Genomic DNA, 112,250 nt, shown 5'->3' with positions numbered 1-112,250 from the left:
ATTTCCAGAACGGGTCCGTGGGGTCGCTGCGAACCGCCGTTCGGGTGATGGCCGCATGTCAGTTGGGCAAGACGCTGACCGGGCTGCAGACGACGAACATCGTCGCGTTCCTAAACAGCCTGACCGGAAAGTTTCCGGTCGAGACCATGCCACGCCTGCCGGAAACACCCGACAGCACATCACTGATGCAGGTTGCCAAGCTCCAGCAAAATCGGCGCCAGCTCAACTGAAGTTGACCCGCAAACGGACAAGGGAGCTTCTTCCAGGAGGCTCCCTTTCTGCGAATATTTCGTGGTGGCCTGCACAGCGGTGGTCGGAGGTGTATCGCGCCGGTCGCACCGTGATCACGCGATGCGGAAGAAGTCGCCCGTCTCAGGCAAGGTTGTGGAAGGCGGCAATCGTCTCGATGATATCGGTGCCGGTCACGTCGAGATGGGTGCATAGCCGTAGCCTGGTCGCCCCCATCACAGAAACCATGATCCCTTGCGCGCGAAGCGCCGCCGCCCAGTCCCCGGGAGTGCGGCCTGAAGCCGCGACATCGACATAGACCAGATTCGTCTCCGGCGGTTCGACGTTGAGACCGCCGATCGCCGCGAGCCCTGCTGCAAGGTCGCGGGCATTCGCGTGGTCCTCGGCCAGCCGGTCCACGTTATGATCGAGCGCATACAGGCAGGCCGCGGCGCAGATTCCGGCCTGCCGGAGCGCACCGCCCAGACGCTGCTTCCACCGCCAGGCGCGATCGATCAGGTCGGCTGAACCGGCCAGAACGGCACCGAGGGGGGCGCCAAGCCCTTTCGTGAAGTCGATCCACACGGTGTCGAACGGCGCCGCGTAGGCGGCGGCGGAGATTCCGCTCGCGACCACCGCGTTCATCAGGCGCGCGCCATCCATGTGCGTTGCCATTCCGGCCGCGCGGGCAATGCCGACGAGATCACGAAGAGTGGCCAAGGGCCAGATCGTGCCGCCGCCGAGATTGGCCGTCTGCTCGATTTCCAGCAGCACCTGCGGCGCGGCATAGCGGGAAGGCATCGTCAGCGCGGCGCGAAGATCGTCGGCCGAGAACATGCCCCGTGCGCCCCGCAGGCCGAGTACGCGCGCCCCCGCCAGCGCCCAGGGGGCTCCGCCCTCAGCCTCGATGATATGCGCGGTCTCGTGCGCGATGATCTCGTCGCCGGGACGGCAATGGGTAAGGATGGCCACCGAATTGCACATCGCCCCGGAGGGCAGGAACATTGCCGCCTCCTTCCCCAGCATGGCGGCCACACGCTCGCAGAGCGCATTCACGGACGGATCAAGACCGAGTTGCTCGTCGCCGACTCCGGCGCCGAGCATCGCCTCGCGCATCGCCGGCGACGGTCTGGTCTGGGTATCAGAATAGAGATTGATGCGCACCGGCGGCAACGAAGGATCGGGCCGGAGCGGGCCGTACATCCTAGCCCTCGGCGGGTGCCGCGAGATCGGCGCCGGACTGCGGCGTGCCGTAAACATCGCGCGCGCGCTTCAGAAATGCCGCGACCATCCGGCGCACCGCCTCGGCGAACACCGCACCGATGGCCTTCTGCAGGATCAGGCTGCGAAATTCGAAATCGACATAGAAATCGATCATGGTGCCGCGCTCGTCCGGCAGGAACCGCCACTCGTTGCGCAGGTAGCGGAAGGGGCCGTTCTCGTAGCGGACATGGATATGCTCGGGCGCGTTCAGCATCACGCGGGAGGTGAAACTCTCGCGGAACGGACCGAACCCGATGGTTAGGTCCGCCAGCATTTCATCGCCGCGCTGCGAGCGGACGCGCGCGCCGATGCACCAGGGCAGGAATTGCGGATATTTCCCCACATCGGCCACGAGATCGAACATCTGGCCGGGCTGGTAGAGGACCAGTTTCCGCTCGGTGTAGCGCGGCATGTCAGGCCGCGTGCCGGGCGGCCCGGGCTTCGCGCAGGGCGGCGAAATCGGCATCCGCGTGATAGGAGGAGCGGGTCAGCGGCGTCGCCGACACCATCAGGAACCCCTTGGCGCGGGCCATGGCGGCAAGATCGGCGAACTCGTCGGGGGTGACGAACCGGTCGACCGCGGCGTGTTTCACCGTCGGCTGGAGATACTGGCCGATGGTGAGGAAATCGACATCGGCGATGCGCAGGTCGTCCATCACCTGGCCGACCTCGCCGCGGTCCTCGCCGAGCCCGGCCATCAGGCCGGATTTGGTGAAGATGCTTGGGTCGAGCTGCTTCACCCGGTCGAGCAGGCGGAGCGACTGGTAATAGCGCGCGCCGGGGCGGATCGAGGGGTAGAGCCGCGGCACGGTTTCGAGATTGTGGTTGAACACGTCCGGCCTGGCAGCGACGACCACCTCCAGCGCACCGGGCTTGCGCAGGAAGTCCGGGGTGAGGATCTCGATCGTGGTGGAGGGTGCGGCGGCGCGGATCGCGCCGATCACCGCCGCGAAATGCGCCGCCCCGCCATCATCGAGATCGTCGCGGTCGACCGAGGTGATCACCACATGCTGCAAGCCGAGCCGGGCCACGGCTTCGGCCACGCGGGCCGGTTCGTCGGCGGCGAGCGGCGCCGGCTGGCCGGTGGTGACGTTGCAGAAGGCGCAGGCGCGGGTGCAGATTTCACCCATGATCATCATGGTCGCGTGGCGCTGCGACCAGCACTCGCCGATATTCGGGCAGGCCGCCTCCTCGCAGACCGTCACCAGCTTGGCCTCGCGCATCAGCGCGCGGGTTTCGTGATAGACGGGATGGTTCGGCGCCTTCACCCGGATCCAGGCGGGTTTCCGCTGGATCGGGTTATCCGGCCTGTGCTGCTTTTCCGGATGGCGGAGCTTGCCGCCCCCCGAATTCCGGTGATCGATCTCGACGCGCATGACGGATCAGAAGTGGATGACCTGTCCATACGCGTCAAGCACCGATTCGTGCATCGCTTCACTGATCGTGGGGTGGGGGAAGACGGTGTGCATCAGTTCGGCCTCGGTGGTTTCGAGCTGCCGGGCGACCACGTAGCCCTGGATCATCTCGGTCACCTCGGCGCCAGCCATGTGCGCGCCGAGGAGCTCGCCGGTCTCGGCGTCGAAGACGGTCTTGATCATGCCTTCGGGTTCGCCCATGGCGATCGCCTTGCCGTTCCCGATAAAGGGGAAGCGGCCGATTTTCACCTTGCGGCCGGCTTCCTTCGCCTTTGCTTCGGTCATGCCGACCGAGGCGACCTGCGGGCGGCAATAGGTGCAGCCGGGGATGTTCCAGGTCTCGAACGGATGCGGCTTCAGCCCCGCGATATGCTCGATGCAGACCACGCCCTCGTGGCTGGCCTTGTGGGCGAGCCAGGGCGGGCCGGTCAGATCGCCGATCGCGTAGACGCCCTCGACGCCGGTGCGCCCGAAACCATCGACCACCACATGCGTGCGCTCGACCTTCACGCCGGCCTGCTCAAGGCCGAGATTTTCGACATTGCCGACGATGCCGACCGCGGAGATCACCCGCTCGGCGGTGATCTTCTGCGCCTTTCCGCCGGCCTCGATCGTGACGGTCACGCTGTCCCTGCCCTTCTCGACGCCCTTCACGCTCGCCCCGACGAGCAGCTTCATGCCCTGCTTCTCGAACTGCTTGTGCATGAAGGCGGAGATTTCCTCGTCCTCCACCGGCAGGATGCGCGGCAGCGCCTCGACCACCGTCACCTCGGCGCCCATGTTGCGGTAGAAGCTCGCGAACTCGATGCCGATCGCGCCGGAGCCGATCACCACGAGGGATTTCGGCATGATGTCCGGCACCATCGCCTCGCGATACGACCATATGAACCGGCCATCCGGCTCGATGCCGGGCAGGACGCGGGCGCGCGCGCCGGTCGCGAGGATGATGTGCTTCGCCTTCAGCGTGGCGACCGGCTTGCCGTCCTTCTCGACCGCGAGCGTGCCCTTGCCGGCGAGCCGGCCGGTGCCGTCGAACACCGTCACCTTGTTCTTCTTCAGAAGATGGGCGACGCCCGAGGAAAGCTGCTTTGCCACGCCGCGCGAGCGCTTCACCACCTTGTCGAGATCGAACTTCACGTTCTCGGCGGAGAAACCGTATTCGGGCAAGGTGTGGAGCAGGTGGTTGATCTCGGAGGAACGAAGCAGCGCCTTGGTCGGAATGCAGCCCCAGTTGAGGCAGATGCCGCCGAGATTTTCGCGCTCGACCAGGGCGACCTTCAGCTTGAGCTGCGCGCCGCGGATCGCGGTCACGTAGCCGCCGGGGCCGCCGCCCACCACCACCACGTCGAAACTCTGATCGGTCATTGTTCTGCTCCTATGCGGCAAGGGCGGCGAGGGCCTCGCCCTTCAGACGGTAGCGCGTCCATTCATCGAGCGGGACGGCGCCGAGGGATTGATAGAAATCGATGGCGGGGCGGTTCCAGTCCAGCACCGACCATTCGAGCCGGGCGCAGCCGAGCCGGACCGCCTCGCGCGCGAGATGGCGCAGCAGGGCGCGGCCGATGCCCCGGCCCCGCGCCGCGGGCAGGACGAACAGGTCTTCGAGATAGAGCCCGGCCCGGCCGGTCCAGGTCGAGAAGCTGGTGAAGAACAGGGCGAAACCGGCGACCGCGCCATCGGCCTCGGCCAGCACGGCGCGGGCGAGAGGCTGCGGGCCGAACAGCGCCTCGTGCAGCATCGGCGCGGTCATCTCCACCTCGTGGGGCGCCTTTTCATAAAGGGCGAGCGCGTGAACGAGATCGAGCAGCGCGGCGATGTCGGCCGGTGCCGCAGGGCGAAGCGTTGCCGCCGCCCCTGAAGCGACACCGGCCGAATGGTCGCTCAAAGCATCAGCCCCAGCGGCCGTTCGACGATGGACTTGAACGCCGCGAGGAATTCGGCGCCGACCGCGCCATCCACCACGCGATGGTCGCAGGACAGGGTGACGGTCATCATCGTGGCGATGGCGATCTGCTCACCCTTCACCACGGGCCGCTTCTCGCCGGCGCCGATGGCGAGAATGCCGCCCTGCGGCGGGTTGATGATCGCCGAGAACGAGCTGATGCCATACATGCCGAGATTGGAGATCGAGAACGATCCGCCCTGGAATTCGTCCGGCTTCAGCTTGCCGGCCTTTGCCCGCGCGGCGAGGTCCTTCATCTCGTTGCTGATCGCGGCCAGGCCTTTCTGGTCCGCCTTGCGGATGATCGGCGTGATCAGCCCGTCCGGAATCGCGACGGCCACCGAGATGTCCACGTCGTGATAGCGGATCATCGCCTCCTCGGTGAACGAGGCGTTGGCCGCCGGAACGCGGCGCAGGGCGACGGCGACCGCCTTGATGATCAGGTCGTTGACCGAAAGCTTGAACGCGCCCGGCCCCTCCTTGGGGGATTGCGCGTTCAGCTCGGCGCGCAGCTTGAGCAGCGCGTCGAGCTCGACATCCATCGACAGATAGAAATGCGGAATGGTCTGTTTCGCGGCCTGCAACCGCTTCGCGATCACCTTGCGCATCGAGGAATGCGGGATCGCGTCATGCGGCGCGGTGATCGGCGCGGCCGGGGCCGCGGCGGCTTGCGCCGGTGGGGCGGCAGCTGGCGCTTTCGGCGCCGGTGCCGCGGCTTCCGGGCCACTGCCGCGGGCGGCGTCGATATCCGCCTTGACGATCCGCCCGTTCGGGCCGGAGCCCTTGAGCGTGGCGAGGTCGATCCCCGCCTGCTGCGCCATGCGGCGGGCGAGCGGCGAAGCGAAGACGCGCGGGCCATGCCCGGTCGTCTCCGCCGCCGGCGCTGCCGCAGCCGGGGCAGGTGCCGCCACCGGTTCCGGCGCGGCGGCGGGCTTTGGCGCCGGGGCAGCGGGCGCGCTGTCCGGCACGGCTTCGCCCGGTTCGACGAGAATGGCGATCGGCGCGTTCACCGCGACATTCTCCGATCCGGCAGCGACCAGGATCTTGCCGAGAACGCCCTCGTCGACCGCCTCGACCTCCATCGTCGCCTTGTCGGTCTCGATCTCGGCGATGACGTCGCCGGCCTTGATCGTCTCGCCTTCCTTCTTGAGCCAGCGCGCCAGCGTGCCTTCCGTCATGGTGGGCGAGAGTGCTGGCATCAGGATGTTCGTGGCCATGTTCGCGCCTCCCTCAGAACAGTTTCTTGACGGCGCCGACGACCCAGTCCGGCTGGGGCAGCGCAAGCTTTTCCAGATTGGCGGCATAGGGCATCGGCACGTCGAGCCCGGCGACGCGGGTCGGCGGCGCGTCCAGCCAGTCGAACGCATGTTCGGTGATCTGCATCGCGATCTCGGCGCCGATGCCGGCAAAGGGCCAGCCCTCCTCGACCGAGACGACGCGGTTGGTCTTCTTCACCGAATTCACGATGGTCTCGATGTCGAGCGGGCGGATCGTGCGCAGGTTGATCACCTCCGCCGAAATCCCCTGCTGGTCCAGCGCCTCGGCGGCCTTCAGCGCGACATCGACCATCAGCGAGAAGGCGACGATGGTGACATCCTCGCCCGCGCGCTCGACCTTGGCCTTGCCGATCGGCAGGATGAAGTCATCGTCGGTCGGGCATTGGTGCTTGTGGCCGTAGAGAATCTCGTTCTCGAGGAAGATGACCGGGTTCGGATCGCGGATCGCCGCGCGCAGCAAGCCCTTCGCATCCGCCGCCGACCACGGGGCGACCACCTTGAGACCCGGGCAATGCGCATACCACGAGGCGTAGCACTGGCTGTGCTGGGCCGCGACGCGGGCGGCAGCGCCGTTCGGCCCGCGGAAGACGATGGGGCAGCCCATCTGCCCGCCGGACATGTAGAGCGTCTTCGCCGCCGAATTGATGATCTGGTCGATCGCCTGCATGGCGAAGTTGAACGTCATGAACTCGACGATCGGCTTGAGGCCGGACATCGCCGCCCCCACCGCCATGCCGGTGAAACCGTGCTCGGTGATCGGCGTGTCGATCACCCGCTTCGCGCCGAACTCGTCCAGCAGGCCCTGGCTGATCTTGTACGCGCCCTGATACTGGGCAACCTCCTCGCCCATCAGGAACACGTCGGCATCGCGCCGCATCTCGGCGGCCATCGCATCGCGCAGCGCCTCGCGGACGGTGATTTCCTGCGTCGGGCCCCAATCCTTCTCGGCGGCCGGCGCCACCTCGGCAGGCGGCGCCTTCGGCGCGGCGGCGGGCTGGTGCGCGGGCGCGGGCGCAGCCTGCGGCGCCGGCGCGGCGGCGGAAGGGGACTCCGCCTTTTCGCCATGCGCGCCGAGCACCGCGATCGGCGTGTTCACCGCGACGTTTTCAGTCCCCTCATCGACCAGGATTCGCAGCAGCTCGCCCTCGTCGACCGCCTCGACCTCCATCGTCGCCTTGTCGGTCTCGATCTCGGCGAGAACATCGCCGGCCTTGACCCGGTCGCCGACCTTCTTGAGCCATTTGGCCAGCTTGCCCTCGGTCATCGTCGGCGAGAGCGCGGGCATCAGAACGTCCGTGGTCATGCTCAGCCCTCCACCAGCACATCGGTCCAGAGTTCGGATTCATCGGGTTCGGGGCTCTGCTGCGCGAAATCGGCCGCGTCCTGCACCCGCTTCTTGATGTCGTCGTCGATCGCCTTGAACATCTCGTCGCTCACCCCCATCGCCTCCAGCGCCTTGCGGGCGAGATCGATGCAATCGTGCTCGGTCCGCATCTTCTGCACCTCCTCGCGGGTGCGGTATTTCGCGGGGTCGGACATCGAGTGGCCGCGATAGCGATAGGTCTTCATCTCCAGCAGGAACGGCCCGTTCCCCGCCCGGCAATGCGCGACCGCCTGCTCGCCCGCTTCCTTGACGGCCTGAACGTCCATCCCGTCCACCTGCAGGCCCGGAATGCTCCAGGGCGCGCCGTTCAGGCTGAGATCGCGCGAGGCCGACGCGCGCTCGACGCTGGTGCCCATGCCATAGCGGTTGTTCTCGATGATGAAGATCACCGGCAGCTTCATCAGCGCCGCGAGGTTGAAGCTCTCGAACACCTGGCCCTGGTTCGAGGCGCCCTCGCCGAAATAAGTCAGGCAGACGCGGTCATTGCCGCGATAGTGATTGGCGAACGCAAGGCCGGTGCCGAGCGAGACCTGCGCGCCGACGATGCCGTGCCCGCCGAAGAAGCCCTTCTCCTTCGAGAACATGTGCATCGAGCCGCCCTTGCCCTTGGAATAGCCGCCGGCCCGGCCGGTCAGCTCGGCCATGACGCCTTTCGGGTCCATGTCGCAGGCGATCATGTGGCCGTGATCGCGATAGGAGGTGATGACCTGGTCGCCCGGCTCGATCGCCAGCTGCATGCCGGTCACCACCGCTTCCTGCCCGATATAGAGATGGCAGAACCCGCCGATCAGCCCCATGCCGTAGAGCTGGCCGGCCTTTTCCTCGAAACGGCGGATCAGCAGCATCTTTTCGTAGGCGGCCAGAAGCTCGTCCCTGTCCATGGATTGCTGTTTCTGGCTGCTGCGCTTGCGTGAGGCTGGCTGGGCTTTCCCGCCCGTCGATCTTGTACGGCTGGCCACGATGATCCCCCTCCGTCGGTTGATCTCTTTCCAATGCGTCGGAACGGGGGCACGACGCAAGCGGGAAAACAAAAAAACAATGATGGTGCAATGCAATATTCATGTTAACCAAAAATTGGTTAAGGCCCTGATCAGCACGACGAAAGCCCTATTTCGTGCCAGGATTCGCCGGAATCTCGGGAAACCCGCCTTGCTCCAGACGCGGCTTCAGGAGTGGGGACGGCCCGGCGCCGCAGGCGTTGGTGCCGCAGGCGCGGACGACGCCGGGGCCGGGGCCGGATGGAGCGGCACGGCGAGATCGTCGGGATCAGCAAGATTGAGCACGGCTCGCGCCTGTTCGTTGAGCATGTCCGGCGCGATAGCGTGATGATGCAGGGCATCGACCCGGGCCTGCCAGCGGTCGCGCCGGGCCGTCACATCGGTCAATGACTGCCGGTCCTTCACAAGAACGGCTTGGTCGTGGCGCTGGGCGATGATCCCGCGCGAACCATTGATGGCATTGAAAACGAAATACGCCGTCACCACGAGGAAGAGAACGGGCAGCACCAACGCTCTCAAGCGCCGTTTCACGGCTGGCTCCATGCTTCGGAAAACGTCTTCGGATGTGTCACGCCCCTGCATGCCCGGCCCATGGGGGGTTTCGCAAGTGCTTTTGGCATGCGGACGCCGGGTGAAACTTTTGTAAGCCACAATTCGCACCGAAAGCCGCCCTTTCGATGCCATCATGGGGTCGTCTGTATCGGACCAACGACGAATGCAGGAGATTTGAAGATGTCGGAACGCAGCAGAAAAGCGACAGGCCGAATCGGCCGGGTTGCCTCGGTCCTGCTCGCCGCCGGAATTGGCCTAGTGGCAACGGGGGCAACCGCCTTCGCCGACCCACCCTGGGGACACGATCACTGGGAGCACCATGGCTGGCATCACGGATGGCGCCATGACGATGACGATGGAGGCTGGCACCGCGGCTATGTCTACGGCTATGCGCCTCCGCCGGCGTATTATCCGCCGCCGCCCGTCTACTATGCCCCGCCGCCGCCGGTCTACGTCGGCCCGCCCAGCGTCTCCTTCGGGGTAAACATCCCTCTCGGTCACTGAACCATGATCGCCTCAAGCCCGGCCTTCAGCAACGCCAGAAGGTCGGGCAGGGCGAGAGCGATGCAACCATCGGTCGGCGCATAATCCGGGCGCGCCACATGCAGGAAGATCGCCGACCCAGAACCGCGGACCACCGGGTTGTCGTTCCAGCCGAGCACGCCGACCAGATCGTAGACGGCGTCGGCGCGCCAGAGACGTTCATGCCGGCCCTCATGCGGCAGGCGGACCATCCGGTTGTAGTCAGGATGCTGGGGGTCGTCGCACCAGCCATCGTCGGGAGACAGGGGCTCGCGCGGCACCGCGCACACCGGCGGTGAGATCCGATCGGCGCGGTACAGCACGCGCCGGAGCACGAGGAGGCCGGCTGGCGTCGTGCCGTCTCCTTCGCGCTTCCTGTCAGAGACGCCCCCTTTGCCGATGGCGACGCGGAATGTCAGCCCGGCGGCCGCCAGCGTAATCGGCCCCCCTTCGCGTAATAGCGCCGTCCGCGCGTTGCCTGTCGACGTCACTGGCGCATCTAGTCCAGCAGGTGGCCGAACCGGCGGGCCTTGGTCGCAAGATAAAGGTCGTTGACGCCGTTCGGCGCGATCACATGCGGCACCCGCTCGACGACATCCACGCCACACGCGGCGAGGCCGGCCGTCTTTTCGGGATTGTTCGTCAGCAAGCGGATGTGGTCGAGCCCCAATGCCGCCAGCATCGCGGCAGCGATGTGGAAGTTGCGTTCGTCCGCCCCCCAGCCAAGCGCCCGGTTGGCATCGACGGTATCGAGACCGCGATCCTGCAACGTATAAGCGCGCAACTTGTTGATCAGCCCGATTCCGCGCCCCTCTTGCGCGAGATAGAGGACGACACCGCCGCCTTCCTGCGCCATGCGACGAATGGCCCCCTTGAGCTGGGGGCCGCAGTCGCAGCGCAGCGAGCCCAGCAGATCGCCGGTGAAACATTCGGAATGGATCCTCACCAGCGGCGCGGCCTGCGCCGACGGGTCGCCGACCAGGATCGCCATGTGCTCGATACCCTGATCGAGTGCGCGAAACGCCACGAGTCGAGCGTCCGGCGCGTCGTCCAGCGGCACCGCGACTTCCGCCACGCGGTGAAGGGTTGCCGCGACATTCCGATTGTAAGCCAGCAGGTCGGCGGCAGGCACCGCCAGCAGGCCGCCACCAAGAGGCAGCGACGCCCAGCCCGGACGGACCGGCGCCGTGATCATCGCCGGCAACAGCCGCGCCTGCTTGCCCAGCGCCAGCGCCGCCTCGGCCAGAGGTGGCGGCGCAACACGGCGGAAGCCTGGCATGATCTGCTCAAGGGTTGGATCCGCAAGGCGGCGGAGTGTGGCGACATCGATCAGCGGGCGGGTCAGGCCGAGCGCAATCGCCGGGAGAGTCTCATCAAGCGGTTCCTGTAACACGGCGGCCGCCCGCGACGGGGCCAGCAACAGCATGGCGCCGGAACTTCCCAGGCGGTCGATGAGGTGGAGCCCTTCGGCACCCACTGTCTCGGCCGGGACGACGATCAGCGGATGCTGCCCGGCCAGCACGACCGGCACGCCCCGCCGCGCGTCGCCGACGGCTCTATGCACCGCGCGGGTGCGCACCGGATCAAGCGGTGGCAAGGTTCCGGACGCGTCGGCGTTCGTGCTCTTCTGACCCTGGACTGGCAATGAGTTCATGGTCGTACAGATATAAGATGGAACCCGTCTGTTGCGCCATATCGCCGGCCATTTTCCGACATTGCACGAAGATTGCCGCGTTTTCACGCGCATGTGAGCGAGATCATGGAAGATTTATAATGAAAGGTCTGCGAATCGGACCTTTTGAACTATAGGAAAGAGCGGCAAACTCCCTGGTGCGGCAGCAGTGCCGGGCTTGGAACGGAGAATTCGAGGAAATGGGATACATGGCGAACGTTCACCCGATCCTGGTCGTCGATGATGATCTGGCATTGCGTTCGACGCTCTGCGAGCAATTGCGGGCTGAGGACGAGTTCGCGCCGAGCGAGGCCGGCTCGATTGTTGAAGCCGAACGAATGATTGCTTCGGCCGAGCAACGGTTTGATGCCATCATCCTTGACGTAAGCCTGCCCGACGGCGACGGACGCAGCTTCTGCGCACGGTTGCGTGAGGAGGGAATCAAGGTTCCGATCATCATGCTGACCGGGTCCGCGGCTGAGCAGGATGTGGTGCGAGGGCTCGATTCAGGGGCGAACGACTATGTCGCCAAGCCTTTCCGCCTCGCTGAGCTGATGGCCCGGCTGCGCGCTCATCTCCGCAACTTTGAAAGCAGCGAGGACGCAGTCCTCCAGATCGGGCCGTACACATTCCGCCCCGCGATGAAGTTGCTGCACGAACCCTCACAGAACAGACGGATTCGCCTGACCGACAAGGAGGCTGCAATCCTGAAATTCCTCTACCGCGCGGGCGGGAAATCGGTTGGCAGACAGGTCCTGCTGAACGAGGTGTGGGGCTACAACGCCGCTGTCACCACTCATACCCTGGAGACGCATGTCTACCGGCTGCGCCAGAAGATCGAGCCCGAGCCAGCCCATGCCCGACTGCTGATCACCGAGGGCGGTGGATACCGCCTCAACCAACCGGTGAGCGACGCGGCGTGACGTTGTAGCCGGTTTGAACTATATAAGAACAGGTTGTCTCCGTAGCTCAGCCGGATAGAGCACAGGATTCCTAATCCTGGGGCCGTGGGTTCGAATCCCGCCGGGGACGCCACGCTTCACAACTCATTGAATGTGCTGATGTCACTTAATATCGCCCCACACATGTGACACACGTTTGTGCCACCTGTGGAAAGCCATCACGGCGTTGTGTTCCTACATCGAGAAACGACGTCTGACCTATTATTTCGGCTGCGTTTGCTGGTCGGAATCGGTGATCTGCGCGAGTCATATCGAGGTTCGCCTGGCTGCCGGCAGGCGCGCGGTAATCGAAGGGAAAGGGGCGTCCTCATCCGTGGCCGGAGGATCCCAGCATGGGAAGCCAGAGCGCAAGCGCGGCGAGCGTGACCAGCAGTACCGGCGGGGTAATCAGCAGGCCGACACGCATGTATTGCCCCCAGCCGATCCGCACGCCCTTGCCGGCGAGTACGTGCAGCCAGAGCAGCGTCGCCAGGCTGCCGATCGGGGTGAGCTTGGGGCCGAGATCGCAGCCGATGACATTTGCATAGACCATCGCATCGCGGATGGCGGTGGGGGGATGGACATGGGAGATCGCCAGCGCGCCGACCAGCACGCTCGGCATGTTGTTCATCACTGAGGAAAGTAGGGCGGCGAGAATGCCGGTGCCGAGCGACGCAACCCAGATGCCATGCGCGGCGAAGATCCGCAGCAGTGAGGCGAGCTGGTCAGTCAGCCCGGCGTTGCGCAGCCCGTAGACGACCAGATACATGCCGAGGCTGAAGATCACCACTTGCCACGGCGCGCCGCGCAGCACACGCCCGATATCGATCACGCGGCCGCCGCCACCAGGCCAGCGCGCGGCGAGGGCCAGCATCGCGATCGCGCCGGCGATTGTCACATAGGAAACCGGTACGCCGAGCGGCGCGGTGACGAAATAGGCCACGAACAGGAGGGCGAGCACCGGCCAGGCAGCGCGGAAGACGACATGGTCGCGGATTGCGTGCGCTGGAGCTTCGAGGTCGTCCACATCATAATGCCGGCTGGCGACGGTGCCGTAGCGCAGCATCAGCACGCCGAGGGTCGCCGCGAGGGCGACGAGATCGACCGGTACCATCACCAGGGCGTAGCGAGTGAAGCCGATGCCGAAGAAATTGGCGCTGACGATGTTGACGAGGTTGGAGATGACCAGCGGCAGGCTCGTCGTGTCGGCGACGAAGCCTGTCGCGATGATGAAGGCGAGCGCCGCGGCGGGGGGAAATTCGAGGCTGGCGAGAATGGCCATGACGATCGGCGTCAGCAGCAGTGCGGCGCCGTCATTGGCGAAGACCGCGGCGATCGCGAAGCCGAACAGCACAACCAGCGGCAGCAGCAGGCGTCCGCGCCCACGGCCCCAGCGCGCGACATGCAGCGCCGCCCAACGGAAGAAACCGGCCTCGTCCAGCAGCAGCGAAACGACGATCAGCGCGACGAAGGTGAAGGTCGCGTTCCAGACGATGTGCCAGACGGTGGGGATATTCCGCCAGTGGACGATGCCGAGGGCGAGATCGACCGCCGCCCCGGCCATCGCGCTCCAGCCAATGCCGAGGCCGCGAGGCTGCCAGATGACGAGCGCGAGTGTGGCGATGAAGATCGCGAAGGCGAGCATGGAGGGTCTTCCGGGTGACGGGCGGGTGGGTCAGGGCAGGCGGCGGCCGGCGTCGTCGACCACCTGCTGCCCGTCTTCCTTGGTGAAGGCGCCCTGCTGGGGAGTGGGCAGGATGTCGAGCACGGTTTCGGAGGGGCGGCAGAGGCGGACGGCGCGCTCGGTGACGACGATCGGCCGGTTGATGAGGATCGGGTGGGCCATCATCGCGTCGAGCAGTGCATTGTCGGTCAGCGTTTCATCATCGAGACCGAGCTCGGCATAGGGCGTGCCCTTCTCGCGTAGCACGGCGCGAACGGGCACGCCCATCCGCGCGATCAGGCCGCGCAACTCCTCGCGCGAGGGCGGGGTTTTCAGATATTCGATCACCACCGGCTCGAGCCCCGCATTGCGGATCAGGCCGAGGACGTTGCGCGACGTGCCGCAGGCAGGGTTGTGGTAGATCGTGACGGTCATGTGTCTGATCCTTGTTTTGTTGCGGACCGCCCCGGTTCACAGGCCGGCGCGGGGGCGGCCGCGTGGCCGCAGCAATTGCGCACGAGATAGGCGACCAAGCCGTTCATGGCGGTGAAATCGGCAGCGTATATCACATGGCGGCTGGCGCGCCGCTGGGTGATCAGCCCGGCGCGGGTCAGGGCCTGGATATGGAATGTGAGGGATGACGCCGCGAGGCCGAGCCGCTCGGCGATCTCGCCCGCCGGCAGGCCAGCCGGTCCTGCCTCGACCAGGAAGCGATAGGCGGCGAGACGGTGCTCGTGCGCCAGAGCGGCAAGCGCCGCGACGGTCCAGGATGCGTCGATTGCCGGCGGTCCGTTCATCGTCATTTCCGGAATTATCGAATTATCATATTGATAAGGTGATGGCGCCGTCGGCGTCAAGGGACGGCGAAACGCTGGCCCGAGACTGCTCATTGACGATGCGACGCATGCCTTGGCCGCACGATTGACTGAACCATCAGCGACGTCGAGAAACGGTGATATATATTTTAGGCGATCGTTAAATAATTGGTTGCATTCTTTTGGATGCTTAATTTGTATCTCGCGAAAGCATCTACTTGAGGATGTATCAATAATGGCGACGCGATAATGGGGCTGATAAAAGCGCGCCTCAGAGACACAAGCTCATGTGCAGGCTGTCGACAGGGGCAATTCGACAGGCCGCTCGCCATGGCATTTCAGCCAATCATCGATGTCGCGGCACGATCAGTGTTCGCCTATGAGGCTTTGGTGCGCGGCCCCGCCGGAGAGTCGGCTGGGAGTATATTGGAAACCATCGGCCAGTCGGAACTCTATGCTTTTGACCAAGCATGTCGAGTGACGGCGATTGAAACCGCCGCCGCTCTTGGGCTCGGCGATAGTTCTTGCGATCTCTCGATCAATTTTCTGCCCAATGCAGTCTATGAGCCCCGAGCGTGCATTCGCACGACTCTGCAAGCTGCCGCCCGGACCAGATTTCCAACCAGAAAGCTTATCTTCGAGATTAACGAGGGAGAATTGTTGAGCGCGCCCGATCATTTGGCCGATATCGTGGCGGAATACGCAGCTATGGGCTTCCGCACGGCGATTGATGATTTTGGGTCGGGATATTCCAATCTCAATCTACTCGCCAAATTCCGCCCGGATCTGGTGAAGCTCGATATGGAACTGATCCGCGGCATCGAGTCAGACAAGAGGCGCAGGAGCATCGTCAGCCATTGCGCTGCGATGTGCCGGGAAATGGGGATCACCGTCGTTGCCGAAGGCATCGAAACGCTTGGCGAATGCTCGGCGTTGAACGATCTCGGGATTACGCTCATGCAAGGCTATCTTTTCGCGAAGCCAGGCTTTCGCAGCTTGCCAACACCTACGTGGGCGAACTGATCGCAGCGATCACCCATCTCATTGTTGGATTTTTCAGCAATCATGCCAAGGTGGGATTTTTTGCTGACCTGTCATGAAGTAATGCATCAAAATCCGAGATTTTCGAATGCAATCACAACAATAACGCCCAGTACCCAGATTTATCGCATATTTCATCCGCATCTAAACGGTTCGACCAAATCACTGAAATCGATCAGTTTATACTGATTCATTTCCACAATTCCCATACAATGATCCCTACTGCGCCCATACAAGTTCAGCCGTTCCCCTTAACAAGGCGCTGAAGAGTCCCCGCCTCGAGGCCGGCTGCAGAACATGATGCACCAACGCCACTGCGAGGACGGAGGTGGCAATGCGCCGATCGGACGAGGTGACGTGATCGCTGTTGATCTACGTCGATCTTGAGGAGCGCATCCCGGCGCGGCATCCGCTGCGACCGATGACCCGCCCCACGCCGCAACCGCAATGCCGAAGCCGATTTCCGCGGCGAACGACACTCCAGCGCGACCCGTGCTTCGACGATCGATCCCGACGCCCGCCTGTTCAAGACGTCACCCGGCGCAGGGGCCATGCTGTGCTTCATTGGGGCATAGCCTGATGGAGAACCGCTCCAGCCTGATCGTGCAGGCCGACCTGACGCAGGGCGGTGGCCACGCCGCATGTCGGGCCGCACAGCAGATGCTTCACAGGCATTCGTCCGGATCGACCCGGCGCCTGACGCGGCCGGCTGACAGCGGCTACGACAGCGCCGACTTCACCGCTGATCTGCGCCAGATGGTGGTCACGCCGCATGCCGCCCGGAAGTCTCGGCGCTCCGCCATCGATGGCAGAACCACCCGGCACCCGGGCTAGCGAAATCGCAGTGACGCCGGACGAAGATCGAGGCCCCCTTCGGCTGGACCAAGACAGTCGGCGGCATGGCGCAGACCATGTATGCGGCATCAAGCACGTGCGGGCCCGCTTCACTTTGGCGATGGTGGCCTGCAATCTGCCAAGGCTGCCGAAACCGCTCGGTACCTGAGCCGGAAGAAAGCACTCGAACCGCACCCGAGTGGAAAATGCCTCACCAGGCCGAACCCACCTAGGACGGCGTTCCTCTCACAGACCTCTTGCAGCAGCCCGTTAGGTCGAGAGTGGCAAGACGAGCGACCGGCCACCGTTGACCGCCGCCTTCGGGGCTTATCGCCCGACTGGCGCTAAGCTCTGTTGAATTCTGTTGAGAGGTCCCGCTGATCTCGGACGAGAAACACGCCGAATGTGGTCTGCTAGCCTGCCGCTGATCAACAAAGAGCTTTTCCCAATCTCTGCCTCAACACTCCGCGCTCATGCTGCGGCTTCCCGGCTCATCCGGAATGTCCAACCCTGCCATGCAAGCCGATCGGGTTGCCCTCGCGTTCAAATCACTGAGACATCAGAGCCGTCTCGCCGCCATAGCAGCTTGTAGCCGCGATTAAGCAGGAAAAATCGGGGCGCAAAATCAGGAAAATTGATTGGACCGGGCCAGACCATCCTCTAAATCATAGATTTGTTTGGAAAATCTGGTGGGTGCGACAGGGATTGAACCTGTGACCCCCGCCGTGTGAAGGCGATGCTCTCCCGCTGAGCTACGCACCCGGTCGGCATGTCTCTAGCGGCGCGGCGCGGCGAAGGCAAGAGGCCAGGCGGTCGGCCCGGCTCAGCCCCGCGCCGCCGGCGCCGAGGGGCGGACGGCTGCGAAGGCGATTCCGAGGAAAAATGTCAGGCAGGCAACGCTGAAGCCATTCAGCGTCGCGAGCGAGGCGGCAACGGACGCCGGGTAGGTCGCGATCGGCGGCATCGGTGCGAGGCGCAGCGCGGCATAGGCAAGGAAGGGCAGCGCGGCGAGGGCGAACATCGTCCGCCGTTCGGCCTGGTGAAAGCCGAGAGTCGCCAGCATCACGCACGGAATGAGGAACAGCGCCACCCCGGAGGAGAAGCCGAGCACATGAGTGCACCATGCGGTGTTCAGTGTTCCCACCGTGCAGAGCAAAGCCCGCGCGGCATAGCCGCTGCGCCGGGCGAGCAGCGGCACCGCGAGCCAGAAGGGCAGCGAGGCTAGGGTCAGCAGGACAAAGGGGCCAGTATTCCGCCCGAGCACGGCCCATAGATAGAGCGGATAGAACGGCGTGTTGCTCGCCAGCACGAGGGCGATGGTATTGCAGGTCGCGGTCAGCCCGTCCTCATGCGCAACGAAGCCGGCAAGGGCGCGGGCGGCGGCACGCATCAGACCGGGCGCAGCCGGTAATGGCTGACCCCCCAGGACTCGCCACCAGCGTGCCCGAACAGCCCTTCGGTGGCGAGGAAGAACAGCCGCCAGCGCCGCTTCCACACACCCGCCTCCGTGCCATAGACGCTGCGCAGGATCGCGCCGATCGGCCCGGCATTGCGGTCGTAATTCTCAAGCCAGCACCGCGCGGTGCGGGCATAGTGCGTGCCGTTCCAGCGCCAGTCGGCCTCGACCGCGAACAGGTCGGAAAACTGGCCGATCAGCCCGTGGCTCGGCATGATGCCGCCGGTGAAGAAATGCTGCGCGATCCAGTCCGCCGGATCGTCATGATCGAAGCGGTAGGCGCCGGAGCGATGCGAGAAGACATGCAGGAACAGCGCCCCGCCCGGGGCGAGCCAGTGACGGATGCGCCCGAGCAGGCCCTGCCAGTTGGACATGTGCTCGAACATCTCGACCGAGACGACGCGGTCGAATCTCCGCTCCGGGGTGAATTCGTTCATGTCCGCGGTGATGACGCGCAGATTGGCAAGGCCAAGGCGGGCGGCCTCGGCCTCGATATGCGCGCGCTGCGAGGCGGAGTTCGACACAGCGGTGATGGACGCCGCAGGGTAGCGCTCCGCCATGAACAGGCTGAGCGAGCCCCAGCCGCAGCCAAGCTCGAGAATGGACTGGCCATCGGCAAGCGCGGCGTGGTCACAGGTGCGTTCCAGCGCGTCGATTTCGGCCTGCCCGAGCGACACCGTGGGCGAAGCGAAGAAGCAGCAGGAATATTTACGCCGCTCTCCCAGCACATGGCCGAAGAACGCCGCCGGCACCTCGTAGTGCTGTGCATTTGCCGCATCGGTGTGCAGGGCGATCGGCAGGCGGGCCATCTCGCGCGCGAAGGCGCGCTCGGCATCCGCCGTCAGCACCGCGAGCTTGCGGTCGGTCCGGCCGACCAGCCCGGCGATGCCGCGGCGGGTCAGCGCGTCGGGGATCGGCAGGCGCTCGGCCATTCCGGCCATGGTGGCGGCAAGGTTCATGCGTTCACTCCGAAGCTGGGTTCAGGCCGTTGTTGATACGGCGCCGGGCGGCATGCGGATGCACGGCACTCAGCCGCGCCGCCGCGGCGGCCACGGCACGATCGGGCTGACCCGGGCCTGGTAATCGCGATAGGCGTCGCCGCGCGAGGCCAGCATCTCGCGTTCGAGCGGCGGCACGCCCGAAACCTTCGCCAGCAGCCAATACATGAACAGCGGCGCGGCTAGGCCGGCAAGGCCCGGCCACCACGGCCCGGCGAGCCCAATCAGCGGATAGGCGAGCCAGACCAGGATCTCGAAGAAATAGTTCGGATGGCGCGACCACGCCCACAGGCCGCGGGCGCAGACCTTGCCGCGATTGGCGGGATCGGCGCGGAAGGCGTGCATCTGCCTATCCGCCAGCCCTTCGCCGGCGACCGATCCGGCAAACACGGCAAGCCCGGCCAGCGTCAGGCCGGGGGCGAGCGGGTAAGGGTTGCTCGCCGCGAGTGTCACCGCCAGCGCCAGCAGCCAGGCGACCGCGGCCTGGATCATCAGCAAGCCGAACATCCGCCGCTCGAACCGCGCGCCCCATTCGGCGCGGAACCGGGCATAGCGCGCATCCTCGTGGCGGATGGCGGCGGTGCGGCGCAGGATGTAGCCGCCGAGCCGCCCGGCCCAGACCAGCACCAGCGCCGCCACCAGCAGCCGCCGCGCCGGAGCCGCCGTGCCGAGCGGGACCAGAGCGCCGACCGCCCCGGCAATGCCGGTGCCGAAGGTCCAGAACACGTCGACCCAGCCGGAATTGCGGGTCGCGCGCTGCGCCGCCCAGGCGCCCGCCATCACCAGCATGAGAAAGAGCAGAAGCGTCAGCGCGAGTGCTGGATATGCCATGAGCAAGACATTCATCCGCCCCGCACTTCGTCAAGGGCCGGGCTGCGCGGCCGGCGCCGAATCGCTATATGACGCGACAGACAGAAGGAGCCACGCCATGTCGCGCATCGACGAAACCCGTCCATTCGTTCCCGTCGCCATCGCGGTGATGACCATCTCGGACACGCGGACGGCGGAGACCGACACGTCGGGCGACGCGCTGGCCGCGCGGGTGATCGCCGCCGGCCACAGCCTCGCCGCGCGCACCATCCTGCGCGACGACGCCGACCTCATTGCCGCCCAGCTGCGCGCCTGGATCGCCGATCCGGCGATCGACGTGGTGATCACCTCGGGCGGCACCGGCATCACCGGGCGGGATGTGACACCGGAGGCCTTCTCCCGCGTGCTGGAGAAGGAAATCGAAGGCTTCGGCGAGCTGTTCCGCATGCTGAGCTACCAGAAGATCGGCACCTCGACGATCCAGTCCCGCGCGATCGGCGGGGTGGCGGGCGGCACCTATCTCTTCGCCCTGCCCGGCTCGACCGGCGCGGTGAAGGATGGCTGGGACGACATTCTCGTCTTCCAGCTCGATTCCCGCCACCGCCCGTGCAACCTCGTCGAGCTGATGCCGCGGTTGCAGGAACACCTGACCGCCTGAGCGCCCGCCCCGCGCCCGCCGGTCAGATCGGCGGCGGGCCGGATTTCATCCGCTCCATCGCGAAGCGCGAGCTGACATTGCGCAGCGGCACGGCGGCGATCAGCCGGCGGTAGAACGCGTCGTAGGACGGGATGTCCGGCGCCATGACGTGCAGCAGGTAGTCGACATCCCCGCTCATCCGCCAGGCGCCGACGATCTCGGGCATGGTCGCGACGACCTCGGCGAAGCGGGCGATCCAGCCATCCGAGTGATCCGCCGTCTCGATCGAGACGAAGACCGAAACCGGATAGCCCAGCCGCTCGGGCGAGAGTGCGACCACCCGCCCCTGAATCACGCCCGCCTCCTCCATCCGCTTGATCCGCTTCCAGCAGGGCGTGGCCGAAAGCCCGACCTCCTTCGCCATGATGGCGAGCGGCACGGTGGCGTCGCGCGCGAGCAGGCGGAGGATCGCGCGGTCGATATTGTCGAGCGTGATGGCGGCGGCCGGCGCGACGGCAGCGGCCGCCTGGCTGGTCCGGGCTTTGTCAGCCATTCCAAATTATCCTTCAAATTTAGACTCGTTTTTCATATGACCCGAATAATTCAGAAAATCAAACTTATTTTAGGCCGAAAACGCTGTTTTAGGAGAAATTTGTTTTCCTGCTCCGGCCGCGTTCCTATACTCCGGGCGTGCAGGAGACACCATGATCCCGATCGCGCTCGACCCTCGTCTGACCTCGCTCGCCGTCGCCGGCAACGGCACGCTGGCGCTGCGCCGCTATCGCGCGCTGCGGGCGGCCGGGGCCGAGGGCGCGCTGCTGTTCTCCGACGATCCCAGCGCCGAGGCTGTCGAGGCGGCGGGTGCGAACCTGCGCCTCGCCCTGCCGGACGACGCGGCGCTGGCGGCGCTGCACGTGCTCTGGATCGTCGATCTCCCGGCCGAGGCGGCGGAAGCGCTGGCGACGCGGGCGCGGGCGGCGCGCGTGCTCGTCAATGTCGAGGACGTGCCGCCCTTCTGCGATTTCCACTCGGTCGCCGAAATCCGCCGCGGCGACCTGCTGCTCACGATTTCCACCGCCGGCGCCGCCCCCGGGCTTGCCGGCGTGCTGCGGCGCGATCTCGAAACCCGGTTCGGCCCGGAATGGGCCGAACGCGTCGCACATGTCCGCGCGCTGCGCCGCGCCTGGCAGCAGGAGGGCGTGAAAATGCCCGAGGCCGCACGGCGGATCGCCACTCTCGTCGAGGAAGAAGGCTGGCTCGCATGATCCGACATCCCGCATTCGCCCCCGGCAGCGTCTGGCTGGCGGGCGCCGGCCCCGGCGACCCCGCGCTGCTGACGCTGGCGGCGCTGCACGCGATCGAGACCGCCGACGTGATCCTGCACGACGCGCTGGTGCCGGCGGAAATCCTCGCCCTCGCCCCGGCGGCGACGCGGCTGGTGCCGGCGGGCAAGCGGGCCGGCGGCATCCACACGCCGCAGCTCTCGATCAACGAGGACCTGATCGCCCTCGCCCGGCAGGACCTGCGGGTGCTGCGCCTGAAGGGGGGCGATCCGTTCGTGTTCGGCCGCGGCGGCGAGGAGTGCCTCGCCCTCGCCGCGGCGAGCATCCCCTTCCGCGTCATCCCCGGCATTTCCGCCGGCATCGGCGCCGCGAGTGCGGCGCATATGCCGATCACCCATCGCGGTGTCGCCCGCAGCGTGGTCTTCGCCACCGGCGAGGCGGGGCCGGCCGGCGGCGAGGTGGATTTCGCGGCACTCGGCCGCGCCGCCGATACGCTGGTGCTCTACATGGCGCGGCAGAATATCGGCCGGATCGCCGCCGCCCTGATCGCCGGCGGCCGCAGCCCGACCGACCCGCTCGCCTTCCTGCTCGACGCGACGACGCCGCGCGAGCGCGTCGTCCACACCACGATCGGCGCCGCCGCCGCCATCGCCGCCACCCTGCCGCCGGCCGCCACACTGGTGATCGTCGGTCCCGTCGCCGGAATCGGTGCGATGATCGCGCCGCACCGCCCGGAAGCCGAACCCTCGATCCGCTCCGCACAAGGTTGACATCATGACCCGCATCGCCGCCCTGCCCCATTCCGCCCCCTTCGCCCCCGAGGACATCGCCGTTCTCGACAAGGTGATCGGCCGCGCCTCCAGCACGCAGCGCGCCTGGCTCGCCGGCTTCCTCGCCGGGATCGACGCCGCGAAGGGCGACGCCGCCGCCCCCGCCGCACCGCCGGCGGCGAAGACCAAACTCACCATCCTGTTCGCCACCGAATCCGGCAATGCCGAGGCGCTGGCCAATGCCGCGAAGAAGGACGCGCAGAAGCGCGGCTTCGCCCCCCGGGTGCTGGACATGGCGGACATCGCCCCCGCCGCGCTGGCCGAGGCCGAGAACCTGCTGGTCATCGCCTCGACCTGGGGCGAGGGCGAGGCGCCGCAGCGCGCCGCCCCGTTCATGCGCGCCCTGCTGGCCGAGGACGCGCCGGCGCTGAAGGGCGTCACCTTCGCCGTGCTCGCCCTCGGCGATTCCTCCTACGCGCAGTTCTGCGAGACCGGCCGGCAGATCGACGCGCGGCTTGAGGCGCTCGGCGCCCGCCGCATCGCCCCCCGGCTCGATTGCGATCTCGACTACGAGGCCCCGGCCGCGACGTTCATCGACAGCCTGTTCACCGCGCTCGCCCCGCAGGCCGATGCCGGCTCGGTCATCCATGTCGATTTCCACCGCGCCGAAGGGGTGGAGATCAGCAAGGCCAACCCGTTCGAGGCGGAGGTTGCGGCGCTGCACCCGATCACCTCGTCGCGCTCGGAGAGCGAGACGCTGCATCTCGAACTCGACCTCACCGGCTCCGGCCTGAGCTACGAGCCGGGCGACACGCTGGGCATCGCGCCGACCAACGCGCCTTCGCTCGCCGATGCGATCCTCGGCGCGACCGGCCTTGCCGGCGACGCCGCGGCGCGCGAGGCGCTGATCCGCGAGCGCGACATCACCACCCTGACCCCGAAGCTGATTGCCGATTATGCCGCGCTGACCGGCGAGGCGAAGCTCGCCGCCCTCGCCGCCGACGAGGCGGCGCGCACCGCCTTCATCGCCGGGCGCCAGCCGCTCGACCTGTTCGAGGCGTTTCCGCACCGTCTCGATGCCGGCCAGCTCGCCGGCCTGCTGCGCAAGCTGCCGCCGCGCTACTACTCCATCGCCTCCTCGCAGAAGCTCGTGGGCGATGCGGCGCATCTCGCCATCGCCAAGGTCGCCTATGAAAGTGCCGGCCGGACGCGGCTCGGCGTCGCCTCCGGCATGGTCGCCGAGCGGCTGCGCGAGGGCGACACGCTGCCCATCCACATCAAGGCGAACCCGCATTTCCGCCTGCCCGAAGATTCTTCCGCGCCGATCGTGATGATCGGCGCCGGCACCGGCATCGCCCCCTACCGCGCCTTCCTGCAGGAGCGCGAGGCGACCGGCGCGTCCGGCCGGACCTGGCTGATCTTCGGCCATCGCCGCTTCACCCACGACTTCCTCTACCAGCTCGAAATCCAGGACTGGCTGAAGAGCGGCGTGCTGAACGAGATCGACCTCGCCTTCTCGCGCGACCAGCCCGAGAAGCGCTACGTGCAGCACGTGCTGTGGGAGCGGCGCGCGGCGCTGCAAGCCCAGCTCGCCGAGGGCGCGACGCTCTATCTCTGCGGCGACGCCAAGGCGATGGCCCGCGATGTCGACGCCACACTCGCGCACATCCTCGGCGGCGATGACGCCGCGAAGGGCCAGGCAGCACTCGATGCGCTGATCGCCGCCGGCCGCTACAAGAAGGACGTCTACTGATGAGCGAACCCGTCTCCGACCGCGCGCGTGCGACGCTGGACATGCTGCGCGCCGCACTGCACGCCCATCACGGCAGGATCGCGCTGGTCTCCTCCTTCGGCACCGAATCGGCCGTGCTGCTCGACATGGCGGCAAGGATCGACCGCGCCCTGCCGGTGATCTTCCTTGAAACCGGCAAGCTGTTTCCCGACACGATCGCCTATCGCAACGCGCTGGTCGCCCGGCTGCGGCTGCACGATGTCCGCACCATCCGGCCGGACCCCGCGCATCTCGCCGCGCTCGATCCGGATGGCGCGCTGTTCGGGCGCGACCCCGATCTCTGCTGCACCATCCGCAAGACCATGCCGCTGGATGCCGCCCTCGACGGGTTCGAGGCGTGGATTTCCGGCCGCAAGCGCACCCAGTCCGACCAGCGGGCGCGCATCCTGCCGATCGAGACCGGGCCGGACGGGCGGACCATCGTCAACCCGCTGCATGACTGGGAGCGCGCCGATATCGACGCCTATTTCGCCGCCCGGCGCCTGCCGCGCCACCCGCTGGAGGCGGAGGGCTTCCCCTCGATCGGCTGTGCCACCTGCACCCGCCGCGTGCGCCCCGGCGAGCCGCCGCGCGCCGGCCGCTGGAGCGGCACCAGCAAGACCGAATGCGGCATCTTCCTCGACCGCGCCGGCCAGGCCGCCTGACCCGACAACGCTAACCGAAAGATTGCACCATGGCGGATCGTGACGTCATTCAACTCTCCCGCAACGAGGACATCAAGGCGCGGAGCGACTTTCTCCGCGGCACGCTGATCGAGGAATTCGGCCAGCAGGCGCTCGGCGGCCTCACCGAGGATGGCGGCCAGCTCGTCAAGTTCCACGGCATGTATGTCCAGGACGACCGCGACCTGCGCCCCGAGCGGGCGAAGCGCAAGCTCGACCGCGCCTACATGTTCATGGCCCGGCTGCGGATTCCCGCCGGCGTGCTGACGCCGCGCCAGTATCTCGCACTCGACCGCATCGCCGACGAGCGGGCCAACGGCACCATCCGCGTGACCACGCGGCAGACGGTGCAGTTCCACGGCATCATCAAGTCGAACGTGCGCGCCGCGCTGCGGGCGATCGACGCCGCCCTGCTCGACACGATCGCGGCCTGCGGCGATGTGAACCGCAACGTGATCTCCACCGCCAACCCCTATCTCTCCCGCGCCCATGCCGAGGCGGCGGAAGCGGCGCGGGTGCTCTCGGCGCATTTCCTGCCGCGCACCGGCGCCTGGCGCGAGGTGTTCATCGGCGACGAGCGGGTGCTCGGCGGCGAGCCCGAGGCTGAGCCGATCTACGGCGCGACCTACCTGCCGCGCAAGTTCAAGATCGCCATCGCCGTGCCACCCTCGAACGATGTCGACGTCTTCGCCCACGATCTCTCCTACATCGCCATCGTCGAGAACGGGGTGATCGCCGGGTATAACGTCGTGGTCGGCGGCGGCATGGGGGCGACGCATGGCGAGCCGGAGACCTATCCGCGGGTGGGCGACGTGATCGGCTATTGCCCGGCGCATCTGCTGGTCGAGTCCGCCGAGGCGGTGCTGACCACCCAGCGCGATTTCGGCGACCGCACCAACCGCAAGCACGCCCGGCTGAAATACACGATCGACACGCACGGGCTCGACTGGTTCCGCGCCGAGGTCAACCGCCGGATGAGCGCCCCGCTGGAACCCGCCCGCCCCTTCGCCTTCGCCGGCAATCACGACCAGCTCGGCTGGACCACCGACGCCGAGGGCCACCACCACCTCACCCTGCACATCGTCAACGGCCGCATCGCCGACCGCGACGATGCGCGGCTGAAATCCGCCCTCGCCGCCATCGCCGCCCTGCCCGGCTTCATCGATACCGGCGCGATCGTGATGACCACCAACCAGAACATCATCATCGCTCGCGCGAACGATGCCGAGCGCGCCGCGATCGACGCGATCCTGGCGGAACATGCGGTCGGTCAGGACGTGTCGCGCCTCGCCGAAGGGGCGATGGCCTGCGTCGCCCTGCCCACCTGCGGCCTCGCTCTGGCCGAGAGCGAGCGCTACCTGCCGACGCTGGTCGCGAAGATCGACGGGATTCTCGCGGATCACGGCCTTGCGGAGCAAAAGATCACCATCCGCATGACCGGCTGCCCCAATGGCTGCGCCCGGCCCTACATCGCGGAGATTGGCCTGGTCGGCCGCAACCCCGGCAAATACAACCTGATGCTCGGCGGCGCTGCCGACGGCTCGCGGCTCAACACGGTCTACCGCGAGAATGTCGGCGAGGCGGAAATCCTCGCCTCCCTCGCGCCGGTCATCGCCGCCTATGCGAAGGACCGCCAGCCGGGCGAAGGGTTCGGCGACTACACGCGGCGCGCCGGCATCGTCTGACAGCGCCGCACGATAAAGAAGGCCCGGCCGGATAGTGGTGTCCGGCCGGGCCGACCCGAGAGCGGCACGAACTGTGTCGCGATTATTTTACCGGACAAACGCCATTCTTGTCGGGCGTGCCGGCCGGATGCGCCGGAATAGAAAGCTTCACTGTCCCGAAATGGCTGCCCGGATTGGTTGGGAAAGCCGTCTTTCCAGCCGGGAAGCAGTTTGATGCCAACAGATAGGCCATCACGTCGGCATATTCGCCGGGTTTGAGTGAGCCCGGATCGTTGAACGGCATGTTCTGGGTCACGATCGTATTGAGGATCGAGACCGAGTAGCCGTTGGTGTGCGCCGTCGTGAGGAATTCCTTGCCGGCGATGGCCGGTGCGGCAACGCCCTGCAGATTGGCGCCGTGGCAGCTCGCGCAATGCGTCGAATACACCGTCTTGCCTGCCGTAGCTTGCGCCATCGTGTAGGAGACGGCGCCGTCGCCGCCCGTGTCCGCGACCCTGATGAGCCGGGCCGCCGGCGCTTTGGTCACCTGGACCGAGGCATGCTGCACCGACGCATGGGTAGCGGCATGATGTTTCACATCGGCGGCACAGAGATGATGCACCATCGCGGCGGCCGGAGTGTATAGCACGAGCATCGAACCTTCCTTCTTCACGATCGAACTGCCGGCGGTGGCGATCGGGCCACCGTCGAGCTTGACGGCATGCCATACCAGCCAGCCATGCCACAGCCCGTAGCCTGCCACATGCGGAGCGGCACAGCCATTCTCTGTCGGCGCACCAGCCGGCACACCGAGTTCGGTATTGGCGATGGCCCCGCGCATGCCGCCGAACACGTCGAACGTTCCAGAACGCCCCTCGGCGATTTCCATGGTCTGGAGCGCCTGAGAGACATCGTTCTGATACGCGCCAAGGCCATGCGCCTTGGCCGCGTCGCCGAGATTCGCCACCGCAGACTGGAGGTTCACAAGAACCCCGTGTAGCGCCGGCACGAAGGGCGGCGTCGCCCGACGATCGAGCAGGTGATTGACCTCGCCGATCGCCCCGACGGGATCGCCGGCGGCGGGATCGAAGGCGCTATCCCCGCGGCCGACCAGAAGATTGATCGCCCGGTGCGCCGCCTGGACATAGCGGGCGGGACCGTTGGTGGCGTCGTTCTCGGCATCCATGATTGCCGCGACCGCGGCTCGGATATTCGACAGCGCCGCCTCGGCCCGTGCATGGTCCGAGGCGGGTGTCGCAGCGAGGCCGGAAGGCACCGCGAGGGCGGCAAGAACCGCCCCCGCAGCCAGAAAACGCAGAAGACCGCCTTTCGCCATCACTTCGACAGCGCGAACATAGTCAGCATGGTTCCCTTGTTGGTCTTCGGCATGTTGGGCAGTTCCTGGTTGCCCGCCTGACCGGATGCAACCGCGACGTATTCGGTCTTGCCCTGGGTGAAGGCGACCGGCGGCGCGATGATCGGGGAGCCGGTATCGTAGCTCCACAGCTTCTTGCCGGACGTCGCGTCATAGGCATCGAAATCGCCGTTCTCGAGGCCGGTGAAGACGAGGCCGGTCGAGGTCGAGAGAGCGCCGCCCGCCATCGGCAGTTTCGAGGGGTTACGCCACGCGAAGACGCCGGTATTCACGTCGATCGCGTTGAACTGCCCGGTGTTCGGCCCGACGAATTTCGGGAACGCGCCGCCGAGATAGAACTGCCCGGCGATGTAGACCACGTTCTTCGTCGCCCGCCAGAAGCCGCACTCGTTCGAGCTTGGCAGGTAGATCATGTTGGTCTTCGGGTCGTAGCTGCCGCCGTTGTATTCGACGCCGCCATTGGTGTTCGGGCAGGCCACGTTGCCCTTCAGGCTTGGCTCCGTGTTCTGGTTGTACTGCATGCTGACGGCGAGGTGGTTCACCAGCTTGCCGGTCTGCGAGTTCAGCAGCCAGAAATTGCCGGCCTTGTCGCCGTCGGCCACGAGCGGCATCTCCTTGCCGTCCACCTTCCCGGTGAACAGGATCGGCGGCATCACCGGATCCCAGTCATGCGTGTCATGCGGGATGAACTGGTGGGCCCAGACCATCTTCGGCTTCGCGCCGGAGATGTTGATGGCGAGCAGGCTGTCGGAATAGAGGTTGGAACCCTTGCGCGCCGGGCCGTTGAAGTCCGGCTGCGGGTTGCCGGCATTGGCATAGAGGATGCCGGTCTTCGGGTCGAGCGCCATCATCGTCCACACGGCGCCGCCGCCGCGCTTCCAGGAGTCGCCGCTCCAGGTCTTGTTACCCTTCTGGCCCGGGCCCGGAATGGTTTCATACTTCCATTCGACCGCGCCATTGGCAGGGTTGATCGCCTGGATCGTGCCGATTCCACCCCAGTCGCCGTTCGAGATGCCGAGCAGCAGCACCGTCTTGCCGGTCTTCGGGTTGGTGTAGGGCAGCGGCTGCATCGTGTAGAACGAGTTCGCGGTGTCGGACACTTCCACCTTGTCGAACACCTTCTTGCCGGTGGTCGCGTTCAGCGCGATCAGGTGGCCGTCGAGCGTCGCAAGATAAACCTTGCCATCAAGCAGCGTGACACCACGATTGGCAGCGAAGGAAATGACGTGGGGATTGTCGGAGAACTGCCATTTCAGCTTTCCGGTCTTCACATCGATCGCGTAAACATGGTCGTGGGCGGAGGTGATATAGGCGGTGCCGTTCCAGACCACCGGCGCGGCCTCGATCGGCCCATTGTCCGAGATATGGAACGTCCAGACCGGCTTCAGCTGCGCAACGTTGGCCGGCGTGATCTGGCCGATATCGACATAACGGTTGTTGTCGTAATTCTTGGCACCGAGAATCCAGGTCGAGTTGCTGCTCGCCGTGCTGGTGTAATCCTTCGGCGTCGGCGTCGTGTTCGAGACGGCACCGGCATGGGCAATTCCCGCGATGCCAACGGCCATGGCCGCGGCCGCAACGCCGCCGGCGAGGCGGGCAAGGCCAGAGCGTGACTTCATTTGGTCGGTTCTCATGAACGTCTCCCCAGTTCGAAGTGAAGCTGCCTCAAGGGTACGAGGACACCATCGCACGCCCGTGGCTGCCTGATAACGCTATCATAGTCGCCAGAAGGATCAAGCTTTCGTGTGTGGCCCCAGGCGCGATGTTCCCAAACGGAGCAACATGACCAGCATGGACTGCCTTGGCTCGGCTGGCACAGGCGATATAGTCGGCTCATGATCAATCTGCTCGACCACCTCGCCGCCGCGCTTGGCCCCGGAGGGGTCATCATCGCCCCTGAAGACATCGCCCCCTTCGGCACGGACTGGCGCGGCCTCGTCAGCAACATGCCCCGCGCGGTTCTGCGGCCGCGCGACACGGCGGGTGTTGCGGCCGCGCTGCGACTTTGCGCGGCGGCCGGCGTTCCTGTCGTGCCCCAGGGCGGCAACACGTCGATGGTCGCAGGCGCCGTGCCGTCGCGGGACGGGGCGGAACTCGTGCTTTCGCTCTCGCGGATGAATGCCGTGCGCGCCATCGATGCCGCGGGGCTCACCATGGAAGTGGAGGCCGGGGTCACGCTCCGTGCGGCCCAGGACGCGGCGCGCGACGCAGGTGCCCTGCTGCCGCTTTCGATCGGCTCGGAAGGGTCCGCGCAGATCGGCGGTGTCATCTCGACCAACGCCGGCGGCAACAACACCCTGCGTTTCGGCAACGCCCGCGATCTCGTACTGGGGCTGGAGGTGGTACTGGCTGACGGCACGATCTGGAACGGACTGCGCCGGTTGCGAAAGGACAATACCGGCTATGCGCTGCGCCAGCTTTTCGCCGGCGCCGAAGGAACGCTCGGCATCGTCACCGCCGCCGTGCTGCGCCTCGCGCGGGCACCGCGCCAACGGCAGACCTGTTTCTGCGCGATCCCCAGCGTCGAGGCCGCGCTCGACCTGTTTGCCCGGTTCCGCGACGAAGACGAAGCCGCGCTCTACGCATTCGAATACATCTCCGGCGCCGCCATGGCCGTGAACCAGTCATACATGCCGGACTTCCGGCTCCCGCTCGAAACGGCTTCACCGCACTATGTGCTGCTCGAACTGGCGACGACCCGCAGACGCGATCCGCTGCGGGAGACGATGGAAGCCGTGCTGGCAGACGCGCTTGAAGCCGGTGTGATCACCGATGCAGCGATCGCCGAATCCGAGGCACAGCGGGCGGCGTTCTGGGCTATCCGCGAGCATCTTTCGGAGTCGCAGCGTCGGGCCGGCGCCTCGGTGAAGAACGATGTTTCAGTCCCGGTCGCGGCAGTACCGAGCCTGCTTGCACGCGCCGCAGCGATGCTCGGCGCCCGCCATCCCGGCGCCCGCATGGTTGCATTCGGACATATCGGCGATGGCAACATCCACCTGAACGCCCTGCAGCCCGAGGATGGCGACGCTGCAGCCTTCGCCGCGCGCGGCGAGGACCTGATGGAGGATGTGAACGCCATCGTCATGGAACTCGGCGGCAGCTTTTCCGCCGAGCATGGCATCGGACAAATCAAAACCCACGCCTTCGGGCAACTGCGGTCAGCGGCCGAGCGGGAGATCATGCACAGGATCCGCGCAGCGCTCGATCCGGCCGCAACGCTCAACCCCGGGAAACTGTTCTGACCGCGAGAGCGGTCAGAACCGGTAACGTGCCCGCATCCCGATCACGAAGTTGCGCCCCGGCGCCGGCTCGTAATAGGCGGCATTGCTCGCGGCGATCACGACCGCACCCACATAGGTCCGGTTGAAGAGATTGTTGATGCGAGCGAATTCATTGAACCGGATCGGCCCAAGGTTCTGCCGGAACCCCCCGGCGATGCCAGCGGTGAAGTAGCCCGCCGCGTAGGCCGAGTTCTGCGAGTCGACATACATCCGGCTCTGCCACTGAGCATTCGCCTGGGCATAGAATCCGGTCGACGGATCATGCCAGTCCAGTTCGCCGTAGATCCGCTGATCCGGCACGCCGGGCAATGACCTGCCGGCGAACTGGTTGGCAAGGAAGTGCGCCTTCAGCAGCGAATAGGAGCCGTAGAGCTCGACATGGTGAGGCAGATACGTATCGAGGCTGACGTCGACGCCGTTGCGCGCCGTCTGCCCCTGGTTCGAATAAGCGGTACGTCCGTCCTTCGAGGAAGACACCTCGATCTCGTTGTTGGTGTGAATGTGGAACACCGCGAGCTGGAGATAGGTATCCGCACCGATCAGGCTCTTGATCCCCGCCTCGAAGTTCTGGCTGGTCGTGGGGCGCAGGGCGGAATTGAACCCCGCGAGGCCGTTGGGCAGGTAAGCGAGCTGGTCGAGCGTCGGCGTTTCGAAACCCTCACCATAGTCGGCGTAGAGATTGGTGGTCGGCGTCAGGTGATAGGTGGCGCCAGCAACGAAGCTCGTGTTTCCATAGCTGACCGATCCCGAGTCGTTGGTCAGCGTGCTGGTCACGTAATTGTCGGTCACGCTGTAATAATCGTTGCTGTGCCGAAGACCGACGACCAAAGTCGTGCGCTTGGCAACGTGGGCGTTCACCTGCGCGTATTCGGCGACATTGCGGGCGACATCCTGCTCGTTGCGACGCAATGCGCCGATTGAGCCGAACTCGTTGACATAGCCCTTGCGGTGCTGCTGTTCGTAGCCGAAATCCACACCGGTGATGAGTGTGACCGGAACGCCGGCAACCTCGTCCCTGTGGGTCCAGGACGCGTCGATGCCACCGGATTTTCGGGCAAGATCCACCACGCCGCCGCCGGAAGCCGCGTAGCTGCCGGTAAAGGGCAGGAATTGCAGCACTGAGTGGGTCGCCTCGTAAACCACCACGCGGATGCTGTTCTGTGCGTTGAAGCGGTGTTTGAAGACGAGGCCGAACTGCAGGTGGCGCAGCACCTTGCGGGTCCCGAACGCATCGGCACCGGTGCCGGCCTGGCGCGGATTGGCATGATACTGCGCAGCAGTCAGGCCGCCCGGGTCTTCCGAATACGGTTCGTTCAGGCCGTCGATCAGCAGCGTGTAGCTGGTATTCGGGCTGACCTGCACACGGAATTTGCCATAAAACTGCTGGCGCCGCGCGGCACTATGCTGGCGGTATCCGCCAGTATAGAAATCCGACGCGTTCATCATGTAGTTGAACGAACCGTCAGATCCCCAGCGTGCGGTGCCGCCATAGGTCGCGCCGACGCGCCATCCGCCATAGGACGTCGCAATCACGCTGCCACCGACCGTGGGGCGGGTCGGGCCGTTCTTGCTGAAGACCTGGATCACTCCACCCGAGGCATTGCCGTACAGGACGGAGAACGGGCCGGTCAGAACCTCGATCCGGCTGATGTCGCCAAGGTCGATCACCTCGGAGTCGGTCGTTCCGTCCGGACCGGTCAGTGGCATTCCGTCGACGAGGATGCGGATATTCCGCACGCCAAACGGTGTCTGCGCGCCGAAGCCGCGCGAGGTGATGCGCAATCCCTGCGCATAGTCCTGCCGGTTCTGCACGTCGATGCCGGGCACGCGATTCAGCGTCTCGCTGAGGTTCTCTTCCGCGTTGGCGAAACTGACCTGCCTACCGGAGATACTATATATCGAAACCGGAACGTTGAAACTCGCCTCCCGGGTACGGGTCGCGCTGACCACGATCTTGTGGATCGCGATCTCGCCCGGCGAGGGAACGATCAGGGGTTTCGCGTTCTGTCCGAACGCCGGAGTGGCGAACGCCGTGCCCCCGAGAAGGGACACGGCGAGCAGGCTGAGCCGTCTCGACATCAGTAGACGACGACGCTGCGGATACTCTCGCCCTTGCGCATCAGTTCGAAGCCTTCGTTGATCTGCTCGAAGGGCAGCACATGGGTGATCAGGTCGTCGATGTTGATCTTGCCGTTCATGTACCAGTCGACGATCTTCGGCACGTCGGTGCGGCCGCGCGCGCCGCCGAAGGCGGTGCCGCGCCAGTTGCGACCGGTCACCAGCTGGAACGGCCGGGTCGAGATCTCCTGCCCCGCGCCGGCCACCCCGATGATGATCGAGGTGCCCCAGCCGCGATGGCAGCATTCCAGCGCCTGGCGCATCACCTTCACATTGCCGATGCACTCGAAGGAGTAATCGGCGCCGCCATCGGTCAGGTTGACGAGGTAGGGCACGAGATCCTCGCCGATCTCGGCCGGGTTGACGAAATGCGTCATGCCGAATTTCTCGGCCATCGGCTTGCGGCCGTTGTTGAGATCGACGCCGACGATCATGTTCGCACCGGCGAGGCGCGCCCCCTGAATCACGTTCAGGCCGATCCCGCCGAGACCGAAGACGACCACGTTATCGCCCGGCTGCACCTTGGCGGTGTTGATCACCGCGCCGATGCCGGTGGTCACCCCGCAGCCGATATAGCAGATCTTGTCGAAGGGCGCGTCCTCGCGCACCTTCGCCACCGCGATTTCCGGCAGCACGGTGTAGTTGGCGAAGGTCGAGCAGCCCATGTAGTGCATCACCGGCTCGCCGTCGCAGGAGAAGCGCGAGGTGCCGTCCGGCATTACGCCCTTGCCCTGGGTCGCACGGATCGCGGTGCAGAGATTGGTCTTGCGCGAGAGGCAGGATTTGCACTGCCGGCATTCCGGCGTGTAGAGCGGAATCACGTGATCGCCCTTCTTCACGCTGGTCACGCCGGGACCGACATCGACCACGATACCAGCACCCTCGTGCCCGAGGATGGCCGGAAAGAGGCCTTCGGGGTCCGCGCCCGACAGCGTGTATTCATCCGTGTGGCAGATGCCGGTGGCCTTGACTTCCACCAGCACCTCGCCCGCCTTCGGCCCATCCAGCCTGACCGTGCCGAGCTCCAGTTTTTCGCCGGCCTTCCACGCAATCGCGGCGCGAACATCCATCGTTGTTATCCTCCTTGACGCGTCAGGCCGCGAGCTTGCCGTTGGCTTTCGCGACATGGGTCGCGATGGCATCCATCAGCGGCGGCGAAAGGCAGTCATACGGCTCAAGGCCGAGTTCTTTCAAGCGGGCGCGGATGGCGCCCATCTCGGAGGGCGGCGTGCCCTGCTCGATCACCGAGGAGACGAAGGCGGCGAATTCGGGCGCCGACCAGCCCTGATCCGACGACAGCTCGGTATGCACGAAGTCGAGCCCGTAGAAAGGATGGTCCTTGTTCTCGATGCGGCCGAACATGTGCACGCCGCATTCGCGGCAGGCATGGCGCTGGATGACCGCGTTGTGATCGACGATGTGCAGCTTGTTGCCATTCTCGACGACGTGAACCTTGTCCCGCGGCACCACCGCGACGATCGAGAACTTCGCACCCGCCGGCTTCCAGCATTTGGAGCAGCCGCAGGCGTGGTTATGGGCGGTCTGCGAGTCGACGCGCACCACCACCTGATGGCTCGGGCAGTGGCAGCGCAGCGTGCCGCCGGCGAAGGTTGACGAGCCCGGCTTTACGCCGTGGTCGATGGAAGGGTGCAGTGCAATGGCCATGTTTCGAACTCCCTTGTGACTATGTCTGGTGGCGGAACAGCGCGACGCCCTGCCCCGTCATTGTTTCGGCGTGCCGGTGCCGACAGCGCCGACAGCGCGGGCCTTGACGTATTGGTAGATCACGTGGATCTGGTGCGGGGTGAAGAAGCCGGCCCAGCTCGGCATGCCCTTCGCCTTGCGCCCCGTCATCGCCACATTGGTGAAGCCGGCCTCGGTCATGCCGTTGTTGAGCGAGGCGCGCAGGTTGGGCGCGTAGGAACCGCCCACGGCATCCTCGCCATGGCAGCGGAAGCAGTAGGAATTGAACAGCTCGTAGCCGCGGAAGACGTCCTTGGTGACCTTGTCGGTGCCGGGCTGAAAGATCGGGAAATCGACCTTCACCTTCTTGCCCTTCACCGTATAGGTGTAGGTCTTCCCGCTCGATGCCGGTGCGCTGGCGGCCTTGGCGCTCTTGAGGCTCAGGATCCAGGAGACGATTTCCTTGGTCTGCGCATCCGAAAGTTTCGGATGCGGCGGCATCGGGATCTTGCCCCAGGTGCCGACATGCCCCTTGCGGATCGCGTTTACCAGCGTGTCTTCAGCGCCGGACTGGCCGGCGAACTTCTTGGCAACGGCATCGAAGGCCGGACCGACGACCTTCTGGTTTATGGCGTGACAGGAGAAGCAGTCGCTGCCTTTGGCAATCTGCTCGCCCTTGGGCATCGAGCCGGAACCGCTGGCGGCGAGAGCCACGGCGCCGAGCAGCCCGGCCGCGAGAACGCCGGTCGCAGTGGCGCCAATGAAGGTAGTAATCGAACTCTTGGTCATGCCTCACTCTTTCTCGTGCTACGGTTCGTCACTGGGACTGTTAGTTGTTCGAGTAGTTGAAGTGCCTGGGGTTGGGCAGCAGGCGCACATTGAACTTGGCAAGGGTCGCGCCGATCTCGCTCTTGTGGGTCGCGATCACCTTGTCGAGCGCGGCACGCAGTGCCTTGTCACCTTTCCGCACGCCCATTGACATCGAATACGTGTAATTCACCTGCGGCAGACCGGGCGCATATTCCTCCGAGGGCACCCGGCGCATCTGCAGGCCGGGGAAATCCTTCATGAAGGCGCCGATCGCCGGTTCCCAGGTCACCATGACACCGACCTTGCCATCCTGAACCGCCTGCAGAAGCTGCCGCGGCGAGGCGTTCGGATTGCTCGCGACATGGAAGGCGACGGCATTCTCCATCAGCCCAAGCATCTTGATCGCCGTCTCGGGCGTCGTGCCGGCCTCGAAGCCGATCTTGATCGCGTGCATCGAAACCGATCGCATCGAGCGGATATGCAAATGCTTGCCCTTGCGGGTCACGAACACATACGAAGAGCGATAATACGGCTTGGTCGCCATTTCCTCGTTGTCGCCCGTCGGCAGGTTCATGACGACATCGCATTTGTGCGCATCGAGATTGAGAGCGAGGAAGTTCGAGAAGCCGCCATGCATCCGGTAACTGGCCCAGGTGTATTCGAGCTTCCGGCCCATCGCCTTGGCGATGAGTTCGGCGATCTTGTTCTCGAATCCCTGCCCCGCCCGGTTCGAGTAGGGCAGGTAGTTGGGATCGGCGCACACGCGCAGCACGTGGCTGTTGTTGGAGGGCTGAGCGGTTGTGCTGGCCGCTGCGACGCCATTTGGCGCGGCGGCGAAGAAGGCGGCACAGCCCGCGAACATGATCCAGCGGGTCATTGACGATTTCATGGGTTTCACTCCGTCAGCATGACCGACCGCGGGGGCCGGTACCTGTAGTCGCCGGGCGTCCACCGGAGGCGGACTGGAAGAAAAAAGCTCCAGCCCGGGCAGGGGAGCAACCCGGGCTGGATGGTCACGACGCGACTCAGTTCGCGCTGGCCACTTTCGAGGGCAGCGAGAACACCATCAGCGTGCCGCCAAGGTTCGTATAGTCGGTCAGGGTCGCGTTCAGACCCACGGCACCAAGGCCGGCCGACGATTTGTGCAGGTTGTCCGCCATGCCGATCGCGGCCCAGCCACCCACACCGCTCAGCACCGCGACATACTGCTTGCCGTCATGCATGTAGGTGATCGGGTTGCCGATGATGCCGGACGGCGTCTTGAACTGGTAGAGGATCTTGCCGGTCTTGATGTCGACCGCGCGGAACATCCCCTTCAACGTGCCGTAGAACGCGACATTGCCCGCCGTGGTCAGCGCACCGCCCCAATCCTGGAACATGTCGTGAATCTGCCACTCGGTCTTGCCGGTCATCGGGTTGTAGGCAATGAACCGGCCGCGATAGCCACCCGGTCCCGGGATCATGTTCACGATGGCGCCGACGAACGGGAAGCCCGCCTTGTACTTCACGTTGAACGCCTGGTAGCTCATGCACAGGTGGTTCAGCGGAGCGTAGAACAGGCCCGTCTTCGGATCGTAGGAGACGGGCTGTTCGTCCTTGTCACCCTGCGACGACGGGCAGATGTCCTTCACGTCCTTGCCCGCTTCGGTCATCTTCGCCGGGTCGACGATCGGCTCGTTGGTCTTCGGGTTGATGCCGGTCGCCCAGTTCACCGACGGATCGTATTTGTGGATCGCGATCGGGCTGCCGTTCTCACGGTTCATGACATAGCTGAAGCCGTTGCGGTCGAAATGCACCAGCGCCGGGACTTCCTTGCCGTGATACTTGACGTTGACGAGAACCATCTCGTTCACGCCGTCATAGTCCCAGCCGTCATGCGGGGTCATCTGGTAGACCCACTTGACCTTGCCGGTCTCGGGGTTGCGGGCCCAGATGGTCATCGACCAGCGGTTCTTGCCCGGGCGCTGGCTCGGGTTCCAGGTGCCGGGGTTGCCCGACCCGTAATAGATCAGGTTGAGCTTCGGATCGTAGGAATACCAGCCCCAGGTCGTGCCGCCGCCGACCTTCCACTCGTCACCCTTCCAGGTCTTGATGCTCGAATGCGGGCCGACGGGCTTGCCGGTCGCGCCGTTGATCGTCGTCGCCGGATCGATCAGCGTGTCCTTGGAAGGTCCCTCGCTGTAGCCGCGCCAGACCATCTTGCCGGTGTGGATGTTGTAGGCGGTGATGTAGCCGCGGACACCGTATTCACCGCCGGCGATACCGACGATCACGTTGTTGCCGACAACCATCGGCGCGCCGGTCATGGTCTGGCCGTCCTTCGGATGGCCATTGTCGGCAGACCAGACGACCTTGCCGGTCTTCGCGTTGAGCGCATAGAGCCGGGCGTCCAGCGCATCGACGAAGATCATGCCATCGCCATAGGCCGGGCCGCGATTCACGACGTCGCAGCAGGCAACCGGCGGCGCGTTGGAATCACGTGGCGGCGTATATTTCCACGCGATCTGGTCCGGATGGTTCAGGTTCACTGCATATACGTAGTTCGGATACGACGTCTCGTAATACATCATGTCGCCGATGACGATCGGCTGGCCCTCGAGACCGCGATCCGTGCCGGTCGACATCGTCCAGGCGACCTGCAGGTTTTTGACGTTCTTCGAGTTGATCTGGTCAAGCGTGCTGTAGCGCCAGTTGTTGTAGGTGCCGGTCGGCATCACCCAGTCATTGGGGTTCTTCTGCATCTGCAGCAGCGACTCGTTGGCGCTACCCGACGTGGCCGCCTGCGCGGACAGCACAAGCGCCCCTGCCCCGAGAATGCCGAAACTGGCCGCCAGCAGCGACCGCTTCAGCGATTTTGTCCCAAGTCTTGTCATTACGCTCCCTCCAAATGCGCGCCGGGGCCCCGCGGGCATCGGCGACGGACGTTTGACGCGTACCGGATTGCCCGGCTGGGACCATCACCAGCAATTCCCGTGCCAGACGAAGCTAGGAGCCAAAGCCAGCGATTATCCTTGAGTCGCGGAACAGACTTGTCACGACACAAGCAAATCGGGGTGACAATCTGTAATTTGTGTGGAACACTCTGCCCCGCCAGACTGTTGCAATTCAATCCGGCGTTCAGACCGGCAATGGCACAGGCCGTAAAATTCGGTCAGGGGAGTGGCCGCAAGATGACCGACGCAAGTCATGACATGATGTACGCGGCGGCGACGTCCGCCGCAAAATCAAGCCGTGCGGCAAGCGGTTCCGCCGGACGCGAGGACTACATCGAAGCCGCCTGGCGGCGATGCCGAGACGATTACAGGCTGAATCCCGAAGCACCGCCGGCAGCCGTTCATGTGGGCGGCGCGGCGCTGCGGCAGATCCGCGAGGAACATGCGTTGTTCGAGCGCCTCGGCCGGGTCGAGATGCACAGGCTGCTTGGCCAGATCAGCCAGCAGGTCGCCCAGTCCGCCACGGCATCGCGCTACGTTCTGATGCTGACCGATGCCGACGGCACCGTGCTCGACGTGTTCACCGATGCGGCGAATGCCGAGCGGGCGCGTGCCGCAAACATGATGCCTGGCTACATGTGGGACGAGCAGCACGCCGGCGTGAACGGTCCGGGGACGTCGCTGCACGACCGGCGTTCACGCGTTGTGCATCGCGAGGAACATTACTTCACCCGCAACAGCCGGATGACCTGTTCGGCAGCGCCGATCTGGGGCGCGAACGGCAGGCTGCTGGGCGCGATCGACGCGACATGCCTTGATTGTGATGACAGCCGCGCCGCCCAGGTGCCGACGATCGCACTCGTCAGCATGTCGGCGCGCATCATCGAGCAACTGCATTTCACCAACAGTTTCCGTGACTGCATGATCATGCGCTTCCATGAGCGCCCCGAACTCGTCGGCCTGCCGTATGATTCCCTCCTGGCGGTTGATTCGGACGGACTGATCCGCGCGGTTGACAATTCCGTGCCCTCGATGCTGGGCGCCGCCGGATACAATACGCTGGTCGGTCGCAGCGTGGCCGAAGTCTTCGACATTTCGCTGGACCGTCTGCTGGAGCATGCCGAAACCCAGCCCTTCGCCATCTGGCCGATCGCGCACGGAAACGACAGGCACGGCTATGCCAGCGTCTGGCCGGCGAAACAGACCCGCGCCCGCGCCCGCGCCGTCGTCAGCGCGCGCAATGCGCTGGTGGAGCGCGCACCGCTGCGGCCGCCGGCCGAGATGCGGCAACGCAAGCCTGAGCCGCGGGAACTCGTGGCGCTGGCCGGCGCCGACCGGGCCATGGCGCACAACGTGTGGCGCGCCGAGCGCGTCATGAACCGGGACATCAACATCCTGCTCCTCGGCGAGACCGGCACCGGGAAGGATACCTTCGCCCGCGCGATTCACCGCGCGAGCAATCGCCATGCCGCGCCGTTCGTCGCAATGAGCTGCGCGGCAATTCCCGAGCAGCTCATCGAAAGCGAACTGTTCGGCTACGAAACCGGCGCTTTCACCGGCGCGCGGCCGGGCGGCATGCGCGGCAAGGCGGTGGCCGCGCATGGCGGCACGCTGTTCCTCGACGAAATCGGCGACATGCCGCTTTCCATTCAGGCCCGCCTGCTGCGGCTGCTGGAAGAAAAGGAGATCGTGCCGCTCGGCAGTTCCACGCCGACTCCGGTGGACATCAAGGTCATCAGCGCGACCCATCGCGACCTTGAAGCGATGGTGGCGCGCGGCGAGTTCCGCATGGACCTCTATTACCGGCTCAACGGCCTGTCGCTGACGATGCCCGCCTTGCGGCAACGCTCTGACCGGCAGGACCTGATCGAGACACTCTGCGCCGAGGAAAGTGAGGGCGCATCGATCTCCATTACCCCCGCCGCGATGCAGGCGCTGATCGAGCACGACTGGCCCGGCAATATCCGCGAACTGCGCAACACGCTGCGTACCGCCCTGGCTTTCGCCGAAGCCGGGCGCATCGAGGTGCATCACCTCCCGCACATGATCGTCCGCACCATGCCCGCGCACGGCCCAGTCCCGCCGCAGCCCCTGGCAGAGGAAGATCCCGAGCGCGAACGGATCGTCGCGGCACTCGAACGGCATCACTGGCGTATCGCCGCCACGGCATCCAGCCTCGGCATCAGCCGCAACACGCTCTACCGGAAGCTGCACCGCTACGGCCTGATGAACGAACCGCATTGACTCGCCGGCCCGTCGCCTATCTCGCCGGGCCGGACCTGTTCCTGCCCGACGCGCACGCCCATGCCGCGCGAAAGGTCGCGATCGCCGCCGGCCACGGCATCGATGCGCTCGTCCCGCTGGATGCGCCGGCACCCGAACGCCAGCCGGGCGAGGCGCTGTGGCGGGCGATCTTCCGGCAGGATGTCGGGATGATGGAGGCCAGCGACATCATCATCGCCCATCTCACCCCCTTCCGTGGCGCCTCCGCCGATGCCGGGACGCTGGTCGAGCTGGGCTGGTTCCTCGGCCGCCGCCGGCCCTGCTTCGGCTATTCGAACGCGTCCACGCCCTTCGCCGCGCGCAGCCGCCGCCAAATCGCCGCCCTGCCCGATCCCGTTAGCGATATTGCGGTCGAGGATTTCGGCCTGGGCGACAACCTGATGGTAGTCGGCGCGCTGGAGGGCGGGCTCGTCACCCCGCCGGAGGGCCAGGACCTGCCCTTCGACTCGCTCGCGATGTTCGAACGCTGTGTTGCGCGGGCGGCAGCGTTTCTTGCGGGCAGGTCGCCGCCAGGCTGAGCATCGCCGGCGCCGGCGCGACCAGCCGGCGATGCAGCAGCCGGGCAAGGCCGCGCCCCACCAGCATGCTGTGAAAATACTGGCAGGGCTGTGCGAGGTGATCCTCGCTGTTGTAGAAATCGGCGCGCGGATACCGGCTGTGATTGGCGAGTTCGAGAAACCGCCCGCCATGCTGCCGATAGACCCCGCCGATCGCGCTTATATCCGCCTGCGGCAGCCTGACATCGCGGAAATCGGTCGGCAGCCCGCCGATCACGATCACCCCCCGCGCCGCCGCGGCGGCGACGAACTGGCCGATCAGCACCGTGCCATACCCGTCCCGGATCGCCCGCGCCGACGGCTCGACCCGATGCAGCCCGGCGAGGAAGGCGCGGTCGGCGGTCGCAAGGCTGGTGCCGATCTCGTCGCCCTCCGCATCCTCCTCGCGGGCGAGGCGGGCGCGCAGATGGCCGAGCCCCGCCGCCCGCGCCGCCATCTCCGCCAGCGCCTCCAGCCCGTCCGGCATGGTGTTGTCGAAGGCGGCGCCAAGTATCCGCCCCGGCGGCATTTGCCACAGCAGCGCCCGGTCGTGGCGGAAGAGCATGGCGCCATCGACATCCATCCGGTTCGCCGCGCGGCTGATGTCGTATTGCTGCACCTCCATCGGCAGATAGACGATGTCGCCGCGATGCAGCAGCTTCAGCCAGCGGAGGAACAGATCATCGAGCCCGATGCCGACGGCGATGCCGCCATTCTCGCAAGGCAGCGCCAGCATCGCGCCGATCACCCGGCAGGAATGCGAATAGGGCCCGTTCGACCCGGCGAGGATCACCAGCTTCGGCGAAGGCAGCGCCGCGCCGCGGGCGAGCTTCTCGCGCATCTCCAGCCGCAGCAGGCCGAGCGAGAGCGGGCGGTCGAGCACGAAGGCAAAGGCGGCGAAATACAGCGCGAGCGAGGCGATGGCGCAGAGAACAAGCCGGCGCATCAGAACTGGAAATAGATGAAAGGCCGCGCATAGGGCGCGAAAATCAGCGCCTGCGCGGTGAAGGCGAACCCGGCGATCAGCGCAAGGCCGCGCCCGCGCCCCCCGAGCGTATGGATGTCGCGCGCCCCCAGCATGATCCCCCAGGCCAGCGCGATCAGCGCGCTCCCCTGCACCACGCTCATCGTCCGCGCCGCGCCGAGCCAGGGCAGCACCGCGACCGGCCTGGCAATCGCGCCGAGCGCGGGGATCGCGGCGATGATCTGGTTTGGCAGCAGCATTCCGCCAGCGCCGACAAGCCCGCGCAGCACGATCCGGCAGGCGGAGAGGCTTTCGGCGCGGAACGGCACCCAGGCCAGCAGCACGGCAAGCAGCGTCAGCCCCTGCGCCACCAACCGCGGCAGGCGCGTTCCAAACCGCCGCCACTGGTGATGGATCACGAGATACAGCCCGTGCAGCCCGCCCCACAGCATGAACGACCACGCCGCGCCATGCCACAGCCCGCCGAGCAGCATGGTGATCATCAGGTTGAGATTGCGGCGCGCCTCGCCGCGCCGGTTGCCGCCGAGCGGAATGTAGAGATAGTCGCGCAGGAAGAACGAGAGCGTGATGTTCCACCGCCGCCAGAAGTCCGAGATGTCGCCTGCCTGATAGGGGCTGCGGAAATTCAGCGGAAAGCCGATGCCGATCATCCGCGCCAGCCCGATCGCCATGTCCGAATAGCCCGAGAAGTCGAAATAGATCTGCGCGCCATAGGCGAGCAGCGCCACCCACGCCTCGATCAGCGACAGCGAATGCCCTGCGGCGGCGGCGGCGAAGCCCGGATCGGCGAAACGGGCGAGACTGTCCGCCAGCACCAGCTTCTTGCCGAGGCCGAGGAGAAAGATCTCGATGCCGCAAGCGAGATCCTCCTGCCGCACCCTGCCGCGATGGCGGGCGAATTGCGGGATGATCTCCCCTGGCCGGACGATCGGCCCGGCGATCAGATGCGCGAAGAAGGCAACGAAACAGGCATAGTCGAGAAAGCCGCACTCCGGCACCTCGCCGCGCGCGGTATCGACCAGATACATCACCTGCTGGAAGGTGAAGAAGCTGATGCCGAGCGGCAGCAGGATGCAAAGCGCCGGCGCGGGCAGGCCGAGCAGCGCCGCCCCGCTCGCCGCCAGCAGCCCGGCATACTTGAACCAGCCCAGCAGCAGCAGGTTCGCCGCCAACCCGCCGACGAGCCAGCCTCGCTTCCGGCGCGACCGCCGCATCGCACCCGCCACCAGATAATTGCCGAGGATCGATCCGGCCAGCAGCGGCAGCAGCACCGGCTTCCACCACCCATAGAACACGAGGCTCGCCAGCAGCAGCACGCCGAGCGCCGCCCGCGCCCCGGCAATCCGCCCGGCCAGGGCGAAGCCGGCGAGAAAGACCGGCAGAAACCCGAAGACGAAAAGAGCCGAGTTGAAAAGCACGAACAAATACCCGCTTAGGTTGAAATCACCTTGCCACGCGGCGCGGGCGATTTCCACCCCGAATTGGCCCCGGCGGCACCGGATGCTATAGGCCGCGCGAGACCGGCCCCTTCGGGCCGTCCCCACGCCGCGCCGGAACCCGCATCGACATGACCGACGACCTGCCGCCCCACCCCGCTTTGCTGCCCGCGGGCTTCACCGACCTGCTGCCGCCGGACGCCGAGGCCGAGGCAAGGCTGACCGAAACGCTGACGGCGAGCTTCGGCGCGCATGGCTATCAGCGGGTCAAGCCGCCGCTGGTCGAGTTCGAGACCACGCTGCTCGCCGGCAGCGGCGCCGCCGTGGCCGAGCAGACCTTCCGGCTGATGGACCCTGAATCGCAGCGCATGATGGGCGTGCGCGCCGACACCACGCCGCAGATCGCCCGCATCGCCACCACGCGGCTCGCCGCCGCCGCCAGGCCGCTGCGCCTGGCCTATGCCGGGCAATGCCTGCTGGTGCGCGGCTCGCAGCTCGCCCCCGAGCGCCAGGTCGCACAGGCCGGCATCGAGCTGATCGGGCCGGACGTGCCGGAGGCCGACGCCGAAATCATCGTCACCGCCGCCGCCGCCCTCGCCGCCACCGGCATCGGCGAGGTCAGCGTCGATCTGACCATGCCGCCGCTGATCCCCGCCCTGCTGGGCGACACTTCGGCCCATGCCGCCCTCGTCCGCGCGCTCGACCGCAAGGACGCCGCCGAGATCGCCGCCCATGGCGGCGCGCTGGCCCCCACCCTCCTCGCCCTGCTGGAGGCCGCCGGCACCGCCGAGACCGCGATCGGCCGCCTCGCCGCGATCGACCTGCCCGCCCCGGTCCGCGCCCTGGCGGACCGGCTGAGCGCGACCGTCGCCGCCATCCGCGCCCTGATGCCTGCCCTGCGGCTGACCATCGACCCGGTCGAGTTCCGCGGCTATCGCTACCACACCGGCGTCGCGCTCACGATCTTCGCGCCCGGCCGCCAGGCCGAGTTCGGCCGCGGCGGGCGCTATCTCTGCGACAATGGCGAATCGGCGACCGGCATCACCCTCTATCCCGACACGATCCTCGCCGTCGCCCCGCGCCCGGCCTTGCGCCCGCGCCTGTTCCTGCCCGCCTTCACGCCGGCCGAGGCCGGTGCCCGCGCCCGCGCCGAGGGCTTCGCCACCATTCGCGGCCTCGCCGCCGCGGCGGATGACGCCGACGAGGCACGCCGCCTGTCCTGTTCCCATCTCTGGCGCGACGGACGCGCCGTTCCGATCGAAGGATAACGCCATGGCAAATGTCACCATCATCGGCGCGCAATGGGGCGACGAGGGCAAGGGAAAGGTGGTCGACTGGCTGGCCTCCCGCGCCGATGTCGTGGTCCGCTTCCAGGGCGGGCACAATGCCGGGCACACGCTCGTGGTCGGCAACCAGACCTACAAGCTCTCGCTGCTCCCCTCCGGCCTCGTGCGCGGCAAGCTCGGCGTGATCGGCAACGGCGTGGTGGTCGACCCGGTGGCCCTGCTCGCCGAAATCGGCCGGGTGCGCGAGCAGGGGCTGAACGTCACCCCCGAAACGCTGCGCATCGCCGACAATGCGCCGCTGATCCTGCCGCTGCACGCCGCCCTCGATGCCGCGCGCGAGGCCGCCCGCGGCGCGCGCCGCATCGGCACCACCGGCCGCGGCATCGGCCCCGCCTATGAGGACAAGGTCGCCCGCCGCGCCATCCGCATCTGCGACCTCGCCGAACCCGAAACGCTCGACTGGCGGCTCGACGAGCTGCTGCTGCACCACAACACGCTGCTCGCCGGCCTCGGCGCGCCCACGTTCGGCAAGGCCGAGCTGATGGACCAGCTCCTCGCCCTCGCGCCGCAGATCCTGCCCTTCGCCGAACCGGTCTGGGAACGCCTGGCCGAGGCGAAGAAATCCGGCGCGCGCATCCTCTTCGAGGGCGCGCAGGCGGTGATGCTCGATGTCGATCACGGCACCTACCCGTTCGTCACCTCGTCCAACACCGTCTCCGGCCAGATCGCCGCCGGCGCCGGCGTCGGGCCGGACGCCGCGGGCCGCGTTCTCGGCATCGCCAAGGCCTATTCCACCCGCGTCGGCTCCGGCCCCTTCCCGACCGAGCAGGACAACGAGACCGGCCGCCTGCTCGGCGAGCGCGGGCATGAATTCGGCACCGTCACCGGCCGCGCCCGCCGCTGCGGCTGGTTCGACGCCGCGCTGGTCCGCCAGGCGGTCAAGGTTGGTGGCATCCAGGGCCTCGCGCTGACCAAGCTCGACGTGCTCGACGGCATGACGACGCTGCAAATCGGCGTCGGCTACCGCATCGGCGGCGAAACCCTGCCCCATCTGCCACCCGGCGCCGCGGCGCAGGCCAAGGCCGAACCGGTCTATGAAACCATCGAGGGCTGGTCCGGCTCGACCCGCGGCGCCCGCTCCTATGCCGACCTGCCGGCGCAGGCGATCAAGTATGTCCGCCGCATCGAGGAACTGGTCGAATGCCCGGTCACCCTGCTCTCCACCAGCCCCGAGCGGGACGACACCATCCTGATGCAGGACCCCTTCGCCGACTGAGGCCTTCCAGCTCCGCCGTGCCGGAACGGCAGGTCATGGTCCCTGTGGCGTCGCGACGGCGAGGACACCGATGATGACGCCGCCCGTCGCGATCAGGCGGACACCCTCAGGCATGTGCAGCAGGTTGAGCATCGTGACGAGCAGCCCGAGCAGCATGGCCGAGCCCCAGAGGCCGGGCGGGGCCGGGTCGCCGCCGGCGATCGAGGTGCCGCCGATCACGACAACGGCGATCGACATCAGGAGATATTCGCGCGCCATGTCGAGCGAGGCGCCGCCGGAATAGGCGGCGAGCAGGATGCCGGCGATGGCGGCGAGCAGGCCGGAGGCGAGATAGACCAGCGAGAGCGCACCTCCAACCCGAAAGCCGGCGAGCGAGGCCGCCCGGCGGTTCTGCCCGAGAGCGAGCACCGCCCGACCCGCACGCGTGCGCTGGAGCCCGACCGCGCAGGCGGCGGTGAGCAGGATGAACAGCACCGTCATCGCGGAGACGCCCAGCACGCGGCCGGACGTGAACGCCGCGAGCAGCGGCGAGGGCTGCGTCACCGCGTGGCTGGAATAGGCGATGGCGGCAGACTGGTAGATGAAGCCGGAGGCGAGCGTGCCGACCATCGGCGGGATGCGCAGCAGGCGGATCAGCGCCAGATTGAAAAGCCCGGCACCGAGGCCGACGAGCAGGCCGAGGGCGAGGCCGGAAAGCAGCCCGGCATTGCTGCCGTGCATCGCGCCGGTCGCGAGATAGCCGGCGAGCGTCATCACGCCGGGGATCGACAGGTCGATATTGCCCGGGCCGGCGGTGATCACCAGCATCTGCCCGAGCCCGGCGATGACGAAGAATGTGGCGAATTGCAGCGCGATCGAGAAGGTCTGGAAACTGCCGGCGCCGGCGGCGATGACCACGATCGCGAGGTAGACGACCGCCGCCGCGAGATAGGACCAGATCCAGCGCGGAGCGTTCGCGAAGCGTTGTCCCATCCGCCGCTCCTATGCCGACCGCGCCACGGCGCGCAGGCCGAGCACCACGATCAGGATGCCGCCCTCCACGCTGAGCTGCCAGCTCGTCGAGATGTTCACGAAGGACAGCACCGAGCCTGTGAGCAGCATGATCAGCGTGCCGGTGACGGTGCCGACCGGCGAGACGTCGCCGCCCACGAACTCGCCGCCGCCGACGATCACCGCCGCGATCGAGGTCAGCGTGTATTGCGCGCCCACCGTCGCGTCGCCGGAGGTGTTGATGCCATCCAGCAGCAGGCCGGCGATCACGCCACAGGCCCCGGCGATGCCGTAGAGCAGCATCCGCCCGCGGGCGAGCGACCAGCCGGCCTGCTCGACCGCCTTCGCATTGCCGCCGATGCCGCGCAGGACGGCGCCGCGCGCGGTTCGCATCAGCAGCAAATGGCCGAGGAGCGCGGCGCCGGCGAGCACGAGGATCGGCAGCGGCACCAGCGGCGGCGAGAGGTTGACGAAGCCGGCGATGAGGGACGGCGCGCCGCCGCCGGGCGAGGGCAGCAGCAGCAGCGCGCAGCCGAGCCAGATGAACGAGGCGCCCAGCGTCACCACGATCGAGGGCAGCCGGCGAACATGGATCAGCCCCCCCATCAGCGCGTAGGCGCCGATCGCCGCGGCGAGGGCGAGGAGGCCGGCGGCGGGGGCGCGGACCAGCAGCGTCGCCGCGATACAGGATGTGAGCGAGATGAACGGGCCGATGCCGAGATCGATGTCATTGATGGCGATGACGCACATCTGCGCCATGCTGGCGAAGACCGCCGGCATCGCGAGATCGAGCAGCAGGCCGATGCCGAAATAGCTCAAGATCGCCGGCCGTATCCAGAAGATGATGCCGAACATCGCGGCGAGGGCGGCGACGGGCAGGGCGATCTTGAAGCGCGGCAGGGCGGCTGCGAGGGCGGGTTGGCCGGCGGGCATCGCGGACGGGTCAGCCGGCACGGGCGAAGCCGCCCCCGGGCGGCGCCGAGGCAAAGGAGGCACGGATCACCCGGTCTTCCGAATAGGCGTCGCGGTCGATCGCATCGGTGATCCGGCCGCGGCTGAAGACATAGACCCGGTCGCATTCGGCAAGCTCGGCGTTCTCGGTGGTGTACCAGAGGATGGCATGGCCGCCGGCGGCGTGCGCGCGCATCCGCGCGTAAAGCTCGCGCTTGGTGCCGACATCGACACCGCGCGTCGGATCGTCGAGCAGGAGGATATCGGCCCCGGAGGCCAGCGCGCGGGCAACCAGCACCTTCTGCTGGTTGCCGCCGGACAGGCGGGTCGCGAGATGGGAGACGGTGGGCGTGCGGATCGCCAGGCTCCGCGCCCACGCCTCGGCAAGGGCGCGTTCGGCGGCGGGATCGATCAGGCCGAAGCGGGAGAGCCGGCCGAGCGCGCCGGCGGAGATGTTGCGCATCACCGACCAGAGCGGAAAGATCCCCTCGCTGGCGCGGTCCCCGCTGACATGGGCGATGCTGCCATTGACGGCGAGGCCGCGCTCGCGGTGGCGGGCGGCGGCGAAGACCCGGTGCAGGAACGCCCGCTGGCCATGACCGGCGAGGCCGGCAAGACCGACGATTTCGCCGGCATGAACGCGCAGCGGCAGCGACTCGCCGTCCTGCCCCGCGGCCTCGACGCGCGGCACGCCGGCGCTGCGCGCGCCGCCGGCGTCGCGCCCGGCGGGAGCGCGCACCTCGCCCATCATCGCGACAAGCCGGTCTTCGTCGAGCCCGGAGGCGGGCGCCGTGCCGACGATGCCGCCATCGCGCAGCACGACGATATCGTCGGCATAGGCCAGGATCTCGGCGAGGCGATGGGAGATGAAGACGCAGGCGATGCCGCGGGCGCGGGCGGCGCGCGTGAAGTCGAGGAGCTGGGTTGCGGCATGGCCGGCGAGCGAGGCCGTCGCCTCGTCGAGGATGACGAGGCGGACCTTCTCCTCGGTCTCGCTGAAGGCGCGGGCGATTTCCACCATCTGCCGCTCGCCGATCGACAGCGAACTGACCTGGCGGTCCGGGTCGATTCCGTGGCCGGGAAAGATCGCGTCGAGCGAGGCGCGGATCAGGTGCCGGGCGCGCCCGCGCCAGCCGGCGCCGCGCAGGCTCCGATGCATGATCCCGACATTCTCGAAGACGGTGAGGTTGGGGCAGAGCGAGAGTTCCTGGAACACGCAACGTATGCCGAGCGCATGCGCGGCACGGACGCCATAGGCGGGGATGGGCGCGCCGGCCACCGCGATCGCGCCGGAGGATGGCGGCAGGGTGCCGGCGATGATCTGCATCAGCGTGGATTTTCCCGCGCCGTTATGGCCGACGATGCCGAGCATCCGCCCGGCATCGATGTCCAGATCCACCCCTTGCAGGGCCCGCACGCTGCCGAAGTCGCGGGCGATCGCCGCGAGCCGGATCAGGGGGGCGGCGGCTGCGGTCAGTGCAGCGTCTCCGGGCCGGGCGAGGCCGGCGGCGCCGTGTGATGGAGATTCGCCGCGATCAGGCGTTCCGTCCATGTCTGGCTGTAGAGCGGTGTCGCGACAGCGCCCTGCGGCAGCACCTTGAGCCAGCTCTGCAACTGGTTGGCGTGGATCTGCAGCAGCGGGACGTTCACCACTTTCGGCACCTTCGCGCCGGCGAGGATCTGCTGGGCAACCCAGAGGGCGATGGACGACACGCCGGGCGCCGAGGAGAGCGAGATCGTGTGGTATCCGCCCGGCTTCTTGTCCAGCTTCGCCCAGAGCGAAAGCTCGACCTGGCGGTTGCCGAAAATGATCAGCGGCGTTCCCCGCCCGGCGGCCATGAAGGCTTCGTAGGTGCCGTAGCCATCGCCGCCCTGGGTGACGACGGCCTCGATATGCGGCAACGAGGGCAGCACGCCGGCGACGGCCTTCTGCGCGATGCTCTGCGTCCAGTCGCCGTGGACGGAGCCGACGATCTTCATCTTCGGATATTTCCTGAACGTCTCGACGATCCCCTTGTGGATATCGGTATCGACAGAGGTTCCGGCGATGCCGCGAACTTCCAGCACATTGCCCTTGCCGTGCAGGGATTTCGCGACGAAGCGGGCTTCGATCTGCCCCATGTGAACGTAGTTGTAGGCGACCTTGTAGGCGCAGGGGGCGGTGACGAGACTGTCGAACGCGACGACGACGATGCCGGCGTGGCAGGCCTTGGCGATGACGCCGTTCAGCGCCGTGGGCGAGGCGGCGTCGATGACGATGGCCTTCCAGCCTTCGAGGATCAGATCCTCGATCTGGGATTCCTGCTGGGAGGCGGAATTGTCGGCGTTGACGATCTTGGTTTTCGCGACGATGCCGCCGGAGATGGCCTGGTGGCTGGCTTCCTTCCACATCTTGAGCATCTGCTGGCGCCAGCTGTTGCCGGCGTAGGAATTGCTGAGGGCGATGCCGTCATGGGCGGTGGATTTCGCCATGGCGCGAGGGATGGCGAGGCCGGTGACGAGGGTAGCGGTCGAAGCCAGAGCCAGGGCGAAGCCGAGAGGGTTTCCAGTCCGCCGGGTCATGATCGTTTCCTTTCCCCATCGGCGCCGCCCTCATTGCTGCGGGCGATCATCGGCCAGGGCGAACGCCGGATTTCTGTTTCTTGTCGGATCTCGACCTTAACACCACGAACCGGGTGACCAAAGCGATGTTTGCATCCCGGTCGCGGACCGGCGGTACAATTATTCCGGATCGGGCCGATCGGGAAATCAGCCGGCCGCCGGATCTTGCGAACTGCGCTTGTGAGCCATGAGGGCCATCAGCCGGCGGTCGCGCCAGGCCGAACGCTCGGCAAGCTGGTCGGCCGGGAGCGCGACCCGCCGCTGGCGCTCGACCTCGGCGATCAGCGCGTCGTCCCAGCCGAGATCGACGCCGCGCGAGCCCGCGATGGTTTCGTACATCGTCCGGAAGCGCCGCGCGTAGTCGGCGACGCCGCCGGGCGCGTTCAGGTCGATCGTCTCGAACGGACCCATGAAGCTCCAGCGCAGGCCGAGCCCGGCGGAGACGGTGCGATCGACGTCCTCGACCGACATGATCCCGTCCGCCACGAGCTTCCAGGCCTCGGCGAGGAGAAGCCCCTGCAGGCGGTTGAGCGCGAAGCCCTCGATTTCCCGCGTCAGTTCGACGGGTTCCTGGCCCACGCTTTCCATCAGCGCGCGCACGCGCTGCACCGTTGCCGCCGCCGTCCACGGCGCGGGAACAAGTTCGACGACCGGAATGAGATAGGGCGGGTTGACCGGATGGGCGATCAGGCATCGCTCGCGGCAGCCGACATGATCGGTGAAGGCGGACGCCGGAATGCCGGACGATGAGCTGCCGATCAGCGTTTCGGGGCCCACCACCGCGTCCAGCGCCGCGAAGATCTGGCGTTTCTGCTCGACCGTTTCGAAGACGCTCTCCTGGATGTAGGCGGCATCGGCGACGGCATCGGCGAGCGACGCCGCCACGCGGACGCGCTGGCCGGCCGCCGCAGCATCCTCGATCAGGCCGACCTCTTCGAGGGTTTTCAGCCGGTCGCCGATCAGGCCGATGGCGCGGTCCGCGCCGCCCTCGACCGCATCGTACACGGCAACGTCATGTCCCGCGCGGGCGAACACGATGGCCCAGGCCGAGCCGACGAGGCCGGCACCCACAACCGCAATCTTCATTCCACTCTCCAATTCAGCCGATTATGTCGCAGCCAGGCCCGTCGCTCAGAACGCGACCCGGTCGGCGCCCTTGAGGGACAGGATCTGCCGCGCTTCGTCCGGCGTCGCGATCTCGAGGCCGAGTCCCTCGAGGATCTGCCGGACCTTGCGCACCTGCTGGGCGTTGGATTCCGCGAGCTGGCCGGGGCCGATCCAGAGCGAGTCCTCCAGCCCGACGCGGACATTGGCGCCCATCGCCGCGGCCTGCGCGGCGATCGGCATCTGGTTGCGTCCCGCCCCCAGGACCGACCAGCGATACTGGTCGCCGAACAGCCGGTCGGCCGTCCGCTTCATGTGCATCACGTCCTCAGGATGCGGGCCGATACCGCCGAGAATGCCGAACACCGTCTGGATGAACAGCGGCGGCTTCACCAGGCCGCGCCCGAGGAAATGCGCGAGATTGTAGAGATGCGCCGTATCGTAGCACTCGAATTCGAAGCGCGTGCCTGCCTCGCCGAGCGTGCGGAGCACGAATTCGATATCGCGGAACGTATTGCGGAAAACCAGGTCGCGCGAAGCCTCGAGCGCCTCCCGCTCCCACGGATGCTTGAAGTCCTTGAACCGGTCGAGCATCGGGAACAGGCCGAAATTCATCGACCCCATGTTCAGCGAGGCAACCTCCGGCCGGAACGTCGCGGCCGGCTGCACCCGCTCCTCGACCGTCATGTAGGGCGCGCCGCCCGTGGTCAGGTTGATGACGGCGTTGGTCCGCTGCTTCACCCGTGGCAGGAAGCGCCCGAATGCCTCAGGCGACTGATCGGGCCTGCCGGTTTCCGGATCACGCGCATGCAGATGCAGGATTGCCGCCCCCGCCTCCGCGGCAGCGACCGCCGAATCGGCGATCTCCTCCGGCGTCACCGGCAGATGCGGCGACATGCTCGGCGTGTGTATGGCGCCGGTGATGGCGCACGTGATGATGACCTTCCGCCCCGTTGCGCCCGATAGGCTCATGACCGACCTCCCTGTCCACCGTGTCTTACCAAGCAATCCCGTCAGCCGGCAAACCTCGCCGGACGCGCGACCGTTGGTGCGCCCGCTTCGACAAGACGAAGGCGGCGGCCGGGCCTATCCACCGGCCTGCCGCAGGAAATCGACAAACGCCTTGAGCGGCGCCGGCAACAGGCGCCGGCCTGAATAATAGAGAAACGGGCCGGAAAACGCCTGCCACCACGGTTCCAGGACCGGCTCGAGCATGAAGCTGTCGAGATGCGGCCGCAGCCAGTCCTCGAAGAGATAGATGATTCCGGCACCGGCAAGGGCCGCCGAAATCGCAAGATCGGCGGCGGTTCCGGAACTGACCAGCAAGGGGCCGGCCGGATCGATCTTCACGATCTCGCCGTCGCGCTCGAACTCCCAGGGTGGCATCGCGCCGCTGCGGAACCGGCCCCGTATGCAGGCATGGGCGAGCAGGTCGCGCGGGTGCGCCGGCCGGCCCCGCCGGTCGAGATAGGCGGGGGCGGCGGCCGTCGCGAAACGCTGGACGCGCGGGCCGATCGGCACGGCGATCATGTCCTGTTCCAGCCGCTCGTCATAGCGGATCCCGGCGTCGCACCCCGCCGCGACAAAGTCGACGAAATCATCCTCGGCAACGATCTCCACCCGGATCTCCGGGAACGTGGCGAGAAAGGGCGGAAGAATGGAAGGCAGGACCAGCCGGGCCGCGCTGACGGGGACATTGAGCCTCAGTGTTCCGGCGGGTCGGGCACGGAAGACGTTCACCACATCGAGCGCGTCCTCCACCTCCCGCAATGCCGGGCCGAGCCGTTCGATGAGCTGCGCCCCCGCCTCGGTCGGCACGACGCTTCGTGTGGTCCGGTGCAGCAGCCGCACGCCGAGCGTGGCCTCGAGCCGGCGCACCGATTCGCTCAGGGCCGACGCGCTGGCGCCGCTGACGCGCGCGCCTTCGCGGAAGCCACCGGCACGCGCCACGGTCATGAAGGCGTTCAAGGCGTCGAGATCAGGTCCGATTGTTCATGTTCCCGCACAAGCCGTATGGATTGTAGCGGATTATCATGCGGATGGTCAGTCGCCAGCTGTGATCCATCCACAGCATGGAGAAGATCATGTCCAGCATAGACCCGTCCGGCACCTTCACCCTCGGCGACCGGCCCGTCAGGCGCCTCGGCTACGGCGCGATGCAGCTCGCGGGGCCGGGCGTTTTCGGCCCGCCCCGGGACCCCGAGGCTGCCCGCACGGTATTGCGCGAAGCCGTGGCCGCCGGGGTCAATCACATCGACACCGCCGATTTCTACGGCCCGCACGTCACCAACCAGCTGATCCGCGAGGCGCTGCATCCCTACGCTGACGACCTCGTCATCGTCACCAAGGTTGCCGCGCGCCGCGGCGATGACGGCTCCTGGCTGCCGGCCCTTGCGCCCGCGGAACTGACCCGGGCCGTTCACGACAATCTCCGCAATCTCGGCCTCGAACGGCTGGAGGTCGTCAATTTCCGCAGCATGCACGCCGTGCACGGCCCGGCCGAGGGCTCGATCGAAGAACCGGTCTCCGTCCTCGCCGAACTGCAGCGGCAGGGGCTGATCCGCCATGTCGGGCTGAGCAACGTGACGCCCGGACAGATCGCGGAAGCCCGCCGGATCACCGACATCGTCTGCGTCCAGAACCACTACAACCTGGCGCATCGCGACGACGACGCCCTGATCGACGCGCTGGCGCAAGAGCGGATCGCCTATGTGCCGTATTTCCCGCTCGGCGGCTTCACGCCCCTGCAGTCATCGAAACTCTCCTCGGTGGCCGGACGCCTCGGCGTGCCGCCGATGCAGGTGGCGCTGGCCTGGCTGCTCCGGCGGTCTTCGAACATCCTGCTGATCCCGGGCACGGCATCGGCGGATCACCTGCGGCAGAACCTGGCCGCCGCGGGCCTCGATCTGTCGGCGGCCGACTGCGCCGAACTGAACGACATCCAGGGCGCCGAACCGGCATGACCTGATCGCCCCGCGTCCCCGTCGCCCGCGGCGGGCCGGCGAAAGCCAACCGCCGCCGCTCGCCTCTGCCATGCGACCGGAGCATGACGGTTGCGGCGCGCCCGTCGGTTGTTCCGCGGGGCGCGAAGCACCACCCAATCTTTCGAGATCCGGGGGGAGTGTCGCCATGCATATCCGCAATCCGATCGAATGGGCGCTGTCGGCGCCGGGGCACGCCGTGGAGGAAATTGGCGCCGCCGATGGCGAGACCTACTGGGCCGAGGCGAAGACGCTTCCGGTGAACATCCGCCGGATCGGCATCGAGGATCTGGCCGTGGCGCTGCGCCGCGGGTTCGAGGATTTCGAAGCCGACCGAACCGATATCGTCGTCCTCGCCCTCGTCTTCCCGATTGCCGGTCTCTTCCTCAGCGCCGTCGTCGCGAACGGACATCTCCTGCCGCTCGTCGTGCCCCTGGTGGCCGGCTTTGCCCTGATCGGGCCGCTGGCGTCGGTCTGGCTGATGGAATTGAGCCGCCTGCGCGAAACCGGCCGCACGCCGAGGGTGATCGAGGCCGCCGGCATTCTGCGTTCGCCGCAGATCGGCGCGATCCTGGCGATGGGCGGCCTGCAGATCCTCCTCCTGCTCCTGTGGCTCGGGGCGGCGGAATTCATCTACATCCGGACCCTCGGGGCGGCCGAACCGCGGTCCTTCGCGGCTTTCGTGGCGGCGGCACTGACCACGCCCGCCGGCTGGGCGATGATGGCCGCCGGGCTTTGCACTGGCTTCGTGTTTGCGGTCGCGGCGCTGGCCATCGGCGTCACGTCCTTCCCTCTGCTGCTCGACCGACCCGCCGACATGCCCGCGGCGCTCGGGATATCGATCCGGGCGCTGCGGCGGAATCCGGCAATTCTCGGCCTGTGGGGACTGATCGTCCTGGTCGGCCTCGCACTGGGCGCCGTTCCCGGATTGCTCGGCATCGCCATCGTCCTGCCCATCCTCGGGCATTCCACCTGGCATCTCTACCGGCGCATCATCGACTGAGCGGCGGCGGCCAGGAACGTGCGTAGCGCCGGCGTCACCAGGCCAGACCGGCGGCCCATAGGGGCGAACATCAGTCGTCGAGCCATTCGGTGGCGGTGGCGCAAACCGCGCGGGTCAGTGTCTCCAGCGCCCTGGCGTGCAGACGGGCCACGGTCCAGTACAGCTTCACGTCGATCCGCAGGCCGGGCGGCAATTCGGTCAGACGCCCGGCGGCGAGATGCGGCTCGGCCAGCGGCGCCGGGTGCAACCCCCAGGCCAGCCCGGCGATGCAGAGATCCAGAAAGGCATGTGTCGAGGGAATCCAGTGCGTCGGCGCGGCAAGCTCGACGCCGTGCGCCTCCGACGCCCAACGCGCCTGCCACGCGTCCCGCCGGTCGAACCGCATATGCGGTGCCCGCATGAGCGTGTCCCGGTTCACGCCCCCGGCAAAATGCCGCGCCATGAAATCCGGGCTGGCGCAGGAGACATAGGGCAGCGCGCCGAGCAGGATCGTCCGGCAGCCCTGCACGGGTTCGGGATCGGCCGTCACCGCGGCCAGCACCTCGCCCGAGCGCAGCCGGTCGGCCGTATGGGCCTCGTCATCCAGCGCGAGGTCGAGCAGGATCCCCGCGCCGCGCCCGAACGCGGCGGCCGCCTGAGGAAACCAGGTTGCCAGGCTGTCCGCATTCACGGCCACTTTCAGCGTGAGCGGCGAGACCGCCCCCGTCAGGGCGAGGGCCGGCGCCAGATCGTCCTCGAGAAGCCTGACCCGATCGAGATGCGCGCAAAGGGCACGGCCCATATCGGTGGGAACACAGGGTTGCCCGCGGACGATCAGAACCGAGCCGAGCCGTTCCTCAAGGCCGCGCACGCGCTGGGAAACCGCCGAAGCGGTGATTCCCAGCGCGTGCGCCGCGCGTTCGAAGCTGCCCTCGCGGATCACCGCGCCGACGGCGGCCAGGGCGGAATAATCAAGCATCTCTGAAGTATCGCTTAATCGACCTTAGAAAAACAAGCTGTCCTAATGTGCGGGCCAGCCTCATAGATCCACGCATGACAAATCTTCTCCCCCCGTTCCTCACCGGGTTCGCGTCCTCCGCGGCACTCATCGTCGCGATCGGCGCCCAGAATCTCTTCGTGCTGCGGCAGGGGCTGCGGCACGAGCATGTCGGCCCGATCGTGCTGTTCTGCGGCGTCGCGGATGCCGTCCTGATCGTGGCCGGCGTGAGCGGCGTGGGCGCCTTTCTGGGCGCCGCGCCCCAGTTCACGGCATTGCTCGCCCTCGGCGGCGCGGCGTTCCTCGCCTCGTACGGCCTGATCGCATTGCGCCGGATGCTGGTTCCCGCCGCGGTCACGATGGCCGAAAACGGCAGCCTCACCCTACGCCGCGCCCTCGCCGCCACGGCGGGGTTCACGTTCCTGAACCCGCATGTCTACCTGGATACGGTGCTGCTGCTCGGCACGATCGGATCGGCGCAGCCCGCCCCCCTGCGTCCGATTTTCGTCCTTGGCGCCGTCTGCGCCAGTTTCTCCTGGTTCACGGCGCTGGGCTACGGCGCGCGCATCCTGAAGCCCGTCTTCGCAAGGCCCGCCGCATGGCGCGTGCTGGATGCCCTGGTCGGCATCACGATGCTGGCGCTTGCCGCATCGCTGATCGTCCGCGTGGTTCTGGGGTCGGCGCCCTGATGTCGTCCCCCTGACCGCGAGATACCGAGGGCCGCCGATCCAGCGCCGCGCGACGCGCCGCCGCCGGTCGGAGACGCGCCAACCACCTCAGCGCGGGCGCAGGCGAATCGGGCCTCAGCCGATCAGAGCAGGCCGCGCGCGGCGAGGCTGCGCATCAGGTCGAGCGTGCCGAAGCTCCAGGGCGCGCAATCCGGGCAGGGCCGCACGCGGTTGCGCAGCCGCCCCAGCCGGGCGGAGGCGATGGTGACGAGATCGCCGTCCTTGTGGGTGAAGCCCTCGCCCGGCCGGTCGCGGTCCTGGATCGGCGCGAACATCGTCCCCAGCATCAGCACGAACCCGTCCGGATACTGGTGGTGCGCCCCGGCGGCGGCCTCGACCAGATCCGCCGGATCGCGGCTGATCTCGGTCATCGAGCTCATCCCCTCGAGGCGGAACCCGTCCGCCCCCTCGACCGTGAGGTCGAGCCGCGCGCGGCGGACATCGTCGAGCGTGAAGCCCGCGTCGAACAGCCGCACGAAGGGGCCGAGGCCGCAGCTCGCGTTGTTGTCCTTCGCCTTGCCGAGCAGCAGCGCCGAGCGGCCCTCGAAATCGCGCAGGTTGACGTCGTTGCCGAGCGTCGCTCCCACGATCCGCCCGGCCGGCGAGACCGCGACGACGATCTCCGGCTCGGGATTGTTCCAGCTCGAACCGGGATGGATGCCGACATGCGCGCCGAAGCCCACCGCGCTCATCGGCTGGCCCTTGGTGAAGATCTCGGCATCCGGGCCGATGCCGACCTCGAGATATTGCGACCACAGGCCGCGCTCGATCAGCGCCGCCTTCACCGCCATCGCCTGTTCCGAGCCGGGGCGCAGGGCACGCAGGTCGGCGCCGATCAGCCGGTCGAGATCGGCGCGGATCTGCGTCGCCTTCTCCGGCGCGCCGCGCGCCTGTTCCTCGATCACCCGCTCCAGCAGGCTGACCACGAAGGTGACGCCCGAAGCCTTGACCGCCTGCAGGTCGACCGGCGCGAGCAGCCAGGGGCGCGACGGATCGCGCGTCGCCTCGTCGCTGTTGGCGAGAATCTCGTCCACGCGCCCGATCGTCTGCCCCGCCGCCGCGCGGGCGTGCCCGGCCGGGTCGTCGAGGGCGAACAGCGCGGAGGACGTCGGCACCGCGCGGCTGGTGATGTCGATCAGCTCGGCGCCGCGCAGCGCCACCACCACCGGCCCCACGCCGGGCAGCCAGGCGCGGCCGACCAGGGCCGCGCGGTCGGCATCCTCGGGCAACGCGTCGTCCACACGGATCGGGTCTGTCATCTGCGGTCTCCCCCTGTCATTGGCCGGTCAGGCTCCGCCGAGCATAGAGCGCCACGGCGGTGGCGCAACGCGACGGCGGGAATGGGCGCCCTGCGCGGCGCGCCCGGTCAGGCCGGGCCGAGCGCCTCGATCGCGGCGGCGATGGCGAAGATCCACCGGTCCGTCTCCGCCACGCCGCAGACCATCAGCCCCACCGGGGCCGCGCCGGGCGCATTGAGCGGCAGCGAGATCGCGCAGCCATCGATCATGTTGATCAGCGTCGGGTTGCGCAGCACCCGCAGATTGGCCGCGGTGAAGGCCGCGTCGTCGTCGAGATCGGCGATGCGCGGCGGCAGGATGGCGACGGTCGGCATCAGCAGCGCGTCATGCGGGGCGAGCCGCGCCCGCGCCCGCGCCACCAGATCGGCGCGGCCGGCCAGCAGGTCGATGTAATCCGCCGCCGAAAGTTCCGCCCCCCGGCGCAGCCGCACCAGCACGCGCGGATCATACGCCTCGGCACCGCGCGCCAGCAGCGGGCGATGCCAGGCATGGCTCTCCGCCGCGGTCAGCCCGCCGCGCGCGTTCAGCTTCGCGACCTCGGCGAATTCCGGCATGGCGATGGTCTCGATCCGCGCCCCCGCCGCGGACAGGCGGCGCAGCGCCGCGTCGAACCCGGCGGCGACCTCGTCATCCAGCGTATCGAGCGCGACGTCGCGCGGCACCGCGAGCCGCAGCCCGGCCAGTTCCGCCGGCGCCGGCGGGGCTTCCGGCGTGCCGGCCATGATCGAATCGAGCAGCGCGCAGCAGCCCACCGAGCGCGCCAGCGGCCCGACCGAGTCGAGCGAGGACGAAAGCGGCACCACGCCCTCGCGCGGAATCCGCCGCGCCGTCGGCTTGAAGCCGACGAGATCGTTGAACACCGCCGGAATCCGGCACGAGCCGCCGGTGTCGGTGCCGATGCCGGCATGCGCCATCCCCGCCGCCACCGCGACCGCCGAGCCCGAGGACGAGCCGCCCGGAATCCGCCGCTCCTCGCGCCGCCAGCGCGCCGGCGGCGTGCCGTAATGCGGGTTGGTGCCGATGCCGGAATAGGCGAACTCGGTCATGTTGGTGCGGCCGATCGGCACGAAGCCCATCCGCCGCAGCCGGGCGATCGCGGGCGCGTCCTGCGCCGCCGGCCCGCATCCCGCCAGCACCTTCGAGCCGGCGCGGGTCTCCTGCCCCGCCATGTCGAACAGGTCCTTCACCGCGATCGGGATGCCGGCCCAGGGCGAGGGCGCCATGCCGGCGCGGCGCATCGCGTCGAACCCCGCGGCCGCCGCCCGCGCGCCCGCCGCATCGACCGAGATGAAGGTCAGCGCCCCGTCCCCCGCCGGATCGGCGATCGCGGCGAGGCAGTCCTCGACCAGTGCTGCGGCGGTGGTGCGCCCCGCTTCAAGGTCGCGGGCAAGACGGTCGAGCGTGGGCAGGCGGGACTCTCTGTCGGTCATCGGGATCGGCTCTCCTGTGCGGCGTCGGCGCAAGTCTCGCCGCGCGGCGCGAAGCTGTCGAGACCCGGCAGGCGACCGGCGCGGCACGCCAGCGCACGGATCTGTGATTTGCAGCGCCCCCTGCCTATATTGGCGGCACGGGCTGGCGCTTTTTCCCACCACCACCGGCCCGCGGAGGTCCCTAATGAAGGGGTTGAAGATCTTTCGCACCATCCTGCTGGCGGCGGCCCTGTTCGCGGGGGCCGGGCTGTCCCTCGCCCCGGCGCGGGCGGCATCGCCCACGCCGCAGCAGATCCAGGCGCTGATCGCCGGCGGCCATCCCGACGCCGCACTGGCCGATCTGCGCGGCGCGCTGCGCGCCCATCCGCAGAGCGGCGTCGCCTGGTACCTGAAGGCCGAGGCGGAGGACGCGACCGGCCGCATCGCCGCCGCGCGCGCCTCGCTCGCGCGCGCCGAAGCCTATGCGCCCGGCCTGCCCTTCGCCGATCCGGGCCGCGTCGCCGCGCTGAAGGCGCATCTCGCCGCCGCCCCGGCCGCGCCGCGCAGCGGCGTGCACGTCCATCCCGCGGTGCTGGTGATCGGCGGGCTCGTGGTGCTGTTCCTGCTGGTGCGCTGGTTCGGCCATAACCGCCGCGCGATGCAGGCACCCTGGCCCGGCGCGCCCGGCTACGGCCCCGGCGGCATGCCACCGAACGGTGCCCCGCCCTATGGCGCTCCCGGTGGCGGGATGGGCGGCGGCTTCGGCGGCGGCGGGCTCGGCAGCTCGCTGATGACCGGTCTCGCCGCCGGCGCCGGCTTCGCCGCCGGCGAGCGTATCATCGACGGACTGGCCGGCGGCAGCCACGCGGGCACGCCGATGATCGATCCCTCCGGCGGCGACCCCGGTGCCCCGCCGCCCGACCGCGATGACGGCCTGCTCGGCAATCCCGGCTGGGACAGCGGCGATGCCGGCGGCGGCAACGATTTCGATCCCGACAACAACTGGTAGGCCGGCGCGCCTGAACGCGCGGCGTCAATGGCCCGGCATCCCCCGATGCCGGGCCTTTCGTTTCAGCGCCCCTGCGAGGCGAGCAGGGCGAGATACTCCCACACCATCGTCGCCCCGGCCAGGGCGGTGATCTCGCTCACGTCATAGGCCGGCGCGACCTCGACGAGATCCATGCCCACGAAATCGATCCCGCCGAGCCGGCGCAGCAGCGCCTGCGCCTGCCACGATGCCAGCCCGCCGATTTCCGGCGTGCCGGTGCCCGGCGCGAAGGCGGGATCGAGACAGTCGATGTCGAAGCTGAGATAGGTCGCCCCCGTCCCCGCCACCGCGCGGATCCGTTCGGCGACGCGGTCCACCCCCTGCTCATGCACGTCCTGCGCCGAGAGGATCGTCACCCCCTGCGCCAGCGTCCAGTCATGCGCCTCGTTGAGCAGCGGCGAGCGAATGCCGATCTGGATCATCCGGCGCGGATCGACCAGCCCCTCGTTCAGCGCGTGATAGAACACCGAGCCATGGCTGTAGACCTGGCCGAAATTCTCGGCCCAGGTGTCGGCATGGGCATCGAAATGCACGAGCCCGACCGGCCCGCCGCGCGCCTTCGCCAGCGCGCGCAGCAACGGCAGGGTGATGCCGTGCTCGCCGCCCAGCGCCACCAGATGGCCGATCTGCGCCGCCTGCGCCTCGATCAGCGCGAGGCTGCCCGGCAGATCGCCGAGGGCGATGGCGAAATCCCCGGCATCGGCAAGGTCCATGTCATCGACCATGACGCGGTAGTGCGGATGGTGGTTGCCCGCCAGCATGCGCGAGGCGACGCGGATCGCCGCCGGGCCGGACCGCGTGCCCGCGCGGTTGGTCACGCCGACATCGAGCGGAATGCCGGCCACCACATGGGCCGCGTCGCGCGCGCGGCGATCGAGCCCGAGAAAGGTGGGAAATGTCGCGAAAGTCGGCGCGTCGGCGCCCTGAAACTGTGTCATGGGCGCAGACTAGCAGTCGGTTCGCGGCCTAGTCGAGCCGCGGTTCGATCCGCCGCGGCGGCACGCCGCGCGGCGCCGGACTACGGGGGCGGGGGGCTTCGCGGCCGAGGGGTTCACGCGCCGGCGCCTCGCGCGGCGGGGCCGGGCGGGGCGGCTCGGGCATCGGCGGTGGCGGCGCGGCGGCGGCCGGACGCCGGACCGCCGGGCGGTCATACCCCGCGGCGCTGCGCGGCAACGGGTCGTAAAGCCCGTCATCCACGGTCACGCCGCGCAGCGGTTCCGGCAGCCGCATCGTCAGGATGCGCAGTTCCTCCTGCACCTGATCGAGCTGTTCCTCGATCGCCTCCAGGCGGGATTTCACGCCGAACACCGAGAACGGCATCGCCAGCATCGCCAGCGCATAGAGCAGGCCGACGAGCAGCAGCACCAGCCCGAGCCAGGCAGGCATCCAGGCCGGGAAGGAGAACGGCAATGTCATGAGCGCTATTTACCGGTGCGGGACACCGCACGGCAAGCCTTGCCTTCCCCATGGCCGCGCGGACATAAGACGGAAAGGAAAAACGGGAGGATTCATGGCGTCGGATCTGGACATCGCACGCGCTTCACGCCTGCGCCCGATCGGCGAGATTGCCGCCGCCGCCGGCATACCGGCCGAGGCGCTGATCCCCTATGGCCGCTACAAGGGCAAGGTGGATGGCGGCTTCATCCGCTCGCTCGAAGACCGGCCGGACGGCGCGCTGGTGCTCGTCGTCGGCATCAGCCCGACGCCCGCCGGCGAGGGCAAGACGACGACCTCGATCGGCCTCGGCGATGCGCTGCGCGCCGCCGGCGCAAAGGCGATGATCGCCCTGCGCGAGCCCTCGCTCGGCCCGTGCTTCGGCCAGAAGGGCGGGGCCACCGGCGGCGGCCGCGCCCAGGTCGCGCCGATGGAGGAGATCAACCTTCATTTCACCGGCGATTTCCACGCCATCACCAGCGCCAACAACCTGCTCGCCGCGATGCTCGACAACCATGTCTACTGGGGCAACGAGCTTGGCATCGACCCGCGCCGGATCGCCTTCCGCCGCGCCATCGACATGAACGACCGCGCCCTGCGCCAGACGGTTCTCGGCCTGGGCGACGGGGCGAACGGCGCCGCCCGCGAGCAGAAATTCGACATCACCGTCGCCTCCGAGGTGATGGCGATCTTCTGCCTCGCCCGCGATCTCGACGACCTGCAACGCCGCCTCGCCCGCATCGTCGTCGCCGAGCGGCGCGACGGCTCGCCCGTCACCCCGGCCGATCTCAAGGCCGTCGGCGCCATGGCCGCCCTGCTGCGCGACGCGCTGCAACCCAACCTGGTGCAGACGCTGGAAGGCACGCCGGCACTGGTCCATGGCGGGCCCTTCGCCAACATCGCCCATGGCTGCAACTCGGTCATCGCCACCCGCACCGCGCTCAAGCTGGCCGACATCGTGGTGACCGAGGCCGGGTTCGGCGCCGATCTCGGCGGCGAGAAATTCCTCGACATCAAGTGCCGGCAGGCCGGGCTCGCGCCCTCCTGCGCCGTCGTCGTCGCGACGATCCGGGCGCTGAAGATGCATGCCGGGGTGGCCAAGGCCGATCTCGGCGCCGAGAATCCCGGCGCGGTCGCGCGCGGTGCCGCCAATCTGCGCCGCCACGTCGCCGCCATGCGCGCCTTCGGCCTGCCGGTGATCGTCGCGATCAACGGCTTCGTCACCGATACCGGGGCCGAGCGCGAGGCCCTGCGCGCAGCACTCGACGAGGATGGCGGCGCGCGGATCTGCTTCTGCACCCATTGGGCCGATGGCAGCGCCGGCGCCACCGACCTCGCGCAGGCGGTGATCGAGACGATCGCGGCGAAATCCGCCCGCTTCGCCCCGCTCTACCCGGACGACATGAAGCTGCCGCACAAGCTGCGCACCATCGCCCAGCGCATCTACGGCGCCGACGACATCGAGCTCTCGCCGCTGGCGGCCAAACGCCTCGCCCGGTTCGAGGCGCAGGGATACGACCACCTGCCGGTCTGCGTCGCCAAGACGCAGTACAGCTTCACCGCCGATCCGGCCCGCCGCGGCGCGCCCACCGGCTTCACCGTGCCGATCCGCGATGCCCGCCTCTCCGCCGGCGCCGGCTTCGTGGTCGCCCTCGCCGGCGATGTCATGACCATGCCCGGCCTGCCGCGCATCCCCGCCGCCGAGGCGATCGGGCTCGACCCCGATGGCGCGATCCATGGCCTGTTCTGAGCGTAGGGCCCCCATGAACACGCCGAACGCGCCCCAACCCACCCCGCCGGCGGCCGCGCGCAAGCCGGTCCGCATCGAACAGCTCGGCCGGGTGCGGACCGATGACTATGCCTGGCTGCGCGATGCCAACTGGCAGGCGGTGCTGCGCGACCCCGCCGCCCTCGATCCCGAGATCCGCGCCCATCTCGTTGCCGAGAACGCCTATACCGATGCCGTGCTCGCCGGCACCAAAGACCTCCAGACGACGCTGCTCGCCGAAATGAAGGGCCGGATCAAGGACGACGACTCGACCGTGCCCGCGCCGCACGGCCCCTACGCCTATTACCGCCGCTTCGATCCGGGCGCCGAGCATCCGGTCATCGCCCGCACGCCCCGCGCCGGCGGCGCCGAACAAGTGCTGCTCGACCTGCCAGCGCGCGCGAAGGGCCATGCCTTCTTCTCCGCCCCGGCGGTCGCGCACAGCGACGACCACCGCCTGCTCGCGTGGGCGGAAGACACCCAAGGGTCGGAAGTCTACCGCATCCATGTCCGCGAGATCGAAACCGGCGCCGAGCCCGCCCCGCCGATCGAATCCTGCAGCGGCGATTTCACCTTTTCCCCCTGCGCGCGCTTCATCTTCTGGGTCTTCCGCGACGATCACGGCCGGCCGACCAAGGTGTTCCGCCGCGCCCTCGCCGATGGCGGCGACACGCTGGTCTACGCCGAGCCCGATCCCGGCTTCTTTCTCGGCGTCGAGACCAGCCTGTCCGGCGGCTCGATCCTCGTCTCCGCCGGCAACCAGGACACCAGCGAGGTCTGGCGCATCCCCGGCGACGACCCGACCGCGCCGCCCGCGCTCATCGCCCCGCGCGAGCCCGGCCTGCGCTACGATGTCGATGATGCCGGCGACCGGCTGATCATCCGCACCAATGCCGACGGCGCGGTGGATTTCAAGCTGGTCGAGGCGCCGCTCGATGCCCGGGGCCGTGCGCACTGGCGCGACCTCGTGCCGCACCGGCCGGGCCGCTACCTCGTCGGCGCCTTCGCGCTGAAACACCACATCGTCCGGCTCGAACGGATCGAGGCGAACACCCGCATCATCGTCGCCCCGCGCGATGGCGGCGCCGAGTGGGAGATCGCGCAGGACGAGCCGGCCTATGTGCTGCGCGCCGAATCCGGCCTCGAATACGACACCGCGACGATCCGCTACGTCTATTCCTCGCCCACCACCCCGCGCCAGACCTTCGACTACGATCTGGCCACCCGCACGGCGATCCTGCGCAAGACCCAGGACATTCCCTCCGGCCACGACCCCGCGCGCTACGAAACACGGCGCATCGACGCCATGGCGGCCGATGGCGCGTCGATCCCGGTGACGGTGCTGATGCGCCGCGGCCAGGCGCTGGACGGCGCGGCCCCGCTGCTGCTCTACGGCTACGGCGCCTATGGCATCCCGATGGAGCCGTGGTTCCGCACCTCGATCCTCTCGCTGGTCGATCGCGGCTGGATCTTCGCCATCGCCCATGTCCGCGGCGGCACCGAGAAGGGCTGGAACTGGTTCCTCGGCGGCCGCGCCGCGCACAAGATGAACAGCTTCACCGATTTCATCGCCGCCGCCGAGGCGCTGATCGGCGGCGGCTATGCGCGGGCGGGGAACATCGTCGCCCAGGGCGGCTCGGCCGGCGGGCTGCTGGTCGGCGCCGCCTTCACCATGCGGCCGGATCTCTGGGCCGGGGTGATCGCCGAAGTGCCCTTCGTCGACGTGCTGAACACGATCTCGGATGACACGCTCCCCCTCACCCCGCCGGAATGGCCGGAATGGGGCAACCCGATCACCGATCCCGCCGCCTATGACACGATCGCCGCCTATTCGCCCTATGACAACCTGGCGGCGCGCGCCTACCCGCCGATCCTGTGCACCGGCGGCCTGTCCGACCCGCGGGTGACCTACTGGGAGCCGGCGAAATTCGTCGCCCGGCTGCGCGCGCTTGCCACCGGCCCCGCGCCGGCACTGCTCAGGATCGACATGGAAGCCGGCCATGCCGGCGCCGCCGGCCGGTTCGACGCGCTGAAACAGACCGCGCTGACCTACGCCTTCGCGCTCTGGTCGGTCGGCGCCGCCTGATTCAGAGCATCATCTGATCAGATGGAGTCATCTGATCGGATAAAGATGCTCTGTTTATCAATGTGGTAGAGCACTACATCCGATCCGGATGGATCGGAAAGTGCTCTACAGCATCATCTGATCGGCTACTGCTCCAGCCGCCAGACCGGCTCCTTCAGCTTCTCGATGAACGCCTCGTGCGCGGCCAGCTCCGCCGCACTCGCGACGACCGGGCGCGGCGTGCGCGGCCCCTCGCTGCGATATTCGACGAGGCGGATCGTGCTCTCGGCGGCAAGGTCGAGCCCGCGCTGCCGCCCGCCGGTCAGCTCGACATAAACCTCCGCGAGCAGCTTGCAGTCGAGCAGCGCGTTATGGGTGGTGCGGGCGGAGAAATCGATGTCGAAGCGCCGGCACAGCGCGTCGAGCGAGTTCGGCATCCCCGGAAAGCGCTGCTTGGCCAGCGCCAGCGTGTCGATCATCCTCGCCCTGTCGAGGGCGGCGCGGCCGATGCGGGCGAACTCGGCGTCGAGAAAGCCGAAATCGAACGGCGCGTTATGCGCGACCAGCGGATCCTCAGCGAAGAACTCCAGCAATTCGGCGGCGATCTCGGCGAATTTCGGCTTGCCGGCGACATCGGCGCTGGTCATGCCATGCACCCGGCTCGCCTCGGCGGGAATGTCGCGTTCGGGGTCGATCAGCGTGTGGAACACCTTGCCGGTCGGCAGGTCGTTCCACAGCTCGATCGCCGCGACCTCGATCACCCGGTCGCCGCCAAGCGGCTCCAACCCCGTCGTTTCCGTATCGAACAGCACCGCGCGCGACATCGCCGTTTTCCCCCCCTTTTTGCTCTAGCCGGCGAACACCACCGTCTTGCTGCCGCTGATGAACACCCGCCGCTCCAGATGGCCGAGCACGGCGCGCGCCAGCACCCGGCGCTCGATGTCGCGCCCCTTGCGCACCAGCGCCTCCGGCGTGTCGCCATGCGAAATGCGCTCGACATCCTGCTCGATGATCGGCCCCTCGTCGAGCGCGGTGGTGACATAATGCGCCGTCGCGCCGATCAGCTTCACCCCGCGCGCATAGGCCTGGTGATAGGGCTTCGCACCCTTGAAGCCGGGCAGGAAGGAATGGTGGATGTTGATGCAGCGCCCGGCCAGCTTCGCCACCAGCCCGTCCGACAGCACCTGCATGTAGCGCGCCAGGATGGCGAGTTCCGCGCCGCTCTCGCGCATCAGCCGCCACACCTCGGCCTCCTGTTCCATCTTGGTATCCGGCGCGATCGGCAGATGATGGAAGGGAATCCCGTCGAGATCGAGATGGGCGTAGCTCTCGCGCGGATGGTTGGCGATCACGCCGACAATGTCCATCGGCAGTTCGCCGATCCGCTGCCGATAGACCAGGTCGACCAGGCAGTGATCGAACCGCGAGACGAGGATCATCGTCCGCATCCGGTGCCCGCTTGGGGTGATCTCCCAGTCCATCCCGAACTCGCGCCCGACCGCGGCGAACTCCGCCTCCAGCCCGGAGGAAGGCGCGTCGCCCACCGGGGCAAACACCACGCGCATGAAGAAGCGCCCGCTCGCCCGGTCGTCGAATTGCTGCGCCTCGCGGATGTCCTGCCCGTGCGCGTGCAGGAAATGGCCGACGGCGCCGACAATGCCGGGCCGGTTGCGGCAGGAAAGGGTCAGGATGGAGCTCATGCGGTTCGGTCTCTCCGGAGTGCGGTGGTCGCCGCCGGGCCGCCCTTGGCGCCGGCACGCTGCTTCCCTATCAACATGGGCGCAGCACGCAAGCAGCGCGGAGGAAAACGCCCATGGCCGCCACCATCACCTATGTCTTCACGAGCCATTCCCCCTGGACCTATCTCGGCCACGCCGCCTTTCTCGACATCGCCCGCCGCCACGGCGCGACGGTGGAGTATCGCCCGGTGCCGCTCGGCGCGATCTTCGCCGAAACCGGCGGCCAGCCGCTGGCCAAGCGCCACCCGGTCCGCCAGCGCTACCGTCTGGTCGAGCTGCAACGCTGGCGCGCCCGCCGCGGCCTCCCGCTCAATTTGCACCCGCAATTCTTCCCGGTGGACCCGGCGCTGGCGGATCGCCTGGCCATCGCCATCGCGGAAGCCGGCGGCGACCCCGACCCGTTCCTCCGCCGCGTCTTCGCCGCGGTCTGGGCGGAGGAGCGCAACCTCGCCGATCCTGAAACCATCGCCGACCTCGCCGCCGCGTCCGGCATCGCGCCCGAACTCCAGGCCCGCGCCGGCGCGCCCGAGATCGCCGCCGCCTATCAGCGCAACCGCGAGATGGCCGAGGCCGCCGGCGTGTTCGGCGCGCCCTCCTACATCCTGAATGGCGAGCTGTTCTGGGGCCAGGACCGGCTCGACCTGCTGGACGACGCGCTGGCCACCGGCCGCCCGCCCTATACGGCCTGATCCGCCGGGGCCCTCACCTACCACGGCACCGCCTCGCCGCGATGGTCGAAAAACCCGCCGCTCTCGGCTGGGGTAAGCCGGTCGATCACCGCCAGCAGCCGCGCCGCCGCCACCTCCGGCGCCTGCACGTCGAGCCCGGCGGCGGCGAACGGGGCGGAAAGCCCCGTCGCCACCGTGCCCGGATGCAGGGCGACGCAGATCGCCGCCGGCGACCGCCGCGCCAGCTCCACCGCGGCCGTCCGCACGAACTGGTTCAGCGCCGCCTTCGACGCGCGATAGCCATACCACCCGCCGAGCCGGTTATCGCCGATGCTGCCGACCCGGGCCGACAGCGTGGCGAACACCGCCCGCCCCTCGCGCGGCAAGGCGGGCAGCAGATGCTTCATCAGCAGCGCCGGGCCGATCGCGTTCAGCGCGAAGCTGCGGGCGAGGCGGCACGCATCCAGCTCGCGCAAGCTCTTCTCCGGCATCTGTGCTTCATCGTGCAGGAAGCCGGTGGCATCGATCGCAAGGCGAATGGCCCCCCGCGCCGCCACCGCCCGCACCGCTTCGGCAATGCTGGCCTCATCGAGCAGGTCGAAGCGCGGCGCGCTGCCCCGCCCGAGCCCGATCACCGCGGCGAAACGCCGATCGCCCGCAAGGGCCGCCACCAGCGCGCCGCCAATGCCGCCGCCCGCGCCGAACACCACCGCCACATCATCCCGTCCCGTTGCGTCCATCGCATCCCTCCGCCCTGTCGCGGATATGGCGCGGAACCGCCGGCGCGAAACCGCCCCTTGCCGCCGGCGCCGCTTCATGATCGAAACAGCTCATGATCCTTTCCGGCCACGCACGCCTCGCCGGGGTGATCGGCTATCCGGTCGCCCATTCCCGCTCGCCCCGCCTGCACGGCACCTGGCTCGAACGCCACGGGATCGACGGCGCCTATCTCCCGCTCGCCATCGCCCCGGACGATTTCGCCGCCTGCGTCGCCGCGCTGGCGAAAATGGGCTTCGCCGGCGCCAACGTGACGATCCCGCACAAGGAAGCCGCCTTCGCCGTGTGCGACCGCGTGGCCGACAGCGCGCGGCGCGCCGGGGCGGTGAACACGCTCGTCTTCACGCCCACGGGGATCGAGGGCGCGAATACCGACGGGTCGGGCTTTCTCGCCAATCTGCGCGCCCATGGCGTGAACCCCGCCGCCGGCCCGGCGCTGGTGCTCGGCGCCGGGGGGGCGGCGCGGGCCATCGCTACCGCGCTGCAGGATGCGGGGGCGGTGGTCACGCTGTGCAACCGCTCGCCGGAGCGCGCGGTGGCGCTCGCGCGGGATTTCGGCCTCGTCCACATCCCCTGGGAGGCGCGGTCGGCGGCGCTGGCGGACCACGCGCTGGTGGTCAACACCACCTCGCTCGGCATGGCCGGGCATAATCCGCTCGAACTCGATCTCGCCCGCGCCGCTCCCGGCATGGCGGTGGCGGACATCGTCTATGTCCCGCTGGAAACACCGCTGCTGGCGGCGGCGCGGGCGCGCGGCCTCGTCGCGGTCGAGGGGCTCGGGATGCTGCTGCACCAGGCGGTGCCGGGCTTCGCCGCCTGGTTCGGCGTCACCCCGGTGGTGGACGATGCGCTCTACCGCGCCGTCGCGGCCGACCTGATGGGATGAAGATCATCGGCCTCACCGGCGGAATCGGCATGGGGAAATCCACCGTCGCTTCACTCTTCCGCCGCCGCCACGTGCCGGTGTTCGATGCCGATGCCACGGTCCGCGCGCTGCAGGCGCCGGGCGGGGCGGCGCTTGCGCCCATCGCGGCGGCGTTTCCCGGCGTGGTGCGCGCCGGCGTGCTCGACCGCGCCGCCCTGCGCGCGCATGTGCTGGCCGATCCCGCCGCGCGGCGCCGTCTGGAAGCGATCATGCACCGCATGGTGCGCGCGGCGGAGACAAAATTCCTCGCCGCCGCCCGCAGGCGCGGCGCCCGCGCCGTGCTGCTCGACATTCCGCTGCTGTTCGAAACCGGCGGCGAGGCGCGGGTCGATCTCGCACTCACCGTCTCCGCGCCGCGCGCGGTGCAGATCGCGCGGGTGCTGCGCCGCGGCCTGCCCCACGCCGAGATCGAGCGGATCATCGCCCTGCAAATGCCGGATGCCGAAAAACGCCGCCGCGCCGATGCGGTGATCGCCACCGGCCTGTCCCGCCACCACACAGTGCGGCGCGTCCGCCAGCTCATGGCGACGCATGTGTTTCGCCCCGCGCCGCCAGCCCGCCGCCCCAGGCGGTTCCGCCAGCCGTTCAGCCGGCGGCGGCGATGACCTCGCGCAGCTGCGGATAGATCTCGTTCGCCCAGCGCGAGCCCGAGAACACGCCGTAATGGCCGACGCCGAGCTGGAGATGGTTGCGCTTCTGCGCCGGTTTCAGCCCGGTGCAGAGATCGAGCGCCGCGACCGACTGGCCGGGCGGGCAGATATCGTCCCGCTCGCCCTCGACGGTGAAGACCGATGTCTTGCGGATCGCCGCCGGGCGCACCGTCTGGCCGCGCCAGCTCAGCTGGCCGCGCGGCAGATCGTGCCGCTGGAACACGCGCTCGACGGTTTCGAGATAGAATTCCGCCGTCAGGTCCATCACCGACTGGTATTCGTCGTAGAACTTGCGATGCGCCGCCTCGCTCGCGTCATCCTCGGTGACGATGGCGCGGAACTGGCGCAGATGCGCGCCGATATGCCGGTCGAGATTCATCGACACGAAGGAGGCGAGCTGCACGAAACCGGGATAGACCGCCCGCCCTGCCCCGGCGAAGCGGCGCGGCACGGTGGTGATCAGGTTGCTGCGGAACCAGGCGATGTCGCGGGTCTTGGCGAGATCGTTGACCTTCGAGGGGTTGCGCCTGGTATCGATCGGCCCGCCCATCAGCGTCATGCTGCGCGGCGCCGCCGGATCGCCGGCCTCGGCCATCAGCGCGGTCGCGGCGAACACCGCCACCGCCGGCTGGCACACGGCGACGACATGCGCCCCCGGCCCGATTTCGCGCAGGAAGTCCATGATATGCGCCACATATTCATCGAAGCCGAAGCGCCCCGCGCTCACCGGAATGTCGCGCGCGTTCTTCCAGTCGGTGATGAAGACGTCGTGATCCTGCAGCATGACCTCGACGGTGTTGCGCAGCAGGGTCGCGAAATGGCCCGAAAGCGGCGCCGCGATCAGCACGCGCGGGCCGGGTGAGGCAGTCTCCTTGCGGAAATGCAGCAGGTCGCCGAAGGGCGTTCCGCTCACCACCGTCTCGGTCACGGGAATGTCCCGCCCGCCGGCGCGCACGCTGGCGATGCCGAACTCCGGCCGGCTGTGGGAAATGCCGCTATTGCCGAAAATCTCCAGTGCGGCGCGCGTCGCAACCGGCAGGGTCGGGATTCCCGCCGGCGGCGTCAGCAGGTCGATCAGCGGCGCCATCGCGCGCGCCGCCATCCGGAACGGGGCCAGAAGATCGTCCTGCGTCTGGTAAAGGTCATACATCATGGGCGCAAACCGCCTTTCTCGTCACGCCAGTCTGGCGCCGAAAAGTTCAAGGTTCCGTAAACGGATTCGGGACTGCGGACGCAGCTCACCCCGCCATTCGGCATAAATCTGCCCTGCATCCGCCGGAGTCCCCCTGCCGCTCCCGGGCCGATTCGCGTGGCACGGGCATCGTGTTACATTCCTTTTACAATATGGGTGAAGTCTCGCCAAAAAGAAAGCGCTGTCATGCGCGGCCGCGCAGACGGTGCAGCGCCCGCCGCAGCGGGAAGAGGGCCCGCCACATCGTGCTGCGCTCGATCGTCTCGGCATGCCGCCGCGCCGCCGCCGCGGCACCACTCGCCTCGGCCAGCCGCCCCTCCAGCGCGGCCATTTCCCGGCGAAGCCGGCCGATTTCGCGGTTCAGCGCCACCCTGTCCAGCCGTTCGAGCGTCGAATCCCGCCCGCCCGGCCCCACCCTCACCTTTGCCGGGTCGGCAACGCGGGCATGCGCGGCCCGGGCCGAAGCGGCATCCACGCTCGCCGGAAGAAGCGGGGCGAGCGCGCGGTAGAGATAGTCCGCGTCCTCGACGAGGCGCGGGAACGAAACCATCACCACCTTCACCTCCGCCGCGACGAGCCGCTCCAGCAGATGGTGGAAGCCGAGGGCGAGCACCCGCGCCTGGTCGAGCGGATGCAGCGAATAGACGATCCCGCCCGGCGTCCGCCCGCGATGCGCCCAGGGCCGTTCCATCACCGCCGGCCAGTCGGGCTCGGCCGCCATGTCGCGCAATTCGAGAATGGTCCGGCTCGCCGCCACGTCCATCAGGTCGCGCATCGGCACGATCACGCCATCCAGCACGATGCCCGGATCGGCCAGCAACTGGTCGATGAACTCGGACACCCAGGGCGATTTCACGACATAGGGCATGTCCGCATCCAGCGCGGGCAGCGGCAGGTTTTCCGCGCCGGCATTGGCCTCCTCGTCCCAGGCCGCATGCTCGCCGAAGCGGGAGAAATGCGTCTCCATCCCCAGCGCGTCGAACCAGCGGACGAGGAAGGACGTGCCGCTCCGCCCGGTCCCGGTGATCAGCAGATGATGCTTCGGCGAGTTCGTTGCGTTCATGCGCATGATCGTGCCGGGACGGGCGCGCCGGATCAAGCCGCGCCGCGCGGCGATGGCGGCAATGCCGTGCTCCCTGTCGCCAGAGCGGCGGATGTGCGGTAGATGCCGCCATCATGGCCTATAGCGTGAAGGAAATCTTCCCCACCCTGCAGGGCGAGGGGCGCAATGCGGGCCGCGCCGCGGTGTTCTGCCGCTTCGCCGGCTGCAACCTGTGGTCCGGCCGGGAGGAGGACCGCGCCAGTGCGACCTGCCGCTTCTGCGACACCGATTTCGTCGGCACCGACGGACCGGGCGGCGGCCGCTTCGCCGATGCCGCCGGTCTCGCCCGCGCCATCCAGGCCGCCTGGTCCGCCGCCTGCACCCGCGACGCCCTCGTCGTCTTCACCGGCGGCGAACCGCTGCTCCAGCTCGATGCGCCGCTGATCGAAGCGGTGCATGACGCCGGCTTCGAAATCGCGGTCGAGACCAACGGCACGATCGAACCGCCGCCGGGCATCGACTGGCTCTGCGTCAGCCCCAAGGAAGGGGCCGAGCTGGTGGTGCGCCAGGGGTCGGAGCTCAAGCTGGTCTATCCCCAGAAGGAGGCGACACCCGAGCGCTTCGCCGGGCTCGATTTCGCGCATTTCCTGCTCCAGCCGATGGACGGGCCGGATCGCGCGGCCAACACGCGCGCCGCCATCGAATACTGCCTCACCCATCCGCAATGGCGTCTGTCGATGCAGACCCACAAATATCTCGGCATCCCCTGACCATGCACGAAATCACCAAGGAATTCCGCTTCGAGGCGGCCCACACGCTGCAACGCCAGATCGCCGCCGAGGCGAGCCGCCGCATCCACGGCCATTCCTACCGCGCCACCGTCACCCTGCGCGGCGCGCCGGATGCGAGCGGCATGCTGATGGATTTCGGCAGGCTCGGCCAGCACCTCGCCGCGATCCGCGAGGCGCTCGACCACCGCTTCCTCGACGAGGTGGAGGGCCTCGGCCCGGCAACGCTGGAAAACCTCGCCCGCTTCATCTGGACGCGGCTCGCGACATCCTGCCCGGGCCTCGCCCGCGTCGCCGTCTTCCGCGATTCCGAAGGCGAATCCTGCGCCTACAGCGAATAGGGACACAGGCTTGAGCCGGCTGCACCGCTACGCCACCACCCTGCGCTGGACCGGCAACCGCGGCACCGGCACCAGCGCCTACGCCGCCTATGGCCGCGACCACGAGGTGGAAGCCGACGGCCGGCCGGACCTCGCGCTGACATCCGATCCCGCCTTCCGCGGCGATCCCGCGCGCTGGAACCCCGAACTGCTGCTGCTCGCCTCGCTCTCCTCCTGCCACCAGCTCTGGTATCTGCATCTCTGCGCCGAGGCCGGGATCGCCGTGCTGGCCTACGAGGATCGCGCCGAGGCGGTGATGGAGGAGGAAGCCTCCGGCGCCGGCCGGTTCGTCGAGGCCATCCTGCGCCCCGTCGTCACCATCGCGCCAGGCAACGACGCCGCCCGCGCCGCCGCCCTGCACCGCGACGCCGGAGCAAAATGCTTCATCGCCCGGTCGATGAACTTCCCGGTCCGCCACGAACCCGAGATCCGCACCGCATGACCGAAACCAACGCCTATGGCCAGATCGTCGGCGCGCCCGTCCCCGGCTGGACGCCGCGCCCGCTTCCCGACGCCGCCGGTTTCGAGGGGCGCTATTGCCGGCTGGAACGGCTCGACCCCGCACGCCACGGCGCCGGCCTCATCGCCGGATTCCGCGCCGCACCGGACGACCGGGACTGGACCTGGTGGCGCACCGCCCGCCCGGCGGACGAGTCCGCCTTCCGCGACTACGTCGAGGCCAACGCCACAACCCCCGGCCGCGTCGCCTATGCCATCATCGAGGCGGCAAGCGGCCAGCCCGCCGGCCACGCCGCCTTCATGAACATCGCCGCGGCCAACGGCGCGCTGGAGATCGGCTCGATCAACTTCACGCCGCTGCTCCGGCGCCACCGCGCCGGCACCGAGGCACTGTTCCTGATGCTCCGCCACGCCTTCGACGACCTTGGCTACCGGCGCGTCGAATGGCAGTGCAACAGCCTGAACCTGCCCTCCCGCGCCGCCGCCCTGCGTCTCGGCTTCACCTTCGAGGGCATCTTCCGCCAGAACGCCGTCACCCAGGGCCGCAACCGCGACACCGCCTGGTTCTCCATCCTCGATTCCGAATGGCCCGACCGGCGCGCCGCCCTCGATGCGTGGCTCGCGCCGGACAACTTCGACGATGCCGGCCGCCAGCGCCGCAAGCTCTCCGCCTTTCGGACATGAAACTACGCTAACCGATTGATTTCGATCATGGACAGTCCTCCGGAACCAGTCCAGACTGCCTCCCGCTTCCGATTGTCGGACGCCTGATCCACAGGGAGGATTTCAGCATGTCACGAATTGCACTCGTCACCGGCGGCACGCGCGGTATCGGCGCCGCCATCAGCGTCGCGCTGAAGGCGGCCGGCCGCACCGTCGTCGCCACCTATGCCGGCAACCAGACCGCGGCCGAGAATTTCACGGCCGTCCACGGCATCGAGACGGTGAAATTCGACGTCGGCGATTTCGAGCAGACCATCGAGGCGATCGGCCGCGTCACCAGCCGCCTCGGCCCGATCGAGATTCTCGTCAACAATGCCGGCATCACCCGCGACGCCACCCTCGCCCGCATGACCCGCGACATGTGGGATGCGGTGATCGACACCAATCTCGGCTCCTGCTTCAATCTCTGCAAGGCGACCTTCGACGGGATGAAGGAGCGCAAGTTCGGCCGCATCGTGAACATCGGCTCGATCAACGGCCAGGCCGGCCAGTACGGCCAGGTGAACTACGCCGCCGCGAAATCCGGCATCCACGGCTTCACCAAGGCGCTGGCGCAGGAAGGTGCCCGCTTCGGCATCACCGTCAATGCCATCGCCCCCGGCTATGTGGATACCGACATGGTGCGCGCCGTGCCGCCGGAAGTGCTGGAAAAGATCATCGCGAAAATCCCGGTCGGCCGCCTCGGCCATGCCGAGGACATCGCCCGCGGCGTGGTCTTCCTCACCGCCGACGAGGCCGATTTCATCACCGGCTCGACCCTGTCGATCAACGGCGGCCAGCACATGTACTAACGCTCTGCTCCGGCCCCGGTTTTTCCGCCGGGGCCGGATCTGAATGCGGTCCTATCGTCCGGGACGGAACTATTTCTTCCGGTCGAGGAAGCGGGAAATCCCCTCCCGCGCCGCCGCGTCCTGCATGTTGCAGGCCATCGCCTCGCCCGCCACATCATAGGCCTCGGCGATGCCGAGCTCGATCTGCCGGTAGAACTGCGCCTTGCCGATGGCGAGGGCGGCGCGCGGCTTGGCGAGAATCTGCTCCACCCGCCGCGCGACCGCGTCGTCCAGCTCGGCATCCGGCACCGCCTCGTTGATCAGGAAGCGCCGCGCCGCCTCGGCGGCATCGATCATCCCGCCGGTGAACAGCATCTCCAGCGCGGCCTTGCGCGGCACCGCGCGGGCGAGGGCGACGCTCGGCGTCGAGCAGAACAGGCCGAGATTGATGCCCGAAACCGCGAAGCGCGCGCTCGCCGCCGCCACCGCGAGGTCGCAGCTCGCGACGAGCTGGCAACCCGCCGCCGTCGCCACCCCCTGCACCCGCGCGATCACCGGCACCGGCAGCCGCTGCAAGCCGAGCATCACCCGGGTGCAGCGGGCGAAGAGGTCGCGATGCGCGTCCGCCTCCTCGCGCGCGATCATCTCCCGCAAATCGTGCCCGGCGCAGAAGGCGCGGCCATTCGCCGCCAGCACCACCACCCGCGCGCCCGCATCCGCCGCGATCTCGCCGATCGCCGCATCGAGCGCGGCGAGCAGCTCGTCGGACAGCGCGTTGAAGCTCGCCGGCCGGTTGAGCGTGAGCGTGACCACGCCCCGCGAATCCCGCCCGATCAGCAACGGCGCGGCCAGCGTGCCGGAACCATGCGTATCCATCTCTGCTCCTTATCCGTGAATTCAGGTCGCCGCCGCCTGCGCCACCTTCTCGGCCAGCCGCGGCGGCGCTTCCGACAGATGCTCGAAACTGTGGACGAAACTGCCGAGCCCCGCGGTCTGCGACCGCAGCTCGACCGCCAGCCCGTGCAGTTCCGCCGCCGGCAGCAGCGCCTCGGTATCGTCCCAGCCAGGCCAGCCCGCGCGCTCGGCATAGCCCAGGATCTGGCCGCGCCGGCCGGTCAGCAGCCGCTGCACCCCGGCGGTGAAGCCGTTCGGCGCGCTCACCGTGATCCGGTGGATCGGCTCCAGCAGCACCGGTTCGGCCTTCGCCAGGCCTTCCGCCATGCCCGCCCGCGTCGCCGAGCGGAACGCCATGTCGGAACTGTCCACCGCGTGGAACCCGCCATCGACCAGCGTCACCGCGATATCCACCACCGGATAGCCGAACGGCCCGCGGCGGGTCGCTTCCTCGGCGGCGTCGGCCACCGCCGCGATATACTGTTTCGGCACCGCACCGCCGACGATGCGGTCGTTGAAGGCGAACCCCTCGCCACGCCCGCGCGGCTCGATTTCCAGTTTCACATCGGCGAACTGGCCATGCCCGCCGGTCTGCCGCTTCAGCCGCGCGTGCTCGCGCACCGGCCGGCGGATCGTCTCGCGGAAGGGCACGCGCGGCCGCGCCGTCCGCACCGCGACGCCGGAGAGCCGCTCCAGCCGCTCCACCGCGCTGCCGACGTGAATTTCACCAAGCCCGGCGAGGCGCGTTTCGCCGGTTTCACCATCGCGCGTGAGCCGCAGCGCCGGGTCTTCCTCCAGCAGCTTTTCCAGCCCGCCGGCGAGCTTCACGTCGTCCTTCCGCTCCGCCGCGGCGATCGCGACCTCATGCAGCGGCGGCGGCGGCGCGGGGAACGCCAGTGCCGGCGCCGCCTCGCCCAGCGTGCCGCCGGTCGCCACCCCTTCGAGCCGGCCGAGTGCCACGACGTCGCCGGCCCCGGCCTCGGCCACGCGCTGCAATTCACCCTCGGCGAAGCGCATCATCCCGCCGATCCGCACGCCGCCATAGCTCGCCCCGTCGCGCAGCGCCCCGCGCCAGACCCGGGCGAAGGACAGCTTGCCCGCCGCCCCGCGCCAGCTCGTGCGGAACACCTGCGCCAAGGCCGGCCCTTCGGGTGCGATTCCATGCCGCGCCGCCGTCGCGCCCACATCCGGCGCGTCATGCCGCAACGCCTTCCACAGCCGCAGCACGCCATGCGCATGCTCGGCCACGCCGAACATGACCCCCGCCAGGCTGCGCGCCTCCATGTCCTTGCGGAAATGGCTGTAAAGCTCGGCGGGCGTGGGTGTCGCCCCTTCGATCACCTGTTCGAGCAGTTCGTCATCCCGGTCCGCGAGGCTGTCGATCAGCGCGTCATGCGCCGCCTGCTCGGTCTCGGCCACGGCCGCCGGCAGCCCGATCCGCTCGGACGCCGCATCCGGCCGGTAGCGGAACGCCCGTTCCGAGAGCAGGTCGACATAGCCGATGACCCGTTCGCCCTCGCGTATGGGCATCTGCCGCGGCACGAGCTGCACCGCGGTTTCCGCCTGCATCGCCGCCACCAGCGCCTCGGCCGGCGCGCTCAGCGCATCCACCTTGTTGACGAAGACGAGGAAAGGCACGCCGGAGTCCTCCAGCATGCGGAACACCGGCCGCAGCGCGATCGCCCGCGCCGGGTCGGGTTCGGCCACCACGACGGCGAGATCCGCCACCGCGAGCGCCGCCGCCGCCTCGTGCACGAACTCCACCGATCCAGGACAATCCAGCAACGCCCATCGCTCGCCGAGGAAATCGCAATGGGCCGGCCGCATCTCGTGGGAGGAACTTCGCTCGCGCCCGCCGCGCCTTGCCTCGCCACCGCCGGCCATCTCGACCAGCGCGGCGCTCAGCGTGCTCTTGCCGCTTCCCTGCGGACCAACCAGGGCGACGGCGCGCGGCCCGTGCGGGGCCGCTCCGTGGGCGGGGTCTTCCATGTCCTTGTCCTCCCGGCGCCGCCCACTATTCGCCCTTTTCGCCGGAATTCAAACCGGAATTTTTCTCCTCGCCATAGATATGCTCATAGAGTGCCGGATAATTCCGCTTCAGTCTGTTGGCCGCGTAACCGATCTGTTTCGAATCGGCCGGCTGGCGCAATTCCGCGTCGGTCGCCAGTTCCCACTCGCCGGGGCGCGACCGCGGATCGAGCCACCGCCATCTCGAAAACCCGCGCAGCCAGCGGAACAGCACGGCGACCATCGCCGCCATGACGATCATCTGCACGATCAGCCCGATGCGGGCGAACGCGCTCGGCGTGGTGAGCGCGATCGCCAGGGACGCCAGGAACGTCGCGCCATAGGCCGCATACGTCCCGAGCCGCAGCCAGCGGAACAGCGCCAGCATCCGCACCTTGCCGCGCCCCATCCCGCCCATGACGATGCGCATGGCCGCCACCGCGACAATGGCGAACGGCCAGACCACGTAGAGCATGAACGGCCCGACGAACCCGGCGCCCCAGATCAGCTGCGCAAGGAAGATCAGGATCAGCGCGGGCATGAAGCCCAGCACGGTCACGCCCGTCACCGCCATCGGCATCAGCGCCGCCACCGGCGGCGGCCGCGGCCGGTCCCCCGGCCCGCCGCCGCTCATCGCACCGCCAGTCGCGAACGGCGACCGCTCCGATGCGACGCGATGATGGCCGCGCGGCGTGGCATCAATAGCCGAGCGCGCAGCCGTCCTTGCGCGGGTCGGACCCGCCGATCAGCACGCCGCGCCCGCGATCGATCCAGATCGCCTGGCCGCCGCCATGCGGCCGCGCATCCGGCCGGTCGTCGCGCACCACCTTGTGGCCGCGCGCGACCAGGCCTTCGAGGGTCGCCGCCGGCACCGACCGCTCGACCTCGACCTGCCCGCCGAAGGGGAAGACGCGGGCGAGATCGAGCGCCTCCTGCACGTCGAGCCCGTACTGGCGCATGTTGGTCACCAGCCAGGACTGGCCCATCGGCTGGTAATGCCCGCCCATCACGCCGAACGGCATCACCGCCTCGCCGCCCTGGGTCGCCATGCCGGGGATGATCGTGTGCATCGGCCGCTTGCCCGGGGCGATGCAGTTCGGATGGCCGCGCTGGATGCGGAAGCCCATGCCGCGATTGTGCAGCACCACGCCGGTATCCCCGGCGAGAATGCCCGAGCCGAAGCTCTCGTAGGTCGAGTTGATGAACGAACAGGCATTGCCGTCCTCGTCCACCACGCAGAGATAGACCGTGTCGCGATGCAGCGGCAGCGCCGTCTCGCCGGCGCGCGGCAGGTCCACCATCGCCCGGTCGTCGCGGATCAGCGCCCGCAGCCCGCCGAGATAGTCATCGCTCAGCAGATGCGCGACCGGCACCTCCGCCTGGTCCGGGTCGGCCAGCAGCGCGTCGCGATCGCGATAGACGAGGCGCGCCGCCTCGATGTGCCGGTGCAGCCGGATCGGCCCCATCGGCCCGTCCGGCGCCGGGCCGAACCCTTCGAGAATGCCGAGCAGCATCAGCGCCAGCAGGCCCGAGCCGTTCGGCGGGCATTCCCAGATCGTCAGCCCGTCGAAATCGCGCCTGATCGGGGTGACGAATTTCGCCGCGGTGCGGCCGGCGGCGAAATCCGCCTCGGCATGCACGCCGCCGCGCGCCCGCAGCTCGGCCACGATCGCGGCGGCGACCGGCCCCTCGTAGAACGCCTTCGCCCCGTCCTTGGCGATCGCCCTGAGCGTGCGGGCAAGCTCGGGCTGGCGGAACATCGTGCCTGCGACCGGCGCGGCACCGCCCGGCAGCAGCGCGGCGGCGCCGCTGCGGCGCAGCTTGCCCTCGGCAATCTTCCAGTCGAAGGCGACGCGCGGATGCACCGGATGCCCCTCCTCGGCATAGCGGATCGCCGGCGCCAGCGCCGCATCGAGCCCGCGCCGCCCATGCGCCGCGAGCAGCGTCTCCCAGGCGGAGACGGCGCCCGGCACGGTGACGGCATGGGCCGAGATGTTGTCGAACTGGGCGATTCCCTGGGACTCGAAATAGTCGATCGTCGCGCCGGCGGGGGCGCGGCCGGAGCCGTTCAGCGCGATCACCTCGGGGCTGCCGGCCTTCTTGTAGAGGCAGAAGCAGTCGCCGCCGATGCCGGTCGATTGCGGCTCGATCACGCCGAGCACCGCCGCCGCCGTCACCGCCGCATCGAGCGCGTTGCCGCCCGCCCGCAAGGCGTCGAGCGCGGCGAGGGTCGCCGCCGGCATCGAGGTCGCCGCCATCGCCCGCCCCGCGTAAACCGCGCTGCGGCCCGGAAAATCGAAATCGCGCATTCTCTGGACACTCCTGTAACGATCTGCCGAATCAAATCGCACTCCGCCGCCGGATTGACAATGCGCCCGCGCTGGCCAATGCAGCCTCATGGCCGAGAACCCGCCCCCGACGATCACCTATGACGATTTCGCCCGTGTGGACATCCGCGTCGGCACCATCGTCGATGCCAAGCCTTTCCCCGAGGCCCGCAAGCCCGCCATCCGCCTGTGGATCGATTTCGGCGGCGCGCTCGGCGTCAAGCGCTCCTCGGCGCAGATCACCGTGCATTACGCGCCGGACCGGCTGATCGGCCGGCAGGTCTGCGCCGTGGTCAATTTCCCGCCCCGCCAGATCGGCCCCTTCATGTCCGAGGTGCTCACCCTCGGCATGCCGGACGAGAATGGCGAGGTCGTGCTGATCCGCCCCGATTTCACCGTGCCCGACGGAGGACGCCTGTTCTGATGGCCACGCATTACTACACCGTCTCGTGGGACCAGCTTCACCGCGACTCCAAGGCGCTGGCCTGGCGGCTCAACGCGCTGGCGCCGTTCGATGGCATCGTCGCGATCACCCGCGGCGGGCTCATCCCGGCCGCCATCGTCGCCCGCGAGCTGGAATGCCGCCTGATCGAGACCGTCAGCATCGTCACCTATGACGAGGAGCGGATCGGCAAGCCCACCATCACCAAGCCGCCCACCGCCGCAGGCGACGGCGCGGGCTTCCTGATCATCGACGATCTGGTCGATACCGGCACCACCGCGCGCGAGGTGCGCCAGCTTCTCCCCCGCGCCCATTTCGCCACCGTCTACGCCAAGCCGGCCGGCAAGGCGCTGGTCGACACCTTCATCACCGAGGTCTCGCAGGATACCTGGATCCTGTTCCCCTGGGACACCGAGCCGCAATTCGTCGCCCCCATCGCCCGCGCCGGCACGCCGCCGCGCGGGGCCTAGTGTCCCGCCCCTGAAATTCGTGGGTGAATTTCAGGGGCAAGCAGGCCGCTGAACGATTGTTTTTTACTGTCCACTTTGAATCTGGTGGATCGGGCCGATGATGAATCGGCCCGGCTCTCCGTCCATCGCCTGCGGGTGAATTCGTATGGGTGAGGGCCTCGAGCCGGCGGGACCGTGCGTGACCGCCGGCAGGTTCCCGGCCCGGCGCACTCCGAGGCCGCGGCCCGGCGGCGCCAGGCGGGAGCCGGTTCGTCAGGCCAGCGGCCCCGTCGACGCGGAGCCATTCGCCCTGTCGCGCAGCCGCGCCGCCGCCGCCCGCGCCGGGCCGACCATTCCGCGCGCCAGCGCGACGCTCTGGCCGATATAGGACGAAGGGTCGAGCGCGTCCCTGACCATCGCGGCATCGACGCGCCCGGCCGCATCGGGGGCGGCGGCGATCAGCGTCGCAAGATCCCCGCCGGTTTCCACCGCTTCGGCAATCGCATGATGGACGATATCGTGCGCCACGGTTCGGCCGAGCAGCGGCGCCAGCGCCATCATCGCATTCTCGGAGGCCATGAACGCGCCCGACATCGCGAGGTTGCGCCCGATCGCCGCCGGCCGCAGCCGGATCGCCGCCAGCAGTTCATCCATCTGCGCCGCCAGTTCGTAGGCCAGCGGGCAGGCCTGGTCGATCAGCGCCGAGAGCATCTGGTTGTTCGCGCCATCGCCCTCGAAACTCGGCTGCATCGCCTCCAGCGCCAGCGGCACCTGCGCGCGCACCCGCGCCGAAAGCGCGATCACATGCACCGCGATCTTCGAGTTCACCTTGTGCGGCATGGTCGACGAGCCAATCACCTCCTCGCCGAGATCCTCGATGACCTCGCCGAACTCGTCCGACATCATCACGTAGAGATCCCGTGCGATCTTGCCGCAGGTCGCCGCGAACATCCCGAGGAGCAGGACGTATTCGGCGAAGGTGTCGAGCCCGGCGCGCGAGGGGATCTCGTGCCAGCCGAGCCCGAGCCGCGCCGCGAGCCGGCGGTTCAGCTCGGGCCCGGCCTCGCCCACCGCATGCATCGCTCCCACCGCGCCGCCCCATTGCGCGCGGAAGACGCGCGGCGCCGCCTCGCGGAACCGCTCCTCATGGCGGAGAAATTCCTCGATCCAGCCCCCTGCCTTGAAGCCGAAGGTGATCGGCAAGGCGTGGCGGATATTGGTGCGGGCCACCGTCACCGTCCCGGCCTCGGCCTCGGCGAAGCCGGCGAGCCGGTCGAGGATCGCGGCGAGCCGGCGCATCAGTGCCGCGTGCGCCCGGCGCATCAGCAGGACCCGGCCGGTCTGCACCACGTTCTGCGTCGTCGCCCCCCAGTGAACGAAGCCGCCGGCCTCGCCCGCGCAAGCGCGCGAGAGCAGCCGCACCAGCGAGACCACCGGCGCGCGCGTCTTGGCGATATCCGCCGCCAGCGCCGCCTCGCCGATCGTCTCCAGCCGCGCCCGCGCGGCGATCTCGCGCGCCGCCTCCGCCGGGATCATGCCGAGCTCCGCCTGCGTCGCGGCGAGTGCGGACTCGACATCGAGCCAGGACTGCCAGACCGACTGGCGGCTGAACAGCGCCGCGATCTCGGCCGGCGCGGGTGGGGGGACGTTCTCGGTCATGGGCATATTCCTGTGGGCGGGGATCAGAGAACCTGGTCGAGAAACTGTTGCAGCCGCGCGGTCCCGGGATGATCGAACAGGCGGTCCGGCGCGCCCGTCTCGACGATCCGGCCGCGATCCATGAAGACCACCTCGCCGGCCACCTCGCGGGCGAAGCGCATCTCGTGGGTCACCACCAGCATCGTCATTCCCGACAGCGCGAGATCGCGCATCACGTTGAGAATGCCCTTGACCAGCTCGGGATCGAGTGCGGAGGTCGCCTCGTCGAACAGCATCACCGCCGGCTCCATCGCCAGGGCGCGCGCGATGGCGACCCGCTGCTGCTGCCCGCCCGAAAGCTCCGCCGGCCGCCGCCGCTCCAGCCCCTCGAGCCCGACCGCGCGGAGCTGCGCGACCGCCCGCGCCTCCGCCTCTTCCCGCGCCATCCGCCGCACCCGGCGCAGCGCCAGCGTCACGTTGTCCATCACGTCGAGATGGCTGAACAGGTGGAAATGCTGGAACACCATGCCGACCCGTGCCCGCATCGCGTCGACATCCGTGCCCGGCCCGGTGATGTCCACGCCGTCGATCATCACGCGCCCCTCGTCCGGCCGCGCCAGCAGGTTCGTGCAGCGCAGCAGCGTCGACTTGCCCGACCCCGACGGCCCGATGATGCAGGTTGTGCTCCCGCGGCGGACATCGAGAGAGATCTCACTCAACACCTCGGTCGCGCCATAACGCTTGGTCACCTGCTCGAACCGCACGGCAACCCCGTTCGCCGCGTCAGACATCGGCGCGCCCTCCCTGCCGCTCGCCGCGCAGCCGCCGCTCCCACGCATTCACCGCGTAGGTCATCGGCACCGTCAGCGCGAGATACAGGATCCCGGCCGCGGTGAGCGGCGAGAGATTGGCGTTGTTGATCGCCGAATCCTGCGCGATCGAGAAGATCTCCCGCTGCGACGAGGTCAGCCCCAGCAGGAACACCAGCGCCGTGCCCTTGATCACCAGGATGAACTGCCCGGTCAGCGGCGGCAGCACCCGGCGGATGCCCTGCGGCAGGATGATGTCGCGCATCGTCTGCCACCTGGTCATGCCCAGCGTGCGCGCCGCCTCGATCTGCCCGCGCTCGACGCTCTGCAGCCCGGCACGGAAGATCTCCGCCATGTAGGCCCCCTCGATCAGCCCGATCGAAAGCGCGGCGTAGGCATAGGTATCGTTGCCGAACAGGCTGAGCCCCGCGATCGGCAGCCCCTGGCCGATCAGGTAGATCGTCAGGATGTGCGGCAGCCCCCGCAAGATATCGACATAGACGCGGCAGGCGAGCCGCACCACGGCCGGCCGCGCGAGCAGTCCGGTCGCGATCGCGAGCCCCACCACCATCCCGATCAGCGAGGCCAGCACGGCGAGCAGGATCGTGTTCGGCAGGCCGACGCGCAGCAGCGTCGGCATCACATGCGCGATCATGTGCGCGTCGAAGAACGTCTGCTGAATCCGCGCCAGCCCCCGGAACATCGGCGCGTCCCGCGCTCAGGCCTTCGCCGGCGGCTGGTGCGGCATGCCCGGATAATCCTTGTAGAGCTGATCCGGAATGCGCACCGCCGGCGGATTCCACTTCACGAACAGCTTCGTGTAGGTGCCATCCTTCATCAGTTCGCCGATCGCCCTGTCCATCGCCTTGAGCAGCTTCGGATTGCCCTTCGCCACGGGATATTCGGCAACGCCCGTGGTCACGGTCTGCGACGCGACGAGACCGGGATGCTTCTTCACCAGCGCGTTCGCCGTCGCGAGCCCGGTGAAGAGTCCGTTCACCTGGCCCGCGATCAGCGCATTCAGGCTGGCGGCGATGTTCGGGAACTCCCGCACCTTCACCCCCGGCGCGATGTGGCGCAGCAGCGGGATCAGCGCGCTGCCCTGGGTGATCGCCACCGTCTTGCCGGACGCGCCGTCCACTTTCCCGATCGCCGCCCCGCTCCGGCTCACCAGCCGCGCCTGGCCGTAGCCGATCGGCGTGGTGAAGGCGACCGCCTTCTGCCGCGCCGGCGTCACCAGCGTCGCGAAAGCCGCCGTGTCGTAGATGTGGTTCCGCACGCCCGGCAGCATGCTGGCGAAACTCGTCGCGACGAACCTCACCTTCAGCCCGAGCTTCGCCGCGATCGCCTCCTCGAACTCCACCAGAAAGCCGGTCGGCTTGCCGTCGGCGATGAAGGAGACCGGCTTGTCGTCGGTCCGGTAGGCGACGGTGAGCACCCCCCTCGTGATCGTCGGCGGCGGCGCGGCGGCGAGGGCCGGCACTGCCATCCCCGCCGCGAGCCCGGCCACCATGGCCGCGAGACCCAGTGCGTTTCTGCGTGTGGTCATCTGGTTTCCTCCTCCTGATTGTTCCGCGCCGCGCCGAGCACGGCGTCGCGCGCCGCCGCCGCGGCGAACAGGGCGCCAGGGTCGTGCCCCACGCCCTCGATCTCGATAAGCCGGTGCCGCAGGGCTGCACCCTGCCGCGCCGCGAGATGAGCGATATAGTTGCGCCCGCGCGCCAGCCGGTGCGGCCCCTGCGCCAGCGCCGGCGGCGTGCGGTCGAGCATCCGGTGCTCCGGGTCGCAGTCGCGCCGCCCGAGCAGATAGACCACGTCGCGCCGGGCATAGCGCGCCTCGATCGCCGCATCGTCGAGCGGCCCGCCATAGGCAGGCCGCCCCGCGAGCCCGTATTTCCACGGCCCCGCCGCCGGCCCGAACCAGACATACGAGGCCGGGTTGGCGACGACGTAGCGCACCGCGTCGCCGAGCGGCGAGAGCACCGCATGCCGGTGCGCGAGCTGGCCGCCGGCCGAATGTCCCGCGATCACGATCTCGCTCACCAGCGGATACGCCGTGCGATCGGAAAAATGCCCGATCAGCGCATCGAGGACCGAAAACGCATCGAGCCCGGCCGGCGCCACCGCCGCCCCGCCCTCGATCCAGATCCGGTCGGGCCAGCGCGCGAGCCGCGCCGCATCCTCCACCCCCGCCAGATCCGCTGCGATCGGGAATTGCGGCACCGCCAGCGCCAGCGTGCCGAGCCGGTCGCCAAACGCATCTGTCGCGATATCGGCATATTCGATGCAGTCCCGCCGCGCGCCGTGCAGGACGATCAGCGCCTGCCGCGCGGCCGCCCCCTCCGCGCCGCGGAACACCGCCGGTACGCTGAAACCGCTCGCGCCGGGCGCGAACCGCTCCGGTGCGAGCATCGCCCGCTTCACCGCGATGCCGAGACGTTCCTCCATGCCTTCGTGATACCGCACCGCCCGGCGCGGCCAATCAGCGATTCCGGTCAAATCGATAAGGAGCTCTTATCGACAAGCCGGCGGGCGAGGCGAAGCGTGGCGCGCAGGGCGGGCGCGGTATCGCTGCGGCGGTAGATGAGGATGAGGTCGGTGACGATGCGTTCGCGCAGCGGTCGGTAGGCAACGCCCGGCACCACGAAACGCGCCATCGTTTCCGGCACCATCGCGACGCCGATGCCGGTGCCGACAAGGCAGAGCATGGTGGCGATTTGCGGCACGGTCTGCACGGTGCGCGGCGCAAAGCCGGCGGCGGCGCAGGCTTCGGCGGTGAGGCGGCGGAGGCCGCCGCTCGGTTGTTCGATGTACTGGATGAAGGGATGTTCGGCGAAGGCGGCGAGCGGCAGCAGCCCGGCATCGCGGCGGGTGCTGGTTTCGGCGACAGCGATCATCATGCGTTCGCGCGCGAGGGTGAGGGTCGCGAGGGCGGGGTCGAGGGTCGGCAGCGGCGAGCGGACAATCCCGAGATCGAGGCGGGTTGCGGCGAGGTGCTGGACCTGGATCGTGCCGGAGACCTGGTCGATGCGGAGCGCGATTTCCGGTCTGGTGGTGTCGATCGCGCGGATCAGGGCGGCGAAGAGAGGGTGGAAGGCGGCGGAACCGACATAGCCGGCGGCGATGGCGCGGCGATGGCGGCGGGCGATCGCGGCGCCGGCGCGTTCGGCGCGGTCGGCCTGGGTGACGATCGCCCGCGCCTCGGGCAGCAGGCCGAGCGCGGCGGCGCTGGGCCGGATGTTGCGGCCGGCGCGATCGAAGAGCGACAGGCCGAGCGCGGTCTCGATCGCGCGGATGAGCTGGCTGAGGGCCGGCTGGCTGATGCCGAGGCGTTCGGCGGCATGGCCGAAATGACCCGCATCCGCCGCGGCGACAAAGGCGCGCCAGTGGCGCAGTTCGACCTGCATCGGCGTTTCCGGCCCCGCGTGAAGACAACGGGAACAGCGTATGCGCCGGGGCGGGTGCTGGCAAACCCGGCTCGGGGCGCACGGTCAGGCGGGCCCGCTACCTGCCCTGGTGTCCTGCCCCTGAAATTCGTGGGTCAATTCCAGGGACAAGCAGGCCGCCAAACCGTCGTTTTTTCTGGTGTCCCGAATCTGAAATCCATCAGGATCGGAACGTGCTCTAGCGGCCGAAGCGGCGGTCGCGGCGCTGGAAGGCGCGGATCGCCCGCAGGTAGTCGATCCGCCGGAAGGCGGGCCAGGTGGCGTCGCAGAAATGCAGCTCGCTGTGCACGCTCTGCCAGAGCATGAAGCCGGAGAGGCGGATCTCGCCGCTGGTGCGGATGATCAGGTCGGGGTCCGGCATCCCGCCGAGATAGAGATGCCGGCGGATCGCCTCCGGGCTCACCGCGGCGGCGGCGGCGGCGCAGTCCATGCCGGCCCCGGCGCATTCGGCGAGCAGGGCGCGCACCGCATCGGCGATCTCCTCGCGCCCGCCATAGCCGATCGCGAGCGTGACCGTCATGCCGTCATTGCCGCTGGTGGCGTCCTCGGCGGCGTCGATCGCGGCGAGCAGGGCGGGGGGCAGGATGTCGCGCCGGCCGATCGCGGCGAGGCGGACGCCGCGGCTGCGGATGTGCGGATCGGCGACGAGAGCGCGCATCTTGGCCTCGACGGCGCCGAGAATGCCGCCGACCTCCGCCTCCGGCCGGCCGAGGTTGGCCGGCGAGAAGACCCAGAGCGTGATCATCGGAATGCCGAGCTCGGCGCTCCAGGCGAGGATCTCGTCGAGCTTGGCGGCGCCGAGGCGGTAGATCTCGCCCGGGTCGCTCAGCCCGGCGAGGCGGGCGTGGCGGCGGTTACCATCGAGGATGATGCCGACATGGCGCGGCAGCGGCCCCGCCGCCACCTCGCGGGCGAGCCGCCTCTCGTACAGGCGATAGACCAGGCGCCACACAACGCGCCTTGCGGCCTCGGACAGTCTGGGGCGGCGGGATGCGGCCGCGCGCGGCGCGCCGGCCTGTTCGGCGAACATGCCGTCTTGTGGCCCCCGCGCCGCCGCAATGCAAGCCGCCGTCTGCGGCTATTCGGCGGCGATCGCCCCCGGCCCGGCGCGGCGGTGGCGCAGGCAGATATGGCCGACCGCCAGCGCCACAGCGACGGTGAGCATCGCCGCGACGGCCGGCGTGCCGAACCCGAGGCCGCTGCTGCTCACCGGCTTGTCGAACCAGTCCGCGAAGGAGGCGCCCATCGGCCGGGTCAGGATATAGGCGGTCCAGAACGCCGCGACCTCGTTCAGCCCGAACAGCCGCCGGGCGAGGCCGGGCACCGCGAACAGGGCGGTGAACAGGATGGCGGAGTTCAGGTAGCCGAGGCCGAAGGTCGATGCCGTGAGGTCGCCGGCGGCGGTGCCGAGGGCGAAGGTGGCGATCACGGTCGCCCAGTAGAACGCCTCGCGCCGCGGGGTGGCGACGGTGTGGATCGACAGCGTGCGTTCCGACAGGCTCCAGGCGCCGAGGATCACCACGAGGCTCGCGGCGAACATCCCGGTCGATACCGGATAGGGCACGCCGAGGACGACATGGATGACATCCGCCACCATCGTGCCGAAGATGCTGACCATCACGACCAGCAGCCAGTAGATCGCCGGCACGTAGCGCCGGGTCGCGAATTGCAGGGCGAGGGCGGCGAGAAAGCCGAGCCCGCCGCCGATCACCGCGAGATAGGGATTGGTGTGGAAGACCAGGAAGTCGGAAGTGGCCTCGCCCATCGCGGTGGAGAGGATCTTCGCGACCCAGAACGCCAGCGTGATCTGCGGCACCTTGGCGCCGTAATAGCGCCGCTTGTCCATGCGCATGAAAGTCCTGGCCCAGCCCACTGCCGATGGTCTCCCCTTCCCCGTTGCCGACCCGTCCGGAATGGCGGCCCCGCCGCATGACTGCAACCCCGCGCCGCGGAATGTGAACGCCCGCCGGCGGATTGACTTTTCCGCCGGGGACGGGAAGCTGCCGCGCGGCGCGAACCCAAGCCGGGGACCGCCGCCGCCGGACCGCATCTCTGCGCCGGCGCAACCAGCAGCCTGGGAACGACCATGACCGAGACGCAGACGAGACCGCGATACAGGGGTGTGTTCCCCGTGGTGCCGACGATTTTCGACGAGTCGGGGCGGCTCGATCTCGACGGCCAGTGCCGCGCCGTGGATTTCATGATCGATGCCGGCTCGGACGGGCTGTGCCTGCTCGCCAATTTCTCCGAGCAGTTCGTCCTCGGCGATGACGAGCGCGAGATCCTGATGAAGCGGATGCTCGAACACGTCGCCGGCCGCGTGCCGGTGATCGTGACCACAAGCCATTTCAGCACCGATATCTGCATCGAGCGCAGCCGCCGCGCCGAGGCGATGGGGGCGGCGATGGTCATGGTGATGCCGCCCTATCACGGTGCGACGATCCGCGTCGGCGCCGCCGGGCTGTGGGATTTCTTCCGCCGCCTGTCGGATGCGATCGGCATCCCGGTGATGATCCAGGACGCCCCCGTGGCCGGCACGCCGCTGCCGGCCGAGCTGCTCGCGCAGATGGCGCGCGAGATCGCGCAGATCGCCTATTTCAAGATCGAGACGCCGCAGGCGGCGGCCAAGCTGCGCAGCCTGATCGAGCTCGGCGGCGCCGCGATCGAGGGGCCGTGGGACGGCGAGGAGGCGATCACCCTGCTCGCCGATCTCGACGCGGGGGCCACCGGCGCGATGACCGGCGGCGGCTATCCCGACCTGATCGGCCCCATCGTGCACGCCTATCTCGCCGGCCGGCGCGACGAGGCGGTGGCCGGCTACGAGCGCATCCTGCCGCTGATCAACTACGAGAACCGCCAGTGCGGGCTGATCGCCGCGAAGGCGCTGATGCGCGAAGGCGGGGTGATCCGCAGCGAGGCGGTGCGCCATCCCCTCGCGCCGCTCCATCCGGCGACGCGCGACGGGCTGCTGGAAATCGCCAGGCGGCTCGATCCGCTGGTCCTGCGCTGGGGCTGAGGGCCGCGCTCTCCGGCAACCGGCTGGCAACCTTGTGAACCCGCCGGCATTGACTTGGCGCGCCGGCCCGCTCACTGCCTCGGCTCGTTTTCCCGCGATCCGCACGGGGCGATTTGCACGAAGACATTGCATGGCACGGCACGAACGGAGGTATCGCGGTTGATCGGGCCCGCCGGCCATGCGCCCGGCCCGCGGCATCGCGGACTTTTGCCCGCGCTGCGGCGGGTCGCCCCGCTGCTCGCCCTGGCGCTGGCGGGCTGCGCGCACGTCCGGCCCGCGCCGATCGACCCCGCCGCCGCCGCCGCCGCGCTGACCGCCCGCCGGCTCGACCAGCCCGGCCTCGTGCGGTTTCTCGACGCGATGGGCGAGCCTCCGCACGGGCGTTTCGGCCTGCGGGCGCTGACGCTGGTCGCCGTCTACGAGCGGCCGGACCTCAGGATCCGCACCACGGAAGCCGACGTGGCGGCCGGGCAGGTCGTGCGCGCGCGCCAGCTTCCCAACCCGACGCTGTCGCTCTCGCCGACCTTCAACGCCACCCAACCGGTGCCCTCGCCGATCAAGGTCGGGCCGGTGATCCAGTTCCTGGTCGCGAATTTCGGCGCGCGGCAGGCCGGGATCGCGGCGGCGCGGGCGCGCGAGGCCGCCGCGCGCGATGTCATCGCCGCCGCTGCCTGGCGGGAGCGGTCGGCGGTGCGCGATGCGCTGCTGACCTTGTGGCTGGACCGGCGCGCGGCGCGGCTGCAACGCCTCGCGGCCCGCGAGGCCGGGCAGGCGCAGGCGCTGATCGCCCAGCGCGCCACGGCGGGCATGCTGGCCGAGACCGTTCTCGCCCGCGCCGAGGCGGCGGCCGATCGCGCGCGCTTCGCCGCGGCGGAGGCGGCGGGCCGGATCGGCGCCGACCGCGCCCGCCTCGCCGCCGCGATCGGCATGCCGGCGGCGGCGCTGCGGGGGGTGTCGCTGTCCTTCGCCGCCTTCGCCCATCCATCGGCCCCGGCGCCGGACCGCTGGCCCGCCCTGGTCCGCGCGGCGCTCACGGCGCGGCCGCAGGTCGCCGCCGCCCTCGCCCGCTACCGCGCCGCCGACGATGCCCTGCGCCAGGCGGTGGACAGCCAGTTCCCCGGCATCTCGATCGGCCCCGGCTATCATTACGACCAGGGCGACAGCAAGTTCATCCTCTCGCTCTCGCTGCCGCTGCCGGTGCTCAACCAGCACCAGGGGCAGATCGCCATCGCCCGGGCGCAGCGCCGCCTCGCCGCCGCGAGGTTCGAGCGGGCGCAGGCGCGCGTGCTGGCGCAGATCGACGCGGCGGCGGCGGCCTGGCGGGGCAGCCGGGACACGCTGCTGGCGGCGCGGCGGCTCGATGCGATCGCGGCGCGGCGCGCGGCGCAGGCGGCGCAGGCCTACCGGCTCGGCGCCACCGGCCGGCTGCGCCTGGTCGAGGCCGAGGGGCAGGCGATCCTCGCCCGCGAACAATTGCTGACCGCCGAGGGCCAGCGTCTGCGAGCGCTCGCCGCCCTGGCCGACGCGCTGCATCATCGGGTTTTCAGGGAGGTGTCCGCATGAGGCGGCGTGTCGCGGGAATGGCAATGGCGGCGTTCCTGGTGCTGGGCGCCGGCGCGGCGCGGGCGGCGGGCGGCGTGACCGTCGACGCGGCGACGCTGCGCAGCGGGCTGATCGTCACCGCGGTGCCCGCCCTGCACACCGAGACGCCGATGATCGCGGCCTATGGGCGGGTGATCGACCCGACGCCGGTCTTCACCCTGCGGAGCCGGATCGTCGCGGCGCGGGCGGCGGATACCCTCGCCGCCGCCACCCTGGCCCGCACGCGCCGCCTCTATCACGCCGCGGGCAATGTCTCGGAGGCGAGCGTCCAGCAGGCCGAGGCGGGGGCGACGAGCGCGCGGGCGCGGCTCGCGGCGCTGCGGTCGGCGGCGGCGGCCCGCTTCGGCGCCGCGCTCGGCGCCGCGATCGCCGGGAACGGCGCGCCGTTCCGCGCCATCGAAGCCGGCGGGTCGCTCGTCTCGGTGGTGCAGGGCGGCGCGGCGCTGAACCACCTGCCCGCCGCCGCGACGGCGCGGCTGGCGAATGGCGGGACGGCGGCGCTCCATGCCATCGGCCCGGCGGGGCAGCTGCCGCCGGGGCTGCTCGGCCAGGCGTTCCTGTTCACCGGACCGGCCCTGCCCGTCGGCACGCCGCTCGCGGTGTCGCTGCCGGCGGGGCGGACGATCGCCGGATATGACGTGCCGGTCTCGGCGCTGGTCTGGCACCATGACCGCGCCTTCGCCTTCGTGCGGACGGCGCCGCGCGTCTTCACCGCCGTTCCGCTCGGCGGCACCGGCTCGCTGCGGCGGGGCGATGCGCCGGGCACGCGCTTCGTGCCCGCCACGGCGCTGCCGCGCGATCCCGCCATCGTCGTGCGCGGGGCCGGGCTGCTGAACTCGATGCTGGCGCGGACCGCCGGCGCCGCCGGCGGGACCTGAGACCGGCCCATGCTGTTGTCCGCCATCGTCCGTGCCGCGCTGCGCTACCGGCTCGTCGTCGTGCTGCTGGTGGGCGGGCTCGCGGCGATCCAGATCGCGCGGCTGCCCGGCGCCCGCTACGACGTATTTCCCGAATTCACCGCGCCGACGGTGGTGATCGAGACCGCCACACCCGGCTTCAGCGCGTTGCAGACCGAACAGCTTGTCACCGACCGGCTGGAGCGCCGCCTCACCGGCCTGCCCGGCCTCGCGCGGATGCGCTCGACCTCGGAGGCCGGGCTGTCGGTGGTGCATCTGGTGTTCCACGGCGGCACCGATCCCTTCGGCGACCGCCAGCGCGTCGCCGGGCGGCTGGCCGAACTCGGCGGCGCGCTGCCGGCGGGGATCGTGCCCCGGCTCGCGCCGATGCAGTCCTCCACCGGCACGGCGCTGGAAATCGGGCTCTACCCCACCGGGCACATGTCGCTGGAGCGGCTGACGGCGATCGCCGAGACCGAGGTGCGGCCGGCGCTGCTGGCGGTGCCGGGGGTGGCGAATATCGTGATGTTCGGCGCGCGGCCCCCGCAATTCGACGTCGCCGTGCGGCCGCGCCGCCTGCTGGCCACCGGCTTCACCCTGGCGGCGGTGGCGCGGGCGGCGCATGCGGCGAGCGCCGTGCTCGGCGCCGGGTTCATCGACAGCGGCGCCCAGCGCCTCGTCCTCGCGCCGGAGGGGCAGGCGCGCAACGCCGCGGCGCTGGCGGCAAGCTGGCTCGGCGCGCGCGATGGCGTGCCGGTGAGCCTCGGCGATGTCGCCCATGTGCGGATCGCCGCGCCGCCGCGGTTCGGCGCGGCGCTGATCCATGACCGGCAGGGGCTGCTGCTGCTGGTCTCCTCGCTCTATGGCGCCAACACGCTGAAGGTCGCCAACCAGGCGGCGCACGTGATCGCGCGGCTGACGCCGGGGCTGCGGGCGGAGGGGGTCGGCGTCGATCCGCGCGCCTTCACGCCGGCGGCGTTCATCCGCGTCGCGCTGCTCGATCTCGGCCATGTGCTGCTGATCGGCGCGGCGCTGATCCTGCTCGTGCTGCTCGTCGCGCTGCGGGACTGGCGGGCGGCGCTGATTTCCTTCGTCGCCATTCCGGTGTCGCTGCTGGCGGCGGTCGGGGTGATCACGGCGCTCGGCATCACCCTCAACACCATGGCGCTGGCCGGCCTCGCGATCGCGCTCGGCGAACTGGTCGACGACGCGGTGGTCGATGTCGAGAACATCACCCGCCGCCTGCGGGAGAACCGCGCCGCCGCCGCCCCGGCGCCGAGGCTGCTGGTGATCCTCCGCGCCTCGCTGGAGGTGCGCAGCGCGATCGTGTTCGCGAGCGCCGCCGTCGTCGTCGCGTTCACCCCGGTGATCGCGCTCGGCGGCGTGGCGGGACGGCTGTTCGCGCCGCTCGGCATCGCCTATATCGCCGCGATCGCGGCCTCGCTCATGGTGGCGCTGGTGGTGACGCCGGCGCTCGCGGCGCTGCTGCTCGGGCGCGGCGATGACGGGCGGGCGCACACGCCGCCGATCGTGCTGCTGCAACCGGCCTACCGGCGGGCGCTGGCCGGCCTCGAACGCTGGGGGCGGCTCGCCGCCGTGCTGGCGGTGGCCGTGGCGGCGGTGGCGGCGGTCAGCGCGCCGCTGCTCCAGGCGCGCTTCCTGCCGCGCTTCCGCGAGAATGACGTGATCGTCCACTACCTGGCCGCGCCCGGCATGTCGATCGACGCGATGCTGGCGATCGGCCGGCAGGTGGTCGGCACGATCGAGCACCTGCCCGAGGTCGCCAGCGCGGTGATGCATATCGGCCGGGCCTCGATGAGCAACGGCCATGCCGGGGTGAACAAGGCCGAAATCGACATCACGCTCAGCCGGACCGGGAACCGCCACGCCGCGCGCTCGACACAGCGGATTCTCGCCGCGGTCGACGGCATCCAGGGGCTGACCTGGTGGAGCCATACCTTCCTGAGCGAGCGGATCGACGAGAGCCTGGCCGGGGTGACGGCGCCGGTGACGGTATCCGTCTACGGGCCGAACCTCGCCCGGATCGACGTCGCGGCGCAGCGCATCGCCGCCGCGGCGCGGCACCTGCCGGGGGTGCGCGCGGCATCGCTCGCCGCGACCCAGGCGGAGCCCACCCTGTCGGTGACGCTCGATCGCGCGGCGATGCTGCGCTATGGCGTGACGGCGCGCGCGGCGCTCGCGGCGCTGCGGATCGCCTATGCCGGCACGGTGGTCGGCCATGTGTATCGCGGCACGCTGGTCGAGCCGGTGGTGGTGACGCTGCCGAAGGCGCTGCGCCGCGAGCCGGCCTCGGTGGGCGACCTGCCGGTGGCGGCGTCCGGCGGGATGGTGGTGCCGTTGCGGCGGATCGCGCAAATCGGCCAGACCCGCGGCCCGGCGCAGATCCTGCACGATGACGGCCGGCGGGTGCAGGTCGTCACCGTGCAGACCGCGCACGGGCGGTCCGCGGCGGTGGTCGCGGCGCTGCGCCGGCGCATCGCCGGGCTTGGGCTCGGGGCCGGAATTTATGTGCAGTATGGCGGCACCGCGATCGCGGGCGGGGCGGCGCGGCGCTCGCTCGTCGTGCATGCGGGGATGGCGCTGGGCGTCATCCTCGCGCTCATCGCGCTGGCGCTGCGCGACGCGCGGGCGGTGGCGCTGATCGTCGGCATCCTGCCGGTCGCCTTTGCCGGCGGCGTCGCGGCGGTGTGGATCTTCCTCGCCGGTCATCTCGGCCTCGGCGCGATGGTGGGGCTGGCGACGCTGTTCGGCCTGACGCTGCGCAACGGGCTGCTGCTGCTGATCCACATGCGCCGGCTGGTGCTGGAGCACGGGATGGACTGGTCGGCGGCGACGGCGCGCGCGGCGGCGGCCGACCGGCTGCCGGCCATTGTGATCACCGCGAGCGTGACGGCCCTCGGGCTGCTGCCGCTGGCGATCGCCGCCGGCTCCCCCGGCGATGCGATCGAGGGGCCGATGGCGATCGTCATTCTCGGCGGGCTGCTGACGGCGACGCTGCTCTCGCTGTTCGTCCTGCCGGTGCTGGCGCCGCGCCTCGCCCGATTCCGCCCGCCGGCGGATGACGGCCTCGGCTGACGGCAGGGCGCGCCGGCCTCAGGCGCCGGTCACCCGCCAGATCACGTCGCCGACATCGTCGGCCACGAGCAGGCCGCCATCCGGGCCGAGCGCGACGCCGACCGGCCTTCCATAGGACTCGCGTTCGTCCGCCGAGAGGAAGCCGCTCAGGATGTCGCGCGGCGGGCCGGCGGGGCGGCCATCGGCGAAGGGGATGAAGACGACCTTGTAGCCGCTCAGCGTGCTGCGGTTCCACGAGCCGTGCTGGCCGATCGCCATGCCTTCGGGAAAGCCGGGCAGCGCGCCGGCGGGCAGCCAGCAGAGGCCGAGCGAGGCGGTGTGGCCGCCGAGCGCGTAATCCGGCGTGAGGGCGCGGGCGACGAGGGCGGGGTCCTGCTTCACCCGGTCGTCCACCGTCTGGCCCCAGTAGCAATAGGGCCAGCCGTAGAAGCCGCCCTCGCGCACGGTGGTGAGATAGTCGGGCGGGGTTTCGTCGCCGATGCCGTCGCGCTCGTTGACCACCGTCCAGAGCGCGCCGGCGCGCGGCTCCCAGGCGAGGCCGACCGGGTTGCGCAGGCCGGCGGCGAAGATGCGGCTGGCGCCGCTGGCAAGGTCGATCTCGTGGATGGCGGCGCGGCCTTCCTCCACCGCCATGCCGGCCTCGGCGATGTTGGTGAGCGAGCCGACGCCGACATAGAGTTTCGCGCCGTCCGGGCTCGGCAGCAGGCTGCGGGTCCAGTGGCCGCCGGGGTTGAAGCGGGTGAGCCGCCGCCCCGGCGCGGCGATGCGCTCCGCGCCGTTCGTGTAGGGGAAGGCCATCACGCCATCGGTATTGCCGACATAGAAGGTGTCGCCGACCAGGGCCATGCCGAAGGGCTGGTTGAGATTTTCCATGAAGGCGTTGCGGATTTCGGCGACGCCGTCGCCATCCGCGTCGCGCAGGCGGGTGATGCGGTTGGCGCTCGGCCCCATCGCGGCGGCGCGCTTCATCGTGCTGATCATCGCGTAGTCGAAGATCGAGGAGGGCGGGCGCGGCACCTCGCACGCCTCGGCGATCAGCACGTCGCCGCCGGGGAGCGCGCAGATCCAGCGCGGGTGCTGCAGGCCGGTGGCGAAGGCGTTGACCTTCAGGCCGGGAGCGGCCACCGGCGTGCGCCCCGCAGGCCAGCCGCGCGCCGTCGGCATCTTCAGGGTCGGGATGCTGCCCTGCGATTTCGCCGGCGGGATGGCCGGCGCGGTGCCCCAGGCGGGCTGGCGGGGCGCGTCCGACCGGCGGGCGAGAACGGCGGCGCCGCCGACCAGGGCGACGATCTGCGCGAAGATATCGGAAACGCTCACTTCATGCTTCTCCATGGATTTCAGGGCGGTGCGTCCGGCCGGGCGGACCGGAAACTGCCCTGTGCGAACAGTCACATCGTTTCGTTGTCGTGATGTTATATTGTTCGTCCATTTTCGCCGCATGACAAGTATCCGGCGATTGGGCCGGACATGGGCGGGCCGCCTGGCGCGGATCAGCGACCGGGCGGGGCGCGGTTGCGGCGGGGCGGCGGCGCGCAGGCGGCGGGCGGGCGGAACCGGCGCGGCAGCGGTGCCAGCGCCGGGACGCGGCGGCTCGGGCGGGGGGCTGCGGCGTCGCGGCCGGATTGGCGCGGCGGGCGCGGCGGGAGGCGGAGCGGCGCGGGGAGTTTCACGCCGAGGCAGCGGCAGAGCGGGCGGAGGATGCGGCCGAGGCGCGGTTCCTCGCCGATGCGGCGCTGCAATTCGGGATCGGCGAGCAGGGCGCGGAGCTGGCCGGCGGCGGCGATGGCCTCGGGGACCGGAGCGAGAAGCCAGGCGGTGCGGCGCGGCAAGGCCAGCCTTGCGCGATCCACCGGCCGGCGTGGCCGGCGGCTCGCGGGACGCGGACGCGGGGCCGGAACCTGGTTATCGCAGAGGCGGCGCAAAAATGTGGCGTAGCGGCGCAGGCGGGTCCAGAGCAGGATGGTGAGGGCGCCGCTCCCGGGGCCGAAGGCGCCGGCAGCCCCGCGCCGGGCGACGGCGTCGCACAGCGTGTCGATCAGGGCGCGGAAGCGGCGGGCGACATCCATGAACGGAACAAGAACACACTCGCGCCGGGGTGGGCAAGAATTTTGCTCCGTTTTTGCTTCTTCTGCTCCGCTCCCGTGCCGCAGGGGCGGATCACACCGGCGTCATCCGATTATTTGCTCCGCATTTGCATATCTTGACATCTTTTGGTGATTATTCTCGTTGCACTTTATGGAGATTCGACGCCGACCGCCTATTTTATTTGCTTGCTTCTGCCGGTGCGTTCGCCTCTGGCACGCCGGTTGCAGGAGCAAAGCCGAGCTAGGGTTCCGGCCGGATCAAAAATCCGGCGCTGGTCCGAGAGCTTCAGCCGCGCGGGAGACATCCGCGCGGTCCACGGCGGGACAAAAGCCCGGGAGAGACTTTGGTGCGTGGGTGTGCATCGGTTTCTCCGTTCGCCCCCTCGCGCCGATCGATGCGATCGACGGTGAGGAGAAGACCGATGCTGACACGCAAGCAATTCATCAAGACGGGAGCCGGGGCGGCGACGGCGGCGGCGGTGTTGCCGGGCCTGCCTGTGGCGCGGGCCGGCGGAGCGAAAAAATTCAAGCTGGCCTGGACGATCTATGTCGGCTGGATGCCCTGGCCCTGGGCGGCGGACAAGGGGATCGTGAAGAAGTGGGCGGACAAGTACGGGATCGAGATCGAGGTGATCGAGGTCGCGGATTATCCGACCTCGATCAACCAGTACACCGCCGGCGCGTTCGACGCGCTGACGATCACCAACATGGACACGCTGGCGGTGCCGGCGGTGGGCGGGGTGGATTCGACCTCGATCATCACCGGGGATTACTCTAACGGCAACGATGCCGTGATTCTCAAGGACAAGACGAAGTTCACCGACCTGAAGGGGCAGAAGGTGAACCTCGTGCAGTATTCGGTGTCGCAATACCTGTTCGACCGGGGGCTGGAAAAGCACCACATGAGCGAGCGGGACGTGCGCATCGTCAACACCTCCGACGCTGACATGGCGGCAGCGTGGATGACAAAGGCGGTGACCGCGGTGGTGACGTGGAACCCGATCGTGCAGGAGATCATGAAGAATGCCGATGCGCACGAGGTGTTCACCTCGGCGCAGATTCCGGGCGAGATTCTCGACCTGTGCATCGTGCGGACCGATGTGCTGAAGGCGCATCCGGAATTCGCGAAGGCGCTGACCGGGGCGTGGTACGAGACGCTGGGGATCATGCTGTCGGACAGCGCGGAGGGCAAGGCGGCGCGGACGGCGATGGCGAAACTTTCGGGCACCGACCTCGAGGGTTTCGATGCGCAGCTGAAGACGACGCATCTGTTCGCCGACCCGGCGGGGGCGGCCGCGTTCACCCGCTCGGCGCAGCTGGTGAAGACGATGGAATATGTCCGCACCTTCCTGTTCCGCCACGGGCTGATGGGCCAGGGCGCGACCTCGCCCAACGTGGTGGGGATCGCGTTTCCGGACGGGAAGATCCTCGGCGACAAGCGGAACGTCAAGTTCCGCTACACGTCGGACTTCATGCGGATGGCGGCGGCGAAAAAGCTCTGAGCCGGGCGATGCGCGTCATCAACCGCCATCCCCGGCCCGGCAGCGGACGGGTGCTGATGCTGCTGCCGTTCCTGCTGGTCGGGCTTGGCTACATCGTCGTCTCGACGATGCGGCACGAGGTCAATCCATCTGACAAGGTGTTGCCGACGCTGGCGCAGATGGCGGCGGGGATGCGGGAGATGGCGCTCACGCGCGACATGGCGACCGGGCAGTATCCGCTGCTCGCGGATACGCTGGCGAGCCTGCGGCGAATCCTGTCGGGGCTGGCGATCGCCACCGCGATCAGCTTCGGGCTCGGCATTCTCGTCGGCATGGTGCCGTATCTTCGCAAGCTGCTGCTGCCGTTCATCACCGCCTTCTCGATGGTGCCGCCGCTCGCGGTGCTGCCGATCCTGTTCATCATCGCCGGGATCGGCGAGACGGCGAAGGTGGCGCTGATCGTGATCGGCACGGCGCCCTATATCGTGCGCGACCTGGTGCTGCGGGTGGAGGAGCTGCCGCGCGCGCAGATGATCAAGGCGCAGACGCTGGGGGCGTCGTCCTGGCAGATCGCGCTCCGGGTGGTGGTGCCGCAGATGGCGCCGCGGCTGATCGACAGCCTGCGGCTCTCGCTCGGGCCGGCCTGGCTGTACCTGATCTCGGCCGAGGCGATCGCGGCCCAGGACGGGCTCGGCTACCGGATCTTCCTGGTGCGGCGCTATTTCGCGATGGACATCATCATTCCCTATGTCCTGTGGATCACGCTGCTGGCGGTGGTGTTCGACGCGGCGTTGCGGCTCGCGCAGGCGAAGGCGTTCCCGTGGTTCGCCGGGGCGGCGCGGTCGTGAGCGGGGCGGCGGCGCGGCTGATCGAGGTGCGCGATGTCTGGCAGGTGTATGGCGCGCGGATCGTGCTGGAGCGGATCAGCCTCGGGATCGAGGCGGGGAGTTTCGTGACGGTCGTGGGACCGACGGGGTGCGGCAAGACGACGTTCCTGCGCATGCTGATGAGCGAGGAGACGCCGAGCCACGGCACGATCCGGCTGGCGGGGGCGGCGCTGCCGGGCGAGCCGACGGCGGACCGCGGCGTGGTGTTCCAGCGCTATTCGGTGTTTCCGCATCTGAGCGTGCTCGGCAACGTGGTGCTGCCGCTGGAGATCGCGGCGGCACCGCTGCTCGGGCGGCTGTTCGGCGCGGCGCGGCGGCGGGCGGAGGCGCGGGCGCGGACGCTGCTGGAGGAGGTGGGGCTCGGGCATGCGGCGTCGCTCTATCCCGCGCAACTGTCGGGCGGGATGCAGCAGCGGCTGGCGCTGGCGCAGGCGCTGATCCTGAAGCCGCGCGTGCTGTTGCTGGATGAGCCGTTCAGCGCGCTCGATCCGGGCACGCGGGCGGATATTCACGGGCTGATGCGGCGGCTCTGGGAGGAGACGCGGATGACCGTGGTGATGGTGACGCACGACATCAGCGAGGCGTTCCGGCTGGGCACGCGGGTGCTGGTGTTCGAGCGGCCGGAGCCGGACGATCCGGCGCGGGGGGCGCGGATCACCCATGACATTCCCGTGCGGCGCCGGGCGCCGCGCAACGGGCCGGGGGACGACCCCACGGCCGGGACGATCGCCCGCGAGGACGGCCTCGCTAGAGCATCATCCGATCAGATGGAATCATCTGATCGGATAAAGATGCTCTAATTATCAACAAGATAGAGCACTACATCCGATCCGGAAGGATCGGAAAGTGCTCTAACATCGCGTGAGGGCATGATGGACAATCTAGATACGATGACGCCGGAGCAGTATCGCGCGCGCTACGAGGCGTTGCAGGCGGGGGCGCGGGCGAGGGCGGCGGCGATGCCGGATCTCGGCGCGCCGCCGGCGATCGGCGCTGGCGACGTGATTTCGCGGGAGGTGATTCCGCCGGGGTGGTATGTGGCACTCCGGCTGCGGCGGGGCGAGGCGCTGCATGTGGAGAACCCGCGCGGCACGCCGGGGGCTTCGGTTTTCCTGTGGAACGCCGACGATGTTTCGGAACGGTTCAATGCCGGGGATACGGCGAAGCTGCAATGGACGACGCTGATCGGCGGCGGGCGGGTGCTGTTTTCGGACATGGGGCGGGTGATGGCCTCGGTGATTTCGGACAGCGGCGCGGGGCATGATCCGATCCTCGGGCCGTCGACGCCGGAGACGGCGGGCGGGGCGCGCAACGGGCGCGACAACCTGCGCAGCGCCGCGGCGAAGTTCGGGCTCGGGCGGCGGGATGTCGGGCCGTGCCTGACGCTGTTCGCGAAGATGCGGGTGGACGAAGCGGGGCGGCCGGCGCTGGCGGGCGCGCCGCCGCCGGGGGCGTTCGTGACGCTGCGGGCGGAGATGAACCTGCTCGTCGCGCTGTCGAACACGCCGCATCCGTTGGCGACATCGCAGGCGGCGAGCGGGGAGATCGGGATCGTGCGGTATCGCGCGGCGGCGGCGGGGGCGGACGATCCGTGCCGGTGGGCGACGGAGGAGGCCGCGCGCGGCTTCGGGAACAATGACCGCTATTTCGCGTGAGGGCATGATGGAACACCATTTCGACGCGGCGATCCTCGATGTCGTGGTGCCGGCGCGCGCGCCGTTCTCGGCCACGCTGAAGGCGGGGCAGGTGCTGCGGATCATCGACCTGGAAGGCCAGCAGGCGGTGGATGCGCTGTTCTATAGCGCCGCCGATCCGGGCGAGCGCTATTCGGCGCAGGACACGCTGGCCGCACAGGCGCGGGCCGGCGGGCGGTATGACCTTTCGGCCGGGTCGGTGCTGCGCTCGAACGAGGGGCGGGCGATGGCGACGATCATCGCCGATACCTGCGGGTTTCACGACACCAGCGCGGGGGCGTGCTCGTGCGAGAGCAATACCGTGCGGTTCGGGTACGCCACACGGTTCATGCACGCGTGCCGGGAGAATTTCCTGACGGAGCTCGCGAAATACGGGATGGACAAGCGCGATCTCGTTTCGAATGTGAACTTTTTCATGAACGTGCCGATCCGGCCGGATGGGGAGCTGACGGTGGATGACGGGGTGTCGGCGCCGGGCGGGTATGTCGAGCTGCGGGCGGAGATGGATCTGCTGGTGCTGATTTCGAACTGCCCGCAGGTGAACAACCCGTGCAACGGGTTCCGGCCGACGCCGATCCGCTGCGTGGTGTGGGAACCATGAGGCGGGAGGCCGGGTTTTCCAGGGTTCTCATCGCCAACCGGGGGGCGATCCTGGCACGGATCGGCCGGACGCTGAAGCGGATGGGGATCGAGTCCGTCGCGGTGCATTCGCCGGCTGACCGGTTCACCGCGCCGGTGCTGGCGGCGGATCATGCCGTGGCGCTGGCGGGGAACGCGGCTTCGGAGAGTTATCTCGATGTCGGGGCGATCGTGGACGCGTGCCGGGCGAGCGGGGCGGAGGCGGTGCATCCGGGCTACGGGTTCCTCGCCGAGCGGGCGGATTTCGCCGAGGCGCTGGCGGATGCGGGAATCGTGTTCATCGGGCCGCGCCCGGAGCAGATGCGGGCGTTCGGGCTGAAGCACACGGCGCGGGCGCTGGCGCGGGACGCGGGCGTGCCGCTGCTGCCGGGCTCGGGGCTGCTCGGCTCGGTGGAGGCGGCGGCCGAGGCGGCGGCCGCGATCGGCTATCCGGTGATGCTGAAGAGCACGGCGGGCGGCGGCGGGATCGGCATGGCGCCCTGCGCCGACGAGGCGGAGCTGCGGGCGCGCTTCGCCGGAATCAGCCGGCTGGCGCAGGCGAATTTCGGCGAGGCGGCGCTGTATCTGGAGAAGTTCGTGACCGCGGCGCGGCATGTCGAGGTGCAGATCTTCGGCGACGGCGCGGGCGGGGTGATCGCACTCGGGGCGCGGGATTGTTCGTTGCAACGGCGCAACCAGAAAGTCGTGGAGGAGACGCCGCCGCCGGGAATTCCCGCGCCGGTGCTGGCGGCGATGGAGGACGCGGCGTGCGGCCTCGCGCGGTCGGTGCGGTATCTCTCGGCCGGGACGGTGGAGTTCATCTACGACGCGGCGGCGCAGACATTCTATTTCCTGGAGGTGAACACGCGGCTGCAGGTCGAGCACGGGGTGACCGAGGAGGTGTTCGGCATCGATCTGGTGGAGTGGATGGTCCGTGCCGCCGCCGGCGGGTTCGCGCTGCCGGCGGGGCTGACCCCGCGCGGGGCGGCGGTGCAGGCGCGGCTCTATGCGGAGGACCCGGCGGAAGGGTTCCGGCCCTCGACCGGGCGGATCACCGCGCTGCGCTATGGCGCCGGCGCGCGGGTGGACGGGTGGATCGCGCCGGGGAGCGAGGTGACGCCGTTCTACGATCCGATGCTGGCGAAGCTGATCGGGCGCGGGGCGGACCGGGCGGCGGCGATCGCGGCGCTGCGGGCGGCGCTGGCGGCGACGGTGGTGACCGGGATCGAGACCAACCGCGCCTATCTGCTGGCGGCGCTGGACGATGCGGATTTCCGCGCCGGGACGATGACGACGGCGACGCTGGGGCGGCTGGACTGGCGGGGCGAAGGGATCGCGGTGCTGGAGCCGGGGGCGCAATCGTCGTTGCAGAGCCTGCCGGGGCGGCTTGGCGCCTGGGAGGTGGGGATTCCGCCGAGCGGGCCGATGGATGCGCGGAGTGCCGCGCGGGCGAATGCGCTGCTCGGCAATCCGCCGGGGACTTCGGTGCTGGAATGCACGCTGAGCGGGCCGGTGCTGCGCTTCCGCGGCGATGCCGAGATCGCGCTCGCCGGGGCGCGGATGGCGGCGACGCTCGATGGCGCGAGGGTGCCGCATGACGCGGTGGTCGCGGTGCGGGCGGGGCAGGTTCTGGCGCTGGGCGCGATCGAGGGGCCGGGGCAGCGCTGCTATCTCGCGGTGGGCGGCGGGTTCATGGCGGCGGAATTCCTCGGCTCGACCGCGACCTTCGCGCTGGGCGGGTTCGGCGGGCATGGCACCGGCTGCCTGAACGCGGGGGATGTGCTGCATTTCGCCGGGCTGGCGCGTGGCGAAGCGGCGGCGCCGGAGGCGGCGGAACTGACCGCGCGCTGGGAGATCGCGCTGCGCCACGGGCCGCACGGGGCGCCGGATTTCTTCACCGAGGCGGATATCGAGACCCTGTTCTCGGCCTCCTACGAGGTGCACCACAACTCGGCGCGGACCGGGGTGCGGCTGGTCGGGCCGAAGCCGGACTGGGCGCGGGCGGATGGCGGCGAGGCGGGGCTGCATCCCTCCAACATCCATGACGTGCCCTATGCGGTGGGGGCGGTGGATTTCACCGGGGACATGCCGATCCTGCTCGGGCCGGACGGGCCCTCGCTCGGCGGGTTCGTCTGCCCCGGCGTGGTGGCGTCGGGCGATCTGTGGAAGCTCGGGCAGGTGCGGCCGGGGGATGTGGTGCATTTCACCCGCGCCGACGCCGACCCGGCGGTGCTGCACCGGTCGGAGACGATGGTGGTGCGGCGGCAGGGGGATGCGAACCTGCTGGTCGAGTTCGGCGCGATGACGCTGGATTTCGCGCTGCGGCTGCGGGCGCATGCGTTGCAGGCGGCGCTGCGGCTGGCGGGGCTGAAGGGGATCGTCGATCTCACGCCGGGAATCCGCTCGTTGCAGGTGCATTTCGACCCGGACGCGGTGCGGGCGCAGGTGCTGCTGGAGGCGATCCGCGCGATCGAGCCGGATTTGCCCGATCCGGCGGCGATGACGGTGCCCTCGCGCATCGTGCATCTGCCGCTGTCCTGGAAGGACGGGCAGGTGATGCTGGCGATGCGGAAATATCAGGAGACGGTGCGGCCGGACGCGCCCTGGTGCCCGGACAATGTGGAGTTCATCCGGCGGATCAACGGGCTCGAGTCCGAGGACGCGGTGCGGCGGATCGTGTTCGACGCCGATTATCTCGTGATGGGGCTGGGCGATGTGTATCTCGGCGCGCCGGTGGCGACCCCGATCGACCCGCGGCACCGGCTGGTGACGACGAAATACAACCCGGCGCGGACCTGGACGCCGGAGAACGCGGTGGGGATCGGCGGGGCGTATCTCTGCGTCTATGGCATGGAGGGGCCGGGCGGCTACCAGCTGTTTGGCCGCACCGTGCAGATGTGGAACAGCCATCCCGGCGGGCGGGCGCCGTTCGGCGACACGCCCTGGCTGCTGCGGCATTTCGACGTGCTGCGGTTCTACCCCGTGGACGCGCGGGACCTGGCCGAGGCGCGGGCGGCGTTTCCGCACGGGCGCTATCCGCTGCGGATCGAGGAGACGACATTCTCGCTCGCGGCGCAGCAGGCGCTGATGGCGGCGGAGGCGGAGAGCATCGCCGCCTTCCGGGCGCGGCAGGGGGCGGCCTTCGCCGCCGAGCGCGAGGCCTGGCGGGCGATGGGGCTCGACGCCGCCCCGGCCGAGGAGCTGACGCCGCCGCCGGCGGCGGCGGCGCTGGCGGCGGGGATGCGCGCCCTGCCCGCCCCGGTGCCGGGCAGCGTGTGGCAGGTGCTGCGCGGGACGGGCGAGCGCGTCGCCGCCGGGGAGACGGTGATGATCGTCGAATCGATGAAGATGGAGGTCCGGGTGACGGCGCCGGCGGCGGGGGTTCTCGCCGCGATCGAGACCGCGCCGGGACAGGTGGTGCGGGCCGGGCAGCGCCTCGCCGTGATCGCGCCGGAGGATGCGGCATGATTCCCGATCTGCTCGATATCGCGACGCTGCGGGCGGGGTTCGCCGCCGGGGCGTTCACGCCGGGGGAGCTGGTGGATGCGGTCTATGACCGGATCGAGGCGTATCGCGATCCGGCGGTGTTCATCGCGCTGCGGCCGCGCGCGGCGGCGCGGGACGAGGCGATGGCGGCCGACCCCTCGCTGCCGCTCGCCGGGCTGCCCTTCGCGGTGAAGGACAATATCGACGTCGCCGGGATGCCGACCACGGCGGGATGCCCGGCCTTCGCCTACATGCCGGCGCGGGACGCGGCGGTGGTCGCGCGGCTGCGGGCGGCGGGGGCGGTGCCGATCGGCAAGACCAATCTCGACCAGTTCGCGACCGGGCTGAACGGCACGCGCTCGCCCCATGGCGCGCCGCGCTGCGTGTTCGACGCGCTGTATGTCTCGGGCGGGTCGTCCTCCGGCTCGGCGGTCGCGGTGGCGGCGGGGCTCGCGGTGTTTTCGCTCGGCACCGACACGGCGGGATCGGGGCGGGTGCCGGCTTCGTTCAACAATCTGGTCGGGCTGAAGCCGACGCGGGGATTGCTGCCGGCGAGCGGCGTGGTGCCGGCGTGCCGGAGCCTCGACTGCGTGTCGGTCTTCGCCAATGCGGCGGCGGATGCGGCGACGGTGCTGGCGGCGGCGCAGGGGGTGGATGCGGAGGATCCGTATTCGCGGGCGCCGGAGACGGTGGCGCTGCCGGCGCGGCCGCGTGTCGGCATCCTGGGGGCGGCGGAGCGCGAGGGCGGCAACGAGGCGGGGTATGCGGCGCTCTATGCGCGGAGCTGCGCGGTGGCGGCGGGGCTCGGCTGGACGCTGGTGGAGATCGACGACGCGCCGTTCCGCGCCGCGGCTTCGCTGCTCTACGAGGATGCGTTCGTGGCCGAGCGGCTTTCGGCGCTGCGGGGTTTTTTCGCGCAATCGCCGGAGGCGTTCGACCCGGCGGTGCGGGCGATCCTGGAGCGGGCGCGCGGGTTCGACGCGGCGGACCTGTTCGACGCGCAAGCGCGGCTGATGGGGCTGCGGCGGCAGGCCGGGGCGGAGCTGGCGAAGGTGGACGCGCTGCTGCTGCCGACCGCGCCGGAGATTTTCACCGTGGCGGCGATGCTTGAGGCGCCGATCGCGCTTAACGCGGCGCTTGGGCGCTATACCAATTTCGTCAACCTGCTGGACATGGCGGCGGTGGCGGTGCCGGCGGGGTTCCGCGCCGACGGGCTGCCGTTCGGCGTGTCGCTGGTCGGGCCGGCCTTCAGCGACGCCGCGCTGCTGGCGCTGGGCGACGCGCTGCACCGGGCCGGGTCGCCGGGATGCGGGGTGTCGCGGCGGGCGGCGCCGGGGGCGCTGGCGATGCCGGCGGCGGCGCGGATCTCGATCGTCGTCGCCGGGGCGCATCTTTCGGGCATGGCGCTGAACCACGAGCTGACCGCGCTGGGGGCGCGGCTGGAGGAGGCGACGACGACGGCGGCGGACTACCGGCTTTACGCGCTGGCGACGGCGCCGGCGAAGCCGGGGCTGGTGCGGGCGCCGGGCTTCGCGGGGGCGGGCATCGCGGTGGAGCGGTGGTCGCTGTCGCCGGCGGAGTTCGGGCGGTTCGTGGCCGGCGTGCCGGGGCCGATGACGATCGGCCAGGTGACGCTGGCGGACGGGCGGCGGTTTGCCGGCTTCCTGTGCGAGCCGGCGGCGCTGGAGGGGGCGCGCGAGATTACCGGGTTCGGCGGCTGGCGCGCCTATCTGGCGGCGGCCTGACGCGCTAGAGCATCATCCGATCAGATGGAGTCATCTGACCGGATAAAGATGCTCGGGTTATCAGTATGATAGAGCACGACATCCGATCCGAAAGGATCGGAAAGTGCTCTAGCGTCCCGAATCTGAAATCCATCGGATTTCAGATTCAAAGTGGACACTGGGAAAAAACAATAGTTTGGTGGCCTGCTTGTCCCTGAAATTCACCCACGAATTTCAGGGGCAGGACACTAGAGCATCATCCGATCAGATGGAGTCATCTGATCGGATAAAGATGCTCTGTTTATCAATATGATAGAGCACTACATCCGATCCGAAAGGATCGGAAAGTGCTCTAGGCGGTTGCCAGAGTCGAAACGGCGCGTCCGATGCGGGCGGAAGGCAGGACATTGATAATTCGATTCGGAATGACATCGAACGATTCGCCGTGGCGGCCGGAATCCGGTTAATATGTTGTTTATATGTCCATAATACTTTGCATCAACAAAAATCAGAAAGGCAGGAATAGATATCGGATTCGAAATGAGCTTTTTCCAGAAGTCGAAATGGCTGATCCTTGGTGTGCTGTCCGGGTGCGTGGCGGCGCTGGCGGTCGTTCTGCTGGTGAAATACGCGTATGACGATCCGCATCCGTTCAGTAGCCGGCGCGAGGTGTACGACCGGATGAGCGTTTCATATTTCCACAAGATTCGACAGTATGGGAAACTCGACGCGGGGCAGATCCTGCATATCGCGAAAAATCAGGACGTGCGGGACCATAATTTCGTGATGCAATTCGACCCGCATGACATCAACGCCTATCACGTCGAGATCTCGAACGTTCCGCGCCGCGTGTGCCGCTACATGGTCGACATGTCCTATAGCTCGAACATCATCAAGAACATCTATATCGACAATAAAGTGGTGGATCTGGTCCAGGACCAGCCTATCGGCGGGCGGTTCCTGATGGTGAACGGCAAGGCGGTCACGGCCAGCCAGGATGCCTATGCGCGCAGCCTCTGCGCGAGGCGAAGCGGCGCGTTGCGGATCGGGCTCAGCGTGGTTGTCCACCGAAACAGGTATTGAGGGCGGGAGGCGACCCGATCAGGCCAGGCGGCCTGACCGGGTTTGCGTGTCAGTGTCAGTGTTCGAGGTCCGACTGCGTGGTGTCGGCGGTCGTCAGGATCGCGTAGATCGCCGCGATGGCGTAGACCATCACGAGAAGCCCGATATAGACATAGGCACGGTGAATCCCGGCGCTGCGCAGGATGAGGCCGGCGACGATGGGGATCAGGCCGCCGCCATAGACCTGCGAGATCTGATAGCCGAGGCTGGCGCCCGATGCGCGATACCGCGTCGGGAAGTTCTCGGTGTAGAAGGCCGGGATGGCGCCATAGCCGAAGCCGAAGACGAAGCCGAAACCGATGACTTCCGCGACGACCGCGAGGAAGAAGCTGTGCATGTTGATGAGGTAGAAATACGGGATCGCGAAGACGAGAAACACGACGGCCGAGATCAGCAGCACGGTGCGACGGCTCACGCGGTCGGCCATGCGCGCGCCGATATACATGAAGACGAACATGAAGGCGGCCGCGATCAGCCCGACGGTTTCGGCCTGCGTGGCGGTGAAGCCGACGGCTTTCATGTAGCTCGTGCCGAAGACGAACGACAGGAAGAAGGCGCCGCTGAACATCGCGTTCACGAGCGACGTGCGCAGGATGCGCAGGGGCATCTCGCGCCACACCCGGCTCGCCGGCAGGTCGAGCACCGCGTGTCTGGCGCGGTGGCGCTCGAAGACGAAGCTGTCCTCGGTCCGCGACCGGATCACGATGCCGACGATGGCGACGAGGAAGCCGATGAAGAAGAAGATGCGCCAGCCCCAGGCGATGAATTCGGCATGCGTCATCATCGACTTCACGAGGATGACGGACCCGAAGCCGAGCAGCAGCCCGATCGGGATCGCGAAGCCGACCCAGGCGCCCCAGAAGGCGCGATGCCGCGACTTCGCCGCCTGCTCGACGACCCAGGTCGAGGCGGTGCCGAACTCGGCGCCGAAGCTGATGCCCTGGGCGAGGCGGAAGATGATCAGCAGCGCCGGCGCGACCGCGCCGATCGAATCATAGGTCGGCGTCAGGCCGATCAGCAGCGTGCTGACGCCCATCAGGACCAGGGCGTAGACCATCGCGTCCTTGCGGCCGCGGCGGTCGGCGATGTTGCCGAAGATGAAGGCGCCGAGCGGCCGGATGACGATGCCAAGACCGTAGACGCCGATCGCCGCGGCGATGGCCGCCAGCCCCGGCAGCTTGAAGAAGATGCCGCCCCAGACCGTGGCGGCAATGACGCCGGTGACCAGGAAGTCATACTGCTCGATGACCGACCCGATGATGCTGGCCAGCGCGACCTTGCGGATCTGATGTTCCGTTGGCTCGTCTGTCGTGTGATTCATGATGTCTGTGTTCTCCCGGAGCCCGTTCTGGGTCTGCCCTGTCGATTATTGTGTTTCAAGGTCCGGTCGGCAGACCGACACTCGCGCGGAGTGGCTTTACTTCTGCGTCCCGGCGGTTTCG

At 68.8% G+C, this 112,250-nt stretch carries 104 protein-coding genes, 2 tRNA genes, 1 pseudogene and 1 riboswitch (2 of these 108 only partly in view); of the genes and pseudogenes, 45 read left to right on the top strand and 62 right to left on the bottom strand.

All coding sequences use genetic code 11. The annotated features are described in order from the left end of the window. Positions 1–230 carry the 3' portion of a cytochrome-c peroxidase gene (locus ACRY_RS16650; protein WP_043509254.1) on the top strand. The gene continues 862 nt to the left of window position 1, outside the view, so only the last 230 of its 1,092 coding nucleotides appear in the window; its start codon lies off the left edge, out of view; it ends in the stop codon at positions 228–230. Positions 231–372: 142 nt separating this feature from the next. On the opposite strand, the gene ACRY_RS16645 is transcribed toward ACRY_RS16650, so the two are convergent. The 9 genes from ACRY_RS16645 to ACRY_RS16605 all read right to left on the bottom strand — a co-directional run bounded on the left by ACRY_RS16645 (position 373) and on the right by ACRY_RS16605 (position 9,038). Further along, entirely contained in the window at positions 373–1,431 is a 1,059-nt protein-coding gene (locus ACRY_RS16645) for a threonine aldolase family protein (protein WP_012040341.1), read from the bottom strand. A gap of 1 nt (position 1,432) precedes the next feature. Continuing rightward, on the bottom strand, positions 1,433–1,903 hold the full coding sequence (locus ACRY_RS16640; RefSeq protein ID WP_007421398.1) for a type II toxin-antitoxin system RatA family toxin: 471 nt from the start codon (positions 1,901–1,903) through the stop codon (positions 1,433–1,435). A 1-nt stretch (position 1,904) separates the two neighbouring features. Beyond that, positions 1,905–2,867, bottom strand: a complete 963-nt coding sequence (lipA, locus tag ACRY_RS16635) for a lipoyl synthase (RefSeq protein ID WP_007421399.1) — start codon at positions 2,865–2,867, stop codon at positions 1,905–1,907. A 6-nt stretch (positions 2,868–2,873) separates the two neighbouring features. Continuing rightward, positions 2,874–4,271, bottom strand: coding sequence for a dihydrolipoyl dehydrogenase (lpdA, locus tag ACRY_RS16630; protein ID WP_012040340.1), 1,398 nt, complete (start codon positions 4,269–4,271; stop codon positions 2,874–2,876). Between the two features lie 10 nt (positions 4,272–4,281). Next, positions 4,282–4,791 carry a GNAT family N-acetyltransferase gene (locus tag ACRY_RS16625; RefSeq protein ID WP_007421401.1) on the bottom strand — a complete coding sequence of 170 codons (510 nt, stop codon included), beginning with the start codon at positions 4,789–4,791 and terminating at the stop codon, positions 4,282–4,284. Then, positions 4,788–6,065, bottom strand: a complete 1,278-nt coding sequence (locus tag ACRY_RS16620; protein WP_012040339.1) for a pyruvate dehydrogenase complex dihydrolipoamide acetyltransferase — start codon at positions 6,063–6,065, stop codon at positions 4,788–4,790. The genes ACRY_RS16625 and ACRY_RS16620 overlap by 4 nt, the downstream gene beginning before the upstream one ends. A 13-nt stretch (positions 6,066–6,078) precedes the next feature. Beyond that, the gene (locus tag ACRY_RS16615; RefSeq protein ID WP_012040338.1) at positions 6,079–7,428 is read right to left on the bottom strand and encodes a pyruvate dehydrogenase complex E1 component subunit beta; all 1,350 of its coding nucleotides are present in this window, start codon (positions 7,426–7,428) and stop codon (positions 6,079–6,081) included. Between the two features lie 2 nt (positions 7,429–7,430). Continuing rightward, positions 7,431–8,390: a pyruvate dehydrogenase (acetyl-transferring) E1 component subunit alpha gene (gene pdhA / locus ACRY_RS16610; RefSeq protein ID WP_007422058.1), complete on the bottom strand. Its 960-nt coding sequence runs from the start codon at positions 8,388–8,390 to the stop codon at positions 7,431–7,433. A 285-nt stretch (positions 8,391–8,675) separates the two neighbouring features. Beyond that, positions 8,676–9,038: an FtsB family cell division protein gene (locus ACRY_RS16605; RefSeq protein WP_012040336.1), complete on the bottom strand. Its 363-nt coding sequence runs from the start codon at positions 9,036–9,038 to the stop codon at positions 8,676–8,678. A gap of 201 nt (positions 9,039–9,239) precedes the next feature. Between ACRY_RS16605 and ACRY_RS16600 the strand changes: the two genes are divergently transcribed. After that, positions 9,240–9,563 carry a hypothetical protein gene (locus tag ACRY_RS16600; protein ID WP_231295296.1) on the top strand — a complete coding sequence of 108 codons (324 nt, stop codon included), beginning with the start codon at positions 9,240–9,242 and terminating at the stop codon, positions 9,561–9,563. Here ACRY_RS16600 and ACRY_RS16595 read toward each other — a convergent pair. Together ACRY_RS16595 and ribA are read right to left on the bottom strand one after the other, a co-directional pair. Beyond that, positions 9,557–10,072: a L,D-transpeptidase family protein gene (locus tag ACRY_RS16595; protein WP_012040334.1), complete on the bottom strand. Its 516-nt coding sequence runs from the start codon at positions 10,070–10,072 to the stop codon at positions 9,557–9,559. The two genes, ACRY_RS16600 and ACRY_RS16595, sit on opposite strands and share 7 nt — an antisense overlap. Before the next feature lie 8 nt (positions 10,073–10,080). Beyond that, entirely contained in the window at positions 10,081–11,235 is a 1,155-nt protein-coding gene (gene ribA / locus ACRY_RS16590; protein ID WP_012040333.1) for a GTP cyclohydrolase II, read from the bottom strand. A 218-nt stretch (positions 11,236–11,453) separates the two neighbouring features. Between ribA and ACRY_RS16585 the strand changes: the two genes are divergently transcribed. After that, positions 11,454–12,176 (top strand): response regulator transcription factor, encoded by a 723-nt coding sequence (locus ACRY_RS16585; protein WP_012040332.1) that lies wholly within the window; start codon positions 11,454–11,456, stop codon positions 12,174–12,176. Positions 12,177–12,211: 35 nt separating this feature from the next. Then, a tRNA-Arg gene (locus ACRY_RS16580) sits at positions 12,212–12,288 on the top strand. 234 nt (positions 12,289–12,522) lie between these two features. On the opposite strand, the gene ACRY_RS16575 is transcribed toward ACRY_RS16580, so the two are convergent. The 3 genes from ACRY_RS16575 to ACRY_RS16565 are packed head-to-tail and all read right to left on the bottom strand — an operon-like array spanning position 12,523 to position 14,660. Next, positions 12,523–13,839 carry an arsenic transporter gene (locus ACRY_RS16575; protein ID WP_012040331.1) on the bottom strand — a complete coding sequence of 439 codons (1,317 nt, stop codon included), beginning with the start codon at positions 13,837–13,839 and terminating at the stop codon, positions 12,523–12,525. A gap of 30 nt (positions 13,840–13,869) precedes the next feature. Beyond that, the gene (gene arsC / locus ACRY_RS16570; RefSeq protein WP_007422048.1) at positions 13,870–14,292 is read right to left on the bottom strand and encodes an arsenate reductase (glutaredoxin); all 423 of its coding nucleotides are present in this window, start codon (positions 14,290–14,292) and stop codon (positions 13,870–13,872) included. Then, positions 14,289–14,660: an ArsR/SmtB family transcription factor gene (locus ACRY_RS16565; RefSeq protein ID WP_012040330.1), complete on the bottom strand. Its 372-nt coding sequence runs from the start codon at positions 14,658–14,660 to the stop codon at positions 14,289–14,291. Before ACRY_RS16565 ends, arsC begins: the two co-directional genes overlap by 4 nt. Before the next feature lie 342 nt (positions 14,661–15,002). Here ACRY_RS16565 and ACRY_RS16560 point away from each other — a divergent pair, with 342 nt between their 5' ends. Both ACRY_RS16560 and ACRY_RS19255 read left to right on the top strand, forming a co-directional pair. Beyond that, entirely contained in the window at positions 15,003–15,695 is a 693-nt protein-coding gene (locus tag ACRY_RS16560) for an EAL domain-containing protein (RefSeq protein WP_007422046.1), read from the top strand. A gap of 449 nt (positions 15,696–16,144) precedes the next feature. Then, positions 16,145–16,716, top strand: a pseudogene (locus ACRY_RS19255) (transposase); the annotation flags it as partial. A 518-nt stretch (positions 16,717–17,234) separates the two neighbouring features. Here the strand turns inward: ACRY_RS19255 and ACRY_RS16550 are convergent. From ACRY_RS16550 to ACRY_RS16535, 4 genes are all read right to left on the bottom strand, one after another. Further along, positions 17,235–17,309: transfer RNA gene (locus tag ACRY_RS16550), tRNA-Val, on the bottom strand. Positions 17,310–17,370: 61 nt separating this feature from the next. After that, positions 17,371–17,937 carry a hypothetical protein gene (locus ACRY_RS16545; RefSeq protein ID WP_007422044.1) on the bottom strand — a complete coding sequence of 189 codons (567 nt, stop codon included), beginning with the start codon at positions 17,935–17,937 and terminating at the stop codon, positions 17,371–17,373. Continuing rightward, positions 17,937–18,962 (bottom strand): SAM-dependent methyltransferase, encoded by a 1,026-nt coding sequence (locus ACRY_RS16540; RefSeq protein ID WP_007422043.1) that lies wholly within the window; start codon positions 18,960–18,962, stop codon positions 17,937–17,939. The genes ACRY_RS16545 and ACRY_RS16540 overlap by 1 nt, the downstream gene beginning before the upstream one ends. A gap of 69 nt (positions 18,963–19,031) precedes the next feature. Further along, the gene (locus ACRY_RS16535) at positions 19,032–19,832 is read right to left on the bottom strand and encodes a DUF1295 domain-containing protein (protein ID WP_043509379.1); all 801 of its coding nucleotides are present in this window, start codon (positions 19,830–19,832) and stop codon (positions 19,032–19,034) included. 97 nt (positions 19,833–19,929) lie between these two features. Between ACRY_RS16535 and moaB the strand changes: the two genes are divergently transcribed. After that, the gene (gene moaB / locus ACRY_RS16530; RefSeq protein WP_007422041.1) at positions 19,930–20,469 is read left to right on the top strand and encodes a molybdenum cofactor biosynthesis protein B; all 540 of its coding nucleotides are present in this window, start codon (positions 19,930–19,932) and stop codon (positions 20,467–20,469) included. Positions 20,470–20,491: 22 nt separating this feature from the next. Here moaB and ACRY_RS16525 read toward each other — a convergent pair whose 3' ends face one another. Further along, positions 20,492–21,001 carry an Lrp/AsnC family transcriptional regulator gene (locus ACRY_RS16525; RefSeq protein WP_012040327.1) on the bottom strand — a complete coding sequence of 170 codons (510 nt, stop codon included), beginning with the start codon at positions 20,999–21,001 and terminating at the stop codon, positions 20,492–20,494. A gap of 151 nt (positions 21,002–21,152) precedes the next feature. Between ACRY_RS16525 and ACRY_RS16520 the strand changes: the two genes are divergently transcribed. The 5 genes from ACRY_RS16520 to ACRY_RS16500 are packed head-to-tail and all read left to right on the top strand — an operon-like array spanning position 21,153 to position 26,640. Beyond that, complete coding sequence (locus tag ACRY_RS16520) at positions 21,153–21,713, top strand: precorrin-2 dehydrogenase/sirohydrochlorin ferrochelatase family protein (protein ID WP_012040326.1); 561 nt, start codon at positions 21,153–21,155, stop codon at positions 21,711–21,713. Continuing rightward, on the top strand, positions 21,710–22,501 hold the full coding sequence (gene cobA, locus ACRY_RS16515) for a uroporphyrinogen-III C-methyltransferase (protein ID WP_012040325.1): 792 nt from the start codon (positions 21,710–21,712) through the stop codon (positions 22,499–22,501). The genes ACRY_RS16520 and cobA overlap by 4 nt, the downstream gene beginning before the upstream one ends. 4 nt (positions 22,502–22,505) lie before the next feature. Beyond that, positions 22,506–24,254 carry a diflavin oxidoreductase gene (locus tag ACRY_RS16510; RefSeq protein WP_012040324.1) on the top strand — a complete coding sequence of 583 codons (1,749 nt, stop codon included), beginning with the start codon at positions 22,506–22,508 and terminating at the stop codon, positions 24,252–24,254. Next, complete coding sequence (locus tag ACRY_RS16505) at positions 24,254–24,937, top strand: phosphoadenylyl-sulfate reductase (RefSeq protein WP_012040323.1); 684 nt, start codon at positions 24,254–24,256, stop codon at positions 24,935–24,937. The genes ACRY_RS16510 and ACRY_RS16505 overlap by 1 nt, the downstream gene beginning before the upstream one ends. A 29-nt stretch (positions 24,938–24,966) precedes the next feature. Beyond that, positions 24,967–26,640, top strand: a complete 1,674-nt coding sequence (locus ACRY_RS16500; protein ID WP_012040322.1) for an NADPH-dependent assimilatory sulfite reductase hemoprotein subunit — start codon at positions 24,967–24,969, stop codon at positions 26,638–26,640. A gap of 82 nt (positions 26,641–26,722) precedes the next feature. On the opposite strand, the gene ACRY_RS16495 is transcribed toward ACRY_RS16500, so the two are convergent. Further along, on the bottom strand, positions 26,723–27,805 hold the full coding sequence (locus tag ACRY_RS16495; protein WP_231295295.1) for a c-type cytochrome: 1,083 nt from the start codon (positions 27,803–27,805) through the stop codon (positions 26,723–26,725). 149 nt (positions 27,806–27,954) lie between these two features. Next, positions 27,955–29,613 carry a pyrroloquinoline quinone-dependent dehydrogenase gene (locus ACRY_RS16490; RefSeq protein WP_043509252.1) on the bottom strand — a complete coding sequence of 553 codons (1,659 nt, stop codon included), beginning with the start codon at positions 29,611–29,613 and terminating at the stop codon, positions 27,955–27,957. A gap of 216 nt (positions 29,614–29,829) precedes the next feature. Here ACRY_RS16490 and ACRY_RS16485 point away from each other — a divergent pair, with 216 nt between their 5' ends. Further along, positions 29,830–31,236, top strand: coding sequence for an FAD-binding oxidoreductase (locus ACRY_RS16485; RefSeq protein ID WP_043509251.1), 1,407 nt, complete (start codon positions 29,830–29,832; stop codon positions 31,234–31,236). 12 nt (positions 31,237–31,248) lie between these two features. Here ACRY_RS16485 and ACRY_RS16480 read toward each other — a convergent pair whose 3' ends face one another. The 6 genes from ACRY_RS16480 to ACRY_RS16455 all read right to left on the bottom strand — a co-directional run bounded on the left by ACRY_RS16480 (position 31,249) and on the right by ACRY_RS16455 (position 38,759). Then, positions 31,249–33,354, bottom strand: a complete 2,106-nt coding sequence (locus ACRY_RS16480) for a TonB-dependent receptor family protein (protein WP_012040318.1) — start codon at positions 33,352–33,354, stop codon at positions 31,249–31,251. After that, on the bottom strand, positions 33,354–34,463 hold the full coding sequence (locus ACRY_RS16475) for an S-(hydroxymethyl)glutathione dehydrogenase/class III alcohol dehydrogenase (RefSeq protein ID WP_007424024.1): 1,110 nt from the start codon (positions 34,461–34,463) through the stop codon (positions 33,354–33,356). The genes ACRY_RS16480 and ACRY_RS16475 overlap by 1 nt, the downstream gene beginning before the upstream one ends. Positions 34,464–34,485: 22 nt before the next feature. Continuing rightward, positions 34,486–35,058, bottom strand: a complete 573-nt coding sequence (gfa, locus tag ACRY_RS16470; RefSeq protein ID WP_012040316.1) for an S-(hydroxymethyl)glutathione synthase — start codon at positions 35,056–35,058, stop codon at positions 34,486–34,488. A gap of 57 nt (positions 35,059–35,115) precedes the next feature. Next, a complete protein-coding gene (locus ACRY_RS16465) occupies positions 35,116–35,865 on the bottom strand; it encodes a c-type cytochrome (protein ID WP_007424022.1) in 750 nt (249 codons plus the stop codon). A 40-nt stretch (positions 35,866–35,905) separates the two neighbouring features. Continuing rightward, positions 35,906–36,763, bottom strand: coding sequence for a quinoprotein dehydrogenase-associated putative ABC transporter substrate-binding protein (locus ACRY_RS16460; protein ID WP_231295294.1), 858 nt, complete (start codon positions 36,761–36,763; stop codon positions 35,906–35,908). 148 nt (positions 36,764–36,911) lie between these two features. Further along, the gene (locus tag ACRY_RS16455) at positions 36,912–38,759 is read right to left on the bottom strand and encodes a methanol/ethanol family PQQ-dependent dehydrogenase (RefSeq protein WP_007424019.1); all 1,848 of its coding nucleotides are present in this window, start codon (positions 38,757–38,759) and stop codon (positions 36,912–36,914) included. Positions 38,760–39,056: 297 nt separating this feature from the next. On the opposite strand from ACRY_RS16455, the gene ACRY_RS16450 reads away from it, so the two are divergent. Beyond that, on the top strand, positions 39,057–41,063 hold the full coding sequence (locus tag ACRY_RS16450) for a sigma-54-dependent Fis family transcriptional regulator (protein ID WP_007424020.1): 2,007 nt from the start codon (positions 39,057–39,059) through the stop codon (positions 41,061–41,063). Then, positions 41,060–41,620: a nucleoside 2-deoxyribosyltransferase gene (locus ACRY_RS16445; RefSeq protein ID WP_012040314.1), complete on the top strand. Its 561-nt coding sequence runs from the start codon at positions 41,060–41,062 to the stop codon at positions 41,618–41,620. The genes ACRY_RS16450 and ACRY_RS16445 overlap by 4 nt, the downstream gene beginning before the upstream one ends. Here the strand turns inward: ACRY_RS16445 and ACRY_RS16440 are convergent. Further along, a complete protein-coding gene (locus ACRY_RS16440; protein WP_012040313.1) occupies positions 41,514–42,584 on the bottom strand; it encodes a hypothetical protein in 1,071 nt (356 codons plus the stop codon). The genes ACRY_RS16445 and ACRY_RS16440 overlap by 107 nt on opposite strands. Then, positions 42,584–44,041, bottom strand: coding sequence for an MBOAT family O-acyltransferase (locus ACRY_RS16435; protein WP_012040312.1), 1,458 nt, complete (start codon positions 44,039–44,041; stop codon positions 42,584–42,586). The genes ACRY_RS16440 and ACRY_RS16435 overlap by 1 nt, the downstream gene beginning before the upstream one ends. A gap of 149 nt (positions 44,042–44,190) precedes the next feature. On the opposite strand from ACRY_RS16435, the gene ACRY_RS16430 reads away from it, so the two are divergent. Together ACRY_RS16430 and ACRY_RS16425 are read left to right on the top strand one after the other, a co-directional pair. After that, the gene (locus ACRY_RS16430) at positions 44,191–45,327 is read left to right on the top strand and encodes an ATP phosphoribosyltransferase regulatory subunit (RefSeq protein ID WP_012040311.1); all 1,137 of its coding nucleotides are present in this window, start codon (positions 44,191–44,193) and stop codon (positions 45,325–45,327) included. 4 nt (positions 45,328–45,331) lie between these two features. After that, positions 45,332–46,621: an adenylosuccinate synthase gene (locus tag ACRY_RS16425; RefSeq protein ID WP_012040310.1), complete on the top strand. Its 1,290-nt coding sequence runs from the start codon at positions 45,332–45,334 to the stop codon at positions 46,619–46,621. 33 nt (positions 46,622–46,654) lie between these two features. Here ACRY_RS16425 and ACRY_RS16420 read toward each other — a convergent pair whose 3' ends face one another. The 7 genes from ACRY_RS16420 to ACRY_RS16390 form a co-directional block, all read right to left on the bottom strand. Beyond that, the gene (locus ACRY_RS16420; protein WP_012040309.1) at positions 46,655–47,593 is read right to left on the bottom strand and encodes an ABC transporter permease; all 939 of its coding nucleotides are present in this window, start codon (positions 47,591–47,593) and stop codon (positions 46,655–46,657) included. A 9-nt stretch (positions 47,594–47,602) separates the two neighbouring features. Continuing rightward, positions 47,603–48,544 carry an ABC transporter permease gene (locus ACRY_RS16415; RefSeq protein ID WP_007422061.1) on the bottom strand — a complete coding sequence of 314 codons (942 nt, stop codon included), beginning with the start codon at positions 48,542–48,544 and terminating at the stop codon, positions 47,603–47,605. 10 nt (positions 48,545–48,554) lie between these two features. Then, complete coding sequence (locus ACRY_RS16410) at positions 48,555–50,114, bottom strand: sugar ABC transporter ATP-binding protein (protein WP_155856395.1); 1,560 nt, start codon at positions 50,112–50,114, stop codon at positions 48,555–48,557. Beyond that, complete coding sequence (locus ACRY_RS16405) at positions 50,036–51,124, bottom strand: ABC transporter substrate-binding protein (RefSeq protein WP_012040307.1); 1,089 nt, start codon at positions 51,122–51,124, stop codon at positions 50,036–50,038. Before ACRY_RS16405 ends, ACRY_RS16410 begins: the two co-directional genes overlap by 79 nt. 186 nt (positions 51,125–51,310) lie before the next feature. After that, positions 51,311–52,249, bottom strand: a complete 939-nt coding sequence (locus ACRY_RS16400) for a 3-hydroxyacyl-CoA dehydrogenase (RefSeq protein WP_012040306.1) — start codon at positions 52,247–52,249, stop codon at positions 51,311–51,313. 45 nt (positions 52,250–52,294) lie between these two features. Next, positions 52,295–53,239 (bottom strand): 3-keto-5-aminohexanoate cleavage protein, encoded by a 945-nt coding sequence (locus tag ACRY_RS16395; RefSeq protein ID WP_012040305.1) that lies wholly within the window; start codon positions 53,237–53,239, stop codon positions 52,295–52,297. Between the two features lie 114 nt (positions 53,240–53,353). Beyond that, positions 53,354–54,235, bottom strand: coding sequence for a LysR family transcriptional regulator (locus ACRY_RS16390; RefSeq protein ID WP_081432896.1), 882 nt, complete (start codon positions 54,233–54,235; stop codon positions 53,354–53,356). A 116-nt stretch (positions 54,236–54,351) separates the two neighbouring features. Between ACRY_RS16390 and ACRY_RS16385 the strand changes: the two genes are divergently transcribed. Together ACRY_RS16385 and ACRY_RS16380 are read left to right on the top strand one after the other, a co-directional pair. Next, the gene (locus ACRY_RS16385) at positions 54,352–55,230 is read left to right on the top strand and encodes an aldo/keto reductase family oxidoreductase (RefSeq protein WP_012040303.1); all 879 of its coding nucleotides are present in this window, start codon (positions 54,352–54,354) and stop codon (positions 55,228–55,230) included. A gap of 166 nt (positions 55,231–55,396) precedes the next feature. Continuing rightward, a complete protein-coding gene (locus ACRY_RS16380) occupies positions 55,397–56,251 on the top strand; it encodes a DUF2189 domain-containing protein (RefSeq protein ID WP_012040302.1) in 855 nt (284 codons plus the stop codon). A 70-nt stretch (positions 56,252–56,321) separates the two neighbouring features. On the opposite strand, the gene ACRY_RS16375 is transcribed toward ACRY_RS16380, so the two are convergent. Further along, positions 56,322–57,209, bottom strand: coding sequence for a LysR family transcriptional regulator ArgP (locus tag ACRY_RS16375; RefSeq protein WP_012040301.1), 888 nt, complete (start codon positions 57,207–57,209; stop codon positions 56,322–56,324). Between the two features lie 74 nt (positions 57,210–57,283). Between ACRY_RS16375 and ACRY_RS16370 the strand changes: the two genes are divergently transcribed. Next, positions 57,284–57,916 carry a LysE/ArgO family amino acid transporter gene (locus ACRY_RS16370; RefSeq protein WP_007424325.1) on the top strand — a complete coding sequence of 211 codons (633 nt, stop codon included), beginning with the start codon at positions 57,284–57,286 and terminating at the stop codon, positions 57,914–57,916. Between the two features lie 122 nt (positions 57,917–58,038). Here ACRY_RS16370 and ACRY_RS16365 read toward each other — a convergent pair whose 3' ends face one another. Beyond that, positions 58,039–59,214: a fumarylacetoacetate hydrolase family protein gene (locus ACRY_RS16365; protein ID WP_007424324.1), complete on the bottom strand. Its 1,176-nt coding sequence runs from the start codon at positions 59,212–59,214 to the stop codon at positions 58,039–58,041. A gap of 107 nt (positions 59,215–59,321) precedes the next feature. Next, entirely contained in the window at positions 59,322–60,683 is a 1,362-nt protein-coding gene (locus ACRY_RS16360) for an amidase (protein WP_012040300.1), read from the bottom strand. Positions 60,684–60,867: 184 nt separating this feature from the next. Here ACRY_RS16360 and ACRY_RS16355 point away from each other — a divergent pair, with 184 nt between their 5' ends. Next, positions 60,868–61,671: a tetratricopeptide repeat protein gene (locus ACRY_RS16355; protein ID WP_013641012.1), complete on the top strand. Its 804-nt coding sequence runs from the start codon at positions 60,868–60,870 to the stop codon at positions 61,669–61,671. A 62-nt stretch (positions 61,672–61,733) separates the two neighbouring features. Here the strand turns inward: ACRY_RS16355 and speB are convergent, their stop codons facing one another. Next, the gene (gene speB / locus ACRY_RS16350; protein ID WP_007423713.1) at positions 61,734–62,648 is read right to left on the bottom strand and encodes an agmatinase; all 915 of its coding nucleotides are present in this window, start codon (positions 62,646–62,648) and stop codon (positions 61,734–61,736) included. Between the two features lie 28 nt (positions 62,649–62,676). After that, a complete protein-coding gene (locus ACRY_RS16345) occupies positions 62,677–63,126 on the bottom strand; it encodes a hypothetical protein (protein ID WP_012040298.1) in 450 nt (149 codons plus the stop codon). A 94-nt stretch (positions 63,127–63,220) separates the two neighbouring features. Here ACRY_RS16345 and ACRY_RS16340 point away from each other — a divergent pair, with 94 nt between their 5' ends. Beyond that, positions 63,221–64,894, top strand: a complete 1,674-nt coding sequence (locus tag ACRY_RS16340) for a formate--tetrahydrofolate ligase (RefSeq protein WP_012040297.1) — start codon at positions 63,221–63,223, stop codon at positions 64,892–64,894. Positions 64,895–64,907: 13 nt separating this feature from the next. Further along, positions 64,908–66,998, top strand: a complete 2,091-nt coding sequence (locus tag ACRY_RS16335) for a S9 family peptidase (RefSeq protein ID WP_012040296.1) — start codon at positions 64,908–64,910, stop codon at positions 66,996–66,998. Positions 66,999–67,123: 125 nt separating this feature from the next. Here the strand turns inward: ACRY_RS16335 and dnaQ are convergent, their stop codons facing one another. Together dnaQ and purU are read right to left on the bottom strand one after the other, a co-directional pair. Continuing rightward, positions 67,124–67,801, bottom strand: a complete 678-nt coding sequence (gene dnaQ, locus ACRY_RS16330; RefSeq protein WP_012040295.1) for a DNA polymerase III subunit epsilon — start codon at positions 67,799–67,801, stop codon at positions 67,124–67,126. 24 nt (positions 67,802–67,825) lie between these two features. Next, positions 67,826–68,677, bottom strand: a complete 852-nt coding sequence (gene purU, locus ACRY_RS16325; protein WP_007422984.1) for a formyltetrahydrofolate deformylase — start codon at positions 68,675–68,677, stop codon at positions 67,826–67,828. A gap of 113 nt (positions 68,678–68,790) precedes the next feature. Here purU and ACRY_RS16320 point away from each other — a divergent pair, with 113 nt between their 5' ends. Beyond that, the gene (locus ACRY_RS16320; RefSeq protein WP_012040294.1) at positions 68,791–69,405 is read left to right on the top strand and encodes a 2-hydroxychromene-2-carboxylate isomerase; all 615 of its coding nucleotides are present in this window, start codon (positions 68,791–68,793) and stop codon (positions 69,403–69,405) included. Between the two features lie 17 nt (positions 69,406–69,422). Here the strand turns inward: ACRY_RS16320 and ACRY_RS16315 are convergent, their stop codons facing one another. Then, the gene (locus ACRY_RS16315; protein ID WP_012040293.1) at positions 69,423–70,124 is read right to left on the bottom strand and encodes an SDR family NAD(P)-dependent oxidoreductase; all 702 of its coding nucleotides are present in this window, start codon (positions 70,122–70,124) and stop codon (positions 69,423–69,425) included. A gap of 92 nt (positions 70,125–70,216) precedes the next feature. Here ACRY_RS16315 and ACRY_RS16310 point away from each other — a divergent pair, with 92 nt between their 5' ends. Further along, a complete protein-coding gene (locus ACRY_RS16310) occupies positions 70,217–71,047 on the top strand; it encodes a shikimate dehydrogenase (protein ID WP_012040292.1) in 831 nt (276 codons plus the stop codon). Then, positions 71,044–71,691 carry a dephospho-CoA kinase gene (gene coaE / locus ACRY_RS16305; RefSeq protein WP_012040291.1) on the top strand — a complete coding sequence of 216 codons (648 nt, stop codon included), beginning with the start codon at positions 71,044–71,046 and terminating at the stop codon, positions 71,689–71,691. The genes ACRY_RS16310 and coaE overlap by 4 nt, the downstream gene beginning before the upstream one ends. Here coaE and ACRY_RS16300 read toward each other — a convergent pair. Then, a complete protein-coding gene (locus ACRY_RS16300; protein WP_007422900.1) occupies positions 71,672–72,889 on the bottom strand; it encodes a polyhydroxyalkanoate depolymerase in 1,218 nt (405 codons plus the stop codon). The genes coaE and ACRY_RS16300 overlap by 20 nt on opposite strands. Before the next feature lie 223 nt (positions 72,890–73,112). Beyond that, positions 73,113–73,991 carry a hypothetical protein gene (locus ACRY_RS16295; protein WP_231295293.1) on the bottom strand — a complete coding sequence of 293 codons (879 nt, stop codon included), beginning with the start codon at positions 73,989–73,991 and terminating at the stop codon, positions 73,113–73,115. A 113-nt stretch (positions 73,992–74,104) separates the two neighbouring features. Here ACRY_RS16295 and queE point away from each other — a divergent pair, with 113 nt between their 5' ends. The 5 genes from queE to phbB all read left to right on the top strand — a co-directional run bounded on the left by queE (position 74,105) and on the right by phbB (position 77,111). After that, a complete protein-coding gene (gene queE / locus ACRY_RS16290) occupies positions 74,105–74,740 on the top strand; it encodes a 7-carboxy-7-deazaguanine synthase (protein WP_012040289.1) in 636 nt (211 codons plus the stop codon). Positions 74,741–74,742: 2 nt separating this feature from the next. Continuing rightward, positions 74,743–75,099 carry a 6-pyruvoyl trahydropterin synthase family protein gene (locus tag ACRY_RS16285; protein ID WP_012040288.1) on the top strand — a complete coding sequence of 119 codons (357 nt, stop codon included), beginning with the start codon at positions 74,743–74,745 and terminating at the stop codon, positions 75,097–75,099. A gap of 10 nt (positions 75,100–75,109) precedes the next feature. After that, the gene (locus ACRY_RS16280) at positions 75,110–75,580 is read left to right on the top strand and encodes an OsmC family protein (protein ID WP_007422896.1); all 471 of its coding nucleotides are present in this window, start codon (positions 75,110–75,112) and stop codon (positions 75,578–75,580) included. Continuing rightward, positions 75,577–76,281: a GNAT family N-acetyltransferase gene (locus tag ACRY_RS16275; RefSeq protein ID WP_012040287.1), complete on the top strand. Its 705-nt coding sequence runs from the start codon at positions 75,577–75,579 to the stop codon at positions 76,279–76,281. Before ACRY_RS16280 ends, ACRY_RS16275 begins: the two co-directional genes overlap by 4 nt. Before the next feature lie 107 nt (positions 76,282–76,388). Next, complete coding sequence (gene phbB, locus ACRY_RS16270; RefSeq protein ID WP_007422894.1) at positions 76,389–77,111, top strand: acetoacetyl-CoA reductase; 723 nt, start codon at positions 76,389–76,391, stop codon at positions 77,109–77,111. Between the two features lie 69 nt (positions 77,112–77,180). On the opposite strand, the gene ACRY_RS16265 is transcribed toward phbB, so the two are convergent. The 4 genes from ACRY_RS16265 to ACRY_RS16250 all read right to left on the bottom strand — a co-directional run bounded on the left by ACRY_RS16265 (position 77,181) and on the right by ACRY_RS16250 (position 82,300). Beyond that, positions 77,181–77,966 carry an enoyl-CoA hydratase gene (locus tag ACRY_RS16265; protein WP_012040286.1) on the bottom strand — a complete coding sequence of 262 codons (786 nt, stop codon included), beginning with the start codon at positions 77,964–77,966 and terminating at the stop codon, positions 77,181–77,183. A gap of 21 nt (positions 77,967–77,987) precedes the next feature. Then, positions 77,988–79,973, bottom strand: coding sequence for an elongation factor G (locus ACRY_RS16260; RefSeq protein WP_012040285.1), 1,986 nt, complete (start codon positions 79,971–79,973; stop codon positions 77,988–77,990). A gap of 25 nt (positions 79,974–79,998) precedes the next feature. Then, positions 79,999–80,625: a hypothetical protein gene (locus tag ACRY_RS16255; RefSeq protein WP_012040284.1), complete on the bottom strand. Its 627-nt coding sequence runs from the start codon at positions 80,623–80,625 to the stop codon at positions 79,999–80,001. A 64-nt stretch (positions 80,626–80,689) separates the two neighbouring features. After that, positions 80,690–82,300: a gamma-glutamyltransferase family protein gene (locus ACRY_RS16250; protein WP_012040283.1), complete on the bottom strand. Its 1,611-nt coding sequence runs from the start codon at positions 82,298–82,300 to the stop codon at positions 80,690–80,692. Between the two features lie 88 nt (positions 82,301–82,388). Here ACRY_RS16250 and ACRY_RS16245 point away from each other — a divergent pair, with 88 nt between their 5' ends. After that, on the top strand, positions 82,389–82,742 hold the full coding sequence (locus tag ACRY_RS16245) for a tRNA-binding protein (RefSeq protein WP_007422888.1): 354 nt from the start codon (positions 82,389–82,391) through the stop codon (positions 82,740–82,742). Next, positions 82,742–83,230: a xanthine phosphoribosyltransferase gene (gpt, locus tag ACRY_RS16240; protein ID WP_007422887.1), complete on the top strand. Its 489-nt coding sequence runs from the start codon at positions 82,742–82,744 to the stop codon at positions 83,228–83,230. Before ACRY_RS16245 ends, gpt begins: the two co-directional genes overlap by 1 nt. A gap of 252 nt (positions 83,231–83,482) precedes the next feature. Here gpt and ACRY_RS16235 read toward each other — a convergent pair whose 3' ends face one another. The 8 genes from ACRY_RS16235 to ACRY_RS16200 all read right to left on the bottom strand — a co-directional run bounded on the left by ACRY_RS16235 (position 83,483) and on the right by ACRY_RS16200 (position 90,948). Further along, positions 83,483–84,868 (bottom strand): lyase family protein, encoded by a 1,386-nt coding sequence (locus ACRY_RS16235; RefSeq protein ID WP_012040282.1) that lies wholly within the window; start codon positions 84,866–84,868, stop codon positions 83,483–83,485. 23 nt (positions 84,869–84,891) lie between these two features. Further along, the gene (locus tag ACRY_RS16230) at positions 84,892–85,638 is read right to left on the bottom strand and encodes an amino acid ABC transporter ATP-binding protein (protein WP_012040281.1); all 747 of its coding nucleotides are present in this window, start codon (positions 85,636–85,638) and stop codon (positions 84,892–84,894) included. Then, entirely contained in the window at positions 85,631–86,359 is a 729-nt protein-coding gene (locus tag ACRY_RS16225) for an amino acid ABC transporter permease (protein WP_012040280.1), read from the bottom strand. Before ACRY_RS16225 ends, ACRY_RS16230 begins: the two co-directional genes overlap by 8 nt. A gap of 15 nt (positions 86,360–86,374) precedes the next feature. After that, positions 86,375–87,205: an ABC transporter substrate-binding protein gene (locus ACRY_RS16220; protein ID WP_012040279.1), complete on the bottom strand. Its 831-nt coding sequence runs from the start codon at positions 87,203–87,205 to the stop codon at positions 86,375–86,377. After that, the gene (locus tag ACRY_RS16215) at positions 87,202–88,104 is read right to left on the bottom strand and encodes a hypothetical protein (RefSeq protein WP_012040278.1); all 903 of its coding nucleotides are present in this window, start codon (positions 88,102–88,104) and stop codon (positions 87,202–87,204) included. Before ACRY_RS16215 ends, ACRY_RS16220 begins: the two co-directional genes overlap by 4 nt. 47 nt (positions 88,105–88,151) lie before the next feature. Then, positions 88,152–89,063 (bottom strand): LysR family transcriptional regulator, encoded by a 912-nt coding sequence (locus ACRY_RS16210; protein WP_012040277.1) that lies wholly within the window; start codon positions 89,061–89,063, stop codon positions 88,152–88,154. 217 nt (positions 89,064–89,280) lie between these two features. After that, complete coding sequence (uppS, locus tag ACRY_RS16205) at positions 89,281–90,132, bottom strand: polyprenyl diphosphate synthase (RefSeq protein WP_007422662.1); 852 nt, start codon at positions 90,130–90,132, stop codon at positions 89,281–89,283. Positions 90,133–90,180: 48 nt separating this feature from the next. Beyond that, positions 90,181–90,948, bottom strand: coding sequence for a hypothetical protein (locus ACRY_RS16200; RefSeq protein WP_231295292.1), 768 nt, complete (start codon positions 90,946–90,948; stop codon positions 90,181–90,183). Positions 90,949–91,188: 240 nt separating this feature from the next. Between ACRY_RS16200 and ACRY_RS16195 the strand changes: the two genes are divergently transcribed. The 4 genes from ACRY_RS16195 (at position 91,189) to ACRY_RS16180 (ending at position 97,712) form a co-directional block, all read left to right on the top strand. Next, positions 91,189–92,118, top strand: a complete 930-nt coding sequence (locus ACRY_RS16195; protein ID WP_012040275.1) for a dihydrodipicolinate synthase family protein — start codon at positions 91,189–91,191, stop codon at positions 92,116–92,118. Between the two features lie 159 nt (positions 92,119–92,277). Next, positions 92,278–93,681 (top strand): TolC family protein, encoded by a 1,404-nt coding sequence (locus ACRY_RS16190; protein ID WP_012040274.1) that lies wholly within the window; start codon positions 92,278–92,280, stop codon positions 93,679–93,681. Then, positions 93,678–94,598, top strand: coding sequence for a hypothetical protein (locus tag ACRY_RS16185; protein WP_012040273.1), 921 nt, complete (start codon positions 93,678–93,680; stop codon positions 94,596–94,598). Before ACRY_RS16190 ends, ACRY_RS16185 begins: the two co-directional genes overlap by 4 nt. 9 nt (positions 94,599–94,607) lie before the next feature. Next, a complete protein-coding gene (locus tag ACRY_RS16180) occupies positions 94,608–97,712 on the top strand; it encodes an efflux RND transporter permease subunit (protein ID WP_012040272.1) in 3,105 nt (1,034 codons plus the stop codon). A gap of 18 nt (positions 97,713–97,730) precedes the next feature. Here ACRY_RS16180 and ACRY_RS16175 read toward each other — a convergent pair whose 3' ends face one another. Both ACRY_RS16175 and ACRY_RS16170 read right to left on the bottom strand, forming a co-directional pair. Then, positions 97,731–99,029, bottom strand: coding sequence for a PQQ-dependent sugar dehydrogenase (locus ACRY_RS16175; RefSeq protein WP_231295291.1), 1,299 nt, complete (start codon positions 99,027–99,029; stop codon positions 97,731–97,733). Positions 99,030–99,202: 173 nt separating this feature from the next. Further along, positions 99,203–99,778, bottom strand: coding sequence for a hypothetical protein (locus tag ACRY_RS16170; protein WP_012040270.1), 576 nt, complete (start codon positions 99,776–99,778; stop codon positions 99,203–99,205). Between the two features lie 248 nt (positions 99,779–100,026). Then, positions 100,027–100,137, top strand: a riboswitch (guanidine-I (ykkC/yxkD leader). 81 nt (positions 100,138–100,218) lie between these two features. Between ACRY_RS16170 and ACRY_RS16165 the strand changes: the two genes are divergently transcribed. The 8 genes from ACRY_RS16165 to ACRY_RS16130 all read left to right on the top strand — a co-directional run bounded on the left by ACRY_RS16165 (position 100,219) and on the right by ACRY_RS16130 (position 110,769). Then, positions 100,219–101,298 carry a putative urea ABC transporter substrate-binding protein gene (locus ACRY_RS16165; RefSeq protein ID WP_012040269.1) on the top strand — a complete coding sequence of 360 codons (1,080 nt, stop codon included), beginning with the start codon at positions 100,219–100,221 and terminating at the stop codon, positions 101,296–101,298. A gap of 8 nt (positions 101,299–101,306) precedes the next feature. After that, positions 101,307–102,125, top strand: coding sequence for an ABC transporter permease (locus tag ACRY_RS16160; RefSeq protein ID WP_012040268.1), 819 nt, complete (start codon positions 101,307–101,309; stop codon positions 102,123–102,125). Further along, a complete protein-coding gene (locus ACRY_RS16155) occupies positions 102,122–102,964 on the top strand; it encodes an ABC transporter ATP-binding protein (RefSeq protein WP_012040267.1) in 843 nt (280 codons plus the stop codon). The genes ACRY_RS16160 and ACRY_RS16155 overlap by 4 nt, the downstream gene beginning before the upstream one ends. Before the next feature lie 72 nt (positions 102,965–103,036). Next, positions 103,037–103,819 carry an urea amidolyase associated protein UAAP1 gene (locus ACRY_RS16150; protein ID WP_012040266.1) on the top strand — a complete coding sequence of 261 codons (783 nt, stop codon included), beginning with the start codon at positions 103,037–103,039 and terminating at the stop codon, positions 103,817–103,819. A gap of 7 nt (positions 103,820–103,826) precedes the next feature. After that, a complete protein-coding gene (locus tag ACRY_RS16145) occupies positions 103,827–104,459 on the top strand; it encodes an urea amidolyase associated protein UAAP2 (protein ID WP_012040265.1) in 633 nt (210 codons plus the stop codon). Then, positions 104,456–107,944, top strand: a complete 3,489-nt coding sequence (locus ACRY_RS16140) for a 5-oxoprolinase/urea amidolyase family protein (protein ID WP_012040264.1) — start codon at positions 104,456–104,458, stop codon at positions 107,942–107,944. The genes ACRY_RS16145 and ACRY_RS16140 overlap by 4 nt, the downstream gene beginning before the upstream one ends. Continuing rightward, entirely contained in the window at positions 107,941–109,707 is a 1,767-nt protein-coding gene (atzF, locus tag ACRY_RS16135) for an allophanate hydrolase (RefSeq protein WP_012040263.1), read from the top strand. The genes ACRY_RS16140 and atzF overlap by 4 nt, the downstream gene beginning before the upstream one ends. Positions 109,708–110,226: 519 nt before the next feature. Continuing rightward, positions 110,227–110,769: a hypothetical protein gene (locus tag ACRY_RS16130; RefSeq protein ID WP_012040262.1), complete on the top strand. Its 543-nt coding sequence runs from the start codon at positions 110,227–110,229 to the stop codon at positions 110,767–110,769. A 55-nt stretch (positions 110,770–110,824) separates the two neighbouring features. Here the strand turns inward: ACRY_RS16130 and ACRY_RS16125 are convergent, their stop codons facing one another. Together ACRY_RS16125 and tcuB are read right to left on the bottom strand one after the other, a co-directional pair. After that, complete coding sequence (locus ACRY_RS16125; protein ID WP_007424262.1) at positions 110,825–112,129, bottom strand: MFS transporter; 1,305 nt, start codon at positions 112,127–112,129, stop codon at positions 110,825–110,827. A gap of 96 nt (positions 112,130–112,225) precedes the next feature. Beyond that, on the bottom strand, positions 112,226–112,250 hold the 3' end of the coding sequence (gene tcuB / locus ACRY_RS16120) for a tricarballylate utilization 4Fe-4S protein TcuB (RefSeq protein ID WP_012040261.1). The gene runs 1,094 nt beyond the window's last position; only the last 25 of its 1,119 coding nucleotides appear in the window; its start codon lies beyond the right edge, outside the window; the stop codon is at positions 112,226–112,228.

Origin of the sequence: Acidiphilium cryptum JF-5 (assembly GCF_000016725.1) — a bacterium.
GTDB lineage: Bacteria > Pseudomonadota > Alphaproteobacteria > Acetobacterales > Acetobacteraceae > Acidiphilium > Acidiphilium multivorum.
Note: the sequence above shows the minus strand (reverse complement) of the source record. Positions and strands in the feature narration are given on the sequence as shown.

Bases quoted from the DNA above. Each gene is read 5' to 3' on its own strand.
- ACRY_RS16645 (WP_012040341.1), bottom strand. From the start codon at position 1,431: ATGTACGGCCCGCTCCGGCCCGATCCTTCGTTGCCGCCGGTGCGCATC.
- ACRY_RS16640 (WP_007421398.1), bottom strand. From the start codon at position 1,903: ATGCCGCGCTACACCGAGCGGAAACTGGTCCTCTACCAGCCCGGCCAG.
- lipA (WP_007421399.1), bottom strand. From the start codon at position 2,867: ATGCGCGTCGAGATCGATCACCGGAATTCGGGGGGCGGCAAGCTCCGC.
- lpdA (WP_012040340.1), bottom strand. From the start codon at position 4,271: ATGACCGATCAGAGTTTCGACGTGGTGGTGGTGGGCGGCGGCCCCGGC.
- ACRY_RS16620 (WP_012040339.1), bottom strand. From the start codon at position 6,065: ATGGCCACGAACATCCTGATGCCAGCACTCTCGCCCACCATGACGGAA.
- ACRY_RS16615 (WP_012040338.1), bottom strand. From the start codon at position 7,428: ATGACCACGGACGTTCTGATGCCCGCGCTCTCGCCGACGATGACCGAG.
- pdhA (WP_007422058.1), bottom strand. From the start codon at position 8,390: ATGGACAGGGACGAGCTTCTGGCCGCCTACGAAAAGATGCTGCTGATC.
- ACRY_RS16600 (WP_231295296.1), top strand. From the start codon at position 9,240: ATGTCGGAACGCAGCAGAAAAGCGACAGGCCGAATCGGCCGGGTTGCC.
- ribA (WP_012040333.1), bottom strand. From the start codon at position 11,235: ATGAACTCATTGCCAGTCCAGGGTCAGAAGAGCACGAACGCCGACGCG.
- ACRY_RS16585 (WP_012040332.1), top strand. From the start codon at position 11,454: ATGGGATACATGGCGAACGTTCACCCGATCCTGGTCGTCGATGATGAT.
- ACRY_RS16575 (WP_012040331.1), bottom strand. From the start codon at position 13,839: ATGCTCGCCTTCGCGATCTTCATCGCCACACTCGCGCTCGTCATCTGG.
- arsC (WP_007422048.1), bottom strand. From the start codon at position 14,292: ATGACCGTCACGATCTACCACAACCCTGCCTGCGGCACGTCGCGCAAC.
- ACRY_RS16565 (WP_012040330.1), bottom strand. From the start codon at position 14,660: ATGACGATGAACGGACCGCCGGCAATCGACGCATCCTGGACCGTCGCG.
- ACRY_RS16560 (WP_007422046.1), top strand. From the start codon at position 15,003: ATGGCATTTCAGCCAATCATCGATGTCGCGGCACGATCAGTGTTCGCC.
- ACRY_RS16545 (WP_007422044.1), bottom strand. From the start codon at position 17,937: ATGCGTGCCGCCGCCCGCGCCCTTGCCGGCTTCGTTGCGCATGAGGAC.
- ACRY_RS16540 (WP_007422043.1), bottom strand. From the start codon at position 18,962: ATGAACCTTGCCGCCACCATGGCCGGAATGGCCGAGCGCCTGCCGATC.
- ACRY_RS16535 (WP_043509379.1), bottom strand. From the start codon at position 19,832: ATGGCATATCCAGCACTCGCGCTGACGCTTCTGCTCTTTCTCATGCTG.
- moaB (WP_007422041.1), top strand. From the start codon at position 19,930: ATGTCGCGCATCGACGAAACCCGTCCATTCGTTCCCGTCGCCATCGCG.
- ACRY_RS16525 (WP_012040327.1), bottom strand. From the start codon at position 21,001: ATGGCTGACAAAGCCCGGACCAGCCAGGCGGCCGCTGCCGTCGCGCCG.
- ACRY_RS16520 (WP_012040326.1), top strand. From the start codon at position 21,153: ATGATCCCGATCGCGCTCGACCCTCGTCTGACCTCGCTCGCCGTCGCC.
- cobA (WP_012040325.1), top strand. From the start codon at position 21,710: ATGATCCGACATCCCGCATTCGCCCCCGGCAGCGTCTGGCTGGCGGGC.
- ACRY_RS16510 (WP_012040324.1), top strand. From the start codon at position 22,506: ATGACCCGCATCGCCGCCCTGCCCCATTCCGCCCCCTTCGCCCCCGAG.
- ACRY_RS16505 (WP_012040323.1), top strand. From the start codon at position 24,254: ATGAGCGAACCCGTCTCCGACCGCGCGCGTGCGACGCTGGACATGCTG.
- ACRY_RS16500 (WP_012040322.1), top strand. From the start codon at position 24,967: ATGGCGGATCGTGACGTCATTCAACTCTCCCGCAACGAGGACATCAAG.
- ACRY_RS16495 (WP_231295295.1), bottom strand. From the start codon at position 27,805: ATGGATGCCGAGAACGACGCCACCAACGGTCCCGCCCGCTATGTCCAG.
- ACRY_RS16490 (WP_043509252.1), bottom strand. From the start codon at position 29,613: ATGAAGTCACGCTCTGGCCTTGCCCGCCTCGCCGGCGGCGTTGCGGCC.
- ACRY_RS16485 (WP_043509251.1), top strand. From the start codon at position 29,830: ATGATCAATCTGCTCGACCACCTCGCCGCCGCGCTTGGCCCCGGAGGG.
- ACRY_RS16480 (WP_012040318.1), bottom strand. From the start codon at position 33,354: ATGTCGAGACGGCTCAGCCTGCTCGCCGTGTCCCTTCTCGGGGGCACG.
- ACRY_RS16475 (WP_007424024.1), bottom strand. From the start codon at position 34,463: ATGGATGTTCGCGCCGCGATTGCGTGGAAGGCCGGCGAAAAACTGGAG.
- gfa (WP_012040316.1), bottom strand. From the start codon at position 35,058: ATGGCCATTGCACTGCACCCTTCCATCGACCACGGCGTAAAGCCGGGC.
- ACRY_RS16465 (WP_007424022.1), bottom strand. From the start codon at position 35,865: ATGACCAAGAGTTCGATTACTACCTTCATTGGCGCCACTGCGACCGGC.
- ACRY_RS16460 (WP_231295294.1), bottom strand. From the start codon at position 36,763: ATGACCCGCTGGATCATGTTCGCGGGCTGTGCCGCCTTCTTCGCCGCC.
- ACRY_RS16455 (WP_007424019.1), bottom strand. From the start codon at position 38,759: ATGACAAGACTTGGGACAAAATCGCTGAAGCGGTCGCTGCTGGCGGCC.
- ACRY_RS16450 (WP_007424020.1), top strand. From the start codon at position 39,057: ATGACCGACGCAAGTCATGACATGATGTACGCGGCGGCGACGTCCGCC.
- ACRY_RS16440 (WP_012040313.1), bottom strand. From the start codon at position 42,584: ATGCGCCGGCTTGTTCTCTGCGCCATCGCCTCGCTCGCGCTGTATTTC.
- ACRY_RS16430 (WP_012040311.1), top strand. From the start codon at position 44,191: ATGACCGACGACCTGCCGCCCCACCCCGCTTTGCTGCCCGCGGGCTTC.
- ACRY_RS16425 (WP_012040310.1), top strand. From the start codon at position 45,332: ATGGCAAATGTCACCATCATCGGCGCGCAATGGGGCGACGAGGGCAAG.
- ACRY_RS16420 (WP_012040309.1), bottom strand. From the start codon at position 47,593: ATGGGACAACGCTTCGCGAACGCTCCGCGCTGGATCTGGTCCTATCTC.
- ACRY_RS16415 (WP_007422061.1), bottom strand. From the start codon at position 48,544: ATGCCCGCCGGCCAACCCGCCCTCGCAGCCGCCCTGCCGCGCTTCAAG.
- ACRY_RS16410 (WP_155856395.1), bottom strand. From the start codon at position 50,114: ATGGACGGAACGCCTGATCGCGGCGAATCTCCATCACACGGCGCCGCC.
- ACRY_RS16405 (WP_012040307.1), bottom strand. From the start codon at position 51,124: ATGACCCGGCGGACTGGAAACCCTCTCGGCTTCGCCCTGGCTCTGGCT.
- ACRY_RS16400 (WP_012040306.1), bottom strand. From the start codon at position 52,249: ATGAAGATTGCGGTTGTGGGTGCCGGCCTCGTCGGCTCGGCCTGGGCC.
- ACRY_RS16395 (WP_012040305.1), bottom strand. From the start codon at position 53,239: ATGAGCCTATCGGGCGCAACGGGGCGGAAGGTCATCATCACGTGCGCC.
- ACRY_RS16385 (WP_012040303.1), top strand. From the start codon at position 54,352: ATGTCCAGCATAGACCCGTCCGGCACCTTCACCCTCGGCGACCGGCCC.
- ACRY_RS16380 (WP_012040302.1), top strand. From the start codon at position 55,397: ATGCATATCCGCAATCCGATCGAATGGGCGCTGTCGGCGCCGGGGCAC.
- ACRY_RS16375 (WP_012040301.1), bottom strand. From the start codon at position 57,209: ATGCTTGATTATTCCGCCCTGGCCGCCGTCGGCGCGGTGATCCGCGAG.
- ACRY_RS16370 (WP_007424325.1), top strand. From the start codon at position 57,284: ATGACAAATCTTCTCCCCCCGTTCCTCACCGGGTTCGCGTCCTCCGCG.
- ACRY_RS16365 (WP_007424324.1), bottom strand. From the start codon at position 59,214: ATGACAGACCCGATCCGTGTGGACGACGCGTTGCCCGAGGATGCCGAC.
- ACRY_RS16360 (WP_012040300.1), bottom strand. From the start codon at position 60,683: ATGACCGACAGAGAGTCCCGCCTGCCCACGCTCGACCGTCTTGCCCGC.
- ACRY_RS16355 (WP_013641012.1), top strand. From the start codon at position 60,868: ATGAAGGGGTTGAAGATCTTTCGCACCATCCTGCTGGCGGCGGCCCTG.
- speB (WP_007423713.1), bottom strand. From the start codon at position 62,648: ATGACACAGTTTCAGGGCGCCGACGCGCCGACTTTCGCGACATTTCCC.
- ACRY_RS16345 (WP_012040298.1), bottom strand. From the start codon at position 63,126: ATGACATTGCCGTTCTCCTTCCCGGCCTGGATGCCTGCCTGGCTCGGG.
- ACRY_RS16340 (WP_012040297.1), top strand. From the start codon at position 63,221: ATGGCGTCGGATCTGGACATCGCACGCGCTTCACGCCTGCGCCCGATC.
- ACRY_RS16335 (WP_012040296.1), top strand. From the start codon at position 64,908: ATGAACACGCCGAACGCGCCCCAACCCACCCCGCCGGCGGCCGCGCGC.
- dnaQ (WP_012040295.1), bottom strand. From the start codon at position 67,801: ATGTCGCGCGCGGTGCTGTTCGATACGGAAACGACGGGGTTGGAGCCG.
- purU (WP_007422984.1), bottom strand. From the start codon at position 68,677: ATGAGCTCCATCCTGACCCTTTCCTGCCGCAACCGGCCCGGCATTGTC.
- ACRY_RS16320 (WP_012040294.1), top strand. From the start codon at position 68,791: ATGGCCGCCACCATCACCTATGTCTTCACGAGCCATTCCCCCTGGACC.
- ACRY_RS16315 (WP_012040293.1), bottom strand. From the start codon at position 70,124: ATGGACGCAACGGGACGGGATGATGTGGCGGTGGTGTTCGGCGCGGGC.
- ACRY_RS16310 (WP_012040292.1), top strand. From the start codon at position 70,217: ATGATCCTTTCCGGCCACGCACGCCTCGCCGGGGTGATCGGCTATCCG.
- coaE (WP_012040291.1), top strand. From the start codon at position 71,044: ATGAAGATCATCGGCCTCACCGGCGGAATCGGCATGGGGAAATCCACC.
- ACRY_RS16300 (WP_007422900.1), bottom strand. From the start codon at position 72,889: ATGATGTATGACCTTTACCAGACGCAGGACGATCTTCTGGCCCCGTTC.
- ACRY_RS16295 (WP_231295293.1), bottom strand. From the start codon at position 73,991: ATGAACGCAACGAACTCGCCGAAGCATCATCTGCTGATCACCGGGACC.
- queE (WP_012040289.1), top strand. From the start codon at position 74,105: ATGGCCTATAGCGTGAAGGAAATCTTCCCCACCCTGCAGGGCGAGGGG.
- ACRY_RS16285 (WP_012040288.1), top strand. From the start codon at position 74,743: ATGCACGAAATCACCAAGGAATTCCGCTTCGAGGCGGCCCACACGCTG.
- ACRY_RS16275 (WP_012040287.1), top strand. From the start codon at position 75,577: ATGACCGAAACCAACGCCTATGGCCAGATCGTCGGCGCGCCCGTCCCC.
- phbB (WP_007422894.1), top strand. From the start codon at position 76,389: ATGTCACGAATTGCACTCGTCACCGGCGGCACGCGCGGTATCGGCGCC.
- ACRY_RS16265 (WP_012040286.1), bottom strand. From the start codon at position 77,966: ATGGATACGCATGGTTCCGGCACGCTGGCCGCGCCGTTGCTGATCGGG.
- ACRY_RS16260 (WP_012040285.1), bottom strand. From the start codon at position 79,973: ATGGAAGACCCCGCCCACGGAGCGGCCCCGCACGGGCCGCGCGCCGTC.
- ACRY_RS16255 (WP_012040284.1), bottom strand. From the start codon at position 80,625: ATGAGCGGCGGCGGGCCGGGGGACCGGCCGCGGCCGCCGCCGGTGGCG.
- ACRY_RS16250 (WP_012040283.1), bottom strand. From the start codon at position 82,300: ATGCGCGATTTCGATTTTCCGGGCCGCAGCGCGGTTTACGCGGGGCGG.
- ACRY_RS16245 (WP_007422888.1), top strand. From the start codon at position 82,389: ATGGCCGAGAACCCGCCCCCGACGATCACCTATGACGATTTCGCCCGT.
- gpt (WP_007422887.1), top strand. From the start codon at position 82,742: ATGGCCACGCATTACTACACCGTCTCGTGGGACCAGCTTCACCGCGAC.
- ACRY_RS16235 (WP_012040282.1), bottom strand. From the start codon at position 84,868: ATGACCGAGAACGTCCCCCCACCCGCGCCGGCCGAGATCGCGGCGCTG.
- ACRY_RS16230 (WP_012040281.1), bottom strand. From the start codon at position 85,638: ATGTCTGACGCGGCGAACGGGGTTGCCGTGCGGTTCGAGCAGGTGACC.
- ACRY_RS16225 (WP_012040280.1), bottom strand. From the start codon at position 86,359: ATGTTCCGGGGGCTGGCGCGGATTCAGCAGACGTTCTTCGACGCGCAC.
- ACRY_RS16220 (WP_012040279.1), bottom strand. From the start codon at position 87,205: ATGACCACACGCAGAAACGCACTGGGTCTCGCGGCCATGGTGGCCGGG.
- ACRY_RS16215 (WP_012040278.1), bottom strand. From the start codon at position 88,104: ATGGAGGAACGTCTCGGCATCGCGGTGAAGCGGGCGATGCTCGCACCG.
- ACRY_RS16210 (WP_012040277.1), bottom strand. From the start codon at position 89,063: ATGCAGGTCGAACTGCGCCACTGGCGCGCCTTTGTCGCCGCGGCGGAT.
- uppS (WP_007422662.1), bottom strand. From the start codon at position 90,132: ATGTTCGCCGAACAGGCCGGCGCGCCGCGCGCGGCCGCATCCCGCCGC.
- ACRY_RS16200 (WP_231295292.1), bottom strand. From the start codon at position 90,948: ATGGACAAGCGGCGCTATTACGGCGCCAAGGTGCCGCAGATCACGCTG.
- ACRY_RS16195 (WP_012040275.1), top strand. From the start codon at position 91,189: ATGACCGAGACGCAGACGAGACCGCGATACAGGGGTGTGTTCCCCGTG.
- ACRY_RS16185 (WP_012040273.1), top strand. From the start codon at position 93,678: ATGAGGCGGCGTGTCGCGGGAATGGCAATGGCGGCGTTCCTGGTGCTG.
- ACRY_RS16180 (WP_012040272.1), top strand. From the start codon at position 94,608: ATGCTGTTGTCCGCCATCGTCCGTGCCGCGCTGCGCTACCGGCTCGTC.
- ACRY_RS16170 (WP_012040270.1), bottom strand. From the start codon at position 99,778: ATGGATGTCGCCCGCCGCTTCCGCGCCCTGATCGACACGCTGTGCGAC.
- ACRY_RS16165 (WP_012040269.1), top strand. From the start codon at position 100,219: ATGCTGACACGCAAGCAATTCATCAAGACGGGAGCCGGGGCGGCGACG.
- ACRY_RS16160 (WP_012040268.1), top strand. From the start codon at position 101,307: ATGCGCGTCATCAACCGCCATCCCCGGCCCGGCAGCGGACGGGTGCTG.
- ACRY_RS16150 (WP_012040266.1), top strand. From the start codon at position 103,037: ATGGACAATCTAGATACGATGACGCCGGAGCAGTATCGCGCGCGCTAC.
- ACRY_RS16145 (WP_012040265.1), top strand. From the start codon at position 103,827: ATGGAACACCATTTCGACGCGGCGATCCTCGATGTCGTGGTGCCGGCG.
- ACRY_RS16140 (WP_012040264.1), top strand. From the start codon at position 104,456: ATGAGGCGGGAGGCCGGGTTTTCCAGGGTTCTCATCGCCAACCGGGGG.
- atzF (WP_012040263.1), top strand. From the start codon at position 107,941: ATGATTCCCGATCTGCTCGATATCGCGACGCTGCGGGCGGGGTTCGCC.
- ACRY_RS16130 (WP_012040262.1), top strand. From the start codon at position 110,227: ATGAGCTTTTTCCAGAAGTCGAAATGGCTGATCCTTGGTGTGCTGTCC.
- ACRY_RS16125 (WP_007424262.1), bottom strand. From the start codon at position 112,129: ATGAATCACACGACAGACGAGCCAACGGAACATCAGATCCGCAAGGTC.